Annotated in this window: 96 protein-coding genes, 1 tRNA gene and 5 pseudogenes (1 of these 102 running past the window's edge); 60 read left to right on the forward strand and 42 right to left on the reverse strand. The window is 40.9% G+C overall.

Annotated features, from left to right (window positions below):
• Window positions 1-60 precede the first annotated feature (60 nt).
• The 6 genes from AHMF7616_RS26165 (at window position 61) to AHMF7616_RS07670 (ending at window position 6118) form a co-directional block, all read left to right on the forward strand.
• On the forward strand, window positions 61-426 hold the full coding sequence (locus AHMF7616_RS26165; protein WP_147275630.1) for a hypothetical protein: 366 nt from the start codon (window positions 61-63) through the stop codon (window positions 424-426).
• 553 nt (window positions 427-979) lie between these two features.
• Window positions 980-2062 (forward strand): glycosyltransferase family 4 protein, encoded by a 1083-nt coding sequence (locus AHMF7616_RS07650; RefSeq protein WP_115372352.1) that lies wholly within the window; start codon window positions 980-982, stop codon window positions 2060-2062.
• A gap of 72 nt (window positions 2063-2134) precedes the next feature.
• Window positions 2135-2815, forward strand: a complete 681-nt coding sequence (locus AHMF7616_RS07655; RefSeq protein WP_115372353.1) for a hypothetical protein — start codon at window positions 2135-2137, stop codon at window positions 2813-2815.
• A gap of 38 nt (window positions 2816-2853) precedes the next feature.
• Window positions 2854-3408, forward strand: a complete 555-nt coding sequence (locus AHMF7616_RS27925; RefSeq protein WP_394335779.1) for an O-antigen ligase family protein — start codon at window positions 2854-2856, stop codon at window positions 3406-3408.
• 117 nt (window positions 3409-3525) lie between these two features.
• The gene (locus tag AHMF7616_RS07665) at window positions 3526-4671 is read left to right on the forward strand and encodes a glycosyltransferase (protein WP_233507393.1); all 1146 of its coding nucleotides are present in this window, start codon (window positions 3526-3528) and stop codon (window positions 4669-4671) included.
• Between the two features lie 64 nt (window positions 4672-4735).
• The gene (locus AHMF7616_RS07670; RefSeq protein ID WP_115372355.1) at window positions 4736-6118 is read left to right on the forward strand and encodes an undecaprenyl-phosphate glucose phosphotransferase; all 1383 of its coding nucleotides are present in this window, start codon (window positions 4736-4738) and stop codon (window positions 6116-6118) included.
• 71 nt (window positions 6119-6189) lie between these two features.
• Here AHMF7616_RS07670 and AHMF7616_RS07675 read toward each other — a convergent pair whose 3' ends face one another.
• Window positions 6190-7173, reverse strand: coding sequence for a pyruvate dehydrogenase complex E1 component subunit beta (locus AHMF7616_RS07675; protein ID WP_115372356.1), 984 nt, complete (start codon window positions 7171-7173; stop codon window positions 6190-6192).
• 577 nt (window positions 7174-7750) lie between these two features.
• Between AHMF7616_RS07675 and AHMF7616_RS07680 the strand changes: the two genes are divergently transcribed.
• Window positions 7751-7969, forward strand: a complete 219-nt coding sequence (locus AHMF7616_RS07680) for a PspC domain-containing protein (protein WP_115372357.1) — start codon at window positions 7751-7753, stop codon at window positions 7967-7969.
• 83 nt (window positions 7970-8052) lie between these two features.
• On the opposite strand, the gene AHMF7616_RS07685 is transcribed toward AHMF7616_RS07680, so the two are convergent.
• The 17 genes and pseudogenes from AHMF7616_RS07685 to AHMF7616_RS07760 form a co-directional block, all read right to left on the reverse strand.
• A complete protein-coding gene (locus tag AHMF7616_RS07685) occupies window positions 8053-9096 on the reverse strand; it encodes a glycosyltransferase family 2 protein (RefSeq protein ID WP_233507395.1) in 1044 nt (347 codons plus the stop codon).
• Window positions 9086-9421, reverse strand: coding sequence for a YbaB/EbfC family nucleoid-associated protein (locus tag AHMF7616_RS07690; protein WP_115372358.1), 336 nt, complete (start codon window positions 9419-9421; stop codon window positions 9086-9088). Before AHMF7616_RS07690 ends, AHMF7616_RS07685 begins: the two co-directional genes overlap by 11 nt.
• 250 nt (window positions 9422-9671) lie before the next feature.
• Entirely contained in the window at window positions 9672-11675 is a 2004-nt protein-coding gene (locus AHMF7616_RS07695) for a PAS domain-containing protein (RefSeq protein ID WP_115372359.1), read from the reverse strand.
• A gap of 162 nt (window positions 11676-11837) precedes the next feature.
• On the reverse strand, window positions 11838-13799 hold the full coding sequence (locus AHMF7616_RS07700) for a T9SS type B sorting domain-containing protein (RefSeq protein WP_115372360.1): 1962 nt from the start codon (window positions 13797-13799) through the stop codon (window positions 11838-11840).
• Window positions 13777-14925, reverse strand: coding sequence for an aromatic amino acid lyase (locus tag AHMF7616_RS07705; protein ID WP_115372361.1), 1149 nt, complete (start codon window positions 14923-14925; stop codon window positions 13777-13779). The genes AHMF7616_RS07700 and AHMF7616_RS07705 overlap by 23 nt, the downstream gene beginning before the upstream one ends.
• 1 nt (window position 14926) lies before the next feature.
• Entirely contained in the window at window positions 14927-16309 is a 1383-nt protein-coding gene (gene hisS, locus AHMF7616_RS07710; RefSeq protein WP_115372362.1) for a histidine--tRNA ligase, read from the reverse strand.
• 119 nt (window positions 16310-16428) lie between these two features.
• Window positions 16429-17985, reverse strand: a complete 1557-nt coding sequence (locus tag AHMF7616_RS07715) for a carbon-nitrogen hydrolase family protein (protein ID WP_115372363.1) — start codon at window positions 17983-17985, stop codon at window positions 16429-16431.
• Window positions 17986-18074: 89 nt separating this feature from the next.
• Window positions 18075-18731: a 3-oxoacid CoA-transferase subunit B gene (locus tag AHMF7616_RS07720; RefSeq protein WP_115372364.1), complete on the reverse strand. Its 657-nt coding sequence runs from the start codon at window positions 18729-18731 to the stop codon at window positions 18075-18077.
• A 141-nt stretch (window positions 18732-18872) separates the two neighbouring features.
• Window positions 18873-19351 (reverse strand): annotated as a pseudogene (locus AHMF7616_RS07725) (low affinity iron permease family protein).
• 22 nt (window positions 19352-19373) lie between these two features.
• Window positions 19374-20069 carry a CoA transferase subunit A gene (locus tag AHMF7616_RS07730; RefSeq protein ID WP_115372365.1) on the reverse strand — a complete coding sequence of 232 codons (696 nt, stop codon included), beginning with the start codon at window positions 20067-20069 and terminating at the stop codon, window positions 19374-19376.
• Window positions 20070-20262: 193 nt separating this feature from the next.
• Entirely contained in the window at window positions 20263-21198 is a 936-nt protein-coding gene (locus tag AHMF7616_RS07735) for a bifunctional riboflavin kinase/FAD synthetase (RefSeq protein WP_115372366.1), read from the reverse strand.
• Window positions 21182-21880 carry a tRNA pseudouridine(55) synthase TruB gene (gene truB, locus AHMF7616_RS07740; RefSeq protein ID WP_115372367.1) on the reverse strand — a complete coding sequence of 233 codons (699 nt, stop codon included), beginning with the start codon at window positions 21878-21880 and terminating at the stop codon, window positions 21182-21184. Before truB ends, AHMF7616_RS07735 begins: the two co-directional genes overlap by 17 nt.
• A gap of 1 nt (window position 21881) precedes the next feature.
• Window positions 21882-22721, reverse strand: coding sequence for an undecaprenyl-diphosphate phosphatase (locus AHMF7616_RS07745; RefSeq protein WP_115372368.1), 840 nt, complete (start codon window positions 22719-22721; stop codon window positions 21882-21884).
• Window positions 22722-22937, reverse strand: coding sequence for a DUF3098 domain-containing protein (locus tag AHMF7616_RS07750; protein WP_115372369.1), 216 nt, complete (start codon window positions 22935-22937; stop codon window positions 22722-22724).
• A gap of 130 nt (window positions 22938-23067) precedes the next feature.
• Complete coding sequence (locus AHMF7616_RS27060; protein WP_233507399.1) at window positions 23068-23415, reverse strand: cell division protein FtsX; 348 nt, start codon at window positions 23413-23415, stop codon at window positions 23068-23070.
• A complete protein-coding gene (locus AHMF7616_RS27065) occupies window positions 23400-23906 on the reverse strand; it encodes a cell division protein FtsX (protein ID WP_233507400.1) in 507 nt (168 codons plus the stop codon). The genes AHMF7616_RS27060 and AHMF7616_RS27065 overlap by 16 nt, the downstream gene beginning before the upstream one ends.
• A 389-nt stretch (window positions 23907-24295) precedes the next feature.
• Window positions 24296-28870 (reverse strand): translocation/assembly module TamB domain-containing protein, encoded by a 4575-nt coding sequence (locus AHMF7616_RS07760; protein ID WP_115372370.1) that lies wholly within the window; start codon window positions 28868-28870, stop codon window positions 24296-24298.
• A 6-nt stretch (window positions 28871-28876) separates the two neighbouring features.
• Here AHMF7616_RS07760 and tsaD point away from each other — a divergent pair, with 6 nt between their 5' ends.
• Complete coding sequence (gene tsaD / locus AHMF7616_RS07765; RefSeq protein ID WP_115372371.1) at window positions 28877-29881, forward strand: tRNA (adenosine(37)-N6)-threonylcarbamoyltransferase complex transferase subunit TsaD; 1005 nt, start codon at window positions 28877-28879, stop codon at window positions 29879-29881.
• Window positions 29882-29926: 45 nt separating this feature from the next.
• Here the strand turns inward: tsaD and AHMF7616_RS07770 are convergent, their stop codons facing one another.
• Entirely contained in the window at window positions 29927-30469 is a 543-nt protein-coding gene (locus tag AHMF7616_RS07770; RefSeq protein ID WP_199474152.1) for a YfiT family bacillithiol transferase, read from the reverse strand.
• Between the two features lie 155 nt (window positions 30470-30624).
• On the opposite strand from AHMF7616_RS07770, the gene AHMF7616_RS07775 reads away from it, so the two are divergent.
• Entirely contained in the window at window positions 30625-31206 is a 582-nt protein-coding gene (locus AHMF7616_RS07775) for a DUF3109 family protein (RefSeq protein WP_115372372.1), read from the forward strand.
• 226 nt (window positions 31207-31432) lie between these two features.
• Here the strand turns inward: AHMF7616_RS07775 and accC (AHMF7616_RS07780) are convergent, their stop codons facing one another.
• From accC (AHMF7616_RS07780) to AHMF7616_RS07820, 9 genes are all read right to left on the reverse strand, one after another.
• On the reverse strand, window positions 31433-32782 hold the full coding sequence (gene accC, locus AHMF7616_RS07780) for an acetyl-CoA carboxylase biotin carboxylase subunit (RefSeq protein ID WP_115372373.1): 1350 nt from the start codon (window positions 32780-32782) through the stop codon (window positions 31433-31435).
• A gap of 217 nt (window positions 32783-32999) precedes the next feature.
• Window positions 33000-33488, reverse strand: a complete 489-nt coding sequence (gene accB / locus AHMF7616_RS07785) for an acetyl-CoA carboxylase biotin carboxyl carrier protein (protein ID WP_115372374.1) — start codon at window positions 33486-33488, stop codon at window positions 33000-33002.
• 3 nt (window positions 33489-33491) lie between these two features.
• Entirely contained in the window at window positions 33492-34055 is a 564-nt protein-coding gene (efp, locus tag AHMF7616_RS07790) for an elongation factor P (RefSeq protein WP_115372375.1), read from the reverse strand.
• Between the two features lie 100 nt (window positions 34056-34155).
• Complete coding sequence (locus AHMF7616_RS07795) at window positions 34156-35154, reverse strand: beta-ketoacyl-ACP synthase III (protein WP_115372376.1); 999 nt, start codon at window positions 35152-35154, stop codon at window positions 34156-34158.
• 29 nt (window positions 35155-35183) lie between these two features.
• The gene (gene plsX / locus AHMF7616_RS07800) at window positions 35184-36125 is read right to left on the reverse strand and encodes a phosphate acyltransferase PlsX (RefSeq protein WP_115372377.1); all 942 of its coding nucleotides are present in this window, start codon (window positions 36123-36125) and stop codon (window positions 35184-35186) included.
• A 4-nt stretch (window positions 36126-36129) separates the two neighbouring features.
• Window positions 36130-36315, reverse strand: coding sequence for a 50S ribosomal protein L32 (rpmF, locus tag AHMF7616_RS07805; RefSeq protein ID WP_115372378.1), 186 nt, complete (start codon window positions 36313-36315; stop codon window positions 36130-36132).
• A gap of 43 nt (window positions 36316-36358) precedes the next feature.
• Window positions 36359-36901 (reverse strand): YceD family protein, encoded by a 543-nt coding sequence (locus AHMF7616_RS07810; RefSeq protein WP_115375501.1) that lies wholly within the window; start codon window positions 36899-36901, stop codon window positions 36359-36361.
• 80 nt (window positions 36902-36981) lie between these two features.
• Entirely contained in the window at window positions 36982-37986 is a 1005-nt protein-coding gene (gene pdxA, locus AHMF7616_RS07815; protein ID WP_115372379.1) for a 4-hydroxythreonine-4-phosphate dehydrogenase PdxA, read from the reverse strand.
• Window positions 37987-38129: 143 nt separating this feature from the next.
• A complete protein-coding gene (locus tag AHMF7616_RS07820) occupies window positions 38130-39572 on the reverse strand; it encodes a leucyl aminopeptidase family protein (protein WP_115372380.1) in 1443 nt (480 codons plus the stop codon).
• A gap of 246 nt (window positions 39573-39818) precedes the next feature.
• Between AHMF7616_RS07820 and rsmA the strand changes: the two genes are divergently transcribed.
• The 8 genes from rsmA (at window position 39819) to AHMF7616_RS07860 (ending at window position 46534) form a co-directional block, all read left to right on the forward strand.
• Window positions 39819-40601 carry a 16S rRNA (adenine(1518)-N(6)/adenine(1519)-N(6))-dimethyltransferase RsmA gene (rsmA, locus tag AHMF7616_RS07825; RefSeq protein ID WP_115375502.1) on the forward strand — a complete coding sequence of 261 codons (783 nt, stop codon included), beginning with the start codon at window positions 39819-39821 and terminating at the stop codon, window positions 40599-40601.
• A gap of 3 nt (window positions 40602-40604) precedes the next feature.
• Window positions 40605-41969, forward strand: coding sequence for a magnesium transporter (mgtE, locus tag AHMF7616_RS07830; protein WP_115372381.1), 1365 nt, complete (start codon window positions 40605-40607; stop codon window positions 41967-41969).
• A gap of 33 nt (window positions 41970-42002) precedes the next feature.
• Window positions 42003-42832 (forward strand): IS5 family transposase gene (locus AHMF7616_RS07835; protein WP_115371190.1). Its coding sequence is split into 2 segments (ribosomal slippage): window positions 42003-42396 and window positions 42396-42832, totalling 831 coding nucleotides; the frame shifts between segments, so codons are not numbered across the junction.
• Between the two features lie 136 nt (window positions 42833-42968).
• The gene (locus tag AHMF7616_RS07840) at window positions 42969-43433 is read left to right on the forward strand and encodes a hypothetical protein (protein ID WP_115372382.1); all 465 of its coding nucleotides are present in this window, start codon (window positions 42969-42971) and stop codon (window positions 43431-43433) included.
• A 143-nt stretch (window positions 43434-43576) separates the two neighbouring features.
• On the forward strand, window positions 43577-44530 hold the full coding sequence (locus AHMF7616_RS07845; protein WP_115372383.1) for an NAD(P)-dependent oxidoreductase: 954 nt from the start codon (window positions 43577-43579) through the stop codon (window positions 44528-44530).
• Window positions 44531-44709: 179 nt separating this feature from the next.
• A complete protein-coding gene (gene greA, locus AHMF7616_RS07850; RefSeq protein WP_115375503.1) occupies window positions 44710-45183 on the forward strand; it encodes a transcription elongation factor GreA in 474 nt (157 codons plus the stop codon).
• Window positions 45184-45188: 5 nt separating this feature from the next.
• Entirely contained in the window at window positions 45189-45581 is a 393-nt protein-coding gene (locus tag AHMF7616_RS07855) for an HIT family protein (protein WP_115372384.1), read from the forward strand.
• Between the two features lie 131 nt (window positions 45582-45712).
• Window positions 45713-46534 (forward strand): sugar phosphate isomerase/epimerase family protein, encoded by an 822-nt coding sequence (locus tag AHMF7616_RS07860; protein ID WP_233507401.1) that lies wholly within the window; start codon window positions 45713-45715, stop codon window positions 46532-46534.
• A 183-nt stretch (window positions 46535-46717) separates the two neighbouring features.
• On the opposite strand, the gene ruvC is transcribed toward AHMF7616_RS07860, so the two are convergent.
• Window positions 46718-47290 carry a crossover junction endodeoxyribonuclease RuvC gene (gene ruvC / locus AHMF7616_RS07865; RefSeq protein ID WP_115372385.1) on the reverse strand — a complete coding sequence of 191 codons (573 nt, stop codon included), beginning with the start codon at window positions 47288-47290 and terminating at the stop codon, window positions 46718-46720.
• Window positions 47291-47404: 114 nt separating this feature from the next.
• On the opposite strand from ruvC, the gene AHMF7616_RS07870 reads away from it, so the two are divergent.
• The 4 genes from AHMF7616_RS07870 to AHMF7616_RS07885 all read left to right on the forward strand — a co-directional run bounded on the left by AHMF7616_RS07870 (window position 47405) and on the right by AHMF7616_RS07885 (window position 53180).
• On the forward strand, window positions 47405-47998 hold the full coding sequence (locus AHMF7616_RS07870; RefSeq protein WP_115372386.1) for a DUF4202 domain-containing protein: 594 nt from the start codon (window positions 47405-47407) through the stop codon (window positions 47996-47998).
• Between the two features lie 69 nt (window positions 47999-48067).
• A complete protein-coding gene (locus AHMF7616_RS07875; RefSeq protein WP_115372387.1) occupies window positions 48068-49183 on the forward strand; it encodes a ComEC/Rec2 family competence protein in 1116 nt (371 codons plus the stop codon).
• 589 nt (window positions 49184-49772) lie between these two features.
• Window positions 49773-51992 (forward strand): malectin domain-containing carbohydrate-binding protein, encoded by a 2220-nt coding sequence (locus AHMF7616_RS07880; RefSeq protein WP_115372388.1) that lies wholly within the window; start codon window positions 49773-49775, stop codon window positions 51990-51992.
• Between the two features lie 291 nt (window positions 51993-52283).
• Window positions 52284-53180 carry a diacylglycerol/lipid kinase family protein gene (locus AHMF7616_RS07885; RefSeq protein WP_115372389.1) on the forward strand — a complete coding sequence of 299 codons (897 nt, stop codon included), beginning with the start codon at window positions 52284-52286 and terminating at the stop codon, window positions 53178-53180.
• Between the two features lie 6 nt (window positions 53181-53186).
• On the opposite strand, the gene AHMF7616_RS07890 is transcribed toward AHMF7616_RS07885, so the two are convergent.
• Both AHMF7616_RS07890 and AHMF7616_RS07895 read right to left on the reverse strand, forming a co-directional pair.
• Window positions 53187-54389 (reverse strand): metallophosphoesterase, encoded by a 1203-nt coding sequence (locus AHMF7616_RS07890; RefSeq protein WP_115372390.1) that lies wholly within the window; start codon window positions 54387-54389, stop codon window positions 53187-53189.
• A gap of 37 nt (window positions 54390-54426) precedes the next feature.
• Window positions 54427-55062 (reverse strand): LON peptidase substrate-binding domain-containing protein, encoded by a 636-nt coding sequence (locus AHMF7616_RS07895; RefSeq protein ID WP_115375505.1) that lies wholly within the window; start codon window positions 55060-55062, stop codon window positions 54427-54429.
• Between the two features lie 365 nt (window positions 55063-55427).
• Between AHMF7616_RS07895 and mtgA the strand changes: the two are divergent.
• Window positions 55428-55918: pseudogene (gene mtgA, locus AHMF7616_RS07900) on the forward strand (monofunctional biosynthetic peptidoglycan transglycosylase).
• 246 nt (window positions 55919-56164) lie between these two features.
• Here mtgA and AHMF7616_RS07905 read toward each other — a convergent pair.
• The 3 genes from AHMF7616_RS07905 to AHMF7616_RS07915 all read right to left on the reverse strand — a co-directional run bounded on the left by AHMF7616_RS07905 (window position 56165) and on the right by AHMF7616_RS07915 (window position 58832).
• Window positions 56165-57319, reverse strand: a complete 1155-nt coding sequence (locus AHMF7616_RS07905; RefSeq protein ID WP_115372391.1) for an App1 family protein — start codon at window positions 57317-57319, stop codon at window positions 56165-56167.
• Between the two features lie 73 nt (window positions 57320-57392).
• Window positions 57393-58214: a M48 family metalloprotease gene (locus AHMF7616_RS07910; RefSeq protein ID WP_115372392.1), complete on the reverse strand. Its 822-nt coding sequence runs from the start codon at window positions 58212-58214 to the stop codon at window positions 57393-57395.
• Between the two features lie 192 nt (window positions 58215-58406).
• A complete protein-coding gene (locus AHMF7616_RS07915; RefSeq protein ID WP_147275631.1) occupies window positions 58407-58832 on the reverse strand; it encodes a hypothetical protein in 426 nt (141 codons plus the stop codon).
• Window positions 58833-59064: 232 nt separating this feature from the next.
• On the opposite strand from AHMF7616_RS07915, the gene AHMF7616_RS07920 reads away from it, so the two are divergent.
• Complete coding sequence (locus tag AHMF7616_RS07920) at window positions 59065-60135, forward strand: DNA topoisomerase IB (RefSeq protein WP_115375506.1); 1071 nt, start codon at window positions 59065-59067, stop codon at window positions 60133-60135.
• Between the two features lie 134 nt (window positions 60136-60269).
• On the opposite strand, the gene AHMF7616_RS07925 is transcribed toward AHMF7616_RS07920, so the two are convergent.
• From AHMF7616_RS07925 to AHMF7616_RS07935, 3 genes are all read right to left on the reverse strand, one after another.
• The gene (locus AHMF7616_RS07925; RefSeq protein WP_115372394.1) at window positions 60270-61673 is read right to left on the reverse strand and encodes an exonuclease domain-containing protein; all 1404 of its coding nucleotides are present in this window, start codon (window positions 61671-61673) and stop codon (window positions 60270-60272) included.
• A 254-nt stretch (window positions 61674-61927) separates the two neighbouring features.
• The gene (locus AHMF7616_RS07930; protein ID WP_115372395.1) at window positions 61928-62395 is read right to left on the reverse strand and encodes a ferritin-like domain-containing protein; all 468 of its coding nucleotides are present in this window, start codon (window positions 62393-62395) and stop codon (window positions 61928-61930) included.
• Window positions 62396-62493: 98 nt separating this feature from the next.
• Window positions 62494-63642 (reverse strand): AI-2E family transporter, encoded by a 1149-nt coding sequence (locus AHMF7616_RS07935; RefSeq protein ID WP_115372396.1) that lies wholly within the window; start codon window positions 63640-63642, stop codon window positions 62494-62496.
• A gap of 316 nt (window positions 63643-63958) precedes the next feature.
• Between AHMF7616_RS07935 and AHMF7616_RS07940 the strand changes: the two genes are divergently transcribed.
• The 9 genes from AHMF7616_RS07940 to rplT all read left to right on the forward strand — a co-directional run bounded on the left by AHMF7616_RS07940 (window position 63959) and on the right by rplT (window position 76870).
• A complete protein-coding gene (locus AHMF7616_RS07940) occupies window positions 63959-65833 on the forward strand; it encodes a DNA topoisomerase IV subunit B (protein ID WP_115372397.1) in 1875 nt (624 codons plus the stop codon).
• Window positions 65826-68552, forward strand: coding sequence for a DNA gyrase/topoisomerase IV subunit A (locus AHMF7616_RS07945; RefSeq protein WP_115372398.1), 2727 nt, complete (start codon window positions 65826-65828; stop codon window positions 68550-68552). Before AHMF7616_RS07940 ends, AHMF7616_RS07945 begins: the two co-directional genes overlap by 8 nt.
• A 21-nt stretch (window positions 68553-68573) precedes the next feature.
• Window positions 68574-69353, forward strand: coding sequence for a tetratricopeptide repeat protein (locus AHMF7616_RS07950; RefSeq protein WP_115372399.1), 780 nt, complete (start codon window positions 68574-68576; stop codon window positions 69351-69353).
• Between the two features lie 442 nt (window positions 69354-69795).
• On the forward strand, window positions 69796-72288 hold the full coding sequence (locus AHMF7616_RS07955) for a DUF5686 and carboxypeptidase-like regulatory domain-containing protein (RefSeq protein WP_115372400.1): 2493 nt from the start codon (window positions 69796-69798) through the stop codon (window positions 72286-72288).
• A gap of 255 nt (window positions 72289-72543) precedes the next feature.
• Window positions 72544-73572, forward strand: coding sequence for a tetratricopeptide repeat protein (locus AHMF7616_RS07960; protein WP_158546120.1), 1029 nt, complete (start codon window positions 72544-72546; stop codon window positions 73570-73572).
• A gap of 32 nt (window positions 73573-73604) precedes the next feature.
• The gene (gene thrS, locus AHMF7616_RS07965) at window positions 73605-75545 is read left to right on the forward strand and encodes a threonine--tRNA ligase (protein WP_115372402.1); all 1941 of its coding nucleotides are present in this window, start codon (window positions 73605-73607) and stop codon (window positions 75543-75545) included.
• A gap of 78 nt (window positions 75546-75623) precedes the next feature.
• Entirely contained in the window at window positions 75624-76175 is a 552-nt protein-coding gene (gene infC, locus AHMF7616_RS07970; RefSeq protein ID WP_115372403.1) for a translation initiation factor IF-3, read from the forward strand.
• Window positions 76176-76204: 29 nt separating this feature from the next.
• A complete protein-coding gene (gene rpmI / locus AHMF7616_RS07975) occupies window positions 76205-76399 on the forward strand; it encodes a 50S ribosomal protein L35 (RefSeq protein WP_115372404.1) in 195 nt (64 codons plus the stop codon).
• A gap of 126 nt (window positions 76400-76525) precedes the next feature.
• Window positions 76526-76870 carry a 50S ribosomal protein L20 gene (gene rplT, locus AHMF7616_RS07980; protein WP_115372405.1) on the forward strand — a complete coding sequence of 115 codons (345 nt, stop codon included), beginning with the start codon at window positions 76526-76528 and terminating at the stop codon, window positions 76868-76870.
• A 269-nt stretch (window positions 76871-77139) separates the two neighbouring features.
• On the opposite strand, the gene AHMF7616_RS07985 is transcribed toward rplT, so the two are convergent.
• Window positions 77140-77213, reverse strand: a tRNA-Met gene (locus tag AHMF7616_RS07985).
• A 114-nt stretch (window positions 77214-77327) separates the two neighbouring features.
• Here AHMF7616_RS07985 and AHMF7616_RS07990 point away from each other — a divergent pair.
• The 8 genes and pseudogenes from AHMF7616_RS07990 (at window position 77328) to bshB1 (ending at window position 86197) form a co-directional block, all read left to right on the forward strand.
• Window positions 77328-77723 carry an START-like domain-containing protein gene (locus AHMF7616_RS07990; protein WP_233507403.1) on the forward strand — a complete coding sequence of 132 codons (396 nt, stop codon included), beginning with the start codon at window positions 77328-77330 and terminating at the stop codon, window positions 77721-77723.
• Between the two features lie 119 nt (window positions 77724-77842).
• Window positions 77843-79255 (forward strand): LptF/LptG family permease, encoded by a 1413-nt coding sequence (locus tag AHMF7616_RS07995; RefSeq protein ID WP_115372407.1) that lies wholly within the window; start codon window positions 77843-77845, stop codon window positions 79253-79255.
• Window positions 79256-79361: 106 nt separating this feature from the next.
• Window positions 79362-79637 carry a 30S ribosomal protein S15 gene (gene rpsO / locus AHMF7616_RS08000; protein WP_115372408.1) on the forward strand — a complete coding sequence of 92 codons (276 nt, stop codon included), beginning with the start codon at window positions 79362-79364 and terminating at the stop codon, window positions 79635-79637.
• 115 nt (window positions 79638-79752) lie between these two features.
• Window positions 79753-81897, forward strand: a complete 2145-nt coding sequence (gene pnp / locus AHMF7616_RS08005) for a polyribonucleotide nucleotidyltransferase (RefSeq protein ID WP_115372409.1) — start codon at window positions 79753-79755, stop codon at window positions 81895-81897.
• 235 nt (window positions 81898-82132) lie between these two features.
• Complete coding sequence (locus AHMF7616_RS08010) at window positions 82133-82996, forward strand: sigma-70 family RNA polymerase sigma factor (RefSeq protein WP_026464485.1); 864 nt, start codon at window positions 82133-82135, stop codon at window positions 82994-82996.
• Window positions 82997-83153: 157 nt separating this feature from the next.
• Window positions 83154-84092: a thioredoxin-disulfide reductase gene (gene trxB, locus AHMF7616_RS08015; protein ID WP_115372410.1), complete on the forward strand. Its 939-nt coding sequence runs from the start codon at window positions 83154-83156 to the stop codon at window positions 84090-84092.
• Between the two features lie 328 nt (window positions 84093-84420).
• Window positions 84421-85470 carry a M23 family metallopeptidase gene (locus AHMF7616_RS27710; RefSeq protein WP_115372411.1) on the forward strand — a complete coding sequence of 350 codons (1050 nt, stop codon included), beginning with the start codon at window positions 84421-84423 and terminating at the stop codon, window positions 85468-85470.
• A gap of 8 nt (window positions 85471-85478) precedes the next feature.
• Window positions 85479-86197 (forward strand): annotated as a pseudogene (bshB1, locus tag AHMF7616_RS08025) (bacillithiol biosynthesis deacetylase BshB1).
• A gap of 80 nt (window positions 86198-86277) precedes the next feature.
• Here bshB1 and accC (AHMF7616_RS08030) read toward each other — a convergent pair.
• Entirely contained in the window at window positions 86278-87777 is a 1500-nt protein-coding gene (gene accC / locus AHMF7616_RS08030; RefSeq protein WP_115372412.1) for an acetyl-CoA carboxylase biotin carboxylase subunit, read from the reverse strand.
• Window positions 87778-87974: 197 nt separating this feature from the next.
• On the opposite strand from accC (AHMF7616_RS08030), the gene AHMF7616_RS08035 reads away from it, so the two are divergent.
• Entirely contained in the window at window positions 87975-89213 is a 1239-nt protein-coding gene (locus AHMF7616_RS08035) for an aminotransferase class I/II-fold pyridoxal phosphate-dependent enzyme (protein WP_115372413.1), read from the forward strand.
• A 106-nt stretch (window positions 89214-89319) separates the two neighbouring features.
• Window positions 89320-89487, forward strand: a pseudogene (locus AHMF7616_RS08040) (histone H1); the annotation flags it as partial.
• 239 nt (window positions 89488-89726) lie between these two features.
• Here AHMF7616_RS08040 and tyrS read toward each other — a convergent pair.
• Window positions 89727-90973 (reverse strand): annotated as a pseudogene (tyrS, locus tag AHMF7616_RS08045) (tyrosine--tRNA ligase); the annotation flags it as partial.
• Between the two features lie 203 nt (window positions 90974-91176).
• On the opposite strand from tyrS, the gene holA reads away from it, so the two are divergent.
• From holA to trmB, 9 genes are all read left to right on the forward strand, one after another.
• Window positions 91177-92220 carry a DNA polymerase III subunit delta gene (gene holA / locus AHMF7616_RS08055; protein ID WP_115372416.1) on the forward strand — a complete coding sequence of 348 codons (1044 nt, stop codon included), beginning with the start codon at window positions 91177-91179 and terminating at the stop codon, window positions 92218-92220.
• 189 nt (window positions 92221-92409) lie between these two features.
• Window positions 92410-95481, forward strand: a complete 3072-nt coding sequence (locus AHMF7616_RS08060; RefSeq protein ID WP_115372417.1) for a tetratricopeptide repeat protein — start codon at window positions 92410-92412, stop codon at window positions 95479-95481.
• Window positions 95481-97148: a TonB-dependent receptor gene (locus tag AHMF7616_RS08065; RefSeq protein WP_115372418.1), complete on the forward strand. Its 1668-nt coding sequence runs from the start codon at window positions 95481-95483 to the stop codon at window positions 97146-97148. Before AHMF7616_RS08060 ends, AHMF7616_RS08065 begins: the two co-directional genes overlap by 1 nt.
• Window positions 97149-97159: 11 nt before the next feature.
• Window positions 97160-98584 carry an HU domain-containing protein gene (locus AHMF7616_RS08070; protein ID WP_115372419.1) on the forward strand — a complete coding sequence of 475 codons (1425 nt, stop codon included), beginning with the start codon at window positions 97160-97162 and terminating at the stop codon, window positions 98582-98584.
• A gap of 1 nt (window position 98585) precedes the next feature.
• A complete protein-coding gene (locus AHMF7616_RS08075; protein WP_115372420.1) occupies window positions 98586-99278 on the forward strand; it encodes a MotA/TolQ/ExbB proton channel family protein in 693 nt (230 codons plus the stop codon).
• Between the two features lie 3 nt (window positions 99279-99281).
• Window positions 99282-99683 (forward strand): ExbD/TolR family protein, encoded by a 402-nt coding sequence (locus tag AHMF7616_RS08080; RefSeq protein ID WP_115372421.1) that lies wholly within the window; start codon window positions 99282-99284, stop codon window positions 99681-99683.
• A 7-nt stretch (window positions 99684-99690) separates the two neighbouring features.
• A complete protein-coding gene (locus tag AHMF7616_RS08085; RefSeq protein ID WP_115372422.1) occupies window positions 99691-100566 on the forward strand; it encodes a hypothetical protein in 876 nt (291 codons plus the stop codon).
• 26 nt (window positions 100567-100592) lie between these two features.
• On the forward strand, window positions 100593-101888 hold the full coding sequence (locus AHMF7616_RS08090) for a bifunctional folylpolyglutamate synthase/dihydrofolate synthase (protein ID WP_199474154.1): 1296 nt from the start codon (window positions 100593-100595) through the stop codon (window positions 101886-101888).
• Window positions 101889-101894: 6 nt separating this feature from the next.
• Window positions 101895-102548 (forward strand): tRNA (guanosine(46)-N7)-methyltransferase TrmB, encoded by a 654-nt coding sequence (trmB, locus tag AHMF7616_RS08095; protein WP_115372423.1) that lies wholly within the window; start codon window positions 101895-101897, stop codon window positions 102546-102548.
• A gap of 132 nt (window positions 102549-102680) precedes the next feature.
• Here trmB and trpF read toward each other — a convergent pair whose 3' ends face one another.
• A complete protein-coding gene (gene trpF / locus AHMF7616_RS08100) occupies window positions 102681-103304 on the reverse strand; it encodes a phosphoribosylanthranilate isomerase (protein WP_115372424.1) in 624 nt (207 codons plus the stop codon).
• Between the two features lie 231 nt (window positions 103305-103535).
• Here trpF and mnmA point away from each other — a divergent pair, with 231 nt between their 5' ends.
• The 5 genes from mnmA to AHMF7616_RS08125 are packed head-to-tail and all read left to right on the forward strand — an operon-like array spanning window position 103536 to window position 110252.
• Window positions 103536-104639, forward strand: coding sequence for a tRNA 2-thiouridine(34) synthase MnmA (gene mnmA, locus AHMF7616_RS08105; RefSeq protein WP_115372425.1), 1104 nt, complete (start codon window positions 103536-103538; stop codon window positions 104637-104639).
• Between the two features lie 15 nt (window positions 104640-104654).
• Window positions 104655-105389: a hypothetical protein gene (locus AHMF7616_RS08110; protein WP_115372426.1), complete on the forward strand. Its 735-nt coding sequence runs from the start codon at window positions 104655-104657 to the stop codon at window positions 105387-105389.
• Window positions 105390-105395: 6 nt separating this feature from the next.
• Window positions 105396-107072 carry a S8 family serine peptidase gene (locus tag AHMF7616_RS08115; protein WP_115372427.1) on the forward strand — a complete coding sequence of 559 codons (1677 nt, stop codon included), beginning with the start codon at window positions 105396-105398 and terminating at the stop codon, window positions 107070-107072.
• 57 nt (window positions 107073-107129) lie between these two features.
• The gene (rpe, locus tag AHMF7616_RS08120; protein WP_115372428.1) at window positions 107130-107786 is read left to right on the forward strand and encodes a ribulose-phosphate 3-epimerase; all 657 of its coding nucleotides are present in this window, start codon (window positions 107130-107132) and stop codon (window positions 107784-107786) included.
• Between the two features lie 48 nt (window positions 107787-107834).
• Complete coding sequence (locus tag AHMF7616_RS08125; protein ID WP_233507405.1) at window positions 107835-110252, forward strand: TonB-dependent receptor; 2418 nt, start codon at window positions 107835-107837, stop codon at window positions 110250-110252.
• A 373-nt stretch (window positions 110253-110625) separates the two neighbouring features.
• Here the strand turns inward: AHMF7616_RS08125 and AHMF7616_RS08130 are convergent, their stop codons facing one another.
• Window positions 110626-111507, reverse strand: a complete 882-nt coding sequence (locus tag AHMF7616_RS08130) for a DUF2911 domain-containing protein (RefSeq protein ID WP_115372430.1) — start codon at window positions 111505-111507, stop codon at window positions 110626-110628.
• A 463-nt stretch (window positions 111508-111970) separates the two neighbouring features.
• Between AHMF7616_RS08130 and hisG the strand changes: the two genes are divergently transcribed.
• The 4 genes from hisG to hisB form a co-directional block, all read left to right on the forward strand.
• On the forward strand, window positions 111971-112822 hold the full coding sequence (gene hisG / locus AHMF7616_RS08135) for an ATP phosphoribosyltransferase (protein WP_394335763.1): 852 nt from the start codon (window positions 111971-111973) through the stop codon (window positions 112820-112822).
• Window positions 112822-114114 carry a histidinol dehydrogenase gene (hisD, locus tag AHMF7616_RS08140; protein ID WP_115372432.1) on the forward strand — a complete coding sequence of 431 codons (1293 nt, stop codon included), beginning with the start codon at window positions 112822-112824 and terminating at the stop codon, window positions 114112-114114. The genes hisG and hisD overlap by 1 nt, the downstream gene beginning before the upstream one ends.
• Window positions 114107-115159, forward strand: coding sequence for a histidinol-phosphate transaminase (hisC, locus tag AHMF7616_RS08145; protein WP_115372433.1), 1053 nt, complete (start codon window positions 114107-114109; stop codon window positions 115157-115159). The genes hisD and hisC overlap by 8 nt, the downstream gene beginning before the upstream one ends.
• A gap of 88 nt (window positions 115160-115247) precedes the next feature.
• A protein-coding gene (hisB, locus tag AHMF7616_RS08150) for a bifunctional histidinol-phosphatase/imidazoleglycerol-phosphate dehydratase HisB (RefSeq protein WP_115372434.1) crosses the window boundary here: on the forward strand, window positions 115248-115343 show its 5' portion. 999 nt of this gene lie beyond the right edge of the window; the window shows 96 of its 1095 coding nt (coding positions 1-96); the start codon lies at window positions 115248-115250; its stop codon lies beyond the right edge, outside the window.

The following is a 115343-nucleotide window of genomic DNA, read 5'->3' on the forward strand; positions in this document are numbered from 1 at the left end:
CATTCTACTACTCAAGAAAAGATACTATTAAAGTTTATTAAGTACTCATTTTACATTTACGTGATATTTTCTTTTACGCAACTTTATTTGTTTTTGATCGGAACTTTTGGGGGAGATTTTGTGGAGCCTTTTGGCATTATGATTTTAAATCCGCCCACCATTGGTACCTATTTCCCTAGGTTAACTGGTGGTTTATATGACCCCAATATCGGTGGTTATTTTTTAACTTTTCTGTTTGTTTTAAACCGCCAGTTTAAAGTAAATATTAAGTACAATAAGTACATGGCTTTGCTTATTTTGCTTACCTTATCCAGAAGTGCCATTATGGCTTTTATACTTGTTCTGGTTATTGACAAAGCTATTAATTTTATTTTAAATAAACCCCGAATTAGTATCAATACTAAAATAAGTAAAAAGTTTTTTTAGGTTCTATTTTCTTTTTGATCGGAATTTTATATGTAATATTTTATACAAACCTTGCATCTAATTTTGTAAAGGGAGTGCAGGCTAGGTTATTCAATGAGGATAATTCAACTAGCATTCATGCCGGGTTATTTAAAATAGCTATTAATGGAATTATGCATGATTCCTGGCATTTTATTAAAGGCTATGGCTTCAGTTCATCGTTTCTTTATACTCAGAAATTTTTTCCGAATAGTAAATATGGTAATTTTCATTCAGAGTTAATTACCATATTTTTTGAAACCGGTGTCATCGGGTTTATATTGTACTTTTTGTTTTTGAGTATTCCTCTAATTACCTTATTAATGCAACAATTGCGTAAAAACATAAACTACATCTTAATAGGTATTTCATTTTTTTTGCAAGGTATATTTTACCAGCAGTTTTTATTTCAATACTACTGGATAATGATTGCCATTATTTGGTTAGTACCGGTGATCAAATTTCCAGGGGAAAGCAGTTTGAAAAATGTAGCATAATAATACTTTGCTGGTGAAAATAAACAACTTAGATACGTATGCTATTTCCGGAAATCTATGTAAATGCCCGCTTTCTTACGCAACCCATTACCGGCGTACAACGGTTTGCCATTGAGATTTCTAAACAATTAAAAAAAATTATACCAGGTATTAATTTTATTGCACCAAAGGCCATCATACACCAGTTAATTGCCGAAGAGTTAGAGGTTATTACTTTCGGTAGTTATAGCGGACATGTTTGGGAACAGATAGAGTTACCATTATTTTTAAAAAAATGTGGAGCAGTATTGTTATTAAATCTAGCTAATACGGCTCCTTTATTTTTTGATAAAAATATTATTACCATACATGATTTGGCATTCAAAGTTAATCCACAATGGTTTTCTAAACCTTTTTCAATATATTATAATTGGTTGATACCTAAAATCAGTAGAAAAGCCTTACACATTTTTACGGTTAGTGAAGCATCAAAGAAGGAAATCAATAAATTAATAGGTATACCCGCGCATCATATTACCGTAGCTTATAACGCTGTTTCAAATAATTTAGAAATTAAGGCAAACCAATCTACTAACAGATTAAATATTCCGGAAAAATATATATTAAGTGTGGCTTCGGTAGATCCTCGGAAAAATCTTTTGTGTTTGATTGATGCTTACGTAAAGCTGGCACTACCCGGATTTAAGCTTTGCCTAGTTGGCCGGAAATACAAAGTATTTGCAGAAAGTAACCTTTTTGCTTTAATAAAGGCTAACTCAAATATCATTTTTTTAGAAGATACCTCTGATACAGAGTTGGCATTATTATACCAACATGCTCAAGTATTTGTTTATCCATCGTTTTATGAGGGTTTTGGCATTCCAAACCTGGAAGCAATGGCCTTGCAATGTGCTGTAATTACTTCAGATATACCTGTTTTTAGAGAAGTTTGCGGTGAAGCAGCATTGTATTTTAACCCCGACGATAGTTCTCAATTAGCAGAAAAAATTGCTACTTTGCTCAGTAATCCTGAAAATAAGAATAGGATGAAGCAGAAGGGTAAAATACAAGCCGAAAAGTTTAATTGGTTTAATTCGGCTCAGAAATATGAACAAATTGTTTTGAAACTGTTAATCAATTAACTTATTGATATAATTTTTTAAAAAATACTATTCTTAATAACCGAGTTGATATTAGTATAAAAATTTTTTTTGATGTTAGCTAAAAGACGTACTTTTCATGATATAGTTTTCCAAACTGGAATATTAGGATATGTTTTTACCTTGCCTTATCATGCAAAATTTAATAGTATTTTTTTAATTTTATTGATTATCAATTGGATATTTTCTCCCGATTTTAAAATACGCTTAGCACAAGCATTTACAAATAAATTTGTTTTGCTTTTGATAAGTATTTATGTGATTTATGTATTAGGTATGCTCCATACCAGTAACTTAACTACGGGTACTAAGTTATTGGTAAGAGATTTTAGTTTGGTATTTTGCCCATTGTTGTTAAGTACTACAACTGTTAGTGAAAACTTAAAACGATCTATCTTTATAACCCTTTTAGTTACTTTGCTGCTATCTACAGGGGTATGTTATTATCTTTTTTACAAAAATTACTTACTAGTTAATGATTTTTATTTAACCTTCAGTCAAGGTCATTTTCGAGATAATTTTGTAAAATATTTACCTATTAGACCTACGTATCTGACTTTATATATCCTATTTTCAACAATTTCGATTATTGAATTGATTAAGTATTATTTACAAAAGCGGGTATACACAGCAGTTACGGTGTTATTCCTAATCATCCTTTATTTTGTGTTTACAGCACTTCTCCTTTCGGCCCGGATGCCATTAGCAGCTGGGCTATTGTTGTTTATTTTTTAATATCTAAATACTCTTTAAAGAAAAAATATTATTGGGGCATTGCTATTAGTTTTTCAGTGGTAATAAGTACTTTATACATAAGTTATAATAATCCTTATTTGAATAAAAGGTTCAAAGAAACCACAGAAACGACATTAAAAGCACCAACCGGAATGGAGCATAATTCTACTAATATACGAGTAGGGATTATTAACTGTGCTTATCAACTAATTAGTGCTAATTGGTTATTTGGGGTTGGAACGGGAGATTCTCAAGATTATTTAAATAAGTGCTATAAAGATTCTAAATTCAGCTCTTTAATGTATCAAGATAGTTACAATACACATAATGCATATTTAGAAATATGGTCTAAAAATGGTGTTTTCAGCTTTATACTTTTGATTATTATACTTATAATGCCCCTTACAATTAGCTTTAAGTATGATAATATCATTTACTTTTCTTTTTTATTTATCTTTTGTTTAACTTCTCTTACGGAATCAACTCTAAACTCGCAGAAAGGTGTGGTATTTTATAGTTTTTTCAATTCTCTACTAGCTTTTAATATGCCTTATTTCAAGTACTATTCTAAGAAAATTAGTGGCTTAAATTAAATTTATGCTCTAAAAAATTCTTGTTTTGAAAATCAGATAATCTGGTCTATAAATTAATGGCCTGAACAATGTATTGATCGGTGTAATAAATGATAAAAAATTTTAGATTTATCTTTAATGAAATTAGCCATTGTGCACGATGATTTGATGCGCCGGGGTGGAGCGGAACAAGTAGCACGGTGTTTTCATTATGCTTTTCCGGAAGCCCCTATTTTTACTTTAGCGTATGATGCAGAAAATACTTATCCGGATTTTAAAAATAGCCGGGTAATTACTTCCTGGTATCAGAAGCTGGCAAAAGATGAAAGTAAAATGAAGAAATTTTTCTTTCCTTTTGGACTTTTGGCCATGCACCAGTTAGATGTTACCCTATTTGATGTTATTTTAATATCTTCAACGTATTGTGCTAAATACATTAAAGTTTCTCCCGGAGCTTTAGTTATTAATTATTGTCATCAACCTTTCCGGCTGGCTTGGTACCCGGAGTCTTATGGCGAGTATGTGCAAGCTAGAGGTTTAAAAAAACAGTTGTTGCGTACTGTTATATCTGTTTTGCAGCATTATGATTTTAAAGCTGCGCAACGAACCGATTACTTTATTGCAAATACCGCTGAAACGAGTATCAAGATTAAAGAAATATACACTTCTAGTAAAGAGATTCAGGTAATCTATCCTCCGGTAAATACTAAAAACTTCTATGTAGCTTCGCACCAGAATGGATACTATTTAATGGTAACAAGGCTGGAATACTATAAAAAAGTGGATTTAGCCATAGAGGTTTTTAATCAATTAGGGTTACCGCTAGTAATTGTTGGAACTGGAACTAAAGAAAAAGAACTTAAAACGCAGGCAAAGCATAACATTACTTTTAAAAGTAGATTATCCGCCCTAGAGTTAAGTAAATTGTACGCGGAATGCCGGGCCTTTATTTTTCCGCAACACGAGGATTTTGGAATTACGCCTTTAGAAGCCAATGCCTCCGGACGGCCAGTTATTGCTTATGCCGCGGGAGGTGTACTGCATACCATGCTTCCTTATAAAGAACTTGTAGCCCAAAGCACGGCTGTTTTTTTTAAAAATCAAAGTGTGGAGGCGCTAATAGAAGCCGTAAGCTTGATGGAAAATATTTATGCCGATTTTGATCCGGAATTTATTCGCCAAAATTCTTTACGTTTCGACGAAAGCACTTTTATAAAATCAATCCAAAATTTTGTTCTAGATAAATACGGAGCTGAGTATAAAAACTTACACCCGGTGGAGTAAGAATTTCTACATTATCTAAGTCAATTTTAATAGATTTGCTTAGAAATACAGGTAATTCACATTAATGGCAGGGCAGAACCAAAAGTACATTAAAATAATAAACACGGTAGGAGATCTGATTTTACTTAATATAGCTGCTTTGGCTGGTTATGTAAGCCGTTTTAATGGATCGGAGAATTTTATCGAATCGCAATTTTTAAGTTTATTACTGTACTGCAATTTAGCTTGGATTACTGCTGCTTCTATCTTAAATTCCTACAATATTAAGCGGGTAACCCGGATTACTTCTATTGTCAGTAATCTTATTAAACAGGTTATACTGTTTATTTTATTAGTAGAAGCAACCATTAATATTACCAAACCTTACTTTTTTTCCCGATCGTTTCTGACTTACACGTATGTTTACTTAACGATCCTGATGGTAGGCTGGCGCGTAGGGCTTACGTATATTTTAAAGTATTATCGTATAAAAGGCGGAAATTACAAGAAAGTAGTTATTGCGGGATTTGGCAGGGCATCGAACCAACTACGAAAATACTTTGAATCTCGGCCGGATACGGGTTATCGTTTTTACGGTTTTTTTGATGATAATCCGAAAAATACCAGTAAATCTTTAGGAAAAATCGATGATTTAGAGGATTACGTACTGCGTAACCAAATAGATGAGATTTACTGTTCGGCGTTTGAACTAACCAGCAATCAGGTAACCAGAATTATTGATTTTGCCGAAGATAATCTTATTCGGTTAAAGTTTATTCCGGAAGCTAATTTGATTCAATCGCGCAAATTGGAGGTAGATTTTTATGACCTGCTGCCTATCATGAACCTTCGTCCGATACCTTTGGACGATTCCTTTAATATGGTAGTTAAGCGAGTTTTTGATATTCTATTTTCTTTTGTAGTAATCGTTTTTGTGCTTTCCTGGCTCATACCAATTGTTGGAATTTTGATAAAATTAGATTCTAAAGGGCCTATTTTGTTTAAACAATTACGAAACGGCCGGGATAATAAACCCTTTGTTTGCTATAAATTTAGAAGTATGCGGCAAAATGAAGAGGCAGATATAAAGCAAGCTACCAAAGATGATGATCGAGTAACTAAGTTGGGTGGTTTTTTAAGAAAAACAAATTTAGATGAGCTACCGCAGTTTTTTAACGTGTTTTTAGGGGACATGTCGGTAGTCGGACCGCGTCCGCATCCGGTAAAGTTAAACGAAAATTACCGGCGGTTAATTGGCCGGTATATGTCGCGGCACTTAATTAAACCGGGGGTTACGGGTTTAGCACAGGTAAAAGGCTATCGCGGAGAAACATCGGAACCGCACCAAATGAAGAATAGAATTAAAATAGATTTGTTTTACATTGAAAACTGGACCTTTTTACTCGATATTAAAATTATTTTTTTAACTATTTACAATATGCTGAAAGGTGAAGAAAACGCTTTTTAAAATTTAAAAAACGTCATAATAAAAGCCGGTAAGTACCAACTTACCGGCTTTTCCATTAATAATTTAAAAAATTAAGCTTTGCGGTACATTACCGATTGCACGGCTTTAACCGTACGTTCCACATTAGGCAAAGAAGCTTCAATAAGGGTAGGCGCATAAGGTAAAGGTACATCGCGGCAAGTAACGCGTTTAACCGGAGCATCCAGGTAATCGAAGGCGTTATGCTGTACGTGGAAAGCAATTTCGGAAGAGATAGAGGCTAATGGCCAAGCTTCTTCCACAATTACTAAGCGATTGGTTTTCTTCACCGATTCCATGATAGTTTTATAGTCGATGGGGCGGACGGTACGTAAATCGATAACTTCGGCCGAAATATTTTCTTTTTGTAACTCCTCGGCAGCCGCTAACACTACTTTCATTATTTTACCAAATGATACCAATGTTACGTCTGTACCGGGGCGTTTTACATCGGCTACCCCAATCGGGATCATGTATTCTTCTTCCGGAACTTCGCCTTTGTCGCCGTACATTTGTTCTGACTCCATAAAAATTACCGGATCTTCATCGCGGATAGAGGATTTCAAAAGACCTTTCGCATCGGCGGGGTTACTTGGCACCACTACTTTTAAACCCGGGCAGTTCGCGTACCAATTTTCAAAATTTTGCGAATGCTGCGACGACAACATACCGGCGCTGCCGGTTGGTCCCCGGAAAACGATGGGCACCCGGTACTGACCACCCGACATGGACATCATTTTGGCCGCTGAGTTAATAATCTGGTCTATGGCCACCAGCGAAAAATTAAAAGTCATAAATTCAATGACAGGGCGCAGACCATTCATGGCCGCTCCAATACCAATACCGGCAAAGCCTAACTCGGCAATCGGGGTATCAATAATGCGTTCCGGCCCAAACTCATCCAACATGCCCTGACTTACTTTGTAGGCCCCATTGTACTCGGCAACTTCTTCGCCCATTAAAAAAATACGGGGATCGCGTCGCATTTCTTCGGTCATGGCTTCGCGCAAAGCTTCTCTAAACTGAATTGTTCGCATTTATAATTTGATTTATACCAACTATGGTAGCGTAAAAATTAAAATTTATTTTAAAAATCCGGCTTTGTTAACGGATCATGTATTCTATTTAGCCTTGTTCTTTTAAATACCAAAACTACATATTTTCTGAAATACTTACAGTATCCATTTTGTTTTTTTGTGAAACGTAAGCCTGAAGAAGAATTTAGCTGACTTACCGGAGTGCTGCTTGCAATATTCAGATAACAGTTAAATAGGTTAGCTATCATTAGTTTTTACTTCTTTTTGTAAAATGCTCTACAATCAAATTAAATTGGCTAATCGCTTAATAATACAGTATTTATCTACAAGATGCTATGTTATTTATAGAATTTAGAGGTAACTCTAAGGAAGATGCAACCTTGTCTCTAGCTTGTAGTAATAGTATATCAGAAAAAACAAGAAGCTGAAGTAAGTATTTGCCAGCTTTTTGCGATACTTACGAAGTTAATAGCCGCATAATAAAGTTTATGCGGCAGTTTAATAAATAGGAGTTAGTTATTGAAAGCAGTTACTTTTACAGTTAATAGTGTTATATTAGTTTAATTTTTAAAGAGACATGAAACGGTTACAATATTACATTGAATCGCGGGCTTTTGGTGTTTGTACGGCACTCGGCGAAAAGTTAGGCTTTGCTACCAGCAGTATTCGCATGTCTTTTATTTACTTGTCCTTCCTGACTTTTGGCTCACCCGTACTCATTTACTTAATGCTGGCTTTTTGGTTAAACATTCAAAAATGCTTGCGCCGGCAAAAAAGTACGGTTTGGGATTTTTAAATTTTTACCGGAGCAGCGTTTATTTTTTCTACTTTCCCGGACTAGTTGCTTAATTAGATAATGCACCAAATATTTTGCATCCGTTAACTGGTAAAATTTTTAAATTTTAATTCCCGGTAGCTTCTTTTTTGCCGAATAAAATAATCCCAAACAATACTCCGGCTATATACGCCCTTAGCTGGGCTTTTTTGAACCAGCATTTGCTCTGCTCTTGTTTTATACCAATACTTTCTGTTCTGCCATATAGCCAAGTGTGCTCTAAAAACAGCTAAACCGTCCGCGGCTTGTCCGCTACTGATAAATGTAAGCGCGGCAATCCAATCTAATAATAATCGTGTGCAAAAGGTTGCAAAAAGGTTTTTGCCGGCGAAATTTTTATAAAGCAGCGCTAAGCCATTTCTAAAATTTAAAAAAGTTTTCCGGGGGTTCGATGCGGGTAGGGTACCACCGCCCACGTGGTAAACTTCACTTTTACCACAATACCATATTTGGTAACCTTGATTTTGTAATCGCCAGCACAAGTCAATTTCTTCCATATGGGCAAAAAAAGCAGGCTCTAAACCGTGCATCTGGTGATAGGCCGCTGCGCGCACAAACAAACAGGCCCCGCTGGCCCAGAAAACCGGTACAGCATCGTTGTATTGCCCGCGATCTTCTTCAATGGATTGAAACAATCGGCCCCGGCAGAACGGATACCCAAAGCGATCGAGCAAACCGCCACCCGCTCCCGCATATTCAAAGAAAGACGGCTTGTAATAAGATTTGATTTTAGGCTGACAAGCGGCAATAACAGGATGGCTTTCCATTAGTTCGATTACTGGCGTAACCCAGCCAGCAGTAACTTCTACATCTGAATTTAACAAGATGTAATAATCGGCTTCGATTTGCTGAATCGCTTGATTGTAACCTACGCAGAAGCCTAAATTTTGCTCGTGTTGAATGAGCTTTATGTTCGGATAATTTTCTTGTACAAACGGCACGGAGTTATCGGTAGATTGATTATCTACCACGAAAATGGTGCAGCCGGAAGAATGCGTAACTACGGAAGGTAAAAATTGGGCTAAGTACTTCTGACCATTCCAGTTTAAAATAACAATAGCAACCGAAAGGCGCTGCTTATAAACCAAGGCTGTTTAAATCTAATCCGGGAATGTTAGGCAATAATCCTTCGGTTTGGCGTTTCATTTCGTCGCGACCTTTCTCTCCGGCCTCATCCATGGCTTTATTAACGGCGGCAACGACCAGGTCGGTGAGCATTTCTTTATCTTCCTGGTTTAGCAAAGAAGCATCTATTTCCAGGGAAATCAACTTACGTAAGCCGTTTGCTTTTGCTTTTACTAAACCTGCCCCCGACTCAGCAGTAACGGTGATAAACTGGAGGCTATCCTGGGCATCTTTCATTTTGGCCTGAACCTCTTTTATCTTGCCCATCATCGAAAACATATCAAACATAGCGCTGGCGGTTTTAATTATTACTATATAAAGTGGAGCAAAGGTAATAATTTAAAAAATAATACCTAAGGACTGGTAAAGGCAGGAGTTTAAAAATTATTACTTCTAATTTATTAAACACGAATACCAAATAATTTGATACTAGGCTTATGAATATACAGGATTACCGGACTAACTGCCTATACAATTAATAGGAAGCTACCAAACAGCCAAAGTAATTTGATCGATGATTTTTTATATGTACCTATGATTATATTCTCCTGGTTGGATGAATATCAATGCGGTCGCCGAGCATTATCCGAAGATTGGCTAAATCGGAAGGGTTATCTTCTATTTCGTTAGTTTTATCTACTATTTCCCGGATAATCAGGTCTAAGTCGTTGGTTACAGTAAGTAAATTCGTTAATACTTCCAGGTTGAAGGGATCGGTTAAATCCTGGTAATTAAACGCGTTTACTAAGCCTAAAATATTGGCAACAGGTACCCGTACTTTATGCGATTGAATCCAAGCAATTTCTTTCAGCTTTTCATTTTGTTCCTGAATTTTAATCTGGTGCCGTTTATTCTCGGTTATATTTCGGGAAAAACAACCAGTACCGGTAATCCGACCATCGCGGTCCCGGATGGGATTAAAACTTATTTCGTAATAGGTTACCGTATTATCAGCATTAATCTCTTTATCTTCTACCGAATAAATTTCGCCTTGAAATGCTCTTTGGTACAGGTCAAGCCATTTATTTACCAATTCGGGGTTAGATTCCGGATATATTACGCTATCGCCTTTTTGCAGCGTAATACCCATAACTTGAGACATTTTAGTGATAAAAGGTTTGTTAGCCGATATTAATTGGTATTTGGTATTAACCGACCAGATGAGCGCACTTGGGTTATTAATAAGCGCGTTTAAGTTTTGAGCATCTTCAAAGTCTTTTTCCTGGGCCTTTTTTTCCTGGGTAATATCTTGAAAATATACGGTTAAACCATCGGGAGTAGGATAAGCCGCCACTTTGAACCAAGCCTGAAAACGCGGATAGTATTCTTCAAAGTGTACTTTTATTTGCTCCTGCATGGATTTTTGAAATTCACTATGAAAAAGCAGGGAAACAGATTCCGGGAATTGCTCCCAAAACGAAGTTCCCATTATATTTTCGCGTTTGCTGTAAAGCAAACGCTCAAATTCTTTATTTACGTAAGTGAAATTCCAGTTTTTGTCAATAGCGCAAAAACCATCCGTTATGCTCTCCAAAATATCGTGGATTCGTTGAGTATATTCTTCAATCTTTGTTTGCGATTCTACTTCTTCCGTAACGTCCCGCCCCATTCCTTGCAGCTCCGTGATTTTTTCTTTAGCCGCTTTTATGGCCACAAACTCCCACTGTATAAGAACTGGCTTACCCTGACTATTTACTTTGTGAAGCATAATAGGTACTACTTTATCGGGTTGCTGCAAACATTGGTGGATAAGTTCTTGAACTTGTCCCTCTTCTTCGGGCAGCAGGTCGGTTAAAAAAGATTGGGTTAAGATGTATTCTAATGAACAGTTAAGTTTTTGACAAAAAGCCGGATTAACAAAAGTATACTGGCCTAACGTGTCGATGCGAATCAGAAAAGTTGTTTGCGAATCGATGATAGAACGTAAATAGCGTTGTTTTTTTTCTAAACGATTGTTTAATACCCTGTTTTCCTGTTCGGCCTGAATGATAGGAGTAATGTCGAAGGCCATAACCAACCGAGCTAGATGCCCCTGGTATTCCGTAGAATTGGAATAAATTCGTACATAAAATAACTCACCGCTTTTACGCTGGTGGCACCAAATGCCACTTTTAGAGTAAGTGGGTATATCTTCTTGTAATCTATTTTCCAAGGCCCCAATACTCTCCTGCGGACGAATTTGTTTGATAGTCATCTGCAGCAGTTCTTGCCGGGTATAGCCATATTCCACTACCATGGCTTGGTTTACTGCCAGTATACACAACGACTCCTTATCGTAAAACCACATCGGATTGGGATTGTCATCAAACATTTGTCGAAAATGCTGACTATCCGGATGATTTTTTAAAAAATTACGATGAATAAAAACGTAAAAAATCAAAGCCGTGGCAACAACAAAGAAATACCCTGTCCATTGATCTAACCTAAAAATTTGTGGTGGGTCAAGCTGATAGATGACATTTATTTTCTGCAGCGCCCAACCACTCCATGTAATCCAGCCTAAACCTAACAGCAAATAAATTAACGCAATTCTCCTTGCCATACCCGGTGCAAAATTCAGAAATTATATTTTTAGGTGATGCCTCTTCGTTAGATCTCTAAAAAATCAATTGAAAATACGACTATTTTAATAATTTAAAAAAGAAAAAGTAATTTGCTGCTAAATAGCTGATTAATTTTTAAATGGATGCTGGATATGAGAAGTTTACTTGATTAAAGTTACGGATCCTTTCCGCTGAATAAGGTTTCCGTTAAGGTCCTGAGCAGTAAATGAGTAAACGTAAGTACCTACGGGCGCATCTTGGCCGTTTATTTTACCGTTCCAGCCTTCATTAGGGTTTTTACTTTCAAATATAATTTGGCCCCACCGGTTGTAAATTTTAAGGTTCAAGGTTTGTATAAATTTTCCTTTTAGCTCAAAAACATCATTTAACCCATCGTTATTAGGGGAAAAGGCCGTAGGAATAAAGGCGGAAAAATTTTGAGCTATTACTACTTTGTTGGAGTAACTAATTTCGCCTGGGTTAGCCGAAGTAACTTTTATGCGGTAGGCCAATATTTGGCTGGCAGTATTTAATTTGCTGTCGATAAATGTGGTGTTGCTTCCTACTGCAAACGAACCAAGCAATTGACCGGTAGCCTCATCAGATACTTCAACGGTATATTGAGGTACGAGAGTAAAGCCTATATAGGCCGACCAACGTAAATTTACCCGGTTCTCTGCGGAGTTAAATGTTCCGTTCAACATTGTTGGACAAGCTTGATTGCTCAAAGCCGAAATTAGTCCACAAGGATCGGTGTAAGTGGCCTGGTAGCAGGGTGGTTCGTTTTCTTTAAACTTTGCTTCATCCAGAAAGGTATTTTGTTTCGTGCTTCCTAGGTTCATAAAAGGCCTGTTATTCATTTTTTTTTGCCAGTTTGCATCTTGCGCTGTTTCCTGGGCCGCTGGTTGTAATCGTAATTCTACCTGATTTTGCAGATTGTAAGAAGCTACCAGCAATCCGGCTTTTGGTGGTTTGGTAGCTATTACCTTTTGGCAAGTATCGTTTGAAAACGACGACTGATTATTCTGAAGGACTACCTCTAGGCGGTAACAATATTGTTGCCCGCAGGTCACGACTTCATCTACAAAGGAGGTGATTAAAGCTGGTAGAGTTTTAATTAATTGAGCATCACGGTATATCTGGTAATTTCTTACTGCTGCTGAAGGATAAAGGGGCCAAGTTAATTGATTGGTTTTATTCTGCGTAGTTACCCCCAAAGGCTGGGTAGTTAAAATATTCGAAAAAACGTTGGTATGGGTACGGCAACTATCAGAAACTTGTAAGCGGTACTGGTAAACGGTGCGCGTATCTATTTGATCTACGATTATCGTACGGCTATTATCTCCCAAAGCGGAATTTATACGTTTAACTTCTCTGAAATTGTTTGAATTTACGGGAGCTTGCTCCAGAAGGTAACTATAGCCACCCTGTAGTTCTGCTTTGATCTCCAACTTGCCCGATTCTTTAGAATAATTGTTGATAGCAATGCTGGTTAAGTGGGGAATCTTCATCTCATTTAAAGGTGGTATTTCCAGAGAGTTTTCCGTTATGCACAAGGCATTCCTAAAGATTCCTTTTACCGTTAATTGAAATAAACCGGCTTTCTGATACTGGTACGTTGTGTCTTTACCGGGTAGTACTCGTAGCTCCGTACCATCGCCAAAGTTGACGCGGTAATAATCATAATGGGTGTCGGTTATTCTAAAGTTTACTTTATAAAAAGCGCAGGCAAATCCTGTAAGGGTAGGTGGGGGAGTATCTAATACGGTGAATGTTCGCTCAAATTGGTTATTCCCGGGTAAGCCGGTATTAATTAGTTGTGTAACGGTATAGGTACCGGGTGCGCTATAAGTAACACTTTTAACAGTATCCGGGAAAGCCAAACCATCATTTTTGTTAGTATCGTAGTACTCCTTATCTGGTTGCGCGTTGGCCGAACACGATTTAAACCGGATTTTTTCACCTACACAAAAAGTATTTACTTCAGCTCCATTGGCATGGTATGCCTTAAATTTATCCGGGCAGGGGTTGGTTTGCGCGGGTACATTTTTACTAATTACTAGTTGCAGTAAAATACATAACCAGAAAATTTTCGATAAGTTACTTACTGGCAACACTGGCATACATAAACACAATCGTTTTCCGGATTAATTCGTCAAAATCAGCTTCCTTTAAAACGGCAATTACTTGCTTTCGGTATGTAGCCTGAAGATTTGCTGTTACATTTAGCGTATTAGCCGGGTTAATAGCCTTAGTTAATTGCACCAGAGTGGTTATTGCCATTTTTTTTTCTAAATTTTTTAAAAAAAAGAAAGGCTGCAACATCAGTTGGTTGGTAAAAGCAGTAGATGGGCCGGAATGTGAGTCAAAATCGCCTTCAAACAAAAAGAAGCTTTCCTGATGAAGTACTTTTATTAAGGTAAGCAGGTGGGCGGAGTTTGTTGAAATTTGGTTGTTTAAAGCAATGGAAAAAGATTCGTTCGTTCTTGGCTGCGCTAAATTTTCCAGAATATATTCACCGAATTTAAAAAATAATTTTACTACCTGATACATTAAGCCGTTTACGGGTTTTGACTGCGCTTCCGGGAAAGTTAAAAAGCTGTTCAACTGGTGTTCCAAGTGTTCCAACTGCTCTGGGTATAGATTTCCGGAATCGGTTAATAGGTCAACAGGAGGTAAAAGCACTTCGGAATAGCTGACAAGTTTTTTAAGCTGTATAAAAGAGTAAATTAAATTACTTAATCCCAGGAAAGAAGTTGAGGTAAGGGCAAGTGGCAAATCTTCCGGCCAGGGTATAGGTTGCCAACTAAATATGTCGTGCACATCGGCGGCTTTTAATAAATAACCTTGGTAATACACTTTGCCAACGCCAAATACCGGTAAGATTAAATGAGCAGCAGGAGAGGTATAAAGTCCTTGACTGAAAACCTGGGGTAAAACTTCATAATCGTAAAATTCCAGGATTCGGGAAATAATTTGCAAACTATTTGCAATTGGGTTTTTAAAGACAAAATCGGCCAGCAAGACAAGCATTAAAGGTGTTAGTTCGGCCGGAGTTTCCGGGCCTAATCCTATGGCAAATGCTTGCAGTTCGGCGGATGTTATTGCTTCTTGCGTGTTGAGAATATCGGATTTTGAATTTCCATTAAGGTCAGGCGAAAAGGTAACGCTTATTTGTTTCGCCAGAATCTGTTGAATTGCCTCAACTGTAAGTGGTTGATTATGTTTAATCGAAAATACGCGTTCCATTTTAAAGGGCTAACCTCTTGATAATTTCTGCTAGCGGAAGGCTTTCTTGCTCGCCAGTACGCATATTTTTAAATTTCAACTGACCCGATGTTATTTCTTCGGAGCCGATCAACAATACGTAAGGTATTTTTTTCTGATCAGCGTAGGTCATTTGCTTGGCTAATTTTACCTGATCGGGATACAGTTCCGTGGCAATACCGGCCGCCCGCAATTGTTGCAAAATAGGCAAAGCATAAGCTTCAGATAAGCTATCGAAGTTGGTAAGCAGTACTTGCGTGCTGGTTTGCACCGACTCCGGAAATAACTGTAATTCTTCCAGTACATCGTATATCCGGTCGACGCCAAAGGAAATGCCCACGCCGGATACATTGGGCAGGCCAAACATACCCGTCAGGTTATCGTAACGACCACCACCCGATATGCTGCCCATTTGCACATTGTTTACCTTAACTTCGAAAATACAGCCGGTGTAGTAGGAGAGACCCCGGGCCAGCGTGGGATCAATCTTAACATTTTTTAAAGCAACTCTATTTATAGTTTCTACATAGTTTCTTACTTTATCAATTTCTAAATGGCCAATTTGAGTGTTCTGATTATCAAATTGATTTTTGATTATTTCCGGAATAGCATTAATAGTCTCAATACCAAAATCTGTATAAGATAATAAAGTGTGCAGTTTGGCTACTTCTTCAGCAGGTATGCCTTTAGTTAATAATTCTTTTTTAACTCCTTCAACTCCAATTTTATCAAGCTTATCAATAGCTACATAAAAATCCACTTCACGACCCTTTTGACCAATAATCTCAGCTATACCTTCTAAAATTTTACGGTGGTTAATCTTAATGGTGAAATCCGTTATACCTAAACTGGTAAAAACCTCATCAATCATCAGTACAATTTCGGCTTCGCAAAGTAAGGATTTGGTACCTACTACATCAGCATCGCATTGATAAAATTCGCGATAACGGCCACGTTGGGGTCGATCGGCGCGCCACACCGGTTGAATTTGGTAGCGTTTAAACGGAAAGGTAATTTCGTTGCGGTTCATGACCACGTACCGGGCAAAAGGCACGGTTAAATCGTACCGGAGGGCTTTCTCCGAAATTTTCCGGAGTAAATGTTTGCTGCCCAGTTCATAATCGGCAACAGTAGTTTTGGCCAGGTAATCGCCGGAGTTCAAAATTTTAAAAATTAACTGGTCCCCTTCGTCGCCGTACTTCCCGGTAAGTACCGAAAGATTTTCCATGGTTGGCGTTTCCAGCGGCTGAAAGCCAAACTTACGGAAAGTTCTTTTAATAGTGTTAAAAATATAGTTACGCTTTCCCACTACTTCCGGACTAAAGTCGCGGGTTCCTTTAGGAAGGCTGGGTTTTTCTTTACTCATGGTTGCTTAAAAATTCTGGCGCGAAGGTAATAATTTTTGCCGAAATCGTGGTTTTAACAAACAAAAACGGATAGTTCACTTTGGCGAACTATCCGTTTTATGTGTAACATTTAAAAAAATTAATCCATAATCCAGCTTACATTATATAAATCTCTCCGGCGATCACGCAGGTTTCGTACACTACCCCCGGTATTTAAGTCTTTCAATAAATCAAGGTCTAAGTCCGCAATTAAGGTCATTTCGGTGTTCGGCGTGGCTTCGGCCACCACCGCATCGTGCGGAAAAGCAAAATCGGAAGGGGAAAACACTGCCGATTGCGAATACTGTATATCCATGTTTTCGACACGGGGCAAGTTCCCTACGCTGCCCGTTATCGCCACATAACATTCGTTTTCGATGGCCCGAGCCTGGGCGCAACGCCGTACCCGCAGATAGGCGTTTTTGGTATCCGTCCAGTAAGGCACAAATAAAATTTTCATGTCCATATCCGATAGCATCCGAGCTAATTCCGGAAATTCCACATCGTAGCAAATCAGTATACCAATTTTGCCAATATCCGTATCAAAAATAGATAGTTTATTTCCGCCGCGCATACCCCAATAAGCGGCCTCGTCTGGGGTTACGTGCAATTTGTATTGTTTATCGTAGGTGCCATCGCGGCGGCAGAGGTAACTTACATTGTGCAACTGCTTATTATTATACTCGGGCATACTGCCGGCAATAATATTGATATTGTACGACAAGGCCATGCTAATGAGTTTTTCCCGCACTTCCTCGGTATAATCGGCTAAGGTACGAATAGCAGCCGAGGGCGACGGGTCGTTGGAAAGGGCCATCATGGGAGCGTTAAAAAACTCCGGAAACATGATAATATCTGCTTTGTAGGAACTCACCGTATCCACATAAAACTCTATTTGCTGCAGTAAATCTTCTAAAGAAGTTAGATTTCGCATTTGCCACTGCACCACACCAATCCGGACAACGGTTTTTTGACCACCAATTAATTCTTCCCGTTCTTCGTAATACACGTTAATCCATTCGAGTAAAGTAGCGTACGCTTTCGACTCAACATCGCTGGGCATGTAGCCTTTTAAAATTTTTCGAACGTGGAAGTCGTTACTGAGCTGAAAGGTTAAAATGGGGTCGTAAATTTCCTTGTTCCGCACCATGTCAATGTATTTGCGCGGCGACATTTTCTCGGCGTGTTCTAAGTAGCCCGGTATTCGGCCACCGGCAATAATACCACGCATGTTCAGGTTTTCGCACATTTCTTTCCGGGCATCGTATAAACGGCGGCCTAAACGCAAGTTCCGGTACTCGGGATCTACAAACACGTCTACCCCATAAAGCGTGTCGCCATCAGGGTTGTGGGTATCAAATTTGCCTTTGCCCACAATTTGCTCATAGGTGTGTTTATCGCCGTAATCGGAATATTTTACGATGATACTTAATGCTCCTGCTATTACTTTGCCTTTATCGGTAATGCATATTTGGCCTTCCGGAAAAGCTTTTAACAAAGCCACAAATTCTTCTTTGGTCCAGGAGCCGCCCAAGTTAGAATAAACAGTGTCCATAATGCCTTTTATAGCTTTGTAATCGGCGAGCCGTAACTGGCGCAGGGTTAACTTATGTTCGGGTTCTTTGGTTTTATCGGATGGTTTACTTTTATCAGTCATAATACAGGTAAGTAAGGCTGCAAAAATTTAAAAAAATAGGCAGCCCATCGTGGAAAGTTTTTCTAAATAACTAATGGTAACAAAACTAGTTATATTTTAATTTCCGGAACACTATCCGGAGTTATCAATTTGCCGGCGGTAACTTTCTGAATTTGTTCCACCGTTACTCCGGGGGCTCGTTCGCGCAAGACAAACCCTTCCGGTGTAATATCCAGAACGGCTAAATCAGTTACTATTTTTTTTACACACTGCAAGCCGGTTATAGGTAAGGTACACGAAGTAAGCAGTTTAGATTGACCATCGCGGCTGGTATGTTGCATGGCCACAATGATGTTTTTAGCCGAAGCTACCAAATCCATGGCGCCGCCCATGCCTTTCACCATTATACCCGGAATTTTCCAGTTAGCAATATCGCCGCGCTCCGACACTTCCATGGCCCCCAGCACCGTTAAATCGACGTGCTCGCCCCGGATCATGGCAAAACTTTCGGCGGAACTAAAGAGCGAAGAACCCGGCAGCGTAGTTACCGTTTGCTTTCCGGCATTAATCAGATCAGGATCTACTTCCGTTTCGGTGGGGAACGGCCCCATCCCTAACAAACCATTCTCGGACTGCAACGTTACGTTTATACCCGCCGGAATATAATTGGCCACTAACGTTGGGATACCGATGCCGAGATTCACGTAATACCCATCCCGTAATTCCTGCGCAATCCGTTTCGCGATGCCGTGTTTGTCCAAGGCCATATTTAGTTGTTGGTTGTTAGTTGGTTGTTTTTATGGGCTAGTGTTGAGAACAATTAAGAGAAAAATTAGCTGAATTGTCTATTAAGATCAAAAATTTTAAAATTTTTACTAATAACCAGCAACTAGCAACCAACAACTAACCTACTGTGGTTTGTGATCGGCCCGTTCTTTAGCTTCTTGATTTTCCCGGGCGTCTTCCATCGAATGGGCTTCTACGATGCTTTCCTCTTTCTCAGCAATTTCGGCTAATTGGTCGTAGTACGATTTCAGGACTTTTAATTCATCATCGCTTAAGTCTTCGATATTAATAAGGCGGTTACTGGCCCCTTTTAAAGCCGCTACTACTTCATTTAATTTTAACTGGATAGCCTGCGAGTCTTTGTTTTGTGCCTGTTGAATTAAAAAACCATTAAAAAAGTAACAATGCTGGTAACCGTATTTATTACTAATTGCCAAGTATCCGAAAAATGGAACAAAGGGCCGGTGATGCCCCAGATTAATACAAAACCAAAAGCCGCCAGAAAAGAAACTGGTTTTCCGGAAGCCCAGGTAATTTTACCGGCAAAGTTTTCGAAGAAAACAGCAAATTTACTCGGTCGTTTATCTTCAGCTATTTTCATGAGAGCAGCAATTTAGTATATCTTACGTTCTTACGGTACGTTGTTCGATTCGTTTTTCGTAAGCTTGTCCTTGAAAGATGCGTTGCACAAAAATACCGGGCGTATGAATGTGGTTTGGGTCGAGCTCGCCGGCTGGTACGAGTTGTTCTACTTCCGCAATGGTAATTTTACCGGCGGTGGCCATCATGGGATTAAAATTGCGGGCCGTACCTTTATAGATTAAATTTCCGGCGGTATCTCCCCGCCAAGCTTTCACCAGGGCAAAATCGGCGCGTAACCCATATTCCAGTAAATACATTTTGCCGTTAAACTCCCGAACTTCTTTGCCTGCACCTACTTCGGTGCCATAGCCAGCTGGGGTATAAAAAGCCGGAATGCCCGCCCCACCCGCCCGGATTCGTTCGGCTAAGGTGCCTTGCGGAATTAATTCTACTACTAATTCACCACTAAGCAGTTGTTTTTCAAACTCGGCATTTTCACCCACGTAGCTCGCCACCATTTTTATTACCTGGCGCTTTTGCAAGAGTATTCCCAAGCCAAAATTATCGACCCCGGCGTTATTAGAAATACAGGTTAAATTTTTGGTGCCCTTACGCAGGAGTTCGGCAATGCAATTTTCGGGTATACCGCATAAACCAAACCCACCCAGCATTAGAACCGCACCGTCCGGTATATCCGCCAGGGCTTCTTGTGCACTGGCTACTTCTTTATTTATCATACATTTTTAATTGTATGCTATGAATATACGAGAAATCAAAAATGATTAGAAGAAGCCGCCTGCTATATTTAGTGCTCTACACAAAAATCCGGGAGAATACAGGAACGTATTTTAATTAAGTGAAGTGGAGTGAAATAAATGACTTTATAAGATTGCTAGTCACCGATGAAGTCGCGGGTAAAATACTAAAAATTTAAAAAAAACTATTTAAAACGCTCAAAGACTTGATTTTATCCTGATGCATCTGGGTAATAAGTTCATCCAGATTAGCAAACTTTTCTTCACTACGAATGCGATCGAGAAAAAGCAAGGTAATTTCCTGACCGTATAGATTACCGGAGAAATTAAAAATATTTACTTCAACGGTTTGGTTCGTGCCGCCCACTGTAGGATTAGTACCAATACTCAGCATGCCACCAAATAGCTGATTTTTAATTTTTACCTGCACTACGTAAATACCTTGTCTGGGAATTAGTTTATGCTGTTCCGTGATATTTAAGTTAGCGGTTGGGTAGCCTAAGGTGCGGCCCAATTGTTTACCCAGCACCACTGTTCCCACTAAGGCATAATAGCGGCCCAAATAAGCAGTGGCTGTTTTAATTTCGCCGGCTTCTAGCGCCGTCCGGATTTTGGTAGAACTTACGGCTACATGGTCAATGTCTTGGCGCGGTATTTCTTCTACTTCAAAACCTAATTCGGGGGCATGTTGCCGTAAATATTCAAAACTACCGGCCCGGTTACGTCCAAACCGGTGATCGTAGCCAATAACTAATTTTTTGGTGCGAATGGTTTTTATGAGGATTTCCGAGACAAACTGTTCCGAGTCTAAATTGGCAAATTCGCGGGTAAACGGAATAATTAAGAGATAATCTACGGCAAAAGCCGCCAGTTGTTCAATCCGTTCTTCTATGGTGGACAACAAATGAATATTTTGAATTTCTGGTTGGAGAACCAGACGAGGATGGGGCCAATAGGTAATCACCACACTTTGCCCATTTATAGCTTGTGCTAGCTGAATCAGGCGTTGCAGAATTTTCTGGTGGCCACGGTGTACGCCATCAAAAGTGCCGCTAGTAACCACTGCCTGGCTTAGTTCCGGAAAATCAGTAAGGCTACGAATTACCTGCATGTTGTTCTTGTCTGTACTTCCGGATTTCCTGAATATTGTCCAGGGTAAGCGCTTGTCTTAAGTCGTATTCCCCGATTCGGGTGCGTACTAGTTGTGATAAATAAGCCCCGCAACCCAATTTTTGCCCAAAATCGCGGGCCAAGCTGCGGATATAGGTACCTTTGGAGCATACCACCCGAAAATAGACTAAGGGCAGTTCTATTTGCGTAATTTCAAAAGTTTTGATAAAAATAGCCTTGGCCTTAATCTCGGCCTCCTCGCCCCGCCGGGCCAAAGTATAAGCTCGTTCCCCGTTTATTTTAACTGCCGAAAACAAAGGCGGTATTTGATCAATCTGTCCCAGGAAAGAAGCGGCAGCAGCCTGAATATCTTCAGTAGTTATGTGCCGGTAATCCAAAGTTTGATCGACGGCTGTTTCCAGGTCGAACGAAGGAGTGGTCTGGCCAATGGTAAAATGACCCGTGTATTCTTTTTCTTGGCTTTGAATTTCGTCTATTTTCTTGGTAAACTTTCCGGTGCATAAAATAAGCAAACCCGAAGCTAAAGGATCTAAAGTGCCGGCATGGCCGATTTTTTTAATTCGAAGCTGGTTCCGTACTTTTTTTACCACATCAAACGAAGTCCAATGTAAGGGTTTATTCATCAGTAGGATTTCGCCGGCTTCAAAATCGTAGTCTTTCATATTACACACTTAAATCAACTCCGAACAATAAGAGCAACAACAACAAAGCCCCCACAATAATGCGGTAAATACCAAAAACCCGGAAGCCATACTTCGTTAAGAAATTAATAAAAAACTTAATAGCCAGCATCGCTACTATAAAAGCGACTAAGTTGCCTAATAAAAGTGTTTGCACATCGTGCGCCGATAAGTGGTTTAAGCTGGACTGTATTTTGTACGTATTCATTTTCAGAATATCATCTTTAATGTCCAGGTGCAGGAAGTCAGTGATAAATTTATAACTGGCCGCGGCCAGCATGGTAGGTATAGCCAGGAAAAACGAAAATTCGGCCGCCGCTTTCCGGGAAATACCTTGGGCCAGGCCGCCAATAATGGATGCCGCTGAGCGGGAGACTCCGGGAATCATGGCAATGCATTGGGCAATACCAATTATAAAAGCTTGTTTAGCCGAAGGCGTGCTGTGCATTGGATCATTATTAAACCATTTATCTACAAATAACAGTACTACGCCGCCCAACACCAAAGAGATGGCAACGGTAACCACGCTCTCCAGCATGGCATCAATTACATCGTTGAGTAAAAAACCAACCACAACGGCTGGGATAAAGGCAAACAATAACTTTTTATAAAAATCCAGCGATTGAAAAAACCGCTTCCAGTATAATACCAGCACCGATAAGATCGCTCCGAACTGAATATTAACCGTGAACATTTTGGTAAATTCCGATGCGGTAATGCCCATTAAACTAGAGGCAATAATCATGTGACCGGTGGAAGATACGGGTAGAAATTCAGTAAGGCCTTCTACGATAGCCAGAATAATTGCGTGCCAGAAACTCATTTAAACTTTTTTGCGATCTTTCACCAGAATGGCGAAAAACTCGATAATAAATCCTATAACTAAAAAAATTGGTCCTAATGTAATACCCAAAAATCCTTCGCCGTAAGGCTCCTTATCCAGGGTCATGATAATGAAGCCGATACCCAATACCACCAAGCCTACAATCATTAACAGGTAGTTGCGGCGACCAAAAGCAAACTGATTTTTATTTTCCATATTTCTTAAGACGCTAGATTTTAGATCCTAGACGTTAGAATTATTATGTATAAGTTGTTGTGAAAATTTAAATATTATGTTCGGTATTCTTCAAATAATTTAAGTCTGGTATCTAGTGTCTAGCATCTAATTAATAAAGTTCATCCAGGGATAAACGCATGTATTTCCGTACGGCCCGGTAAGAGCTGATATACCCGATGATCATACCCAATAGGACTAACAAACCCGCCAGAATGATTAACTTGGTTTCATCCCGGAGGAGGTATAATTCATTGATTTGATAATACGCGTACGTTAACAACCCCAAAAGCATCCCGGAGGCCAGCAAGCCGCTGATTAAACCTTGTATGATCGCCCGGTTCATGAAAGGCCGTTGTATAAAACCCGAGGTAGCGCCCACAAGTTGCATGCTCCGGATAAGAAAACGCTGGGAGAACATAGCCAGTTTGATAGTATTATTAATTAATATAATAACCACCAACACCAGAATGCCGGCGAAGCTAAGCAGTATAATGCTGATTTTTTTAAATTTTGATTGATAGAATCAATTAGACTGGCTACGTATTGCACTTCGTACACCCCGTCTATTTCTTCCAGTTCGGCTTTTATTTTCTTTAAGTGCTCCGAATCGGCAAAATCCGGGTTAATGTTTAATATGTAGGCATCGCGCAGCGGGTTATCGCCCAGAAAAGCCATAAAATCCTCGCCACTCTCCTGAATAAACTCTTTTGCGCCTTCTTCTTTCGAGAAAAAACGTACCTGCGGTTCTTGGTTTAAGTAAGCAATGTATTCTTTTTGCGAAAAAATATTTTTCATGCGGGCCAGTTGCGTCTGGGTTAAATCAAAATCCAGGTAAACCTGTACTTCAATGCTTTGCTTCACCACATCGGATAATTTACCCGCATGAATGAGTAAGGTGCTGAACAAGCCAATAACGAACAAGGCCAGGGTAATGGTAAAAATAACCATCGCGTGTGGGTAACTGCCAAGCTTTTTTTACGGGTAGGTTTGGAAGGTTGTCTGGCCATAAATTCTTTTGCCCGGCGAAATTAAGAATAAAAAGCTCATGTTTCAACATTTACCGGCTTCCATTTACCAGTTACCAAGTAGCATGTACCAAATACTATTTATCCCAAGCGTGATTTCGTTTGATAAATAGTAATGATTGATAAAAGATCAAAATCTCTTTGAGATGCTTCCGATAGTTATAAATTCAAGTACCAAGCCTGCAGTTTTTTTAAAAATTCTTACTTCAAGTGATTACCTGCCAATATAAAGCTGAATAAATGTTTGCTTATTTAACAGATAACCTTTGATAAATAATAATTGGTAGCTGGTCATTGATAACCTGGTAAATGTTATAATCCTACCCGGTCATCAGAGTCAATTATGATTTTCTCGGGCGGTTTGCGCATCCGGCGACGCAATTTCCGGCGGGCAAAAAGCTCGGAGAAAGAATCGAACCGTTCGGTGTGCAAAATACTGCCGCGTAAACTGCTCACGGTATTTTGGCCAAAAGTAGTGTAGGAATACGGAAGAATGTTGTATTCTAGTTTAAGTCGAAGCTTTCCGTCTTCCCGCATAAAAATATCGGCGCGCCAAGAACCCGGTACTTCGCCGTTAGTCGGATTATAATTTGGATTAGTAGGATCGGTGTTGTTGTAATTACTTCCCGGCAATCCGCCTTCGTGACTTAACCGCAAGCGTCCTTTAAAAAAAGAGTAACTGAGCCGAAGTTGTAAATCATTTAATTGTTGTCCGGTAAACCCATCCAGGCCAATATCAATTTCCAGGTTGCTATCGAGTTGCGAAATTAAATTACCTAATTGGTTAGATAAAGCCTGACTTAAACTACTGGTTAAGCCAAGCGCATTATCTACCTGAGCACTTACATTTGATTGTGAAGCGTTAGCCGGATCGGATAAACGTTTTAAAATGAGTAGATTAAACACCTGCCGGTTCAACTCGTCCTGATTATTACGGATATCCGCTAAATAAGCATTTATCTGCGTTTCGAGCGCCGCCGGAGTTTCCTCAAATTCCAGGTTAAGCTTAATTTCCGGGGAGAGTAATTTGCCATCTAAATCCATAACGGCCGTTACGGGATAACGAAAAGCGCTTTTATCCGGAGAAATACTGGTAGGTAAAGCAATGCGCTGGGTATAGGTGGCGGTTAAGTCCATAATACCGGCGTATGGGTCGCCGTTCCAGGTGATGGTGCCGCCGGGCCGGATATTAAAGCCTTTCCGAATGATGTTATACAGCGTAAAATTGTAATAACCTTGCACAATTTCCACCTGGCCGTCCATGGAAAATTCACCGCGGGTATCGATATTTAAGTTTATCCGGCCGTTACCGGAACCCCGTACAATATCGCCGGTTTCTTCATCAAAAATTATCTCCAATTCGGCTTCTTGGGTAATCCCCAGGTTAAATTTTAAATTTATACCGGCCAGGTCTACTCGCGGCGCATTCACCGCAGGACCCGTAGCTACGGAGTCTGCTCTTTTATGATTGACAAACTGGATATAACTTTGTTGCCGGGCTTCCTGCTGCCCATCCAACGGGATCGACATTTTTGTACCCGCGTCGCTGCGGGCGTTTACGGTAATAAACAAATTAGAAGGTTCACCGGTTAAGCTGGCTGTGCCGCTAGCAATGGCCGTACCGTAATACAAAGAATTTTGCGCCCGCGTCGTATTTAAAACCATAAAACGACGAAATTCTCCTTTTAAATCAAGCTTCATATTCCGGAAGCCTTCGTGTTGGATGCTCCCCGCAATGGTTGCCGGATTGTTAAACATGTCCCGGATTCGAATATTCTGAAAGGTGATATCTTTATCAGAAAAATAAATACGATCGCTAAACGTATAATAGGTGTTTAAATAATTCACCCGAAAGCGTCCGTTTGTAACGAACGCCGACCCAATTAATACCGGCGCGTTTAAACGGCCGTTTATTTGTACCCGGCCTTCCATAATACCCGATAAATCGGAGAAAAGCGTTTTTAACAAAGGTTCAACCAGTTTTACGGGAGCTTCGTCCATTACCGCCAATAAATTCAACGGGTTCGTTTCCGAACGGGGATTATAATCGCCGGTAACCGAAACTACGCGCATGTTGCTCCGGAATATGCCTAAATCTACTTTAATTTTATCTTCATTCTTATCCCAATCGGTAGAGCCATTAATTTCGCCGATGTAAATAGTATCCAGGCGTAAGGAGTCTACGGTTAATTTGCTGAGTATAATGGATTTATTAAATAAGTTGGAGGCCGACGCCTTGGCATTTAAAACCCCAAAAATCTGCTGATTAATAAGGGGAACCAAATTTTGCAACTGGAAGTTTTTAACATCCATTACTAATTCCTGCTCGGGATCCCGGGAAATAAATCCGGCCAAGTTAATGCTCTGATTCTCGAAATACAGTTCCAGATTATTTACTTCAATTTCTTTACCAGCGCCGCCGATTAAGATGCTGTTCGTAGGCCGGATGTTCCATTGTTTGCCTAATACGTTAATGTTAGACTGATTAAATACAATCTGAATTTTGTCGGGTGGAAAGCTGATATTGCCGGCTACGGCCGCTTTGTTGGTACTGTTGCTTTGCGCAATATTGGCCGCAAAATTAATGGTACTGTCGTTCCAGATACCTTCTATAAACAAATTTTCGGAAGGAGCAGCGGTGGTAAATTGTTGCGTACGCGACGAGAACACTAAACTGGCCAATATGTTGGTGCTGGTCCGTAATTTAGAATTATCAAACTCCAGTTCGTTGTTATAAAATTGGTATTTGCCGTAAATTAGGGTGTCCAGGTGGCTATACAAGTTAAAAGTGGAATTACGGCCTTGCCGGAAAGTACCGGTGAACAATGTGTTTTCGGCCAGGTATACATCCGGTAAATACGCTCTCAGCAAGGAATTGCCTTTCTTAAACCGCAGGTTCATGCTCAACTCATAGTCCGGACCTTCGTAAGGCTTCTTTTTCTGGTAGTAAGATTCGGTGGCCGCTTTATTGCTTTTAAAACTTAGTATATCTTCCCGCACAAACGTAGTTAAGTCCGCTATTAGCCGAGAAATTTGAAAATTACCGGAAACCGTAAAGTCCAGAATGTTGCTGCTTACCGCAACAGAGCGATTATCTGAGTTAATGGCAGACTTTATGGAAACCGAATCAAAATTTATGACTTCTTTCCCGTAGGTAAGCGATGTTTGCTGCAAAGTGGCCTGACCTAACAAATCGTTTAGGTTGATACCGGTAAAATTTAAACTGGCGTTGGTTTGCAGAATAAATTTTTTGTTAGATAATTTTAAGGCTTGTAAATCGGCCCGGGTAACGGCAGTGGTAAGGTCGAAAGTTGGTTGGGCTTGGCTTAAATTAATAGTTCCGTTGGCCGAAAGCACTAAATTAGGATCATTAATTTTAATTTTTCCGGCTACTAACTGGCGGCTTAAAGTAGCATCGGTAGTTAAGTTGCGGTAAGTATAGCCCATTATGCCAACCGAACGGATCGTCGCATCCAAATTCAAACGGGCGTTCCGCAGGTTGAAGCCGGTACCTTTTACCTGTCCGTTCATCGAAATAGATTGCAAGGTACGGGTATCGCCTAATAACTTTCCTAATGCAAATTGGTCGGTTCGTAAATCGCCGGTATATGTAGATAAGTCTGGGTTTTTATTAATTTTTAAATTTATATCCGACACTACTTTTCCTAAGGCCGTGGCAAAAGAACCATGCGCCACGAAATCAGAATAAAAGCCGAGAAAATCGCCTTGTAGTTTAATGGTGCCTAAGCGTTCTACCAGGGCGTAATTTTTAGCCGGAATAAATTTTTTCAGATCACGAGCCGTAATTACCGAAGGTTTTAATTTTAAATCGGCAAAAGTTTCTTTATAACGCGGTAAGCCATCGGCGCTTAAATTACCCACGATATGGGTTTTATCACCGTAGTAAAGATCAATGTTTTTGGCATTAAAGCGCCGGACCTTACCTTTAGCCTCGCCGGAAATTAAAATTTTGTCGTGCCATTCTTTTAATTGCGGGGCAAATAAAGCAATGTCATCGGAAAAAATAGCCGCGGAATCAAGCGTAGCGGTTACCTGCACACTGTCGTTAAAAGAGGTAAAATTTAAAAAACGCTTATAATCAAACCGTACATAGCGACGCAGGTTGCTTCGATTTAAGCGTAGGTCTAAGTCGGCAAATTCCCAAAAAGTAGACGTGTATACCATGCGGGCGTCTAGGTTTTTGAGTTTGGCATTAGATTTATGTTCGTGGGCTTGTAAATCGGTGAGGCGAATTTTAATGGTATCGCCTAAGATAATGTCAGAAACAGTAACATTTATGCTATCAATATCCAAGTGCTGGTAATCCATACCAAAAGCAGTAGGTTCGCGTTTTTGATTCTCGTAACGGAATTGACCGTTCTTCAGAATTAAATTGTTTATTTTAAAATCAAACTTAGCTTTAGCCGTTTGGGTAGTATCTTTTTTAACCAGTCTTTTAATGGCCGCTATAAAAACACTTAAATTCATAGAATCGGCCGTTTTGTAGCGGACAAAAGCGGCGTGCGGATTGGTAAGTTTAAGCTCGTTAATGGTTAATTGCCGGTAGTTCCGCGGTGAAAATCCACTTAAACTAGCTTCCGCTTCCCCGATATAAAATAATTCTTGTTTATTCCGATCAAGAACTTTTACTTTTTCCAGTATAACTTTGTTAAAAAAACGGATGGCTACCCGTTCAATGGTAACCTGGTGACCAATTTTAGCAGAAAGTACGGAGGAAGCTTTTTGTACTGCCCTGGTTTGAATAGCCGGCTGGCGCAAGGCAATTACTAAACAGGTAAAAAGTAAAATAAAGAATAGAAACAAGCCTAAAACTATTCTTAGAGTAGTTTTGATAACACCAGCCCATTTATTTTTGTTGTTTTCCAAATAAATATGAGTCCTACACTATTAGCAATTGAATCTTCCTGCGATGATACTTCGGCCGCCGTTATTCGCGGCGGCAAGGTCTTAGCCAACATCGTAGCTACCCAGGAGGTTCATAAACAATACGGCGGCGTGGTTCCGGAATTAGCTTCCCGGGCGCACCAGCAGAACATTATTCCGGTAGTAACGCAAGCCTTACTTACGGCAAAGATAACAAAAAAGGAGTTAGATGCAGTAGCCTTTACCCGCGGTCCGGGTTTGCTCGGCGCTTTACTGGTTGGTTGCTCTTTTGCGAAAGCTTTTGCTTTGGGTTTACAGATTCCTTTGATAGAGGTAAACCACATGCAAGCCCACATTTTAGCGCATTTTATCGACGAACCAAAACCTGCTTTCCCTTTTTTATGCCTGACGGTAAGCGGCGGCCATACGCAAATTGTTTTAGTAAAAGATTACTTGAATATGCAGATACTTGGCCAAACTACCGATGATGCCGTAGGCGAAGCTTTTGACAAATCCGCAAAATTAGTAGGTTTAGATTACCCCGGGGGGCCTTTACTGGACCAACTTGCTGCCACAGGTAATCCGGATCGTTTTACTTTTCCCATTGTGAGTATGCCTGGTTATGATTATTCGTTTAGCGGCATTAAAACGGCTGTTTTGTATTTTCTCCGCGATAATAAAACGCAAAATCCAAATTTTATTGCCGAAAACTTACCCGATATTTGTGCCAGTATTCAGAACGCCTTAATTCAAACTTTACTTAAAAAATTGAAATTAGCGGCGAAAGAAACCGGGATTCGCGAAATTGCCATTGCGGGCGGCGTTTCGGCTAACTCCGGTTTGCGGCGCGCCATGCAAGAAGGTGCCACGCGTTATAACTGGAACGTGTACATTCCGGATTTTCAATATTGCACTGATAATGCGGCTATGATCGCGATGGTGGCGCATTATAAATTTCTGCAAGGCGATTTTGCTAACCAATACGTAAGCCCTGATCCCAGATATAAAGTTTAGCGAGGTTTCAAGTTGTTTTTTTAAATTTTTGCTTGATGCTTGTCTCTACCGGTCAAAGTTCCGGTTTCTTAATGCGGTAATATGTGCCACGTGATGTTTGCCGTGCCAGGCGTATAATCCAACGGCATTACTTAACGTTACTTCGCCAGACTGCGGGTGCACAAAGGTTCGTTGCCATTGTTCCGGCGTAAGCGATTCTAGCAACATAACCCACCGCAGATGCAATGCTTCTAACAAAATACAGGAAATTTCCACGGGAGCGTGTTTGCCATCAACCAACTCCGCCCACAAATGTTCTTCGTAAGGCTTAATCACGGGTTTTTCTTCGGTAAGGGCCAAATGGAAACGAACATAGCTATTGATGTGGCTATCGGCCACGTGGTTTACCGTTTGGCGAACGGTCCAGCCACCTGGCCGGTACGGAGTTTCTAACTCTGCTTCGCCTAAGTCTTTAATTGCTTTGCGCAAAAGAGCCGGCAAATGGCTGATATCCTGGATGTATTCTTTTAGTTCATCCGCCGAGTAAGTATTTTTGGACTGGAACTTACCAATAGGGTAACGAAGCGAATCAATCGATGCTGTAGTCATAAAAATTTAAAAAAATAGAATGATTGATCAATAATATAAAAACTTTGCGAATAGTAATCCACAACTATTAGGTATTGCTTGGTATGAGTACCCGACCGGAGTTTGCTCCCGAACTAAAAACCCGGTAATTTTGTAATTGGCTATATAAAGGTAATATGATTGTTTTGCAACATACCGTCGTGAGCGACGATTTAAAAGATAAATTTTTCGTGTGTAACCTGGATAAATGCAAAGGAGCTTGCTGTGTGGAAGGTGATTTAGGCGCTCCTTTGGAAGAAGAGGAACTAACCATATTAAAGGAAAACTACGAAGTTATTAAGCCTTATCTTTCTTTAGATGGCCAAAAAGCTATTGCGGAACAAGGTTTGTACATTAAAGACTGGGAAGGCGATTTTTCCACTACTACCATCGGGAACCGGGAGTGTGCTTATGCCATTTATGACGCAAATTTAACTTTAAAATGCGGGATTGAGCAGGCTTATCTGGCAGGTAAAATTACATGGCGTAAACCTATTTCGTGCCATTTGTATCCCATTCGGATTACCAAATACGATGGATTTGAAGCGTTAAACTATGATAAATGGCAGATTTGTAATGCGGCTTGTAATTTTGGCCAAGACCTAGGCGTGCGGGTGTACCAGTTTTTAAAAGAACCACTTATCCGCAAATACGGAGCAGAATGGTACCAGGAACTGGAAGATTTAGTAATGGCTGAAGAGCAAGTTAATAATAAATAATTTTATCTAAACAAGGCGGTGGTTATGCACCATAATTAAGGTAAATCGGATACAATTAACGTCCCAGTTATTCCTGCATAATAGGACCTTATGATATCTGGAGTTAAACCGTTACAAATACGACTTTTTAAATTTTACAAAGCAAAAAGCCCGATTTTTCGGGGTTTTTGCTTTGTAATCTTCTGGATTTTGGCCGGATATTTAGGCTTTTTTACTACTATTTTAACTACTCAGCTATTTTAGTAAAGTCGTAAGTATCCAGATATTTGGTGGTAAAATTACCAGATTTAAAATTTTCATCGTCCATCATGGCTAAATGAAAAGGAATGGTTGTTTTAACCCCTTCTACTACAAATTCACTTAAAGCCCGCTTCATTTTAACAATAGCTTCTTCCCGGGTTTGCGCCGTGGTGATTAATTTGGCAATCATGGAATCGTAGTTCGGCGGAATGGTATAACCAGCGTATACGTGCGTATCTACCCGAACCCCATGACCACCCGGAATATGCAGGGTGGTAATCTTGCCCGGCGCTGGCCGAAATCCATTCATTGGATCTTCGGCATTGATCCGGCATTCAATCGCGTGCATCTGCGGATAATAATTTTTACCGGTAATGGGTACTCCAGCCGCAACTTTAATCTGTTCTTTTATAAGGTCAAAATTAATTACTTCCTCGGTTATCGGGTGTTCCACCTGAATTCGGGTATTCATTTCCATGAAGTAAAAATTTTTATGCTTGTCTACCAGAAACTCAATGGTACCCACTCCTTCGTAACGAATAGCCGAAGCGCCGGCAATGGCGGCTTTGCCCATGGCATCGCGTAAATCCTCGTTAATAAACGGGGAAGGCGTTTCTTCGATTAATTTCTGGTGGCGCCGCTGTATAGAGCAATCGCGTTCCGATAAATGGCATACTTTCCCATATTGGTCGCCTACTAATTGAATTTCGATGTGGCGGGGCTCTTCTACGAACTTTTCCAGGTACATGCCATCGTCCCCAAAAGCCGCTTTTGCTTCGGTGCGCGCACTGTTCCAAGCCTTTTCAAATTCTTCGTCGGAGTTAATAATGCGCATACCCCGGCCACCACCACCGGCGGTAGCTTTAATAATAACCGGATATTTAATTTTATGGGCCAGCTTAATACCTTCTTCTACGGATTTGAGTAAGCCTTCGGAACCCGGAATAGTAGGAACCCCGGCTTTTTTCATGGTAGATTTAGCCGAAGATTTATCTCCCATGGCATGAATCATTTCGGGAGTAGCGCCAATAAACTTAATGCCGTTTTCCTGACAAATACGCGAAAATTCTGCATTCTCGGATAAAAAGCCGTAACCCGGATGAATGGCGTCGGCATTGGTTATTTCGGCCGCAGAAATAATGCTGGGAATATTTAAATACGATAAGGTGCTGGATGGAGGGCCAATGCATACAGCTTCGTCTGCAAAACGGACGTGTAGACTTTCTTTATCGGCGGTAGAGTAAACCGCTACCGTTTTAATGCCCATCTCTTTACAGGTGCGGATAATACGCAGGGCAATTTCGCCGCGATTGGCAACCAGTATTTTTTTAAACACAGTTTATTAAAATTAGAAATTAGAAATTATGAATTAGAAATTTAAACTCACGGGAAAGTTAAACTTGTCTGATACAATCACCCCGCTGGGTTTTCGCAGGATATATACTTGTATAATCTGTTATCAGATAGCTAGATGTAAGTTCTAAACAATTAAAATTTAAAAATAGATGAAGACAGTAGCATTCATCATTTTAAATTTTTAATTCATAATTTATTTATGATGGATCAATCAGGAACAAAGGTTGGTCGTACTCCACCGGAGAAGCATTTTCCACGAGTACTTTAACGATTTTTCCACTATACTCGGCCTCAATTTCGTTAAATAATTTCATGGCCTCAATAATGCAGATCACATCCCCTTTGCTAATCTCATCGCCTACATTCACAAAAAATGCGGAATCCGGACTAGATGAGCGGTAAAAAGTGCCAATCATGGGGGATTTAAGGGTAATGTAGTTACTATCGGAACCAGTAGTCGATGCTGGGGTTGGAGCCGCAGTAACTGGTGCCGGAACAGGTGGGGTAGTAGCAGGTACGGGAGCAATGGGCGAAGCAGCTCGGGGCGGTTCGGGCACGTAGTGCACTTTCGGAGAATCCGGCTCCCGCTTCACCGAAATTTTAAATTCTTCGGTTTCAATATCTACTTTGTTTAAACCCGACTTTGCAATAAAGTCAATTAGTTCCTGAAGTTCTTTCGCTTTCATAGTTTATTTAACTCGTTCTGCATAGGTGTAAGTACGGGTATCTACCTTTATTAATTCATCCTGATTAATAAAGAGCGGAACCTGAATAGTGGCACCGGTTTCTACAATGGCTGCTTTAGAAGCATTGGTGGCGGTATCGCCTTTGATGCCGGGTTCGGTGTAGGTAATCATCAATTCCACAAAAGGCGGAATTTCACAGGTTAGCGGCGTTTCCGTTTCGGCGTGGAACAGAATAGTTACCTCCTGGCCATCTTTTAACAAATCGGCAAAAGGAACCATTTTTTCTTCCAAAATCACCTGCTCAAAAGTATTGTTATCCATAAACGTATAACCCATATCGTCTTTGTACAAAAACTGATGCGGACGTTGTTCCACGCGAGCTGTAGTAACTTTTACACCGGCATTAAACGTGTTATCGATAACTTTACCGGTTTTAATGTTTTTTAATTTGGTGCGCACAAAAGCCGGACCTTTGCCCGGCTTTACATGCTGAAATTCCGTGATAATGTATAAATCGCCGTTATACTCTAAGCACAAACCGTTTTTAAAATCAGCAGTAGTAGCCATTTTTTAATTATTATTAAAAACTTAGAAATCAATATTAGCTGTTGAAGCAGACTTCTAAAGTACGTTCAATTTAACAAATCTAATTTATTATTTTGGATTATTATTGTGGGTCGTAGGCCCACTTCAGGTAAATAGAACCCCAGGTAAAACCACCGCCAAAAGCAGCCAGAATAATATTATCCCCTTTTCTTAGCTGGTTTTCGTAATCCCATAAGCATAAAGGTAGCGTACCGCTGGTGGTATTGCCATACCGGTCAATGTTAATCATTACCTTGTCGCTGCCAATGTTCATGCGGCTGGAGGTAGCATCAATAATCCGCTTATTGGCTTGGTGCGGTACAAGCCAAGCTACGTCATCGCCGGTTAACTGATTGCGTTCCATTACTTCGGCGGCTACATCGGCCATGCCTTTTACGGCAAATTTAAAAACGGTAGTTCCTTCTTGGTAAGCGTAGTGCTCCTTGTTGGCTACCGTTTCGTGAGTAGCCGGTCGGCGGCTGCCACCCGCTTTCATGTGCAGGAAAGGGGCTCCGGAACCATCCGATTTTAAAACTTCGTCAATAATACCGAAACCTTCGGTATTTGGTTCCAGCATTACCGCACCACCACCATCGCCAAAAATAATACAAGTAGTCCGGTCTTCGTAATTAATGATAGAAGACATTTTATCGGCGCCGGCAATAATTACTTTTTTATACCGACCAGATTCAATGTATTTGGCGCCCGTTGAAAGGGCAAATAAAAAACCGGAGCAAGCCGCTTGTAAATCATAGCCAAAGGCGTTCACTAGGCCGGTTTCGTTCGCAACCAGGTTTGCGGTTGCCGGAAATACCATATCGGGGGTAGTAGTAGCAACAATAATTAACTCTACTTCTTCGGGGCTGGTGTTGGTTTTTTGAAGCAGGTCCCGCACGGCCTGATTCACAATATATGAAGTGCCTTCGCCTTCTTTTTTTAAAATTCTTCTTTCTTTAATACCGGTGCGGGTAACAATCCATTCATCGTTGGTCTCCACCATGGTTTCCAGTTCCTGATTGGTGAGAATATAATCCGGTACGTAGCCGCTTACGCCTGTAATAGCAGCAGATATTTTACTCATAGTCCGATTTCTTGGTTCGTAGTGGGCAATCAGCTACTGAATGTTTTTTGAATCTGCTCCGTAATACCGGATTTAGCCATTTGGTAGGCCAGATGCAACATATTACAAGTAGCAGTTGGGCTGGATACCCCGTGCCCGATAATGGCATTGCCATTAATACCCAGAATAGGGCTGCCGCCTACGGCTTCGTAATTAAACTTGTCGAAGTAGGGGTCAGCAATATTTTTACTCAACAAAATATCGTAGATAGATTCGGATAACTTGAGAATGACGTTACCGATAAAGCCATCGCAGACGATAACATCGGCTTTGTCGTTGAATAAATCGCGGCCTTCGATGTTACCAATAAAATTAAGACTTTGGTTATTTTTTAACAGCTGGTGCGCCGCCTGTAGATTTACGGTGCCTTTGCCTTCTTCTTCCCCGAGGTTCATTAAACCTACTTTGGGGTTAGCAATGCCTAAAACATTAACGGCGTAAATAGAACCCAGTTCCCCAAACTGTTCGAGTACTTCGGGTTTACATTCGGCATTTGCGCCTACATCCAAGAAAATACCGGTACTACCATTTACTTTGGGCACAAAGCCCACAATAGCGGGTCTTAAAACTCCCTCTACGGCCTTTACACTGAACATAGCACCCACCAGCATGGCTCCGGTATTACCGGCGCTACAAAAAGCATCAATTTCTTTTAACTTTAGTAATTGATAGCCTTTGGATATACTTGAATCTGGTTTTTGCGTGAGCGCCTTGGTGGGATGCTCGCCCATTTGGATTACCTGACTCGCCGCAACGATGGAAATCCGGGAAGAAGTAGAACCATGTTTTTGCAAACACTCCCGCACTACTTCTTCCTGACCAATTAAAACTATTTCGGCATCTTCCGGCAAATCCTGGGAAGCCAAAATTGCTCCCTGAACAATAGCGTCCGGAGCAAAATCACCGCCCATAGCGTCGAGGGCTATTCTCATAAGGTTAGGCTGCTACTTCTTTCTCGATAGCTTGCTTACCCCGGTAAAACCCACACTCCGAACATACCCGGTGATACAATACCGGTGAACCGCAGTTAGAGCATTCCATGTGCGTGCTGGGCGTTAATTTATAATGCGTTCTTCTCTTATCTCTTCTGGTTTTCGAAATCTTTCGTTTTGGATGTGCCATTTTTTAATTTACTGTACTGGTTATTTAAATTATTTATAAAATATTACTTTAATTTTTTTAAAACATCCCAACGCGGGTCACCGGCTTCATCATCGTCCGAACCATCTTCGCTATCGGCGGCGTTTCCGTTGCTCGAATAAATAAGAATGTTTTCGGCATCCGGGTCTTCATCTACTTCGTAGAAACGCGGATGTAATTTTTTTATGGGAATCGCTAAACCCACGTAGTCGAACAAATGCTGGGCAATGTTGATGGATTGGGTACCCGGTAGTATTTGCCATACATTATCGTCGAGCTCGGTTTCTACTGCACCATATCTTACCAGCAATAATTCGTCTATTTCTACTGGGTAATCAAATTCATCTAAACTACGATCGCAGGTAACATTTACCGAGCCCGTAATTTTAAATTCAAATTGCAGCAGCAAATCGGTTTTATCTAAAATTACATGGGCCTGCAACTGCCCCCCATTTACCAGCGTTTGATCGAATAAAGCAAAGAAAGCATTATCCAGAACAAAATCGTACGTGTGAACCTTATTGCTAAGGGTGGCAATCTGAATGTCAAACTCGTTTATCTTTCTCACGTCTGCCCGTTTTTTTGCAAAGCGCAAAATTAGTAATTTAATCTTTAATTAAAAAAATTAAAATAGGTTACCCACTTCTTCTACGGGGTACTTCTTTTCCGGATAATATCAATAGCCAAAAATAATGCTTCGCGGAAAGAACTTTCCTGGGCTTTGTTGGCGCCCGCGATATTATACGCTGTGCCGTGATCGGGGGAGGTGCGCACTATGGGTAGACCAGCGGTATAATTGACGCCGTTCTCGAAGGCTAAAGTTTTAAAAGGAATAAGTCCCTGGTCGTGGTACATGGCCAAGGTGGCATCAACCTGCTGGTATTGGCGGGTGCCAAAAAAACCATCGGCCGGAAAAGGTCCGAAAAGTAAATGTCCGTTTTCTTTTAAAGACCGGATAGCCGGGAGAATAATTTCTTGTTCTTCGGTTCCCAACAAACCGTTTTCGCCGGCGTGCGGATTTAAGCCGAGTACCGCAATGCGGGGTTTCTGAATGCCAAAATCTTTTTGTAGCGTGTGCAGCAATATGGTTAATTTCTGCACTAACAGCTCCGTCGTAATTTTATTTGCTACCTCTTTTACAGGAATATGGCCGGTAACAGTTGCTACCCGTAAATTGCCACTTACCAGAAACATTAAGCTTTCCGGGGCTTCGAAGTAAGAAGTAAAAAATTCGGTATGGCCCGGAAATTTAAATTCTTCGGACTGGATGTTGTCTTTATCAATCGGGGCGGTTACAATGCCATCGATATTGCCGGCTTTTAAATCGGCACTGGCCGCCTGGAGGGATTGTAAAGCCGCCCGGCCGGATTGCGGCGTGGGATTGCCCAAGTTTAATTCTAAATCTTCTTCCCAGCAATTAAGTACATTTATGCGCTTACTGTCGTGTTCGGCAATTTGCCGGATTTGTTGGAAGGAAAAATTTTCTACGTGCAATAGTTTCCGGGTTTTGTTAATTAACGAACCAGAGCCGTATATAATAGGAGTGCAAAAATTTAAAATGCGGTTATCGGCCAGCGTTTTTATGATTACTTCCGGCCCAATGCCATTATAATCGCCCAGGGTAATGCCTAATTTTATTTTTGGTTTATCCATAGATAGAGGTAAATGCCCGTTTGTACGTCGGTAAGATAGAGACTTGTTCGTTTTTAGTTATTCGGTGTTCGACAGATAAGCTCATGTTAATGAAGGTAAGTAATTGTTCGTTATTAGTTATTTGAACAACCAATAAAGAATCACTACTGTGCTTTTTTAACTTGATCCGTCAGGAATTGGTAGATGAGCCGAACGGTAGAGCCAGTCGCATTCTTGCCCCGGTAATTATCCGGTGCGGTAAGAAAGGCGGTTCCGGCAATGTCCAGGTGAATCCAGGGAAAGGCGGTAAAATGTTCGAGAAACTTACCGGCCGTAATGGCGCCGGCCTCCGGGCCACCTAAGTTTTTCAAATCCGCAATGTCGGATTTCAGGTGCTCGGCGTATTCTTCCCACAAGGGAAATTCTACGAGGCGTTCGTAGGTGTTTTCGCCGGTTTTTTTAAATTTTTCCCTAATTTCTTCCGGTGCATTGCTCATCATTACAATTCCTTCCCGCCCAATAGCCCGAGCCGCGGCACCGGTTAAAGTAGCCATGTCTATTACTAATTGCGGATCGTATTTTTTGGCAAAATGTAAAGCATCGGCTAATATCAAGCGGCCTTCGGCATCGGTATTTAACACTTCTACGGTAGTGCCGCTGTACATGGTAATAACATCGCCGGGGGCAAAAGCGCGTCCGCCAGGGCGGTTATCGGTAGCCGGAATTAAACCAATTACATGCAGGGGAATTTGGTTTTTGGCCAAAGCATAGAAAATGCCGATAACTCCTGCCGCTCCGGCCATATCGCACTTCATCATGTCCATGGAGTTGGGCGTGGGTTTCAGACTTAAGCCGCCGGTATCGTACACGACGCCTTTGCCCACCAAAAGATAAGGCTTGCTGTTCTGCGCATTTTCGGGCTTATATTCCAGAATGGAAAAAGTCGGCGGATCAAGGCTGCCTTGGTTCACCGCTAATAAACCGCCCATCTTTAAAGCCTGAATTTTTAAAAAATCCAGTACTTCCGTCTGAAAACCGGCGTGTTCACCTACGGCCACAATGGTTTCGGCAAATTGTTCCGCAGATTGGTAATTGGCCGGCTCATTCACTAAATCGCGGGTCAGGTAAACACCCAACAGCAAGTTGTTCTGTTCGGTAACTTCGGTTTCTGCAATGGCCGCATCTGTTATTATAATATTTTTTAAAAAAAAGGCGGCACTCTTGTCGGTTTTATATTTATCAAACTGGTAATTGCTCAGAAACAAGCCTTCGGCGAGATATAAAGAAGCTTTGGAATCGGTTACATCGCGGAGGTAAATATCCGCTACTTTATCGGTTTGCAGCAGCTTTTGCAAGTTAAATCCCGCTTTACGTAATTCTTCGTGATAGGCATAGAATGCTGGTTTGGGAGTAATGATAACCACGTAAATACGATAGATATACCGGTTTATAACAACTAACTGGTTTTTGTTTTCGATTTGTGCTGCCAGGTATTTTTGTTCTTCCGGAGAAAATTCAGCGCCGGGCACCTCTGCCGTGGCGTTCACGATATACACCAGATTTTCATCTTTCGGTAAATGGCTATCGTATTTGAGTTGTGTAGGCATAGTTCTATCGTATCTTTGGCGCGCAATATACTAAAAGTTTAAAAGTTTACGGGGAATGTGCGAAGGCGGTCGTGCACGAATTCTTTTAAAAGGCTGCCCATTAACTAATAAGTAGTTGTTCGTTAATAGTTGTTGGTTGTTCGATTGATAAGATGCTAATAGGCAATAGTTTATTCTAAATGATGTATTTAATTAAATTTGTCCGAGTACTTATCTCGTATAAAGCAAATTGCTGATTTAACTCCTGTGAAAAAAGTAAATCCTAAAAAGCACCTCGGCCAACACTTTCTGACCGACGAAACCATTGCGGCCCGCATTGTAGACCAACTGCAATTACCCCGGGGTGTGCACCAGGTACTCGAAATTGGCCCCGGTATGGGTGTACTGACTAATTACCTGGTGCAACGTACCGCGTTTACAACCACGCTGATTGATATTGACCGGGAATCCATTGCTTATTTAAAGCAACACTACTCGGAGTTAACAGTCCGGATTATAGAAGCTGATTTTTTAAAAATAAACCTGGAAAATCTGTTTACGGGCGTTTTTTCCATTATTGGTAACTTTCCTTATAACATTTCCAGCCAGATTTTTTTTAAAGTTTTGGAAAATCGCCAGCGGGTAGTAGAGGTGGTGTGTATGCTGCAAAAAGAAGTGGCCGAACGTATTGCCGCCGGCCCAGGTTCGAAAGTTTACGGCATTTTAAGTGTGTTGCTGCAAGCCTTTTACACCATTAAATACCAGTTTACGGTGGGCCGCGAGGTATTTGATCCGCCACCGCAGGTTTTATCCGGGGTAATTACTTTGGTCCGGAACGAGGTAGTGCATTTGCCATGTAACGAGAAAAAGTTTTTTGAAGTCGTAAAGCTGAGTTTCGGCACGCGCCGGAAAACCTTGCGCAATTGTTTGCGTCCCTATAACTTACCCGAAGTTATTACGGGGCAGCCTATTTTTAATAAAAGGGCTGAGCAACTAGCGGTAGCTGATTTTGTTTATTTAACGCAATTGGTAGAGGCCAATGCTTCCTGAGGTATGCCGCTGGAAATAACCAAAGCTTTTGTTGAAGAAATTGAAGCGGCCATCGCGCAAAACGATGCGGCGCTGGTATTAGCTAATCTGGAAGATTTATATCCGGCTGATATTACAACGGTGCTGTACGAGTTGAATGCCCAGCAATCCAAGTACGTACTGGATTTGTTGGAACCCGAAGTTGGGTCGGAAATTTTGAGCAGCCTGGATGCCGAAATCCGGAATAATTTTTTAAAAAATTTCACCAGCGAAGAAATTGCCCGGTACGTTAACCTTATGGAATCGGACGATGCGGTAGACGTATTAAACGAGCAAAAGGTACAGGTTCGGGAAGAAGTAATATCCCTGCTCGACAACGAGGAAAAAGCCGCCGACATTATTGATTTGCTGCATTACGAAGAAGACAGCGCCGGCGGCTTAATGGCCAAAGAACTCATTAAAGTAAACATAAACTGGCGGGTAGGGCAGTGCATCGACGAAATCAGAAGACAGGCAGAAACTGTAGAGCAAGTTTATGGCGTGTACGTGGTGGATGATAAAGATAAATTACTGGGCCGGCTCGGTCTGAAAACCTTGATTCTAGCCAGTGATCATACGCCCATTGACCAACTGTTCGATCCGGATGTGATTCGTATTGAATCGTACAAAAAAGACACGGACGTGGTAGAGATTATGCAGAAGTATAATCTTGATTCCATTCCGGTGGTAGATGCTCAAAACAAACTGCTCGGCCGCATTACCATCGACGATGTGCTGGATGTAATTCAGGAACAAGCCGAAACTACCCGCCAGTTAATGACCGGTATTACCGAAAACATTGAAGAAGACGACAGCATTTTGCGTTTGTCGCGGGCCCGTTTGCCTTGGCTGCTCATTGCCATGATTGGCGGTTTAATGGGAGCCCGGTTAATAAAAGTATTTGAAGCGGAGATTTCGCTAATACCCGCTATGGCTATGTTTACGCCCCTGATTACCGCCACCGGCGGCAACGTAGGCATTCAATCGTCGTCTTTAATAATTCAAACGCTGGCGCATAATTCTTTAATTCAGGATAATTTTTCCCGGCGCTTGTTAAAAGTTCTTCTGGTGGCTTTAATCAATGCCTGCGTAATTTCGGGTTTGGTGCTAAGCTTTAACGTAATACTGGAAGAAGACCTGCGGTTAGCGGTGGTGGTTTCGGTAGCTTTGTTTAGCGTAGTAGTACTGTCATCGATAATGGGCACCGTTACTCCCATGCTGCTGGATAAAATGGGTATTAACCCGGCCGTAGCAGCCGGACCTTTTATTACCACCGCTAACGACTTGCTGGGGCTGGCCGTTTATTTTCTGGTAGCCCATCTTTTATTATTAGACTTCTTTCAAAAGTAATTAGATATTAAGTAAATAGCAGAACTTTGCGGTATGGTGACAAAATACGAACAAATCCGCTTTTTAAGCGAAGCTCTTTTCCGGCGCTTAACAGGGGTGCATAAAGCCACCTTTGAGCACATGAAAGCAGTTTTAAGCGAACAAATAGCCAAAAACAAGAAAGTTCTCGGTCGTCCTAGTCGCTTGTCGGAGGCCGATCAAGTATTGATGATGTTAGAATATAATCGGGAATACCGGACCTATTTTCACATCGCTCAGAGCTACCAAGTGAGTGAAGCCACGGCCTTCCGCTTGATTACACGAGCGGAAAATCTTTTACTCCAATCCGGGGAATTTAGCTTACCTGGCAAAAAAGCCCTTCTCCAAAGTTCCATCAGTTACCAAGTAGTACTGGTAGATGCTACGGAGACAAGAATCGAACGTCCCCAAAAAAACAAAGACGCTACTACTCGGCTAAAAAGAAACAACATCATCTGAAAACACAAATGATAGTGGATAAGAAGAGCGGAAAAATCATTTGTACGCATTTTGCCAAAGGAGCAGTGCATGATTTCCAACTTTTTAAATGCAGCCAGCTTAAACTCCCAACTCCTATCCTGCTATTAGCGGATTCGGGTTATCAAGGAATCAAAAAGTTGATCCCGCAAGCCCATACCCCGAAGAAGGCCTCCAAACATTATCCTTTAACGCGGCAAGACCAGCAACAAAACCGAGCGTTGTCTTCCCAGCGAATCAAGATTGAAAACGTGTTTGGTTTTCTTAAACGATTCAAAATTTTTGCTACCAAGTATAGAAATCGTCGAAAGCGCTTTGGCTTACGCTTTAACCTCTTTGCTGCCATTGCTAATTACGACACTATCTAAGTACTTTTGAAAGAAGTCTATTATAATTCTCTAGTTGAAAAATCTTCTAAGAGCCATAATGGTTAGAGCATATTTAGCTGTTCTTCCATTTAGCTTTAAATAGTTGCTAGGCTAATAACAAATTAAAATAACCAGATTGAAATTTAATAAAGTAATAAGGACAATATTCCCACCAATAGTTGGCTATTTAACATACCTGTTTTTTGACGGACTTTTTGAAAAACAATTCCCAATAGCGCCATTTGACGAGCCTTGGGTGCCGGGAACAGTTATCTTATTACAAAATTTTGGTGAGTTGGCATATATTGGATTAGGTTTTGTTTTTCAATACAAAGTAATTGTTCCCCGAACAATTAATTCCACTAAAAAAGTAACCATCCGAGCAGCTTTATTCGGAATTATACTTAATATAATTTCATCCTTTATAGATTCATTTTACAGAGATAGTATAATGGATATATTAATTGAATCTTTTAGGTTCTTGGTTGAATATGAAAGCTTTGTAATGGGCAACTTAGCCCTTCTGACATTGTTTAACTTTTTTGAAAATAAATCAAAGTTGAAGAATGGTGTAACAAGCAAATTGATGGACGAGGCATAACCAACATTAGAGCACAATAAAGTCTGCCTTTACCAAAAACTGAACGAACAGCTCTAATAATTTATAAAATTCACTGCCCAATCCCTTACTACCAGTTTATATCGGCTCACGCAAGAGTCAGGAAATATTAAAATTTTAAAAAAATGCCTTTTGCTAAACTAAAGTGTCTGATTATTGACCAAATGCATTTATCGATCATTCCTATGCTGGAAGAAATCGGGTTCGCCGTCTCGTACCAACCCGAAATCAAAGCTTCGGAAGTTAAAGAAATACTGGCCAATTACGATGGTCTGATTGTCCGGAGCAAACTGCGCATTACCGACGATTTACTGGCCGATACCCAACGTTTGCGCTTTGTGGCCCGCGCCGGGGCCGGCGTGGATAACGTGGACGAAGCAGCTCTGGAAAAATACCATATTAAACTTTTAAATGCGCCCGAAGGCAACCGCGACGCCGTTGGGGAACATACCGTGGGGCTCCTGCTGGCTTTGATGCGGCACGTAGTAAAAGCCGATCGGGAAGTGCGCCGGTACGAATGGCACCGCGAAGCTAACCGGGGCGAAGAAATTAGGGGCAAAACCATTGGCATTGTGGGTTACGGCAACATGGGGCAATCTTTTGCCCAACGGTTAAGCAGTTTTGGGTGCCGGGTACTCGCCCATGACATCGACCATACCGTCGTGCCCGACGATTACGCCATGCTTTGTCCTTTAGAACAATTAAAGGCCGAAGCCGATGTGGTTAGCTTTCACATTCCGTTTACGCCCGCTAACCGGTATTTAGCCGACGATTCTTTTCTGAACAGTTTTCGCAAAAACATCTGGCTGTTAAACTCCTCGCGCGGCGAAATAGTAGAACTGAAAAGCCTGGTACAAGCCCTGAAGAGCGGCAAAGTGAAAGGGGCCGCTTTAGACGTGCTCGAAAATGAAAAACTGGCCACCTTGAGCCCCGAACAAAAAAACAGTTTTGAGTACCTGATCAAAGCTTCCAACGTGATCTTATCGCCGCACATTGCCGGCTGGACCCACGAATCGTATGTAAAAATTAACGAGGTACTTACCCAAAAAATTAAAAATTTACTGCCCGCGCTAAAGTAAGCAGGCCCTTAAGAAGAAAGCGATTACCTCAACGGAACATCTACCAACCAGGCTGCGAACCTAGTAAAATCTTGTTCGTACACTTGACAGGAATAACGAAAAAAATATTAACTTGCGGGAAGAACGGTCAGGCATTGGCCGTTCTTTTTGTTTTATTTATCTTGGATAAAAGTAAAAATATGGGATCTATATCGTATTACACCGCCGAAGGTTTGCAGAAGTTAAAAGATGAATTAGCGGAGCTGAAAACGAAAGGTCGGGCCGAAGTAGCGCGGCAATTGGCCGAAGCCCGCGACAAAGGCGATTTAAGTGAAAATGCGGAATACGACGCCGCCAAGGATGCGCAAGGCCATCTGGAATTAAAAATTTCGAAGCTCGAAGAAGTAGTGGGCAATGCCCGCCTGATTGATGATTCGAATTTAGATATGAGTAAAGCCTTGATCTTATCTAAAGTAAAGATTAAGAATCTGAACAATAACATGGTGATGGACTACGTGTTAGTATCGGAGGAAGAAGCTAATTTAGCCCAGGGTAAAATTTCGGTTAAATCACCTATTGGTAAGGGTTTATTAGGTAAATCAGTGGGCGAAGTAGCGGAGATTACGATTCCGGCCGGTAAAATCCGTTTTGAGGTTCTGGAGATTTCCCGTTAGTACTTATGGAAAGTATTTTCACCAAAATTATCAACGGCAGTATTCCGGCTTACAAAGTAGCCGAAGACGATCGTTTCCTGGCTTTCCTGGATATTAGTCCGCTGCAAAAAGGCCATACGCTGGTAGTTCCGAAACAACAAATTGATTATATTTTTAACCTGGAAGATACTTTACTGGCTGATTTACACCTATTCACAAAGAAAGTAGCTTTGGCCGTAGAAAAAGCAACGGGTGCCGCCCGGATTGGCGTAGCCGTTATCGGGTTTGAAGTGCCCCACGCGCACATTCATCTGATTCCGATTAACAACCTGGACGATATGAATTTTGCCAACCCCAAACTAAAAATAGCTCCAGACGAAATGGAAAGTTTGGCTCAGAAAATTCAAAATAATCTTTGATAAAAAATGAAAATTTAAAAAAAGCTTGCTGCCCAAAGTAGTAAGCTTTTTTATGACCCGCCCGTAGCTTTTACTATTTTTGTTTAATTAACTGCCGCTGGTACCTTTACTTACCCCATTAAATTTAAAAAATGATGCAGATTACATTTTTTCGGTCGATTTGGGGAATGGAAGAACCTACTCTGGAGAAAAATTTAAAAAGAATAAAAGAAGCCGGGTTTGATGGGGTGGAGATGATGGTGCCTTTAGATAAACCCGGTCAACAAAAGTTAAGTACCTTATTGCAGGATCTGGAATTAGATTTAATTGCCTCGCAATGGGCAGCCCACGGAAATACTTTTTCCGAATACCTGCAATCCTTTGAAACTCATCTATATGCCAATGCCCACTTAAATCCATTGTTTAGTAATTCCCAAACCGGTAAAGATTATTATTCCCCGGAGCAAACCAGCCAATTGATTGAACGGGCCGCCCAGATTGCACAAGAAACCCAAGTTCCGGTATTACACGAAACGCACCGCGGTAAATTTACTTTCCATACCCGCAGTACCGAGTACTTCTTACAAAAACATCCGGATTTAAGATTAACCGCTGATTTTTCGCATTGGTGCACTGTGTGCGAATCGTACTTAGAAGACCAAAAAGAAATTATGGAACTAGCTATTTCCCGTACCGATCACATCCACGCGCGGGTAGGTCATCCGCAAGCGGCCCAGGTAAGCGATCCGCGGGCGCCGGAATGGCAGGAAGCTTTGCAGCATCATTTACATTGGTGGGACGCCATTGTGGCCAATCATCAGAAAAAAGGCAGTGCTGTATTAACTATATGTCCGGAGTTTGGACCTTATCCGTACCTGCCCCAGGAACCTTACACCCAAAAACCGCTGGCCGACTTGTGGGAAGTAAATGTATACATGAAAGATTTACTGCAAAAAAGGTACAGTTCTGATTAAAGCTAAACCTTTAATGGGAAATTGTAAGTATTTGATTTAATTGAATTTATGTTATTTTGGAGCTAAGCGCTTTTTAAAAATTTAAAAAAATCTTCTATTTAAGCTTACTAAAATCAATTGGTAGGCAGAAGTTAAAAAAGATTGCTTTTTAGGCCAGAAGTTAGTTAGATCACAACGCCGCTTTTACTTCACCCTACCCGGATTATCTGTAATAAAGCTTTTCCAGGATTTGGTACCGGCTTGGGTATTAATGCCTTTCTGGTAGTGATGACACAGGGCTACGGCCAGAGCATCGGTAGCATCCAAAAGTTTAGGAGCATCGGTGGGTAATTTTAAAATTTGCCCCAGCATGAGCGCCACTTGTTCTTTCGAGGCATTACCATTACCAGTGATGGATTGTTTAATACGTTTAGGAGCATATTCCACATAGGGGATGTCGCGCGATAAGGCGGCGGCTATAGCTACGCCCTGGGCCCGGCCGAGTTTCAGCATACTTTGCACGTTGGTAGAGTAAAACTGCGCTTCAATGGCCATTTCATCGGGCAGGTATTTCTCAATCAGCAACAAGGTATTATCAAAAATGCGCTTTAATTTAACGGCGTGGTTGGGGGCTTTTTTAAAAGAAAGGGCATCGTATTCTAATACTTTTACTTTAGAGCCACTTACTTCAATAATACTAAAACCCATAACATTGGTGCCCGGGTCTACGCCGAGAATTAGTTTGCCGGAAAGGAGGGTAGGAGTGTTGCGTAGCATGAATCACAAAAATACAAACATAAATTAGAACCAACCAGTTGTTTGTAGAAGGACCTAACAGTTATTACTTGAAAATAATTACCTTTAATAGGTTAAACTTAAAATTAATTTGGAATGCTACCCGATCAGGAGCGATTTAACGCCGCCATTGCCCGGTTCGATGCGCTGAACAGCGAAGACCCGCATACCGAAGTTTATAACGGCAAAATGTACCCGAAAGAATTGTTGTACGCCCTGCGCATGACGGAGTGGCTATTAAAAGTAGAACCTCAGCCTTCCGAAGCTTTGCAATTAGCCATCCGGAGCCAGCACCTGCGCCGGTGGACCATTCCGCGTAGCGAATACCCCATGGACTTAGCCGGTTATAATAAATGGCGCAATACGCTCCGTAAGTTTCACGCCGATTTAGCAGGCCAGGTTTTACAGGAAGTGGGCTACAGTGCCGAAACGATGGACCGGGTTCAGTTTTTAATTCTGAAAAGACAACTAAAAATAGATGCCGAAGTGCAATTACTGGAAGATGTGGTGTGCCTGGTATTTTTAGAAAATTATTTCCTGGATTTTGCGCGGCAACACGACGAAGAAAAAGTAATAGACATTGTGCAAAAAACCTGGCGGAAAATGACGCCTCGCGGTCAGGAAATAGCTTTAACACTGCCCATGCTGCCGGAAGCTGCCCGCTTGGTAACTAAAGCTCTGGCTGGCTGAACCAAAATTTAAAAAATTTTACTTGCAGGTACTTATTCATTACTTTTCATTATATCATTAACCGGCATTATGAAAAAATCAATTGCGCCCTTTATCTTCTTAGGAATACTTCCTGGCATTTTACAGCTTGGTGCCATTCCTAAAACGACGGACCTAATAATTGCCCCAGAACCAGCAGCTAAGAAAGCCATTCCGGCCTATGCGGCCAATCCATTAACTTTTTACTGGATCGATGTGGAAGGAGGGGCAGCTACTCTGATTGTAACCCCAACCGGCGAGTCGGTGCTGATCGATTCGGGTAACCCGGGCAACCGCGATGCCGACCGGATATACCAGGTAGCCAAAAACGTGGCGGGCTTAAAGCAAATTGACCATCTGATAACCACGCACTGGCACATCGACCATTACGGAGGTGCCGCCGAACTGGCGAAAAAAATGCCCATAATAGAAGTACACGACAAAGGTATTCCGGATAATTTAGCAGAAGATAAAGAATTTGCCACTCGCATAGAGGCTTACCGCACTATGGCCGTAAAAAAGCGATCACGGTTACGGGAAAACCAGGTACTCAATTTAAAAAAACTGTCGGCTAACCTTCCTGCATTAAGCATGCGAATTGTGGGGTTCGATAAAAAGTTTACCCCAGCAACGCACCAAAGTACCCCCACTGGCCAATGCGCCGTACCGGATAAAGCGCCCGATACCTCGGATAATGCCAACAGTACCGTGCTGGTGCTCGATTATGGCCCATTCCGGTTTTTTGATGGCGCTGATCTTACCTGGAACATCGAAAAAACATTGGCCTGCCCCGAAAACATAGTGGGTACGGTAGATGTGTATCAGGTAAATCACCATGGGTTAGACCAGAGTAATAATCCAGTTCTCATAAAAGCATTGGCACCCACGGTATCCATCATGAATAACGGCGCCCGGAAAGGCTGCGGACCAGAAACGGTAACTACTTTAAAAAATACGCCTTCGTTACAGGCAAACTACCAATTACACCAAAACATCCGGCCCGATTCGGTGTATAATACCGCTAAAAATTTTATTGCTAACCTTAAAGAAAATTGTAAAGCAAGCTATATCACTTTGGCGGTGGCTGCAAATGGCCAGAGTTACACGGTGCAAATACCGGATTCTCATCATTCAAAAACCTACAAAACTAAATTGGCACGTAAGTAGCTATGAAGAAATCTTCTAATTAATTTAAAAAAAATACAAGTAGCGCGGCAACTACTTAGCACTTTTCTTTCGTCTTAGAAAAATACTAGCTGTTATCCTACTTGTATCAAATCGGTTGATCAGGAAATCAAGCTTATTAGTGGGGTAAATGCCACAATAATTCAATTGCAAAGCAGCTAAATGGAGAATTTCGATATTTAGGAGAACTATTTTTAAAGAAGATAAGTAAAAATAAAATCAGAATATTATTGAAATTAGATAAACTTCTATTTGCATAAGTCAAAATTATTTACAAAATTCATAAATTCTAAAAGAATAAATTTAACAATTTCCTTAAAAATTATAAGTACCTTATAGAAAACAAATTACGAAACGCAATCTCTTAAACTTTCAAGGCTATACCGCTGGTAATTAGGATTAATTTAAAGTTAAATCATTCTTTATATCCTCTTGAAAGAGCTTGTATATTTCAAAGTGTCCAGCTTTCAAAGAAATATATGATAAACTCCCCCGCATTTATTTTTTATTTAAAAAATAACTGATCTCGCGCTTTATATCTTCCAACTACCTTGTAATAATTATATACTACATGAAAAAGAATTATACTTTTAACTTATTTTTAAGAAAGTCCAAGCTGATTATGTCTCTCTCGATCGGGATGTTATTCTTTTCAGAGTTTCTCAGCAGCGCTCCTGTTTTAGCTCAAACCATTGCGGTCGAAAATTCTGATAAATTTCCGGCTGCCGATCAGATGGTATTTTCCCGGGTTCAGTACCCTTGGCGCAGAACCAACCCCGATGGTACCTTTACTCCGTATAACGAAAACCATGATAAAGTAAAACTGCGCATTAACAACAAAGGCACCAGCACCCTTACGGTAAGTAAGTTTACTTTATCTAATACTGCTGCCTGGAAAGTTATTCCTCCAAAATCATTACCTCTATCAATCAGTGCGGGTAGTTATGTTGATGTAACCGTGCAATTTGTCGCGTCTAACCTGGACAAGCGGGTAAAAGTAATTCACAATACGCTTACGATTTCTTCTAACGATAAAAATGAGCCCTCGAAGGTTGTTCAATTACATGGCTTATTCCAGAGATCTGGCGAAGGCAACCGGGAACCTTACGCCCAAGAAATTATTAATGCCTTTAATTTTAAAACCGTAACTGGTTTTGGCCACACGGATGGCGCCAATGATGGTAGCGCCATTGTACCGAATTCCGACGAGATTATTTCGGCCACTTTTTCACGGGCAGACGGCAGTAAACCCGTTACCGTAACGCAAATGGCTGCTTATCATGGATGCTGTGCTACCATCGAGTCATTTAAATGGTATCCTAAAGGATCTTCCAGCGTCACCACTTTATTCACCCATAACCCCCTGGATGGTCAATCGGTCTTACCGAGAAAGCGGTATAACACTTCTGGCTTATCTCAGGGTTCCTTTAATCCATCAGGCTCTTTTGGGTTTAAAGTAGGTACGGCTAATTCTGACCGGTCTAAAAACTTTGAACAACGGATTGGTTTACGCATTTGGAAGGCGAAGAACTCAAGTGGGGCTATTATCCCGAATGCGTACATTGTGGCTAATGATTACTTAGGTACCAACGTTACCAATTACGATTACCAGGATAACGTGTATTATGTAAGTAACGTTAAGCCAGATGGCGGCGGACAATCCGGTATTGCTTTAGCTTCTTCCCCATCTGCTTTGGATTACGGATCTGTAAATAAAGGCAGCAGTAAAGCCCTGGCCGTAAATTTAAAAAATCCGAACGCATCCGGAGGAGTGAGCATTAAAATATCTAGTGTGGCGCTTACCGGACCGAACAAAGGAGATTTTACGATTGGTAGTTTAGCCACTACATTAAACCCACAAGCCAGCACTAATTTTAACGTAAACTTTAAGCCGCTTAGTAAAGGCATTAAAAATGCCGCTTTATTAGTGTACCACAACGCTCCTGGTTCGCCTTTGCGCATTCCCCTTTACGGCATTGCCAATGAATCAGGCTCTGTTATAAACGCGGTTAAACGCGTAAAAGGGGCGGCCGATGCGAGTGTAACCATTGCGGGCAAAGTTTGGGAATCAGATAAAAATTACCGGAAAGGTTCTATTAAGCTGGATAGCCAGGTTCAGCCGGGTCCAATTGCGGCCACCGACCAGGACGTTTTATATCAAACGTATTTATCAGCGGCCACCAACCTGGCCGAAACCCGCGAAGAAATTCCGGTTTCTAATGGTTCTTACTACGTGCGTTTACATTTCGCCGAAAACTTCTTTGATGCCGATGGTGCCCGGATATTTAACATTACCATAGAAGGCCAAACCCGCCTATCTAACTTTGATATTCATAAAGAAGTTGGCTACCGCGCTGCTTTGGTAAAAGACTTTGCCGTAACTGTTAACGATGGCGTATTGTCTCTAAAGTTTAATCCTTCGGCTAACCGCGTAGCTTTGTGCGGAGTAGAGATATTTCGGTCAGCTTCGGCGGCGGCAGCAAGTACTGCCTTCCCGGCAGAATTAGAAGTAAATGTAGAAAAGCAAAGCCCGCAATTAGTAGTTTATCCAAATCCAAGCAGCGGTGAAAATTTTTCTGTAGAAGCTACGCACCTGGCTCCGCAGGAAGAGGTATCGTTTACGATATATAATCAAACCGGCCAAACGCTGGAAGTAAAAACCACCAAAGCCGATGAAAATGGTTCGGCCAAAGCGCAGATGGCTACTAACCGCCGGTTAACCCAGGGATTGTACATCTTAAAAGGTCGATCACAGTCCGGCCAAACGCAAACTAAATTGTTAGTAGAATAAAATTTTAAAATTAAATTAGAAAGGAGTTACTGCTTAGTAACTCCTTTTTTGTTGCCATAAAGCCAACTGGCTCTTTATTTCAGGATGTGCTAAACTCCCCATGGTTTAAACCAATTGAAAAAGGGTATTTGGATATCTCGGCTGTTTTGTTTTCTTTTGGTTGAAGTTGGCTGGTTTTAAACATAAAATAATTTAAAAGCTGCTTGATTACCGAAGTATGCTATCTATGTTTTAACCAGAATTTTAAAAAGTAAGTTATAAGCTGCTAAATATTTACAATATACAACCGGTATGGCGACAAATTCGCGCTTTCAAAAGCTATTATTTGTAATAAACCCTATCTCGGGAGATGTTGATAAAAGCGATTTAGAAGAAGCTATTGGCGACTATTGCCAAACGCACCAGTTAAAATTTAAAATTTACAATACCACGGGCGAAGATGATTTGGCAAAGCTCAAAGATTTACTGGCAAGTTACGCTCCGGATGCCATCTTTGCGGCGGGCGGTGATGGAACAGTTGGATTAGCCGCCAGAGTAGTAAAAAACTCGGAGGTACCTTTAGGAATTATTCCCATGGGTTCCGGAAATGGTTTATCTAAAGATTTAGGCATTCCCCAGACCTTTGCAGAAGCCTTAGAGCTCATCTCCCAGCATACCATTAAAGCCATTGATACGCTGGAGTTAAACGGGCATGCCTGTTTTCACATTAGTGACCTTGGATTTAATGCGCTGGTGGTTGCCCGGTACAGCCAGTCCGAAACGCGCGGTCCGCAGACGTATGCTTTTATTGCCTTGCAGGAATACCTGGATTATGATTGCCACGAATACCGCGTAGAGACTGATCAGGAAACCTTTGAGGGCGCTGCTTTTATGATTACCATTACCAACTCCAATGCTTTTGGCAGTAATGTTAAAATTAACCCCAACGGCATTATAGACGATGGAATTTTTGAAATTTGCTTAATTGAGTCTTTCCCCAAAATGGCAGCGTTTAAAATTATGTACAACTTGTACACCGAAACGCCCGAAAATTCAGAATTTACCCGGATCCTATCTTGTAAACAAGCTACCATTAATAATTACACCGATACCTTGGCCCAGATTGATGGTGAAGTAGTAGAATTAGGTAAAAAAATTGAAATCAAACAACTGCCCAAAAGTTTACTGGTGGTTGTACCGCGCGAGTAAAAAAAATTAATTCGGATTGATCTTTTTCCGGAAAGCTACCTTGTATTGATCCGTCGTATTTCCAACGGGTGGCTCAATAGCACTTAACCAGATATTATTTGCTTCGAAATAGTCCAGCACAAAAAAACCTTTGTTCTCGTGCACGAAAGTAGCCCGTCCGCCGCTTTGCACAAAAGCAGTTTTGGAGCCCGAACCGCTCACCAGATAATGGTTATTTTTTATAGCAAAATATTGTAAATTATGGTCGTGGCCGGCGGCATAAACAATGTTTTTGTGTTTTTGGAATATCTGCAGCAATTTCTTACGCAAACGCCGGTAGCGCGGGTTCGACATATCTTCCTCTGGACCGTATAGTTTGCGGTATACCGGGTAAATAGATCCGGCCACAGGCAAGGGTACGTAAAACTTTTTATGAGCTGCCGTTAACGGAAAAACATGTTGCTTTAAAGTAAACTTGCCGCCGTGCATGGCATTGCTGTACAAGGGGTGATGGGCCGCAATAATAATTTGCTTCTGCGGGTATAATAGTAACAATTCTTCTAACTGGTGAAAAAAGTCAGCCTCTGATTCGGTGCTACAATTAAAAGTCAGACCAATGGGCCGGACTCCTTTTTGCACCCACCATTGCGTATTTATAAAAATTAACATTACCTCTTCTGAAAGATGCCGCACCACCGGACCGGGGCAACCACCGGAAGGTAAATAACAATGCGGCCGGTTTAAGTATTTTGTAACATACTCTTCCTGGCGCAATACGTATTCCAGGCCATTGATGCGGCCCTTGTTCCAATCGTGATTGCCGCTGATAAAAAAAACAGAGCCGGCATATTCCCGTACCAAATCTAATTGAACTTTCAACCGCTTTTCGGCAATTGCCCGGGTTTTATGACCAACCGGAGGTAATCCAACGGGGTAAATATTATCGCCTAAAAAAATAAGGGTGCCGTTATGCGGGTTTTCGGCCAGCCAGTTCCGTAGCAATTTAGCCACCGGATCATGCACCGCATCGGTAATGTTACCGGTATCGCCAATCAGGCAGATTGCGTGTTTCGGGGCCGTGGTAGGATAAATATCTATATTAGCCGGAATATTTTTTAATTTTATGTATGGCTTGTACCTCAGCCTACGTTCCCGGTACCAGGCGTAAATGCCCAGGCCAACAACCAAAAAAATTAAAGCAGGTAACCAATATTCCGAGGGATGCATCATTTTATAATAGGTCTATGGAATATATACGGGTAATAACCTAAAAATTTGGGGGAATCAGATTTTTAAAATGGCCATTTAGTTTTACCTGGTCTTTTAAGCGTTCCGTTTCTTCCACCACAGGTAAAATAGCGATCAAGTGTGCCAATACAATTGTTTGCCGTTCACTTTCGCGGCGGCGCTGGAGTAATAGATATTCTTGTTCTAAGCTCAACCCTAATTGGTGCGCAATGTCGTAAATTTTAAAATTATCCGGAAGATTAAGGTACAAGGTGGCCAAGCCTAAAATTTCGTACAAGTGCTGGATTTTCTCTTTGATCAGCGCTTTGGTTGTCGGGTTTTCGTCGTCTATGTCGGTTAAAGGTTCTACCTCGCCGCCGGCGTACAGTTTAGTAGGCAACTGGCGGTAAAAATTCATGATTCGGAATAAATTACCGCCTTTGCAGCGGATATCCATTTCACCCGAATCATAGGTTTTATCAATGCTGCTTATAATAACCTCTGTTCCAATTTCGCTCACCCCTTTTTTTAAAAAAGCCGGAATACCAAAGGGTTTGCCCGCTCGAAAGCAATCTTGTACTAACTCTTTATACCGTGGTTCAAAAATATGCAGATTTAATTTTTCGCCGGGATACACCACTATACTTAAAGGAAACAAAGGAAGAAAATCTGCCATAATAGAGAATACGGTATTAACTGTTATTGTTTTAACCAAATCAGGTAATAAATTTAGATAATCGGGCACATATAATAAGTAAGACAAGATGTAAATAAAAATTAGAAGAGCGTAAATACTATTTGTAATTTTGACTAATGACGGCTCATTTTAAAACTATCCGGGATCTAACGTTAAAGTTGGTCTTGCTTTTATTGGTGTTAAGTATTTTATGGGTATTGGTGTACAAGTGGTTGTCACCGCCGGTTACCCTGCACATGATTGAGCGCCGGGCTAAAGCCGGTCAGGCCCCAAAAGCCAATCCGCATATCCGCTACAATTTTGTGGACTTAGAAGATGTGGCACCGCACGTTCCACTTGCTATTATGGCCGCGGAGGATCAACTATTTATGACGCACGATGGATTTGATTACAAAGCTATCAAAGGAGCCTTTAAAAAGAATCGAAAAAGTAAGAATATTGTGGGGGGAGTACCATCAGCCAGCAGGTTGCAAAAAACGTATTTTTATGGCACGGCCGCAGTTATATCCGGAAACTGGTAGAAGCTTACTTTACCATGCTCATCGAGTTTTTCTGGAGTAAGCACCGCATCATGGAAGTGTACATTAACATAGCCGAGACGGGAGATCAGGTTTTTGGAGTAGAAGCCGCTGCTCAGAAATACTTTAACACTTCGGCAAAAAATTTAACCGCTTCCCAGGCGGCCTTAATTGCATCGGTGTTGCCTAATCCTATTCGGTATTCGATTAAAAAACCTTCTTCTTTTACCTTAAAAAAACGGCGTTTTGTAATACGTAACATGCGCCAGATGGGCGGTACTATCAGCGTTAAATTACTAATACAGGGGGCTATTTAGTTGGATGGTTGGAAAGTTTTAAGGTTAAAAAGTTAAAAGGTTTGTAAATTGATGTGGTAGAAGCTTTTTTAAATTGATATTATTTTTATTGCAAAAACTAAATCTATATAGTATTAGAACCTATCTCTAAGTTCATTTTAAAAAAATCCAAGGAAATATATTTTGGAAATAAGAATTTGAAACTGTCTAATAACCAAGCCTTTCAACCTTTAAACTTTCTAACTTTCAAGCTTTTCAACCTTTCAACTAATTCACCGATTCTTTACCGGGTTCTAGACCTTTGTCTTTATCTTTTTCTTGTTCGATTACCGGAATAGACTCCTGGAAAATCAATCCGATTTGGGCGGCGTGTTCCGCAGCTTCCACGGAATTATCGACTACCAGCATCGGAACGCTGTGGTTTTTTAAATCTTCGGATACTGCCACAGCCAGTTTCTCGCGATCCGGTAATTGCACATCCCGAATGTAAATAGCCAAAATCCGAGTTGGAAATTCTTTTACCACTTCCCGGTAAATGTTGGCATCTTCCTGGCCGCTGTCCCCGATCAATACAAATTTTAGTTCGGGATAGGTAAGCAAAATATTTTTTATTTCTTTAAACTTATGGCTCATGTGCCCTCCTCCCATAAATTTATTTTGCAGTAAACCGAAGTCGCGCAGCAGTAACGGTCCGGCTGGTATTTGGTTCAGGTCTAAAAAATCTTTTAACAAGTCGTACATGTTCCAGGGGCTGCTGGAGACGTAAAAAAACGGGTTGTTGCGTTTGCCATTCCGGCCGAGCTGCAAAGCTTGATAAAACTCCGACACCCCGGCAAATGGCAACCGGGTGCGCGCATTATTTAAAAAAACAATCCGCGACATACCTAAGGCACTGTAAGCATTGCTATAGATTATAGTATCATCAATATCGCTGATGATACCGTATTCGGCATCGGTGGGCGGTACTAAAACTTCGGCCTTGGCCCGAATACCGGCAGTATGCAGAATAGGCACATCTACCAGTTCCACTTCTATTTCGTGCCAAATGTTGTCGAGAGGCAAAGGGGTAGGAGGTTCAATATTAATCACAAAATAGCCTTCCCGGTCGGTGATTAGTTCATGGGTTTGGCCCTGAAATCTTACCTGCAAACGGGCATCCATTACCTCATCGCTTTCGAACCGTTTATACATGTTCAGAAGATTGTTCAACACGGTGTCTTTATCTCCTGCCTGGGCAATACCTTTGTTTTCGAGCACCCGGCCTTTTAAATACAACCGGTTGGCGGTACCGTAGCTGCGGTAAGGTACAATCTGGATAGGATGGAAATAATTTAACCTTTTGCGGAGGCGATAAGTCAGGTCGTCGAATTGTTCTTCTACCTGCCCAATATAATTAACAAAAATTTCTTTCCAGTTTGACATGATAAAAACGAAAAATCCTGAGAATTAGCGATTCTCAGGATTTACGGGATACGGGTATTTGGGTTATAATGCCTTATTTCAAACTGTTTTTAAAATCCTGGTAGGTGGTAGCTCCGGATAGTTGGGTTTTACAGCCATCGGCAGCAGCTTTATTATTAATGTTCTGTACCCGGTTACCTGGATCGGGGTGCGTACTTAAAAACTCGGGGGTGCGGCCTTGCTGATCACCACTTAAAATTTTTTCAAAAAAACCGGCGGCTCCGTTGCAGGCATAATAATTTGTACCACCCAGGTAAATAACCGAATACGCATCGGCTTCAGTTTCCGCATCGCGATCAAACTTGAGCGTAGCTAAACTAGTAGCAATTTGCGTTAAAGTACCCGGATTGTCGCCTAAGGCTACCGATAACAAGATCGAAAGCCCATATTGCCGCTGCAATTGCTTTGTTGAATGGCGTTGGTCGGCGTGGGCAATTTCGTGGCCCAGTACCCCGGCAAACTGGTCCTCGTTATCGAGGTATTTAATCAGGCCGGAGAAAACATAAATATGGCCACCAGGAGTAGCAAAAGCGTTTAATACGTTGTCGTCTTTAATTATTTTAGTATCCCAGGCAAACTCATTGCGGTAACTTACCTTGCCCGAACTCAGGATACGATTCACGATGCGGTTTAAATGATCGTAGGCGGCTTTGTTGGCTGGATTAGCCGGATCGAGTAATTGTCCCTTGGCCCGATAGGTTGAATCTACTTCTTGCGAAACCTGCGCACCTAAGTTAATATCGTCTTCAATCGAAAAAATTAAACGATCGCCGTTTTTGTCTTGGGTGCAACTTTGTAAAATTAGAGTAGTAGCCAGGCAGCCCAGTAAAGCGTATTTTTTTAAAATTGGTAGCATATAGTTAAAAGCGTATTAAGATTTTGAAATTGATAAGCGAGGAAATGATTGGAAAAATTGTGCCATTTTACAGCGGTTACTTTTATTTTTAGCCAGCAGTGTGCGCCGTTTTTCAACGTAATTATAAAAGCCTGGTAGTTAGTACTTTTAGCAGTTATGTTCTGCTTTTAACTTGATTGAATCTAAAAAATTTTAAATTTTATTTTGCAGGCTGAGGTAAATAGGCTTACTAAAAACCAGCAATATAAGTAATACCAGAACCGTAATGGTTAACTGGGCCGAAGAAACCAATAAGTAAACGTTGCGGGACGGGTCGGCGAGGGCATCCGGGAAAATATAATTTTTATCTTGAGAAAACGCCTGAGAGGTAAGCCAACCATATAAAAACACGAAAGCAGTGCAGGCGCCTAATATAGATAGGAATGCCTGTTTGCGGCCACGGTTTAAAAAATGACCTAAAGAAAATCCCAGGAAAGCCGATAATGCACCGAGGATTAAAACAGGTTGCGCAAAAGATCCCATGAAATAAAAAGCCAACCCCCCGCCTAGTAAATTAAAAATTCCCCAGAATAAAACCAGAAACGAAGCTCCTTTATAAGTCATATAGAATACAATCACGCGCTGCCCCTAATACGGACATGGTCAGGACCTTGTTTACATACTATCCTGTTTTCAATCCTCCATGCGGTTTATGCATATAATGAGTTCATTGTAAATGTTTTATGGATTCCGGATACGCATTTTAAAAAACAATGGCGCACCGTTAAGTGAAAATTTAAAAAACCGCCATAAGCCAACGGAAAACTTTTATTTTTTTAGCCAGTTAAAGACATTAACGCAAGAAGTGGCAATGGAAGAAAAAGATGTACATGTATTATACGCTGACCCGGTGCAATCGGCGGCAGAGGCTGGCTTACGCTATATACCCGACACTGGTAAAGGATTCACCCGCAAAAAAAGCGGAAAAGGATTTACGTATTTAGATGCTAAAGGGGAAAAAATCACCGACCCTAAAATTCTGGATCGTTTGAATAAATTAATTATACCACCCGCCTGGGAAAATGTATGGATTTGTACTTCGCCGAACGGGCATATTCAAGCTACGGGTCGTGATGTAAAGGGCCGGAAACAGTATATTTACCATCCGCAATGGCGCAATGCGCGTAGTTTAACCAAATTTAGCCGCATGATTGCCTTTGGGGAAGCTTTAACCGCAATGCGCCAACAGATAGAAAAAGATTTACAGATCCGGGATTTAAACCAGCGGAAAGTAACGGCTATTGTTTTAAATTTATTAGATCAGTCTTTAATTCGGATTGGTAACCGGCACTACGCTGAAACGAATAAATCTTATGGGTTAACTACGTTGCGCGATAGACACGTAGAAATAGACGGCGACGAAGTAAAATTTCAGTTTATTGGCAAAAAAGGGGTGCCCCACCAAATTGGCATTAAAGACCGGCGATTGGCCCGTTTAGTGAAGAAATGTAAAGACATTCCGGGCTACGACTTGTTTCAATACTACGATCCGGATGGTACCCGGCAAACCTTGGATTCGGGCCAGGTAAACAGTTACATCCAGGAAATTAGCGGCAACGATTTTACGGCTAAAGATTTCCGAACCTGGGGAGGAACAGTGTTAATGGTGGAATGTCTGGAGAATTTGCTGGATGAAAATCCCGAATTGGAGAAAGAAAAGTCCGTAAAAAACGCGTTTAAATCCGTTGCGAAGGGATTAGGCAATACGCCCGCAGTTTGCAGTAAATACTACGTTCATCCACAAATCCTGGAAATTTTTAAAAATGATCAGCTACTTGAATATTTAAAAAAACACGATGCCGAGGAGTTTACCGAATCATATTTGTCAGCTACTGAAAAAATGGTACTGGAGATGCTAAAAAGTGTTCTGCCTGGTAAATAGTTAAATGGTTGGATGGCTGAAGTGTTAGAAGATTAAGCTAGCTGATGATAAATATGCTCATTAAAAAATTTGCTGCTTCTAACCAAAGTATTTTAATCCCAACTAACCATCCAACCATCCAACAATTTAAAAATTCAATCAAAAACAATTACTTTATCGCGGTGCTTGGTGCGCAAATAGCCCCGGATAATTTGCTGAATATCTTTATTGTCGTTGTAAGATTTTACAGCACTTCTGAAATCGGCCATGTTGCTGGCCGAAAAAGTTTCGTCAACAAAACCAAAGCCTATATAACGGCCATTATCCACGCAAACAATGGTACGCTCGCCCGCTTCGCGGCCTTTACCAATAATAACAAAGGAATCGTGTTCGTAGGTAAAAGAATCTATGGCTTGGTCTACCCGGGCGTTATATTCTTCCGGTGGTTCCTGGTTCACACAAGCGCCTTTGCATTGGTGCACCTGGTAATCAAAACAAGCACCTTTCGTTTTATATAAATCGCATAATTTCTGGCACAAATTAAATTTAGCTACTTTATGGTACAGAAAATCCTTGGATTTAAAATGATTGGTTAAGGCAATAATAGGCGGATTATCGGGCGAAACTTTTTGAAAGGTCAGGCGCTTGTACCCGTTCTGGTCGTAGTAGGTATAAATACCAGAACTAAACACACTGCGCCGCTGCTGCCGGTTGTAAAAAGGTTTTAACCGCTTTATTTCGTCCGATTCAAAGAGTAAGGCTACTAATTCGTTACCCATTAACTCGTACGAAATATCGGTAATGCGATTTTTAAACTCAATGGACTTGCGGCTTTTTACATCAATGTTAAAATGCTGAGTAACCCGCTTACGGATGTTAATACTTTTGCCCACATAAATTACTTCGCCGTGCTCGTCGTAGAAATAGTAAACTCCCGGAGCATCTGGTAACGCATCTATCTGGGCGCGGTTTATGGCAGGCGGCAGAAGTGAGGTACGCATTTCGTTATTGATAAACTTTTTGCTTTTTTCGGTTAAAGCATCACCAGAGTTCACAATTGCTACTTCGTTAATTTTGATAAGTTTATCGAACAATTTAGCGGTTGCTTCGGCATCACCAATAGCCCGGTGGCGCATTTTTAATTCAATGTCGACACTCTTGCATAATTTGCCTAAACTGTAAGAAGGTAAGCCCGGCATTAAAGAACGGCTTAACCGAACGGTACATAAGGTTTTACGCTGGTAATTAAAGCCCAAATCGGCAAATTCTTTTTTAATAAAAGAATAATCAAAGCGCACGTTATGCGCTACAAAAACCTTCCCTTCGGTAAATTGCACAATGTCTTTGGCTACTTCATGAAACTTAGGTGCTTCCTGCACCATATCGTCCGTAATGCCGGTAAGCTGGGTAATAAAGAAGGGAATGGGACGCTCCGGATTAATTAAAGTATTGTACTGATCTACTACCTGATTACCATCGTGAATAAAAATGGCAATTTCTGTAATCCGGTCCTGGGCAGGTTGTCCGCCAGTGGTTTCGATGTCTATTATAGCGTACAAAAGAGCTGCGTTTAAAGGTAACCTATATTCTTTTTTGTATAACACTCCGCATTGGCTGCTTAGTTTCAATGAGTATGCTCCTGAAATATAAGGCTGCGCTGTTGTTTTTAGTATAAAGTTTTTAAAATTACTAACTTAAATGGCATTTGCTAAACTAATAATAATTTATCGGAACAATATTATTTTTATACCCTTACGTTAAAACAAAAAAGCAGCCCCATCAGCTGCTTTTTTAAAATTTAAAGAATAAGGTTCTAAATGCTGCGCTTCATGGTAGTAATGCGGTTTTTAGCTTCCAGAATTTCGCTGTGTTGTTTTTCCACTACACTCCGTATTTCCTCGGGTATTCCCGAAACGTTTAAAGCCGTTTCGTAGGTTTTTAGAGCAGCGGCATCGCCGTTTTCGCATTCATTCAGAATAGCTTCGTTGCTATTACCCGTAATCGCTGATTTTAAGTTAATCCAGCCCCGGTGTACTGCTTCGGCCGCATCCATTACAACGCCTTCAACGGTATTTTCGTTAGTAGTGGAAATCCCAAAGCGTTGCGCCTGGCTTTCCAGTTCACTGGCAAACTGCGCTCTTTGCTGCGATAAATTGCTAAGTTCTGATTTGAGTTGCGGATCATTGACACTTTCGGCGGCAGTTTCGTATCCTTTCATGCCGTCTTTGCAGGTTTCTACTAAGTCGTTAATAGCCCGAAATAATTTTTCATCTGGATTCATATTCCTAGTTTTTTCAAAATGTAGTTATAGAATATTAAAATGGTATATACTGCATTCTCTGGAACAGGGTTTAAATTAAGATGTTAACTTATGCTGAACTATTTGGCAGCCTTGTCTTGTTCATCTTTCTCTTTTTTTAAATTTAGGATCGTCCGGACCCGGCTGGAAAGCTTGCTAAATACATCTGGCTTATCGGAGTTGCTTTTAATATCGCCTAACAGAAAACCGAAAGGTTCTAAAGGTTCGTAAGCGTCAAATAACACTTTTAAGATAGCAATAATAGGAATAGATAAAATCATACCGGCGGCACCCCAAATTTCACCCCCAATAATTAATGCTAAAATGGCAGCAAATGGGTTTATGCTCACCTTAGAACCAGTAATGTTCGGCGTAATAAAATTACCTTCCAGGAACTGAACAAAAGCAAAAATACCGATTACTATTAACGCTTGTACCGCAGATCCGGTTTGAACCAGCGTGTATAAAGCCGGCAAAGCCGCCCCAATAAGAATTCCGATGTATGGTATAATGGTAAGTACCGAAGCAAAAATCCCAAAGAAGACCGCATAAGGTACACCCATAATCATCAATCCGGTCATATTCAAGATGGCCACAATTACAATAACGATTAGTAAGCCAGATATGTAGCTTTCTACTACTTTCTGGATGTTATCGATAGTGAGCATTAAGGTATCGCGTTTGTCGCGCGTTATAAACTTAAACATGAACCGCCTGAAATGTTCGCGGTAGAAAAGCATAAAGAAAATATAGATGGGAATAATGGTTAGCACACTGAGCGCCCCCGTAGTAAGCGATAAAGTCCCGCTTAAAATAGAAGTGCCAGTTTGCTGCAGCGTACCTAAGTTTTTACTAATAAACTCCCGCCCATTCGTTGGTTTAATGCCAAAGTTGTTCAGTAAAAAGGTTTGCACCTTTTGTATGTACTCGTTTACCTTATCCGATAAAGTGCCTAATTCCTGAACAAAACTGATTAATTGCGACGATAAAAGCCAGATTAAACCGGCCAAAAAAGCAATCACCATAATAATACAGAGTAAGATTGCTAGTGGCCGCGGCAAGCGCAACCTTTCCAGCCGCTCGCAAAGGGGCACCAATAACAAAGCAAACAGCCCTGAAAAGCAGATGGGTACTAATATAGATTTAAAGGTTTGGAGAAACCAAATCAGCAGGACTAAGCCCAGTAGTATAATGGTGTACTTAAAGTACTTGGGGAAGTTAATTTCCATGTTTTAGTAAAAATTTTAGCAATAGTATTATGCGTTTCCAGAAAAATTAGCTAAATTCATACAGCTAATTGCCTGCTGTTTGATCCTTGTTTTAAGGGTATAGAGCGAAATATTAAGGTTTTTATTGAACCCGTAAGGGTTAATTTTGGTTTACCATAAACAATTACTCAGTACCCGTATTTTACCGTGTAATGCAAATATTATTAGCATTTCTGCTGCATAACCTCTAGGCCTTATACGTACCTGCTTTTCGGGGTTATAACTTTTTTCTTTACTTTTAACCTAAATCTATTTTTAACTTTCTCTTTCTTTCAGAATGGCTGAAGTAACTAACAATTATACCGAAGATAGTATCCGCTCCCTCGATTGGCGCGAACACATCCGGCTGCGCCCGGGTATGTACATTGGTAAACTGGGCGACGGCTCTTCGCTGGATGATGGTATTTATATTCTGGTAAAAGAAATTATTGATAACTCCATCGACGAGTACGTGATGGGCAATGGCAAAACCATTGAAATTAAAATTACCGACCACAAGGTGCAAATACGCGATTATGGCCGGGGTATTCCTTTGGGTAAGGTTATCGATTGCGTGAGTAAAATAAATACCGGCGGTAAGTACGACAGCAAAGCATTCCAAAAATCGGTGGGTTTAAACGGGGTAGGTACTAAAGCTACGAATGCCCTGGCTAGTTATTTTAAAGTTCAATCAATTCGCGACAGTCAGATTAAAACGGCCGAGTTCGAGCGGGGTGAGTTAATGCACGATCACCCGGTGATAGAAACAAACCTACGTAATGGTACTTTAATCACCTTCGTACCCGATGATACTATTTTTAAAAATTATCGCTTTATTCCAGAATATCTGGAGAACCAGATTCGGAATTACGTGTATCTAAACGCGGGATTAACGATTAACTTCAACGGTCAGAAATTTTATTCCGAGCACGGCTTAAAAGATTTATTAACCCATAAAACCGATGTTGAAGCCCTGCGGTACCCCATTATTCATCTTCGGGGAGAAGACATTGAGATTGCCTTATCGCACGGCGACGAATATGGCGAAGAATATTATTCTTTCGTGAATGGCCAGTATACCACGCAAGGAGGTACCCACTTAGCTGCTTTCCGGGAATCTATTGCCAAAACAGTTAAAGAATTTTTTAAGAAAGATTACGAGGCTTCCGATGTGCGAGCATCAATAATCGGAGCTATCAGCATCCGGGTGCAGGAACCGGTTTTTGAATCACAAACTAAAACTAAATTAGGTTCTATTTTAATGGGGCCGGATAGTCCTTCGGTCCGAAACTATATTCATGATTTCGTAAAAGAACACCTCGATAATTACCTGCATAAAAATCCGGCCGTAGCAGATGCCATGAAACGCCGCATTGAGCAAAGCGAGCGCGAGCGTAAGGATATGGCGGGTATTAAAAAGCTGGCAAACCAACGGGCCAAAAAAGCCAACCTACACAACCGCAAACTGCGCGATTGCCGCGTGCATTTTACCGATGAGCAAAATGAAAAACACCTGCTATCTACCTTATTTATTACCGAAGGTGATTCGGCGAGTGGTTCCATTACGAAATCGCGCAACGTAGATACCGAAGCGGTATTTAGTTTACGCGGTAAGCCGCTTAACTGCTTTGGTTTAAAGAAAAAGGTAGTATACGAAAACGAAGAATTTAACCTCTTGCAGCACGCTTTAAATATAGAAGAAAGCCTGGAAGACTTGCGTTACAACCGGGTGGTAGTGGCTACCGATGCCGACGTTGACGGCATGCACATTCGCTTATTGCTACTGACTTTCTTTTTACAGTTCTTCCCGGATTTAGTGAAAAATGGCCATTTATACATCTTAGAAACACCGTTGTTCCGGGTGCGCAATAAGAAAGAAACCATTTACTGCTACAACGAACAAGAAAAACAAGCGGCCATGAAGAAGTTGGGCAAAAATCCGGAAATCACCCGGTTTAAAGGTTTAGGCGAGATATCACCAGAAGAATTTGGCAAGTTTATCGGCGATAACATTCGTTTAGAACCGGTTATTTTAAACACCGAAACTTCTATCCAGAAAATATTAAGTTATTTTATGGGTAAGAACACGCCGGAACGCCAGAATTTTATTATCGACAACCTCAAAGTAGAAAAAGATATTGTGGAGGACGTAGAAGAAGAAGTTTATGCTTAACGATATAGAAAACGATGCGCTGTTAAATGGGGAAGAACCGTTTGCCAGCGAAGAAAAGATACACGAAATTACCGCCGTGGATGGCATGTACCAAAACTGGTTTCTGGATTATGCTTCCTACGTAATTCTGGAGCGGGCAGTACCTGCCATTGAAGACGGTTTAAAACCCGTGCAGCGTCGTATTCTGCACGCTATGAAAGAAATGGATGATGGCCGCTTTAATAAAGTAGCGAACATTATCGGGCAAACCATGCAGTACCATCCGCATGGGGACGCTTCTATTGGCGATGCTATTGTAAACCTGGGCCAGAAAGATTTATTAATCGAAACGCAGGGTAACTGGGGCGATGTGCGCACCGGCGATAGTGCCGCAGCGGCCCGCTACATTGAGGCTCGTTTATCTAAGTTTGCTTTAGATGTTGTTTACAATCCAGATACCACGGTTTGGCAAGCCTCTTACGATGGCCGGAAAAACGAGCCGGTAACTTTGCCGGTTAAATTCCCACTGTTGCTGGCGCAGGGAGTAGAAGGTATTGCGGTAGGCTTATCTACCAAAATAATGCCGCACAACTTTAAAGAGTTAATTCGTGCTTCTATTGATGTACTAAAGAAAAGGCCAACCCAGTTGTATCCGGACTTCTTAACCGCCGGAATGATCGATGTTACCGATTACAAAGGAGGAGCCCGTGGGAGCCGTATTCGTATTCGCGCTACTATTGAGAAGGTAGATAAAACCTTGCTCATTATTCGCGATGTGCCTTATGGTACTACCACTACGGCTTTAATGGAGTCTATCGTAAAGGCAAGTGAAAACAATAAAATCAAAATTAAGAAGGTAATCGATAATACGGCGGCTAACGTAGAAATACACGTGCAATTGCCGCCAGGCGTTTCTCCTGACTTAACTATCGATGCGTTATATGCTTTCACGGATTGTGAAGTGTCTATGTCGCCGAATACCTGCGTGATCATCGACGATAAACCGCATTTTTTAACCGTAGACGAAGTGCTGAAAATTTCTACGCAGAAAACGGTAGATTTATTACAAAGCGAACTCGAAATTAAGATGGCTGAGCTGGACTACAAATGGCACATGTCGTCGCTGGAAAAGATATTTATTGAAAACCGCATCTACCGTAAAATAGAAGAGTGCGAAACCTGGGAAGCCGTTCTGGAAGCTATTGATAAAGGTTTAAAACCTTTTAAAAAATTGTTGCGCCGGGAAGTTACTACGGAGGATATTCTGCGCTTAACCGAAATTAAGATTAAGCGGATTTCTAAATTTGACTCCTTTAAAGCAGATGAATACATTAAAAAGTTGGAAGAGGAAATGGCCGAAACCGCCGATAATCTCGCCAACATCATTCGCTTTTCCATTGCCTATTTTGAAAATTTATTAAAAAAATACGGAGCTGGTCGCGACCGCAAAACGCAGATTCGCACGTTTGATGTTATTACGGCGCAAAAAGTAGCCATTGCCAACCAGAAATTGTATGTAAACCGGGCGGATGGCTTCGTAGGTTACGGGTTAAAGAAAGATGAGTTTGTAACGGATTGTTCCGATATGGACGATGTAATCGCGATTACGAAAGATGGTAAATTCCGGGTAACCCGAATTGCCGAGAAAACCTTTGTGGGCAAAGATGTTATTTACGCGGGTATCTACAACAAAAATGATGAACACATGGTGTACAACATGATTTACGTAGATGGCTCATCCGGCATATCTTATGCTAAGCGCTTTTCGGTAAATGGTATAACCCGCGATAAAGAATATGATTTAACCAAAGCGACTAACGGCACCAAAGTTCATTACTTAACTGCTAACCCGAACAGCGAATCAGAAGTGGTAAATATAACTTTAACACCAACGTCTACGGCCCGGGTAAAAACATTTGATTTCGACTTTGCCGAATTACTAATTAAAGGCAAAGGCTCCATGGGGAATGTAGTTACCAAATACCCGGTTAAGAAAATAGTGCAAAAAAGCCGCGGCGAATCCACCCTGGGTGGCCGCGAGATTTACTACGACGAAGTGATTGGCCGATTGAATACCGAATCCAGAGGCAAGTATTTAGGATCCTTTAATACCGATGACAGTATTTTGGTTATTTACAAGGATGGTAGTTACGAGTTAACGTCTTTTGATTTAACTAACCACTACGATGTTGCCAATATGGAAATAATTTTAAAATTTGATTCAGAACGGGTAATATCGGCCATTCACATTGATGGCGAAAGTAAGAACACCTACGTTAAACGGTTTAAAATCGAAACCACAACCATTGGTAAACGATTTGTATTTATCAGTGAAAACAAAGGTTCTAAACTTTTAGCGGTTTCTACCCAACCGGAACCCCAAGCGGAAATCAAGTTTCAAAGAGATAAAAAATCCGAGAAAGAAGTAGAAACAATTTTATTAAATGCATTTATTGATGTGAAAGGTTGGAAAGCTACGGGCAATCGTTTAAATTACTACAAAATTTTTAGTGTAAACTTAACTAAATCGGTTGCGGACGAAGTGGAAGCTAAACCTGTAAAAGGTTTAGCCACCCGGAGATTAGCTAAAGTTGCTGCAAATCCAGTAGTAAATAATAGCGAACTCGCCGAATTACCAGTTGATTCTCAAAATATTGATAAACTGATAAGCGTTGAGTCCGTACAAGTAAGTAATAGTATAGAAGAGAAACCTAAAAAACGGCAACTTAACTTATTTTAAAAATTGTAATTATTTAATTCAATGGTAAAGGTCTGGAACAAATTAGTAGGAGTATGGCTGGTGACGGTGTTATTTTGTTTCCAGGCCTTTGCATTTAATGTCTCTGATGAACTTGTTCGGGAAGCAAATCAATTATTAGGAGAATATAAGGATGCCGAAGCACTCCAAAAATTTGAAGAAGTGCTGGTGGTTGCGCCCCAGCATTACGAAGCCTTATACAAAATAAGCTTGTTGCATTCCCGCATTGGGCTGCGTTATTCCGATGAATCGCAAAAAAGCGAACACTTTTTATTGGCTAAAGACTTTGCTGAAAAAGCCTTGCGCGTGAACAAACAAGGAGCCGAATCAAACTATGTCATGGCATTGGCCATTTCTAACTTGTCTTTTGTATCAGGTGCAAAAGCACGCATTAGCAATTTAAAAAATGTTAAGTTATATCTAGATCGTTCGTTAGCAGCTAATTTAAGGTATGCTAGTGCCTGGCAACTATTGGGTAGGTGGCATTATAAAGTGGCTAACATGAACGTTTTAGAATGTACAATTTCCAAGGTATTAAACGGCTGTACCAAAACCGAAGCTAGCAACAGTTTAGCGGTATCGTGTCTGAAAAAGGCAATTGCTTTAGAAGTCAATAATTTAAATTATTACTACGATTTAGCGGTAGTTTACCGCGAAATGAAAGAAATAGACGAAAGCATAGCGGTGTTACAAAACGCCGCGCAGCTCCAACCCATTACTTCTGAAGATTTAGAGCTAAGCCGCCGTTGCAAGGTAATGTTGAATGAATTGAGTCCGAGTTAATAAATTTTTAAATTTATAGTAAAAGCCAGTTACATAACTGGCTTTTTTTATGAGCTACATACAAAATTTAATAAATTTAGCGGATATAGAACGGATTCAAAGTATCTTTATCTTTTCAATAAAGGAATAGTGGTACATACCATCCAAGGTGAATATTTTGTGTTCAAGAAACCAGGTATCTGCAACCGCAGGGTAGTATTAGTTTCAGCCAATTGCTTATTTCGTGCATCTCTTTAATTTTGAACTTAGCTTAATTATAGCTTACCATTCCAGTTATTTAAGCATTTTTTTCTTTTTGCCCCGCAAGATACAACAATAGTAAATTCTTAAAGAGTTAAATACAAAAACGTGAACCAAAGAGGCATTCCTTTAAAAATTAAATAATTAGTTTTCACGATTTTTTAAATTTTTGAATTTAAATTTGCCTACAAATAAATAAGCTTTGTATAAGTTTTTACAAATAGTGCTTTTTACCTTTTCGGTATTTACAATCCAGGCCCAGCACCGGATTACCGGAAAAGTATTTGATGCTACTACCGGTGAAGCCTTGCCATTTGTAAATGTTTATATAAAAAATACGAATACCGGTACTACCACCGACGACCAAGGTGTTTATAGTTTGTGGTTAACCAAAATTCCAGATTCCTTAACTGTTTCCTTTGTAGGATATCGCACCCAATCCAAAATTTTAAAGCCAGGGCTTCCTATTCAGGAAATAAACTTTAAATTAGTCGCCAGCGCTTTAAACTTGCAGGAAGTAGTGATCCGGCCGGGAGAAAATCCGGCCTTCCGGATTATGCGATTAGTAATGGCGCACAAGAAAATAAACGACAAGCGTCGTTTAAGTGCCTATCAGTACGAGTCGTATACCAAAATGCAATTCGATATTGATAATCTGGCACCCACCAAAAAGCGCCTGGGGTTGCGCTCGGCTATTAACTCGGTGGTCGATTCGCAGATGTATTTATTAAATGAAAATGGTAAAAAAGTATTGCCCTTTTTCATCTCGGAAGCAGTTTCCGATTTTTACTACAATCGCGACCCCCGCAAAACCAAAGAAATTGTAAAAGCCTCTAAAGTTACCGGATACGGCATTCAGGACGGCAATTTAGTGGCGCAGGTAATCGGCAATTCTTACCAGGATTATAATTTTTATCAAAATTGGGTAAGTGTGCTGCAAAAAAACTTTGTCAGTCCGATTGCTGATGGTTGGAAAAGCGCTTATGAATACGATTTACAGGATAGCGTTTACTTAGGTAAAAATAAGTGCTATAAAATTAAAATTGAACCAAAGCGTCCGCAAGATTTAGCTTTTTATGGTACCATTTGGGTAAGTGACTCATCATTCGCTTTACGTAAAATTGATGTTGTAATTAGTAAAACAGCCAATATAAACTTTGTTGAAAAAATCCATTTAGTTCAGGAAGCTTTACCGGTAACGGGCGGTTCGTGGTTACCGGTGAAAACAGAAATTACTATGAACTTGGCTCGCATCAGTGAAAAAAGGCCCGGTATAATTGCCAAAATCAATACTTCTTACAAAAATACAATTGTTAATAAAGAACAAAAAGCTTCTTTCTTCGATCAACCAATAACTTTAGCCCAAACCGCAAACAGCAATTCCGAAGAATTTTGGCAGCAGAGTCGCCACGATACATTATCAACCGAAGAAAAGCAGGTTTATTCCCTTATCGATTCCATTAAAACCACTCCGCGTATAAAGCGGTTTACCGAAGTGGTGACTGTTCTGGCCTCTGGTTATCTTAAAGCTGGCCCGGTCAGTATAGGCAGGTACCCTTACTTTTATGCCAATAATAACATAGAAGGTCATCGTTTTCAAATAGGCGGAAAAACCAATTTTGATTTTAGTAAAAAATGGGAATTTCGGGGTTTTGTGGCATACGGTACACTCGATAAAAGATTTAAATACGAAGCATCTGGTAAGTACATCTTCTCCCGCAAGAAGTGGAGCGAAATTGGTTTTACCCGCAAAGAAGATTTGCAGCAAGCCGGCTTGATGTCCGATAAGTTAGCAGATAGTCCCTTTCTAACTGGTTTCTCCCGGTTTGGTACTTTAAGGCGACCATTTTACGTGCAGCAAACCAGTGCTTACTTGCAGCGCGATCTCTTTCCTGGCTTGATGCAGCGTATTACCCTGAGCAACCGGGTATTTAACCCGGATTTTGATTTTGCTTACTACCGGCACATTGGCGAACAGCCCCAGGTAGCTACCCGTGATTTTTCCAGTGCCGCTATAACTTTTTTAACCCGTTACGCTAAAAACGAAATATTCGTGCAAAATGATAATGAACGCATTAGTTTAGGGTCTGCGGGACATTGGCCGGTTTTTACTTTTAAATATACTTTAGGTTTTAAATATTTTCTGGGTTCTACGGTAGATTATCAACGTTTTGACGTGGGATTACAACAGCACTTTGTTATGGGACGCTTAGGAAATGCCATGTATCGTTTAGAGGCTGGTAAGATTTTTACTCCTGTACCTTATCCTTTATTGGAAGTTCATTTAGGCAACGAAACCTCCTTTTATTATGCGCAAACCTTTAATCTCATGAATTATTTTGAATTTGCCAGTGATGCTTTTGCTTCTTTGCATTACGAACAATATTTCGAAGGATTACTTTTAAACAGCTTACCATTGATAAAAAAACTAAAATGGCGGGTTGTAGGCACAACCAATGTACTTTATGGTCATCTGGATCAGGAAAATTTAAAAATAATTCCTGCTTTGGGGCTGAACGGTACGCCACAAGTGCCTTTTAAAACATTAAACAAAACTCCGTACGTAGAAGCAGCTTACGGCATCGAGAATATCTTTAAAGTTTTACGCGTAGATGCCTTTCATCGGTTAACTTATTTACAGAATTCTAAGAACAAGAATTTTGGCCTGCGGTTTTCGTTGCAATTTAAACTTTAGTGAATACTTCGTTTAGCCGCTTGAATAAAATAGTTGTATTTAATTTTTAAGGAAGAAGGATTTCTCTACTACTTCGCACCGCGTTACAAGATACATTCTGCACTTGCTTTCTACGGGAAAATTTAAAAAAGTTGGTAATTTTGCTGTTTCACCTGTACAGGTAGTTACCAGGATATGATTCAGCAGCTATTCCTTCCTATTATATTGGGATTTTTAATTTTTTCCTGCTCTTCTCCTGAACCTAATCAGGATAAGATGGTAGATTTTCGTAATGTTAAGTACGATCCGGCTTATACTTTAAAAGAAATTAGCGCCGCCATCACCCGCGATCCGCAAAATGCCACCCATTATTTTAAAAGAGCGCAGTATTACCAAGAAGCTAAAAATAATAAAAATGCTTTAAAGGATATTGAACAAGCCATTAAACTAGACGAAGAAAGAGGCGAATACCATTTCCGGAAAGCTCAGATATTACGAGATATGAGCAACTATCCGGCGGCACTTACAGCGGCAATCCAGGCTGAGGATTTAAATTACCGCAGCACAGACTTAGATATATTGTTAGGCGAACTTTATCTTTTTAGCAAAAAATACGAATTTGCTCTGCAGTATTTAAACGATGCTCAGGAAGAAACTCCCGAAAACGAGTACATCTATTTTTACAGGGGCTTAGCCTACGCCCATACTTCTGATTCGGTGGCAGCTATTCGCAATTTTAAATCTGCCATTAGGCGTGCTCCGGATTTAATAGAAGCTTATAACCAATTAATTAAAATTTATCTCAACCAGAAAGAAGACGTACAGGCATGGAGTTATTTGCGCGCCGGCCTCAAGCAAGATTCCACTAATGCGTACTTGTGGTATTATGCCGGAGAACATTATAATAACAGGGAACAAGCGGATAGCGCTTATTTCAGTTACAAGAATGCCGTGAAATACGATTCTTTGTTATATCTTGCCCATCATAAATTAGCTTTATTGGCTTTTGATAAAAACAACTATTCAGAGGCGGCTGCAGAAATGGAGAAAGCCATGAAATTTTTAAAAAAATTGCCGCAAGCGCACATGATATTGGGAGAAAGCTATGAAAAGTTAGGAGAACTAGATAAAGCATTGCCCCATTACCAATGGGTTTACACCCGGGAACCACAAAACATTAAAGCCATGTGGGGCGTACGGCGTACCATGTACCGACTTTATAAATTAAAACGCGATAGTTTGCGCCTCGACGAAAAGAAAAAACGGGATAGTTTATTAGCTATTTTTCGTCAGGGTCAGTCTTAATAGAAGAAAACAATATTTTGGAATTTAACAGAATGATTCATATTACATTACCGGATGGTTCCGTAAAAGAATACGAAGCTGGGGTAACTGGTTACGACATTGCTTCCGGCATTAGCGAAGGTTTAGCCCGCAACGTATTGGCTGCTAAAGTAAACAACGAAGTAGTAGAATCTAATCGGCCCATTACGCAAGATGCTTCCGTGCAATTATTAACCTGGAACGATCTGGAAGGGAAAGCAACTTATTGGCATTCCTCGGCACACTTACTAGCCGAAGCATTGGAAGCTTTATACCCCGGAGTTCAGTTTGGGATTGGTCCGGCCATTGAAAATGGTTTTTATTACGATATAGATTTAGGAGATCGGCAGCTTTCGCAGGATGATTTTCAGGCTATTGAACTAAAAATGCTGGAACTGGCCCGCGCTAAAAGCCACTATGTCCGAAAAGAGGTCTCCAAAGCCGATGCCATTGCTTACTTTACTGATAAAGGTGACAAGTATAAGCTGGATTTGTTGCAGGACTTGCAAGATGGCACCATCACTTTTTATTCGCAAGGTAACTTTACTGATCTTTGCCGGGGTCCGCATATCCCAAATACTGGCTTTATTAAAGCGGTAAAACTCATGAATGTGGCCGGCGCTTACTGGCGGGGCGACGAAAAAAGCAAGCAGCTTACCCGCGTATACGCCATTACCTTCCCGAAACAAAAAGATTTAATTGAGTATTTAGAGCGCCTGGAAGAAGCCAAACGCCGTGATCATCGTAAGTTAGGCAAAGAACTCGAGTTATTTGCTTTTTCCGAAAAGGTGGGCATGGGTTTACCTTTATGGTTACCCAAAGGTACTGCTTTACGCGAACGCCTCGAAAATTTTATGCGGCGGGCGCAGGTAAAAGCCGGTTACCAGCAGGTAGTTACTCCCCATATTGGTACTAAAGAATTATATGTTACCTCCGGCCATTACGAAAAATACGGTAAAGATTCTTTTCAGCCGATTCATACTCCCAACGAAGGGGAAGAATTCTTGCTGAAACCCATGAATTGTCCGCACCACTGCGAAATTTACAAAGTTAAACCAAGATCTTACCGCGATTTACCTTTGCGTTTGGCGGAATTTGGTACCGTATACCGGTATGAGCAAAGCGGGGAACTACACGGCTTAACCCGCGTAAGAGGTTTTACTCAGGACGATGCGCATATTTTCTGTAGACCGGATCAGGTGAAAGAAGAGTTTATTAAAGTTATAGACTTGGTATTATATGTGTTCAACGCTTTAGGTTTTGAAGATTATACTGCGCAAATATCGTTGCGCGACCAAGTGAACCGTAGCAAATACATTGGCAGCGACGAAGTTTGGGAAAAAGCCGAAAATGCAATTATGGAAGCCGCGCAGGAAAAAGGCTTACCTACTGTAACCGAATACGGAGAAGCCGCTTTTTATGGTCCTAAGCTAGACTTTATGGTAAAAGATGCTTTAGGTAGAAAATGGCAGTTAGGTACTATCCAGGTAGATTATAATTTACCGGAACGTTTCCAATTGGAATACACTGCTTCTGATAACACGAAACAACGACCCGTCATGATTCACCGGGCTCCATTTGGATCAATAGAGCGTTTCGTTGCTGTATTGATTGAGCATTGTGCCGGTAATTTTCCATTGTGGTTAAGTCCGGAACAATTTACCATATTACCCATTTCGGAAAAGTATCACGAGTATGCCCAAAAAGTATACGATCGTTTGTTGCAGGAAGATATCCGGGGACATATTGATACCCGGGATGAGAAGATTGGCCGTAAAATCCGCGATGCAGAAGTTCAAAAGATTCCTTACATGCTCATTGTGGGCGAAAAAGAACAAGAAAATAACATTATAGCGGTTCGGAAACATGGTATTGGGGATATGGGCAACTTAACCGTAGACCTATTTATTAGTAATTTTAAATCGATGGTAGAGGATATTCTAAGTAAAAAATAGAAATAATTTTTAAAATATATTCTTTTGTGCGATATTCGCACCTCAATTGTAAATTGTTAAACTTAAACGAGTAAAAATATTAATCCTACAAACAAACGCCCTGGACCGAGAACGGTCGTTGAGGAGCCATATAAGATAAATAACCGAATTTTGGCCCGGGAAGTACGGCTAGTTGGTGAAAACATCCAGCCCGGAATTTATTCCTTAACCGAAGCCCAAGCTATAGCACGAGAGCAAAACTTGGATTTAGTGGAGATTTCGCCCAAAGCAGAACCGCCGGTTTGTCGTATTGTAGATTATTCCAAGTTTAAGTACGACATCAAGAAAAAGCAACGGGAGTTAAAAGCGAAAACCCAAAAGGTTGTTCAGAAAGAAATTCGTTTCGGCCCGAACACCGATGATCATGATTTTGAATTTAAAGTAAAGCATGCGAAAGCATTTTTAGAAAGTGGCGCCAAGGTAAAAGCTTACGTGCACTTTGTTGGCCGGACCATTGTTTTTAAAGAACGCGGCGAATTGCTTTTACTAAAATTTGCACAAGCATTGGAAGAAGTAGCAAAGGTAGAACAGATGCCTAAATTAGAAGGTAAGCGGATGTTCTTGTTTTTAGCTCCTAAACCCAAAAAGTAAAACAGAACTTCAACAATTAAATAAATAAAATGCCTAAAGTAAAAACTAAATCTGGTGCAAAAAAGAGGTTTTCTCTTACCGGTACGGGCAAAATAAAGCGTAAACACGCTTTTAAAAGCCATATCTTAACCAAGAAAACCACTAAGCAGAAACGGAGCTTAACTCATGTTGGTTTAGTAAGTGATGCTGACATGGGCCGCGTAAAAGCGATGCTCAACATTTAAGGAAAGTTGCAAACCGGTTTAGATTGGTTGAATAATTTTTCTAAGAATTAAATTATTTTTCACCCGGAGTTTGGTAGCAAAGCATTTATAAAGATATAAATCACCACTCGCCAAAAAAGTAAAGAAATGCCAAGATCAGTAAATGTCGTAGCCGCCCGACAAAAAAGAAAGCGGATTATGAAGCTGGCAAAAGGTTATTTTGGACGTCGTAAGAACGTTTGGACCGTTGCCAAAAATGCGGTTGAAAAAGGTTTATTATATGCCTACCGCGATAGAAAAGTAAAGAAAAGAGATTTCCGGAGTTTATGGATCCAGCGTATAAACGCAGGAGTTCGGGAATATGGCTTATCGTATTCCCAATTTATGGGTAGCCTTAAAAAAGCTAATATTAACTTAAACCGGAAAGTATTAGCTGACTTAGCCATGAATCACCCAGATGCTTTTAAAGGAATCGTCGAAAAAGTAAAATAAATTTTAAAGAATTAAAAAAAAAGCTTAGCCCTAGGTTAAGCTTTTTTTTTAAATATGCATTTACCAGCTATTATGCTATATAACTAAATTAGCCAACAATCTGCTATTTTATTTTAATTGATCAGTTAATTCTAAAGAAGATTGGTAAGGTTAGCTTAATAGCCGAACAATCAATAGATAAGATTATTAATTATCATTCAGAGTATAATAATAAGAAGGTAAATGAATAGAATAAAAAAGCCCCTATACAAAATGCACAGGGGCTGAAGTAGCGGGGAGGGGAGTTGAACCCCTGACCTCAGGGTTATGAATCCTGTGCTCTAACCAACTGAGCTACCCCGCCATTTAAATGGGAGTGCAAATCTAGGCATAACATTATTATATAAGCAAGCTTTTGTAAAATAAAATAATTTGATTTAATTACTAAAGTTATCACCTAATTTCTAGGCTTATGATTATGAGCAAATTTAAGTTTACGAACGAATATCCTATCAATGCTTCAGCCCGGATGATTTATCCGTATCTGAGCACTGCCTCCGGCCTGGCGCAATGGTTCTGCCACGACGTCCGGTTAAATGAAGACAAAGTCTTCAACTTTATTTGGGATAACCAGAACCATTATGCCGAAATGAATAGCCACCGAACCAATAAGTCGGTACGATTTGTTTTTTTAAACGAACAAAAGTTACATGAGCCTGATCCTAGTTATATGGATTTTAGCATTGAAACCAGCGAGCTAACCCAAGAACAGTATCTTCGCGTAATTGATTATTCCGATGAAACCGATAAAGAAGAATTAGATGAAATGTGGTACGGCTTAATCCAGGGTTTGCGGGATATTATCGGTGGTTAAATTGTTATTGAGGAGTTTGCACAATTTTTGATGAAACCTTCTGTTACAATTACGATAGTTGTGGTTTTGTAAGTGCTGCAATACGCATTTTTTAAAAATTTATTGCGGCAGAGATTTAAATGAAAAAGTTAGATAAGCTTATTTTACGTTCTTTTATTGGGCCATTCTTATTGACTTTTGCGGTAGTAGAATTTATTCTGTTAACGCAATATATGCTCAAATACCTGGATGATTTAGTAGGTAAAGATTTAGGCTTTGCAGTAATTGCTCAATTACTCATGTATTTCAGTCTAAATATGGCGCCGGTTGCCCTCCCATTGGCGGTACTTATTTCTTCCTTAATGACTTACGGGAATTTGGGAGAGCACCACGAGTTAACCGCTATTAAAACTTCTGGTATTTCGTTGCTTCGTATACTACTTCCGGTTTTTATATTTAGTATATTCTTGAGTATTGGTGCCTTCTTTTTTAATAACAGAGTAGTTCCTAAAGCTAATTTAAAGGCTTATAGCTTGCTCTGGGACATTCGCCAAAAAAAACCTTCTCTGGATATCCGGGAAAATATTTTTTACAATGGTATTCCGGGCTACAGTATTAAAGTTACTGAGAAATTAGGCGAAGAAGGAGATATCTTAAAGGGGGTAATGATTTACGATCATTCCAGTGGTCGGGGAAATACCAGTGTCATTATTGCAGATTCGGGCAGAATGTACACGAAGTTTAATGAACAGTATTTAGCATTTGATTTATTTAACGGCAAGATATACGCGGAGGAAGCCTCAAACACTGGCAACAACAGCCAAGCAGGGTTTGTGCGTCAGAAATTTACATCCCAAAAAATGTTATTTAACTTATCGTCTTTTAATCTGGATCGTACGCGCGAGGATTTATTTAAAGGCAGTAGGATGATGTTAAATATTAAAGAACTCCGGCATGTTACTGATTCTTTGGAAAAGCAATTAGGGCAGGAACGAAAATTGATAACTCCAAACTTAGGACCTTATTACAGTTACTTTAAAGCAGATTCAACTAAAAGAGTAGCTGCTCCAAAAATTAAAATTATATCTAAGAAAAAGATTTCTCAACCAAATGCTAGCATCATTGCTCTAGCTGCAAATAAAGCTCGAAATATTAAAAGCTTTACTGCAGCTTATACTGAAAAGATGAAAGGTACCTATCGCGAAAGTAATAATTACCAGATTGAGATATTCCGGAAGTTCACGCAATCGGCTGCTTGCATCATTATGTTTTTAATTGGTGCACCTTTAGGAGCAATTATTAAAAAAGGCGGATTGGGGATGCCCGTACTCATATCTATATTATTTTTTATAATTTTTTATGTACTAACAATTCTAGGCGAAAAATGGGGACGTGAGGGGATTGTAATAGTTGGAGCAGGAATGTGGGCGGCTAATTTAATTCTTTTACCAATTGGTCTCTTTTTCTTGTACCAGGCTCGGAATGATTCCAGCTTATTAGAAACAGATTTTTGGCGACGCTTTACCCTGCGATTAAAACGTATTAAATTATAGTTTGTAGTAATAGTGTAAGAAATTTTTTTAATAATACTAAAAAAATTATTACCTTTGCCGCTTAATAGAAAGAACTACGAAAAGATATTCAAGTAATACATACCCGATGAAATTAACTACCGAAGCGAAACAAGAAATTTTTGAAAAAAACAGCTTACAAAAATCTAAAACCGATACTGGTTCTGCTGAATCTCAAATTGCTCTATTCACCCACCGTATTAACCACCTAACTGAGCATTTAAAGGAAAACAAAAAAGATTTCTCTACCCGTTTAGGACTATTAAAACTGGTAGGTAAAAGAAGAAGACTATTGAACTACCTATCTAATACCGAAATTGAAAGATATCGGGCAATCATTAGTGATTTAGGTATCAGAAAATAAAAAGATTAGGGAATTCATTTTACGGATTCCCTAATCTTTTTTATATAACTACTATTTTTATTTCTTATATTTTATTTTAAAAGGGCTACTAGCCCTTTTGTGTCTTCATAAACTTATGTCTTATAACGCTATTTATAAAACAATAACATTAACTGATGGTCGCGAGATTACCATTGAAACGGGTAGACTGGCAAAACAGGCGGATGGGGCCGTAGTTGTTAAAATGGGTAATACCATGTTATTAGCAACTGTTGTATCTGCTAAAGAAGCTCGGGAGGGTACCGACTTTTTGCCTTTATCGGTAGATTACCAGGAGAAGTTTGCGTCTTCTGGAAAAATTCCGGGTGGCTTCTTGAAACGGGAAGCGCGCTTATCTGATTACGAAATCTTGATTAGCCGCTTGGTAGACCGGGTACTACGGCCCATGTTTCCGGAAGATTATCATGCCGATACCCAAATTTTAATTAATTTGATTTCTGCCGACACAGATATATTGCCAGATGCTTTAGCTGGTTTAGCTGCATCGGCTGCTTTGGCAGTTTCGGATATTCCGTTTAATGGTCCTATTTCAGAAGTACGGGTTGCCCGTATTGATGGACAATTTGTTATTAATCCTTTAGGTTCCGATTTACAACGTGCTGACATCGATATCATGGTGGGTGGTTCTGCGGACAGCGTAGCCATGGTAGAAGGAGAAATGAACGAAGTTTCGGAAGAAGAAATGCTCGAAGCAATCCGGGTAGCGCATGAAGCTATCAAGCTGCAATGCCAGGCTCAAGTGGAGTTGGCCCAGCAAGTAGGTAAATTGCAGAAGCGGGAGTACTCGCACGAAACCCACGACTTAGATTTAAAAGAACGTTTACGTGCAGAATTATATGATAAAGTGTACGAGGTTGCCAAAGCCGGCAACAATGTAAAAGCCGAAAGAAGAGTTTCTTTCCGAGCAATCCTTGATGATTATATTGCTGCTCTACCCGAAGATCATGAGATTAATGTAGGTTTAATTAAAACTTATTACCACGATATTGAAAAAGAAGCCGTCCGGAATGTAGTATTGGATGAGCGTATTCGATTGGATGGACGTAAATTAGACGAGATCCGGCCTATCTGGTCTGAAATTAATTATTTACCATCAACCCATGGTTCAGCCATTTTTACCCGCGGGGAGACGCAATCATTAACCACGGTTACTTTGGGTACCAAGCTGGACGAACAGATGATCGACAGTGCCATGTTTAGTGGTTACAACAAATTTATTCTGCATTACAACTTCCCGGCTTTCTCTACCGGTGAAGTAAAGCCTAACCGTGGCCCAGGACGAAGGGAAGTAGGTCATGGCAACTTAGCTATGCGAGCTCTCCGGAAAGTATTGCCAGGTGAAGCGGAAAACCCTTATACTATCCGGATTGTATCGGATATTCTGGAGTCGAATGGCTCTTCTTCAATGGCCACTGTTTGTGCTGGCTCTTTAGCATTAATGGATGCCGGGGTAAAGGTAAAAGGCGGCGTTTCGGGTATTGCCATGGGCTTGATCACAGATAAAGAAACGGGCAAATTTGCAGTTTTATCGGATATTTTGGGTGATGAAGATCATTTAGGGGACATGGACTTTAAAGTAGCAGGTACTAAAGATGGTATTACGGCTTGCCAAATGGATATTAAAGTACAGGGTCTGTCATTTGAAGTTTTATCGCAAGCTTTAGCGCAAGCCAAAGCAGGCCGGTTGCATATTTTGGGCGAAATGGCTAAAACCATTGCTGCACCAAATGCCGATTATAAGCCACATACGCCTCGTTCCTATAATATTGTTATTGATAAAGAATTTATCGGGGCGATTATCGGACCAGGTGGCAAAGTGGTGCAACAGATCCAAAAAGATACCGGGGCTACTATTGTTATTGAAGAGAAGAACGATAAAGGCCATGTAAACATTTTTGCCAGCAACCAAGAATCCATGGATCAAGCCGTTAGTAAGGTAAAAGCCATTGTATCGGTTCCGGAAATTGGCGAAGTGTATATAGGTAAAGTTAAGTCAATTCAACCTTATGGTGCTTTTGTGGAATTTATGCCAGGTAAAGATGGTTTGCTGCACATTTCCGAAGTAAAGTGGGAACGCTTGGAAACCATGGACAACGTGCTGGAAATTGGTGAAGAAATTAAAGTGAAACTGGTTGATGTGGATAAGAAAACTGGTAAGTTTAAATTGTCACGAAAAGTTTTATTACCTAAGGCCGGCGAGCAGGTACAAACAAATTCTTAACTTATCGAACTTATTCTGGTATAGCGGTGGTTTCCAATCAGGGGCCACCGCTTTCTAATTCAACCGGACGCGCCTAGCTCCCCAAACAAAATACTTAAAAGTTGATATTTTATTGGTAAATGCGTTTAAAATTAGCTTATTAGAAGCTAATTTTAAATTAAAATATTACTACAAAAATTTTTAAACTTTTCAGCTATCAAACTCTTAATAACATTATAATTTACGACATACTCTAATGAGACAACTTAAAATAAGTAAACAAATCACTAACCGCGAAAGCCAATCGCTGGATAAATACTTACAAGAAATTGGTAAAGTTGATTTGCTTACTCCTGATGAAGAGGTTACGTTAGCTCAAAGAATTAAGGAAGGTGACCAGTTTGCCTTAGAAAAATTAACCAAAGCTAATTTACGCTTTGTGGTATCTGTCGCGAAGCAGTACCAAAATCAAGGCCTTTCTTTAGGCGATTTAATTAACGAAGGTAATTTAGGTTTAATTAAAGCGGCCAAGCGTTTTGATGAAACGAGGGGATTTAAATTTATTTCTTATGCGGTTTGGTGGATTCGTCAGTCTATTTTGCAAGCCTTAGCGGAGCAATCCCGGATTGTGCGTTTGCCTTTAAACCGGGTGGGTTCTTTAAATAAAATATCTAAATCTTTCTCGGAGCTGGAGCAAAAATTTGAGCGGGAACCATCGCCGGAAGAAATAGCCGAAGTTTTAGAATTAACTACTTCCGAAGTAGTAGATACGCTTAAAATTTCGGGTCGCCATGTATCGGTAGATGCTCCATTTGTGCAAGGGGAAGAAAACCGTTTACTGGACGTATTAGAAAACGAAGACGAAGAATCGCCGGATACTGGGTTAATGAACGATTCGTTACGCAAAGAGGTACAGCGGGCACTATCTACCTTAACTAAACGGGAAGCAGATGTAATAACCTTGTACTTTGGTTTAAACGGAGAACATTCTTTGACTTTAGAAGAAATTGGTGAAAAATTTAATTTAACCCGCGAGCGGGTTCGTCAAATAAAAGAAAAAGCTATTCGACGCTTGCGTCATACTTCCCGCAGTAAAGCTTTAAAACCTTACTTAGGTTAAAAAATTTAAAAAATAGATTAAAAGCCTTAGCTAACATGTTAAGGCTTTTTTTGTTTTTAATTAAATAAGCTTGGGTAAACCTAAGTTATAGGCTATTATGTTTCTCTTATTAATATTTCGTAGTTTTGCCCCGCATTAAAAAAACTCTCCTTTTGAGATGGAAATAGAAAAAGTTAAATTATTGATAATAGGGTCCGGACCAGCAGGTTATACGGCTGCTATTTACGCTGCCCGGGCCGGTTTAAATCCAGTTATGTACCAGGGATTGCAACCAGGTGGACAGCTCACCATAACCAATGATGTAGAAAATTATCCGGGTTACCCGCAAGGAATTAATGGTCCGCAGATGATGGAAGATTTCCGAACACAGGCTGAGCGATTTGGCACGGATATCCGGTACGGGATCGCTACTGAAGTAGATTTTTCGGGGCAGCCTCATAAAGTAGTTATAGATGATTCTAAAACCTTACTGGCTGATGCGGTTATTTTGGCTACGGGTGCATCTGCTAAATGGCTCGGTATTGAATCAGAGGCGCGCTTAAATGGAAGTGGAGTATCGGCGTGTGCTGTTTGTGATGGATTCTTTTATCGGGGACAGGATGTAGCCATTGTGGGTGCCGGAGATACGGCTTGCGAAGAAGCAACTTACTTAGCTAATTTATGCTCTAAGGTTTACATGATTGTGCGTAAAAGTGAAATGCGCGCTTCATTAATCATGCAGCAACGCGTTAAGAAAACACATAATATCGAAATTATTTATAACTCTATCACTGATGAGATATTAGGTGAACACACGGTAGAAGGAGTGCGGATCAAAAACGATGTTACCGGCGAGTTGCGGGTACTGGATGTAAAAGGTTTTTTTGTAGCTATTGGTCATCAACCTAACTCGGGTATTTTTCAAAAATTTGTTAACCACGATGCAAATGGTTACTTAAAAACGATTCCGGGTACTTCCCAAACAAATATAGATGGCGTTTTTGCTTGTGGCGATGTGCAGGATTATGTTTACCGGCAGGCGGTTACGGCGGCTGGATCCGGATGTATGGCCGCATTGGATGCGGAACGGTACTTAGTTGCGAATGAATTCCACTAAGCTCTATTTTGAGAAGGAATCTCAATTTTTTAAATTTTTATGTAGCTGCTTATGAAAGATGGCAAGAGTAAGGCGCAGGAGGTGCTGGTTTCTATAGATTCACCTGCGCTCTTATTTTAAATTTGAGAGACTTCTAATGATGCAGCCTTTATTTTTTACCTATATATGACCATAACCGTTAATTTATTTTTAAACTGAAATTTATTAGTAACTAGTTTTCTATGTGTGTTATAGGTTATCTTATACCATCACAATAAAAGTAGCAAAAAAGGGGTTAGATGAAGAGTAACGCATCTTTTTCAACTTTGATGCTAAATTTTAAGCACGAATGTTATTAAAAAAAACGCTATTTACTTTATATATAATTACACTGCTCCTACTTCACGTAAGTAGTAGCTGGGCGCAGCAGAAAAATAGTAAACCGAAATCAAAAGACTTTTTCAAACTTAAGTCTCCCAAAATACAATACGTAAAGCCTGATACTACCACTTTAATTGAATACGAAGAATTTCCGGATGAGAAATCGGAAGCCAGCAAATCTATCTTTAGTCCGGCCAAAAAGCTTTCTATAGTTAGTGAAGATACTACCAACTTAGATTTAGGCGAGCAAAGTATTGTGGAGATGTCGGAAGAAGTTTTAATTGATTCTTCCTGGATAAAGATTGCCGGTTATTATTCTATTTGGGATACTCGAAATGTTAATCCTTACCGCATGGACGGTCGCCAGATTAAAGAAGCGGTTCCGTTGAAACTAGTTGATGAAGCGCGGAATAGAATTAGTAAGATGCCCTTAGAAACAACTCCGATAACATCGGATTTTGGTTTTCGGGGTTACCGCTGGCACTATGGTACGGACTTAGATTTAGATACCGGGGATTCGGTGTTAGCGGCGTTTGATGGAGTGGTAAGGATTGCGGCTTGGGATGGGGGCGGTTACGGAAATTACGTGGTGGTAAGGCATTACAATGGCCTTGAAACACTATATGGCCACATGAGCAAAACCTTAACGAAAGTAGGGCAGTTTGTAAAAGCCGGTCAACTTTTAGGAAAGGGGGGGAGCACGGGGCGCAGCACCGGCCCGCATTTGCATTTTGAGGTGCGCTACCAAGGCAACCCGATTGATCCGGAGCGGTTATACGATTTTCCGGAATACCACTTATTGCAGAATGATTTTGTAATTACCGCGGCTCTTTTTAACTATTATAATTCTGTAAAGAAATACAAAGCTCGCCGGACGGTTTACCACACGGTACGCCGGGGCGAGGTGCTGGGTAGTATTGCCCGCAAATACGGCATCTCGGTGGCACAACTTGCCCGCTTGAACCGGATTTCTGCCCGTACTACTATTCGTGCAGGTCGCAGATTACGCGTAAAATAATAAAACTTATGAAATTAGATATTCTAGCTTTTTCCTCTCATCCTGATGATATTGAATTAGCTTGTGCCGGAACCCTTATTATTCATGTACAAGCCGGCCAAAAAGTAGGTATTATAGATTTAACGAAAGGAGAGTTAGGAACGCGTGGAACACCCGAAATTCGAGAAGCAGAGGCAAAAGCAGCTACCGCTATCATGGGTTTAGCAGTCCGGAAAAATTTGGGTTTTGCAGATGGTTTTTTTAAAAATGACCGCGAACACCAGCTGGAAGTTGTTCGGGTTTTACGACAATACCAACCCGAAATAGTAATTGCCAACGCCATAACTGACCGTCATCCAGACCACGGCCGCGGCAGTATTCTAGTGTCCGAAGCTTGCTTTCTGGCCGGCCTAAAGCAAATAAGTACTAAAGATACAGAAGGACAGTGGCAGGCAGCCTGGCGACCAAAAGTGGTGTACCATTACATTCAAGACCGGTATATCCTTCCTGATTTTGTGGTAGATATTACTCCCTTTTGGGATATAAAATTACAAGCTATAAAGGCCTTTAAATCCCAATTTTTTGATCCGGAAAGTTCTGAGCCTACCACCTACATTTCGAGGCCTGATTTTTAAATTTTATTGAGGCTCGTAGTCGCGAAATGGGTCATTTAATCGGAAAAACCTATGGCGAAGGTTTTACGAAAGAACGGCATATTGGAGTGCGTAATTTGTTTGATTTAATTTAAGACTTGCGGATGTAATGAAGTACTTCCTGCATTTAAGTACTTTCAACAATTAAATATTTACAGGTTTAATTGCTTGCTATTTACAAGAGACGGTTTTTTTTCCAGTTAGAGGTAGTAACAGGCATTTGGTATTCCGGGGGCGCCGTTTTAAGTTTGGTGGTTTCGTAAAGCCAAGCTCCTAAAACCGCTGCTATTGTACTGGAAACTTCATCCGCCGGTAGTTGTATCTGTTCCGGCTGGTAATATTTTTCAATAAATTTAGTATCAAAGTCACCGGCAATAAAGGCAGGATGTTGTAATACAAATTTGCCAAAAGCTAAAGTGTTTTCAACACCCGTAATTTGGTACTCCTCAATTGCCCGAATCATTTTAGAGATAGCTTCTGGTCGGTCAGCCCCAAAGGTTATCAGTTTGGCGATCATGGGATCGTAATAAATAGGAATATCCTGGCCTTGCTCAAAGCCATCATCTACCCGCACGCCTAAACCTTGTGGTCGTTTGTAAGTACTTAAAGTACCAATATCCGGTAAAAAGTTATTTTGCGGATCTTCGGCGTAAACTCGTAATTCTAATGCATGGCCGTAAATTTTTAAATTTTCTTGGATAAAGGTTAATGGTTGTCCTTCGGCTATTTTAATTTGTTCTTTCACTAAGTCCAAACCGGTAATTTGTTCGGTTACCGGATGCTCTACTTGCAACCGGGTATTCATTTCCAAAAAGTAAAAGTTTTTATTCTCATCCAGCAGAAATTCTACGGTGCCGGCCCCAATGTAATGACAGGCCTTTGCTACATCTACCGCAGATTGTCCCATTTGGGCTCGTAACTCGGGGGTTAGAATACTGGAGGGTGCTTCTTCAATTACTTTTTGGTGACGGCGTTGAATAGAACATTCCCGTTCAAACAAATGCACGATATTGCCGTGCACATCGCCTAATACCTGAATTTCAATATGGCGGGGAGACGCTATGTACTTCTCAATAAAAACCGAACCATCACCAAATGCCGACGTAGCCTCGCTCACCGCTACCTGCATTTGCTCTTCCAAACTAGCTACATCCAGTACCACCCGCATGCCTTTGCCACCGCCGCCGGCACTGGCTTTAATTAATATCGGGAACCCTACGGTTTGCGCAATTTCTTTAGCCGCCTCTACGTCGGTTATGGCTTCTTCGGTACCGGGAACCATGGGTATATTATATTGAGCCACCGCGGCCTTGGCGGCCAATTTACTTCCCATCAACTCAATTGCCTCGGGAGTGGGCCCGATAAATATAATTCCGGCAGCCTGCGCCGCCTGGGCAAAACCAGCGTTCTCTGATAAAAATCCATAACCTGGGTGAATGGCATCAACGTGCAAATCCTGGCAAATTTTTAAAATTTTATCGCCACGCAAGTAAGAATCACTGGACTTAGGGCCGCCAATGCATACGGCTTCGTCGGCGTACTGCACGTGTAGGGCAGTGCGGTCAGCTTCGCTGTAAATCGCAACAGTTTTAATTCCCATTTCCCGGGCCGAGCGCATCACGCGTAACGCAATTTCGCCCCGATTAGCAACCAATATTTTTTTAATTTTTATCATTCTTTCTATTTACTAAATAAAACGCAACCTTATTCTCTACTAAACTTATAGGTTTTATCAGGAATCTTCATCCTTCCTGTTTTAAAATTGTTTCTAAAACATTTAAGTTCTAACTTTGCTAGTTCAAAGTAAACGGCTTTTTTGCCGGTTTAAGTTAAAAAGTAATTTATTCTTTCCATCATTTAATTCGATACAGAGTGGATTTATTTGAAAAACTGTTAGCCAACCGAGGACCTCTAGGCAGCCATTCGCATTATGCACACGGTTACTTTACATTTCCAAAATTAGAAGGTGAGATTGCCCCTCGCATGCAATTTAGGGGTAAGCCGGTACTTACCTGGAGCTTAAATAATTATTTGGGTTTAGCCAACCATCCGGAAGTACGCCAGGTAGATGCAACAGCCGCCGCTGAATGGGGAATGGCCTATCCCATGGGAGCCCGGATTATGTCTGGTAATTCAAATTTACACGAACAACTGGAAACCGAATTAGCCGAATTTGTAATGAAGCCGGAAGCTTTGTTGCTAAATTTTGGCTACCAAGGGGTAGTATCGATTATTGATGCGTTAGTAGACCGGCACGACGTGATTGTGTACGACGCCGAATCGCACGCTTGTATTATTGATGGGGTACGTTTGCACCAAGGGAAGCGCTTTGTGTACGCCCACAATAACATGGAAAATTTAGAAAAACAATTGCAGCGGGCAACTCGTTTGGTGGCTGAAACGGGTGGGGCTATACTCGTAATTACCGAAGGAGTTTTTGGTATGTCGGGTAACTTAGGGAATTTACCCGCTATTGTGGCTTTAAAAGAAAAATACGATTTTCGTTTGTTTATTGATGATGCCCACGGTTTTGGCACGCAAGGTAAAACCGGCGCGGGAACTGGCGAACATTTTGGTATGCAAGACGGCATAGATGTTTACTTTTCTACTTTTGCTAAATCTATGGCTAGTATTGGGGCTTTTGTGGCGGGACCGGAACAAGTTATCGAATACTTGCGCTATAATATGCGTTCTCAGATTTTTGCTAAGTCTTTACCAATGCCTTTAGTTGTAGGGGCCATAAAAAGATTAGAGTTGATGCGCAGCAAACCCGAATTAAAAGACAAACTTTGGGAAATAACCAATGCCTTGCAAAATGGCTTGCGGGAAAAAGGGTTTAATTTAGGAACTACGCAGTCTTGCGTAACGCCGGTTATTTTAAAAGGACAAATTGCAGATGCCACTCAACTTACTATAGACCTGCGGGAAAACTATAATATCTTTTGTTCTATTGTGGTATATCCGGTGGTTCCGAAAGACGTAATTATGCTTCGCTTAATTCCTACGGCGGTTCACACATTGAATGACGTAAAAGAAACAATTGAGGCATTTGAGCAAATTTCGGAGAAGTTAGACCGAGGATTGTATGCAAAATCAGCCATAACGGTGTAAATTTAAGTATAAATCACGATAAAAAAGCCCTTTTCTTTGCTTGGTATTGATTATTGTGTATATTAGAGCGATTAAATATTTATGTTCCACAACTAATAAAACTCTAATGAACAAGTTTAGCAGTGTTAAAGATTTAGTAATGTCTCTGGAGAGCGATTTCGAAAAGTTCTACGAAAAAGGAAACTCAGCTGCCGGCACCCGGGTAAGAAAAGGAATGCAGGATCTGAAAAACTTAGCGCAGGATTTAAGAAAAGAAGTGCAGGATATGAAAAACAATGCGGCTGGTGGATCGGAAGAGACAGCTAAAGCAGGTGCCAAAAAGAGCACTACTAAAGCTAAAAAGTAATTAAGGAACTTTTCACACCAACCAACTAAAAAAGTGGCCCCCTACGGACCACTTTTTTTTGTTTTAAGTTGGTTTTAAGTTGCAGGTTACAGGTTGCAAGTTTTTATTTGAACATTATTTAAATAATTTAAAAAATCATGTTTTAACCTGTAACCTGCAACCTGTAACTATTCCACTGCCACTAAATAATAATTTTTCTTTCCTTTTTGAATTACCAAGTATTTGCCTTGTAGTAATTCAAAGTTCAACTCTGTTACGGACGCAGTTACTTTTTCGCGGTTGATGCTGATGCCGCCGTTTTGCAACATGCGTTTCGCTTCGCCCCGCGATTCAAAAATTTGAAATTGCGTAGCATCTGCTAAAAACTCAACGATAGAACTGGTTTCCGCATAAACATTTTTGGCGACCGCAATTAAAGGAACTCCTTCAAAAACAGCTAATAAAAGGTCCTCCGGCAGGGCTTTTAAAGCATTGATGTCGCCTTTCCCGAATAAGATTTCGGAGGCTTGCAGGGCCGCTAAATAGTCCTCTGCGGAATGTACGCGGGTGGTAACCTCCTGGGCTAAGGCTTTCTGCAGAATGCGTAAATGCGGGGCCGCCTGGTGGTCGGTAATCAAGGCTTCAAGTTCTGCTTTCGATAATAAAGTAAATACCTTAATTAACCGTCCGGCTTCCTCATCCGATACATTGAGCCAGAATTGATAAAACTTATAAGGAGAGGTTAAGTTAGAATCCAACCAAACATTCCCACTTTCGGATTTGCCGAATTTGGTACCGTCGGATTTGGTAACTAGGGGAGTGGTAAGTGCATAGGCTTTGCCACTATCTATCCTGCGAATGAGCTCGGTGCCCGTAGTGATATTACCCCACTGATCGGAACCGCCCATCTGCAAACGCACGTTTTTATGTTTGTACAAGTGGTAATAATCGTAGCCTTGCAGCAACTGATACGAAAATTCGGTAAACGACAAGCCTTCAGCCCGACCTTCGCCATCTTCATCAACCTGTAACCGTTTTTGTACCGATTCTTTTTCATCATGTAATTTACGGTCAGGTGTTTCCCCGCTTCCCGCAAAAAACCTAAAAAGCTAAAATCTTTAAACCAATCGTAGTTATTCACCATCTCGGCGGAGTTAGCTCCGCAATCAAAATTTAAAAATTTCTCTAGTTGTTGGCGAATGCCTTCCTGGTTTAAACGCAAAGCTTCTTCCGATAACAAGTTACGTTCCGCTGACTTGCCCGAAGGGTCGCCAATCATGCCGGTGGCGCCGCCTACTAAAGCAATCGGCTTGTGTCCGCAGCGTTGTAAATGCACCAACAACATAATGGTAGCTAAGTTGCCAATGTGCAGCGAAGCCGCCGTAGGGTCAAAGCCCACGTAGCCGGTGGTCATTTCTTTGGTAAGTTGTTCTTCGGTGCCCGGCATGGCATCGTGGAGCATGCCACGCCATTTTAATTCTTCAACCAGATTCATGGGTTATCTTGTCAATGGTAAGGCTTTGATACTTACAAAAGTAAATAAGTATTCAGCCAATAATAATTTTAAAAAATTTTATTCGGGCGCAAAGATATTAGTTGTTCCTTGTTCCTTGTTACTGCTTGCTATATTTTTGTTTTATGACGGCCGAAGAAATACTCCAGAAATTAAAAAATAAGCAGTACGCTCCCGTATATTTTCTACAAGGTGAAGAGCCTTACTTTATTGATTTAATCTCGGATTACATCGAAAAGAATGTTTTATCGGAAAGTGATAAAGGTTTCAATCAGGTAGTTTTGTACGGCAAAGACGTCGATATCAGTACCATTCTCCTGCAAGCCAAACGGTACCCCATGATGTCGGATCGGTCGGTAGTGATTGTGAAAGAAGCCCAGATGATCGCGGATATTGATCGGGAATCGGGCATCAAGCAACTGGAAGCTTACCTGCAAAATCCGTTGCCTTCCACCATTCTGGTGTTTTGTTACAAGTTAAAAGTACTCGATGGCCGCAAATCTCTGGCTAAAACCGTGAACAAACACGCGGTACTGTTAACCACCAAAAAATTGTACGAGAACCAGGTGCCCGGTTGGATTAATGGCTATATCAAATCCAAAGGTTTGCAGATAAGCCCCAAAGCTACCATGCTGTTAAGCGAATACATTGGGGCGGATATTTCGCGGTTAGCCAACGAGATTGATAAGCTTACTTTGAACTTAAAGCCCAATCAAACCATCGATGAGCGGATGGTGCAGGAAAACGTGGGAATAAGTAAGGAATACAATATTTTTGAATTACAAACAGCCTTGATCCAAGGGGATGTGTTAAAGGCCAACCGGATTATTCAATTTTTTGAAGCTAACCCGAAGAATAACCCGATCATTCCGAATTTGACTTTATTGTTTTCTTTCTTTACAAAGTTATTGTGTTTGCATGCTTCACCCGACAAATCGGAGGCCGCCATTAGCAAAAGTTTAGGGAATCGTAGTTTTTTGGTGAAAGAGTATTTGCTGGCTTTACGCACCTACAATTATTACCGTACTACCCAGATTATTCATTTTATTAGGGTAGCTGATTTGCAGAGTAAAGGCATTGAAGGCGGCAACATGACCGATGGAGAAATCATGCAGGAGCTAATTTTTAAAATTTTGCACCCGGTGCCCGAAGAAGCCTTTGTTTTTTAAACGGTATTCCCAATTAGTAATATTTCTTAAAATTTTAATTTCGTCTTAGCGTTATCTAACCAATCTTGAGCTGCTGCTTGTAATACGTGGCTAGCCTAAAATTAAAAATAAAGCTGCTCTGCTTCGTCTGTTTTTATTACTTTTAACTTTTAAAATCTGCTTTAACAGGTTTAGCCGAACCTTAATTACATGAAAAAACTGCACTCCTTACTGCTAACAGCTGCTTTTCTGGGCACCGGCCATTTGGCCGAAGCGCAACATACGCAGGTGTTTACCAATCCCGATCATTATTATCACGAAGGTTTGGAACTCTTTGATCGGGAGAAATACGGGGCGGCCCAGCAAGCTTTTTCGCAGTATGTCAGTTTAATTGGCGATAACACCAAAACCATTGATGCGCAATATTACTACGCTTTAAGCGGTTTGCACTTACTGCACGCGAATGCCGAAAATTTAATTCTGGATTTTGCGGCGGCTTACCCGGCTCACCCGAAAGCTTCTGTTGCTTACCTGGAATTAGGTAAGTTTTATTTTAACAAAAAAGATTACGAAAAATCAATTGAGTACCTCGAGAAGGCACCTTCGGCTCGTTTGGACGATAAACAATTGCGGGAAGCCGAATTTAAATTAGCTTATTCTTACTTTGCCCAAAAACAATTTGATAAAGCCAAAGTTTTATTCGACCGTAACAAAATTGGAGACCATAATTATGTATATGCCTCAAATTACTACGCGGGTTACTTAGCTTACCGTAACGGCGATTATACTGGCGCTAAAAAAGACTTACTAGTAGCGGAGCAAAACGAAGCTTATAAGCAAATCGTGCCTTACATGCTCACCGAAATTTACTACAAAGAAGGGAATACCGAAGAGGTAATTGCCTACGGGGAGAAAGTTTTAAAACAACAATCCGAGCCGCAAAATGCCGATGAAATCCGGATTTTAGTAGGAGATGGTTATTATAAAAAAGCCAATTATAAAAAAGCTTTAACTTACTTTAACAATTACGCCAAAGGCAAGAAGAAGCTCGATAATACTGTAGCTTACAAATTGGGTTATGCTAACTATAAAACCAACAATTACAAGGGCGCCATTCAATACTTGCAACCGGTAGCTTCGCAAAAAGAAATATTAGGGCAAAATGCCGCTTATCATTTAGGTTTAAGTTACCTGAAAGACGAAAATAAACAATTTGCCCTAGCGGCCTTCGATCAGGCCCGGCGGGTTGATTTCGACAAACCCGTTACCGAATCGGCCACTCTAAAATACGCGCAAATCAATTACGAGAACGGCAACTTTAATGAATCAATTAATGCCTTAGGCGAGTTCCGGAAAAAATTTCCCCAATCAAAATTAAGCGCCGAAGCTGATGATATTTTAAGTGAGTCGTACTTAAATACGAGTAACTACAGCGACGCCGTCCGGCACATCGAAGCGCTTAGCAACCGATCGGCCCGGATTAACGAAACGTACCAGCGGGTTACTTATTTTCAGGCCGTACAACTCTTCAACGATGGGCGTTTTCAGGAAGCTTTAACCTTACTCAATAAATCATTAGAGCACAAGTACGACAGTGAAATAAGAGCCGCCAGTTTCTTTTTAAAAGGCGAGGCGCAGTCTATTGCCCAACAATGGAACGATGCCATTGTTAGTTACGGTTCGGTTTTTAAAACTTCCAATGCTTCCAAAACCGATTATTACGTAAAAAGCCGGTACGGCATTGGGTATGCTTATTATAATTCGCAACAATACGATAAAGCTTTACCGCATTTTAAGGCATTCGTAGCTGATGAGCAGGCGCAAACGAGTCCGACTAATTTAAATGACGCTACCATTCGGTTAGCAGATTGCTATTACATTCAAAAAAATTACAGCCAAGCCTTAGTTTTATACGATAAAGCCATTGCGCAAAAAGCGGCTGATGCTGATTTTGCTTACTTTCAAAAGGGAGTTATATACGGTATTCAAGGTAAGCGCGATCAAGCCATGGAAACTCTGCGCACTTTGTCCAGTAATTATCCGCGGTCGCAGTACGCCGATGAGGCGGCTTACCAGCGCGCCATTATAGATTTTGAAGCGGGTAACTATGCACCATCTATTGCCGGTTTCTCCAATTTAATCGATACGCGTCCGGATAGTCGGTTAATCCCGAATGCCTTACACAAACGAGGAGTAGCTTACACTAACTTAAATAAACAAGCCGAAGCGCAAGCCGATTTTAAACGGATATTAAACGAGTATCCTTCTTCTAAAGTAGCGCAAAATGCCCTTTATAGCTTACAAGAATCATTAGCCGCCACCAACCAAAGTGCTGAATTCGATACTTATTTGGCTAGGTTTAAATCAGCTAACCCGCAAAGTGGGGCTTTGGAAGGCGTAGAATTTGAAGCGGCTAAATCTTTGTACCTGAGTGGAAAACACGAAGAGGCGATCACCCGTTTGGAGGCGTATTTAAATGCTTATAAAACCAGTTCTTACGCGCCGGATGCCCGGTATTTCTTAGCCGATGCTTATTTAAAAAATAACGATAACGAAGCGGCTTTAGCTAAGCTTAAAGAAGTGGTTACCGAAAATAAATCGGAATACGTGAGCCGGGCTATTTACCGGGTAGCCGAATTAGAATTTGAAAATAAAAACTACCCGGAGGCCATTACCTACTACAATCGCTTACTCGAGACAGCTAGCAGTAAAAAAGACCAGTCCAACGCCTTGATGGGTTTAATGAGAAGTTATTTTCTGACTAATGATTATGCTGGTACCGGTAAGATTGCTGATGAGTTAATTGCGCAGGGAAATGCTTCTTTAAACGCGTACAACTCCGCGCTTTTATACAAGGGTAAAGCTTCGTACGCAGCTGGTAACGTAGAGCAAGCCTTGAGCGAACTTTCCGCCACTGTAGGTTCCGCTACCGATGCTAATGGTGCCGAAGCGCAATACTTAGTAGGTGAAATCCATTACAAACAAAAAAAATACAAAGAATCTTTAAACGATTTATTTAAGGTAAGTAGTAATTACTCGGCTTATGAGTATTGGTTGGGTAAATCTTTTATTTTAATTGCCGATAACTATACCGCTACGAACGAACTGTTTCAGGCAAAAGCTACTTTAAATTCGGTAATTGAAAATTCACCGAACCAGGAAATAGTAGAGGAAGCAAAAGCCAAGTTAAATGCCCTGGAACCAGGAGCCACTACCAGCCGGCCGAAAGTAGATACTACTAAAATTAACCTTAACAACGTTTTGACGGATTCTATTAAATAATGAGAAATATTTTAAAAATAGCTGATTTCACCTTAACGGTTGGTTTTTTTTTAATGGCTTCTACCGTTGGCTGGGCACAAAAAAACACGGGTAAACTGGAAGACGCGGAAATTGTAGTGGAAAAAAGTCGGGTAAACGAACTACCGGAGGCCAGTCGTAATTTTGAAAAATTCAAAGTGACTCCGCCCGAAAAGAAAATCAATCCTTTAACTTATAAATTTACAGATTATAAATTGGCCCAACAGGACATTAACCTGAACATGCGGGTATTAACGATTAAGCAAGAAGATCAAATTCCGATTCCGGGAAATTTTTTAAAATTAGGCTATGGCAATTACGGTACACCTTACTTTAAAGGGTATTTCCATAACAGCCGCGATAACCAATATTCTTATGGTGCTGATATCAGCCATATATCCTCCTCCAAAGGACCTGTCGAAAACTCAGGTGTGAGTAATACCAGCATCAATTTCAATGGCGAGTCTTACGCCGATAATTTAACGATTGGCGGAAAATTTACTTACGGCCGGGATAAGTACAATTTTTACGGATACTCACCACAAGTTGAAGGAATTAAGGAAGATTCCATAAAGCAATTGTTTAATCGGATTGGCGTACAAGGGTACTTAAATAACAAAACGAGCGAAAGCCCGCTGCAATATCAGGCCGGTATTGGCGTATTTATTTTCCGGGACAATTTTGCGGCCCGGGAAAGTAATGTGGCGATAAATCTAGGGGCTGGTTACGCTATATCGGCCACGTCCCGGTTTAACGTAGCCACGGAGTTTTCCGGTATTTCTTACCAAGACTCTGTGAAAACTAACCGCGGTTTTTTTAAATTAAAACCTACTTACGACGTAGACGGCGACCGGTTTGATTATAGCTTAGGGGTAAATATCGCTTATACCAACGATAAAGTGAACGATCCCCGCAAAATGAATATCTATCCGGTACTAAAAGTAGCTTATGAAGTAGCCGATGATAAGCTAGTGATTTTTGGCGGCTTAACCGGCGATCTGCAACGTTCCTCGTTGTATCAGCTTACCCAGGAAAATCCTTTTTTAAACAGTAACTTGCAAATAGCGGATGTAAATAAAGCTTTAGATATACACGGTGGTATTACCGGAAATGTAAGCAAAAATTTAAGTTTTACGGCCCGTATTTCTTACCTGAGTTACCGTAATTTATATTTCTTTAACAACGCTGTCTCGGATTCTAGCCGTTTTGACCTGGTATATGATCCGGATAATACCAATGTTTTAAATTTTTACGGGGAGTTAGTGTATAACCAGGCCGAGAAGTTAAGATTAGGTGTCCGGACGGAATACAACAATTATAAAACGGCGGATTTGGAAAAGCCTTTTCATCGCCCAACAACACAAGCTACATTTTTTGGTTCCTACAATATCTACAATAAGCTCTTCTTTAACGGGGAACTTTATTATATTAGCAGTTCTTATGGCCGTATTACCCGGGAAAACAAAGTGGTAGTTATTAAACAAACCGACAATATTGTTGATTTAAATTTGAAGGCAGATTATCGTTTTACAAATAAATTTTCAACTTTTGTTATGCTCAATAATATTCTGAATAAAGAATATGAACGGTTTGTTAATTATCCCAACAAAGGCCTGAATGTAATTGGTGGTATTTCGTATTATTTCTAACAACCTGGCTTATGGTATTAGAACATATTCAAAAATTATTGTTTGATCATGATTGTGTGATCATGCCTGATTTTGGCGGCCTGATTACGCATTATGAACCGGCCAAAATTCATCCGGTACGGCATACTTTTTCGCCGCCAGCCAAAAGAGTAGCTTTTAATGAAAAGCTTAAAATAAACGATGGCTTACTCATTAGCACGCTGGCCTACGATAATAAGTTAAGTGCCGACGAAGCACAAAGGCAAGTAACCCGTTTTGTTCAGGAATTGCAACGAGAGTTAAATCAGAACAGAAAATTCGATTTAAAAGGAATTGGTATTTTCCGGCTAAACGAAGAAAGTAAAGTAGTTTTTGAATACGTTGAAAATGAAAACTATCTAAGCGACTCATTTGGTTTACCTGAGCTTTTAGCTAAACCCGTACTTGCCGCAGAGCCGGTAATTTTACGTACGCTGCTTAAAGATCAGAATCAGCCTGCCAAGGTTGGTTTTCGAAATAAGATTAATCGGTACTACCGGGCAGCAACTGCTTTGGTTATCGGGGGAGTGGTTGTTACGGGCTTATATCTACTTTCATTGCAAACTGATTATAACGTAAGTGCCATTAATCCTATTACTTTGTTTCAGACGGATAGTGCGAAAGATTTTGATAGTTCGGCATCCGCAGAAAATGATTATGCTTCAGTTAAAAATAATAAAACAGTTGAAGTACAACCAGTAATAGAGGCAGCCTCAAACGAAACCGGTGATTTAGTAGTAGATAGTAGTGATTTAGTTGCTACTAATAACCAGGATCGCAATTTTCAAACGGAAGAAGCAAGCAAAATTATCCGTATTGAAACGCCTACTTCAGAAGACAAAAAGCAATCTTCTGATAAAAAGTTATATACCATAGCGGACCCCAAAAAGTTAGAGATTGCTCCCGGCGAAGCAGTTTTAATATCAGCTAAAGCTAATCCGCCAGAACCTGCTCCTAAAGAAGAGGTGCGGCGTAACTTTACCACGGAAGAAATAAATGCGGCTTTATCCGCCAATGGGTCTAAAATAAAGCCGGAATCTATAAGCACCGCTAAACCTCCGGTTCCTTCCGTTATAACTAATCCCAAACCACTTAATGAAGCACTGTCTGTAAATAAAAACACGGCTCGGCCGGAGATTTCTAATGAGAAGACAGGTTCAGCAGGATCCACTACAATTAAACCTAAAGCAGAGCGTTTCTACGTTATTGTAAATGGGTATTCTACTTACGAAAGTGCAGAACGAAACCGAAAAATTATTGCTAAAAAAGGTAGGTCCGGACAAATTATTGCTCCGTTTGGAGGAGCAAAATTATACCGTATTGCTATTGCGGAGTATGATTCACGGGAACTGGCAATGCAAAATTTACCTGAATTAAAAAACAAATACGGAAATACTATCTGGATACTTAAACGTTAACATGACTTCTTTTCTCTTACAAATTACCACTACTGCTCCCGATTCTTTAAATTCTGTAGCCGCCGCTACCACCACGGACCCTGAATTATCACTTATCGACCTTCTTTTTAAAGGTGGTTGGGTTATGATACCCATTTTAATACTCTCCCTTATTTCTATTTATATAATGGCAGAACGATACGTGGCCATTAAGCGGGCCTCGCAAAATCCCGAATCTTTTATGAACCAGGTTAAAGGATTGATTTTGCGCCATGATTTGCAAGGGGCACTGTTGCTTTGTAGTCAAACCCGTACCCCCATAGCCCGCATGATCGAAAAAGGAATTAAGCGGATTGGTCAACCCCTGAAAGACATTGAAACCTCGATTGAAAACGTGGGCAAATTAGAGGTAACTAAATTAGAGAAAAACATCAGCATTTTAGGCATTATTGCGGGTATTGCGCCTATGCTGGGCTTTATCGGAACCATTATCGGGGTAATTAAAATATTTTACGCTATCTCGGCTTCCGGTGATTTTGGAATTGCTCAGATTTCGGGTGGTTTATATACCAAAATGGTTACTTCGGCAGCTGGTTTAATTGTGGGTATTATTGCGCACGTGGGTTATCATTACTTAAGCTTAATGGTAGATCGGGTAGTTTTTAAAATGGAAAATAACGCTATTGAATTTACCGATCTGTTACAGGAGAACTAATATATGCAATTACGCGGACGGAAAAGGATTACCTCACACGTAGAAACCGGTTCGATGAACGACATCATGTTTTTCTTGATGTTGTTCTTTCTAATTGTTTCTACCATGGTTAACCCCAACGTAATAAAACTATTATTACCAAGTGCCAAAAGTGGTAAAGCGGTTACCAAACAGCAAATCAATTTATCAGTAAACGATAAAGGCGAGTATTTTATTAATAAAAACCCGATTGTACCGGATAACTTAGAACAAGAGCTGGGAGCCGTAGTAGCCGGCATAGAGGAACCAACGGTAGTTTTACGCGTAGATGCGTCTTTAAATGTGCAGACCTTAGTCGATATTCTGGAAGTAGGTAATAAATTAAAAATTAAGATGATTATGGCGACGCAAACGCCTAAAGCTTAAGATTAGGATGGTCGCAGAAGAAGAAGATTATAAGAAATATGGTTTGCTGGTTACCCTGCTTTTTCACGCGGGGCTATTGGCGCTGTTTTTCTTTATCATTTTAAGGCAACCGCAACCTCCCTTATCTGGGGGAGACGGAATTGTGCTGAATTACGGTATCGATGCTGAAGGATTTGGTAACGTGCAAACGACCGCACCGGCCAACGAATCACCCAACAAGGAAGATGGCCGGCCGGCACCGGCCCAACCCGCTAAAGTAGCGCAACCCGAGGTTAAACCCGAACCGATAAAAGAAGCCGTAGAAGAAAAGTTGCTTACCACCGACGAAGAAAGCCCGGTGAACGTGAAAGTAATTGAAAAGCCGCAACCCAAAGTGGTAGAACAGCCCAAAGAAGAAATTAAAATAGAAGAAAAGCCCAAAGCCCTATACCCGGGTAAGTCGGCGGCTACTAGTGGTTCTGGCAATGGTACGGCGGGCACCAGCAATAATGCTACCGGAAATAACAACGGCGACCGGCCCGGCAAAGTAGGTGACCAAGGTGATCCGAATGGTTCGTTAAATTCAAAAGCTTTGTACGGTAAACCGGGTACCGGCACGGGTGGGAGCGGCTCTGGTTCCTTAAACATGCCCGGTTGGGGTTACGACCGGGAGCCCCGACCGAACGATACCTCTAACGAAACCGGCGAATTGGTTTTCCGGATTACTATTAACGAAGAAGGCGAAGTGGAATCGGTGCGAAGATTGAGCGGTAATGTTTCGCAGGAATTAGAAAAATTGTACCGCGACGAAATTTACCGGACTACCTTTAGCCGGACTTCTCCGAAAACGGCCGCCAGCGTAGGCGCTACCGGAACCATCCGGTTTATCATCCGGGCTAAGTAAAAAATTTAAAAAATCAGATTATAGGCATGACCTATTCGGAATGTCTTTCTTATTTGTACCAGCACTTGCCGATGTTTCACCGCGTCGGCAATATTGCTTTTAATAAAGGCTTGCAAAATACTGAAGATCTATGTTTTGCTTTGGGTAATCCGCAGCAAAACTTTAAGTCGGTGCATGTAGCGGGAACTAACGGTAAGGGCAGTTCTTCTAATATGCTGGCTGCGGTTTTGCAGCAAGCTGGTTACAAAACCGGGTTGTATACTTCACCGCATTTAAAAGATTTTACCGAACGAATTAAAATAGATGGCCAGGATATTCCACAAAAATACGTCGTTACTTTCGTAGAAAAGCACCAGAATTTATTTGCTCAGGTGAAACCTTCTTTTTTTGAAATGACCGTTGCCTTAGCTTTTCAATATTTTGCCGTTGAAAAAGTAGATATAGCCATCATAGAAGTTGGGCTAGGAGGCAGGTTAGATTCTACCAATATCATTACACCGCTCGCTTCCTTAATAACCAACATTAGCCTGGATCACCAAAGTTTGCTGGGGAATGATTTGCCGAGCATTGCTGCGGAAAAAGCGGGCATCATTAAGCCTTTAGTACCTGCCGTAGTTAGTAAAACGCAACCCGAGATAAGCCAGGTTTTCAGATCTAAAGCAGCCGAAACAAAATCGCCATTACTATTTGCCGATCAGCTATACACTATTACCTTTTTAGAAAAAAATTTAAAAAATCAATTCTTTCGAGTAGAAAAAGGTAATAAGATTCTATTTGAGAAAATGGCTATTGATTTAATGGGTAATTACCAGCGGTACAACCTGCCGGGAGTTTTAGCTATAGTGGATATTTTAAGGGATCAGGGTTATCTTATTTCGGATAACGACTTGCTGAGCGGTTTAGCCCGTGTGCAGAAATTAACGGGTTTTAAAGGGCGTTGGCAAATATTACAAGAAAATCCATTGGTAATTTGCGATACCGGGCACAATATAGATGGCATTAAGCAGGTAGTAGAACAATTACAAGCCACAACACAAAATAACCAGGTGCATTTTGTTTTTGGTGCTGTACAGGATAAAGACGTGAGCGAAATTTTAAAATTATTGCCGGCGGAATACCAATACTACTTTTGTCAAGCTCAAATACCCCGGGCTTTACCGGTAGATGAATTAATAAAATTAGCGGATGCAGCCGGTTTATCAGGTGAATCGTTTGCTACCGTTCCCGATGCTGTACAAGCAGCTAAAAGAAATGCTAGCCAAGAAGATATTGTTTTTATCGGCGGTAGTACCTTTGTGGTGGCAGAAATAGAAGAATTATAAATCAGAATGGCTCGATCGAAATTAGCAAAGTTTAAAGAAATCGCGGAGAGCGATCTGGTTCTGGAAGCAGGAAAACCACTTTTTGAAAATATAAAAGGCAAGTGGCACGAAAGCTACTTTCAAAATGATTACCCAATTATTTTAGAAATTGGGTGTGGCAAAGGCGATTATACCATTGGCATGGCCAATTTATTTCCGAATAAAAATTTCATCGGGGTCGATATTAAAGGATCCCGGATATGGAAAGGAAGTTGCCTGGCGCAGGAGCAAGGCCTCACCAACGTGGCCTTTCTGCGCAATTTTATTGAGTTATTACCAGAGCAATTTGCCCCCGGCGAGATTAGCGAAATCTGGATTACATTTCCCGATCCCCGGCCGCGGAAAGGCGAAGAAAAAAAGCGTTTAACCTCCACCCGGTTTTTAGATATTTATGAATCTTTGTTGAAACCAAGCAGTCTCATTCATTTTAAAACCGATGATTTAGCTTTATTCGAGTTTACTCTAGACTTGCTCAAAATGCGGGAAGCGAAAAACCTGCGGTACACATTTGATTTATACGCCTCTGACTTACAGCAAAATACTTTGGGTATTCAAACCACCTATGAAAAACGGTTTTTAGCAGAAGGCCAAACAATCAAGTATTTACAATATACACGATAGTTGATTTTCATAAGCCATCATTGATTGTCCACAAACTTTAGTCAAAAGTTGAAAATAAGATTTCTGTACTTATTTACTGCAATTGAATTTTAAAAAATGTGATCTATGGTCCGTGGACTATGGACTAAATAATTAAACTTCTTCCAGTACTTCAAAAATTTCCTGGAGCGTGTCGTAGTCTTTTAAACCAGGTTTAATTTCCTGGCCCCCTTGCAGGCCAATCCCAGCGGGGTTTATTTGTTGTAAAACCTCCATTGCGTTTTCTTTGCTAATGCCTAAGCCAATAAGCACTTTAAAATCGCGGGCTAAATCTTGTAAAAACCGGAGATTGGTATCGTCAATGGTAGTATAATCTTCAGAAAAAACTAGAAAGTAAGCTACATGATCTTTGTACAGGTGCATTTCCTCTACTAGTTCACTTTCAATGGTATCTTTCGTAAAATGAGCCCGTTGGATAACCGGACATTTTATCTGCTGAATTTCGTCAATTAAGTATTGTTTATTGAGCTGCACGTAATCCAGATGACAGGAATCTACTAATTCGTTAATTTGTTCAACCGGCGTTTTTCTAAATTCTCCCACCAACTTTACCCCCGAAACCCAGCCCACAATATCCTGTAAGTCCGTCGGTGACATGTAACCGGGTTGCGAATCATCCAAGTTAAAACCAATCATATCTACCCCCATTCCAGCGCAATAACGGGCATCACTTAAATTATTAATCCCATTTACAATTACCGAAGTGATTAAAGCCATAAAGGTTTCCTGTTTAATTAGAAATTTAAAAATCTGTTCCTTTGGTCAAAATAAAGAAGTATTTCGGTAATCCGTACGGAATTTTTTAAAAAGATTTATAAAACAACAGAATATCGGGGCAACTATTGGTTCTTTAGCACTAATATCCTGTCCTAAACTTATATTACTGAAAGGTTGTTAATATATTTGCAAACAATTTTTTAAGTAGTAGATTAAAGTATACTTTTCATAATGAGTAAATTAGGTAGGGTTCTAGTAGCTATGAGTGGCGGCATCGATTCTTCGGTGGCTGCGGTAATGCTGCACGAGCAAGGGTACGAAGTAGTAGGCATGACCATGAAAACCTGGGATTATGCTTCGGCTGGTGGTAGTAAAAAAGAAACGGGTTGCTGCAGCCTCGATTCCATAAATGATGCCCGTAACATTGCCGTATCTTTAGGTTTTCCGCATTATATTATTGATATCCGGGAAGAATTTGGCGATTACGTGATCAATCATTTTACCGATGAATACCTGGCCGGACGTACGCCCAACCCATGCGTTTTATGCAATACCCATATAAAATGGGATTCACTTTTACGCCGGGCGGATAAGCTGGGCTGCGATTTTATTGCCACGGGGCATTACGCCAAAATCCGGCAGAAGAACGAGCGTTTTGTTATTTCAAAAGGTCTGGACGAAAATAAAGATCAATCGTATGCTTTGTGGGGTATTTCGCAAGCCAGCCTCAGCCGGACTATATTTCCTTTGGGTGATTTACGAAAAACAGAAATTCGGGAAATGGCGGTGGAAAGAGGATTTTTAGAATTAGTGCAAAAACCGGAGTCTTACGAAATTTGTTTTATTCCGGACAATGATTACCGGGGTTTCTTGAAAAGGCGGGTGCCCGCTTTACAAAGCGAAGTAGCCGGCGGGGAGTTTGTACTGGAAGATGGTACCGTAGTAGGCAAACACGAAGGCTATCCGTTTTACACTATCGGGCAACGGAAAGGTTTAGGTATTGCTTTAGGTTTCCCGGCCTATGTAACTAAAATTGAGAAGGATAATAATAGGGTTATTTTGGGTAATTACGATGATTTAGCTAAAAACGCCATGCGCGTAGGAAAATTAACTTTAAGTAAATACCCTGACCTAATAGATAAACCTACTCCGTCTATCACCAAAGTTCGTTACAACGATTCCGGCACCGACGCCATTATTACGCAGGTAGGAGATAAAATGGAAGTACAATTTAACCGCGGGGTACACGCTATTGCTCCCGGCCAAGCCGCGGTATTTTACGAAGGCAACGATGTAATCGGCGGTGGCTGGATCGAAGCCAGCTATAATCTTTAAAAATTCCGAAGAATCATGAATCGTTGGCTACTGATCTGCGGTCTTCTTTTTTTGGTAGGTAGCTGTACCGAAGATGTGCCTATAGAACCGGAAGCTTTAGGTTTAAAGTACTATCCTCTAAAAACCGGTGAATATTGGATTTATAAGGTTACCCAAACCCGGTACCAAAATCAATTTGCCGAGCAAGCCACCGATTCGGTAAGTTACTACGTCCGGGAGCAGATTGATACGGTATTCCGGGATTTGGCCGGCGAAGATACGTATAAGTTTACCCGTTCACGCCGCAATACTCCTGCCGATGCATGGAGCCAGGATTCGGTTTTCGTGGTAAATAAATCAGCATCGGATGTACGCTTAACGCAAAATAACCGGAGAGTTGTTTCCTTTATTTTTCCGGTATTAGAAGGTAAGAAATGGAATGCGCATATCTTTAATTCGCAATCATCCCTTACTAATCCAGCAGAAGAAACTTTCTATTTTTTTGCTAACACGAGGCAGCCTACGGTCGTTAACGGGATAAATTATGCTAATACCGTAAAAGTGGTGCAATTAGCAAATGACAACGCGATTGAGAAGCAGGATGGTCATGAGGTTTACGGTTACGGCGTAGGCCGGATTTATAAGCAAAAACTAGCCTTCCAATATTGTTCCGATCCGGACCGGCAAAATGGCTGTGAAATAGGCAGTAAATTTATTATAACCGGAATAAAACAAATTGAGAGATTAGAAGAACATGGTTTTTCCCAATAGTTATTCATGAGAGCGGGATTGATTTTACTTATTACTTTTTTAAATTTCTTATCCGCTTGGAGCCAGACTAACTCGGGTAGTGATGCTGTTTACAAGCAATTTGTTTATTTTAAAGATAAAGCTAACAATCCTTTTACCATCCAGCAACCCCAGCAATTCCTATCCACCAGTGCTATTCAACGGCGCGAACGTTACCAAATTCCGGTAATTACCCGCGACTTGCCGGTTACTCCCGCCTACGTTGCGCAATTAAAGCAAGCAGGCGCAAAGGTGTGGTACACTTCCCGTTGGTTCAACGGAGCTTTGATACAATGCGATACCACTACTTTTCGAAAAATAAAAATGCTCCCCTTTATCAAAACTGCCGAAACAGTAGCACAACGCCGTGGTAAGAGTGCTTCCACAAGTGGTCAAAAGCGAGCTGCCACCCAAAAATTTAAAAAAACCGGACAATCGCTCAGTTATAAACAACTGGTATTCGGCGAAGCTACCAGCCAGGCTAAACTTATTGGCGTACCCGAAATGCACCAGGCCGGGTTCCGGGGCGAAGGAATGAGCATAGCCGTTTTTGACGGAGGGTTTTCGGGGGTTAACCGGGTCTCTGCTTTTGCTCATTTGTTCAGCAATAATAAAATTACAGCTACTTTCGATTTTGTAGATAAAAACACTGGCGTTTACGAAAAGGATAGCCACGGTACCGAAGTGCTTTCTACTTTAGCCGCCAATGTGCCCAACGTGTTTGTCGGTACGGCTCCTCAGGCCAATTATTCTTTGTTTATTACCGAAGATGTTAGCCGGGAACAACGCTTGGAGGAAGTAAATTGGTTGTTAGCCGCGGAGTTTGCCGACAGCATGGGCGTAGATATTATTCAAACTTCTTTGGGCTACAATCTGTTCGACGGCGCAAATACCAGTTATACGTACGCGGATATGAACGGGGATAAAGCAATTAGTACCCGCGCCGCCGATTTTGCTGCCGCTACAGGTATGTTAGTAGTGGTGAGTGCCGGCAACGAAGGCAACGATCCCTGGCAATACATCACCGCTCCGGCCGATGCCGACTCGGTATTAAGTATTGGCGCTACTGATTCCCTAGGCCGACGAGCCGTATTTAGTTCCATCGGTCCCACTTACGATAAGCGGATTAAACCTGATTTATCTGGTCAGGGTTTATTGGCGGCGGTTATTAACCCGGCGGGTAATGTAATTAAAGCCAATGGCACTTCTTTTTCGGCGCCTATTATCTGCGGTTTAGTAGCCGGATTCTGGCAAGCTAATCGGCAATTAACTAACTTACAAGTTATGGATTATTTGAAATTGTCGGGAACTCAGGCCAAACAACCCGATAACCAATTAGGTTTTGGGATACCGAATTATATCCGGGCACAAACGTTAGCCGATCAGTTAGAAGGAGAATTAAATAATAATTTTAAATTATTTCCTAGCCCGGTCTCAGAAAATCACTTTACTGTTTTAATGCCGGTTACTGCTGATCAAAATACCGAGATTCGCTTGTTTAATGCCATCGGACAGGAAGTAAGCACGTTTTCCTATCATTACAATAAAATAAAATCAGACCGTACTTTCGTTACTTTTGAGTTAAAAGGATTAGCGCCGGGTATCTATCATTGCGTTATTTCGGGAATTAATCGTTCCGAGACCATCCGTTTTTTAAAACAATAAATATAATTTGTAACCTGGCTAACAAAAGTAGATCAAAGAAGGGCCTATATTTACCGCATGAAACCAATTATTGCTCCTTCCATTCTCGCGGCAGATTTTGCCAATTTACAGGCTCAAATAGAAATGTTGAACCAAAGTGCCGCCGGATGGATCCATTGTGATATTATGGATGGTCGGTTTGTACCTAATTTTTCTTTCGGTTTACCGGTGTTAGAAGCGGTGCATAAGCACGCCCGCAAACCCTTGGATGTCCATTTAATGATAGCCGAACCCCAGTACTACATTGAAAATTTTAAAAAAGCGGGTGCCAGTAACATAACAGTACATTACGAAGCTTGTACGCACTTGCACCGGGTAGTAGAACAAATAAAAGCAGTTGATTGTAAGGCTGGGGTGGCCTTAAACCCGCATACGCCCGTTGCTTTGTTAGAAGATATTATTCAGGATATTGATTTAGTTTGCCTGATGTCGGTAAATCCGGGTTTTGGGGGCCAGAAATTTATAACGCATACCTACCCAAAAGTAGCCGCACTCCGTGAATTAATCTTGGCGAAAAATGCCCAGGCTTTGATTGAAATTGATGGGGGCGTAAACGAGGAAACGGCGCCGTTACTGTTACAACACGGGGCCGATGTGCTGGTGGCTGGTTCTTTTGTTTTCCAGGCTACTAATCCGCTGCAAACTATTTTAAATTTAAGTAATTTAAGTACCTGATTTAGCCCGCTTATGCTTGTAAAGCCGGTTCTCTGGCTGTTTTGCCTTTTGTTTCCCGTTTTAGTTTTTGGTCAAACAACTACCCTTACCGGGCTAGTGGTAGATGAAATCGGTACTCCGCTCCAATACGCCAATGTAACTATTAAAGGAAATACCCGTGGAACCCAAACCAATGCCCAGGGTAAGTTCACATTAACTATTCCAACTGGCCAGGAAGTTTTTATTCAGGTAAAGTTCATTGGTTTTCGGGAGCAAGTTGTTCAGATTAATAAAACAATTCTGCTGGCCAAAGAAATTAAAGTTATGTTAGTTTCTAATTCCCAAAATCTTTCTACAATTACTATTTCCGGAGTTAATTCTTACACAGGCACTTCCTCCAACAATACGATGCGGTTGAACCCCCGAATTAGTAAGGAAATGCCGTCGGTGTTTAATGATTTTAACAAAGTATTAGCAACGTTGCCGGGAGTAGTCAGTAATAACGAGTTAAGTTCTACCTATTCGGTGCGGGGTGGTAACTACGACGAGAATTTAGTTTACGTGAACGGTATGGAGATTTACCGGCCATTCCTGGTGAGTAATGCGCAGCAAGAAGGACTTAGTTTTGTTAACCCGGATTTAGTACAAAATATTCAATTTTCGACGGGTGGCTGGCAGCCGCTTTACGGCGATAAACTTTCTTCGGTGTTAAGCATCGAGTACAAAAAACCTCGGAAATTTGCCGGATCGGTTACCGGTGGATTAATGGGCGGAGCGCTGCACTTAGAAACCATTTCTAAAAACAAACGAACTACCTACTTGCTGGGTGTGCGTTACAAGAATCCGCAATTGGTATTTAACTCTTTAGAAACCAACGGGAACTACCAGCCTAACTTTTTAGATGCGCAAGCTTACATCACGCACAACTTATCGAAAAAACTTCTTCCGCAAACCAACCAACCAAAAACAACTATAGGAATACTGGCGAGTGTGGCGCGCAACCGGTACGAAGTAATACCCAGCTACCGCGAAACTTCCTTTGGCACCACCGACCGGATTGTACGCTTGGGTATTCAGTTTAACGGCTACGAAAGAATGGAATACGAAACCTACCAGGGAGGTGTTCATTTAAAGCATTTTTTTAAAAAAAGTGTATCTACCGAGATTATTGGAAGTGCCCTTTTAACCCGCGAAAGGGAACTACGGGATATTGCGGCCACCTACGCCTTTTATGAGGTTGCACCCCTGGATAATCGGGTTAAAGTTAAAAATGATGTAGTGCGCAACGTGGAAGCCGGTACTAATTTCGAACATGCGCGCAACACGCTTACCGCCAAAATTTTTACCCTGGAAAATCGGTATACCTGGCAACCCAGCAACCAGAGTAACCTACAAGCAGGCTTTAAATTTAGCCGGGAAATAGTCGGGGATGCCGTTAAAGAATACAGTTTAACGGATTCGGCGGATTTTATAACCTTAAACCGGCATGTAGCCTCCCAATTAAATCTGCATTCTTTCCGGTACCAGGCCTTTGGGCAACACACCTGGCAGATCGATTCCCTGCGTTCCCTTACTTACGGTATTCGGACCAACTATTGGACGGTAAATCAGGAATGGCTAATCAGTCCGCGGGTACAGTATACGGCTATATTGCCTCGTAAACCAGATTGGATTTTTAAGGCGGCGGCGGGTTATTATTACCAACCTCCTTTTTACCGCGAGCTTCGAAACGCTGCCGCAGAACTGAATACTAATCTGAAAGCACAAAAGTCGCTGCACTTGGTATTAGGTGCTGATTATCATTTTATACAATGGTCGCGCCCTTTTAAGTTGAGTACCGAAATTTATTTTAAAAATTTAAGCAACGTAGTGCCTTACGAAGTAGATAATGTGCGCCTCCGCTACTTTGCCCAAAATAATGCTAAAGCTTACGCGGCTGGCTTAGATTTGCGCGTAAATGGGGAATTTATCAACGGAGCCGAATCGTGGTTTAGCATAGGAATAATGTCCACCAAAGAAAACATAGCGGGCGATTCTACCATTTACGATTTAGAAACTTTTAAAAAAATAAATAAGCAACCACTTGGGTACCTTCGTCGCCCCACGGATCAACGGGTTACCTTCGGATTTTATTTTCAGGACCATATTCCTAATAATCCTAGTCTGAAATTATATTTAAATGGAGTAGTGGGTACCGGATTACCTTTTAGTCCTCCCGGGAATGAGTCTTTGCGGAACCAGTTTAACATGCCTTTTTACCGGCGCGTAGATGTTGGTTTTTCTAAACTATTAACCTTTCGGGCGAGCGAATCCGGTTCAGGCAAAAGCTTAGAAAGCTTGTGGTTGAGTTTAGAGGTTTTAAACCTAATTGCGGCTAACAACGTGGTTTCTTACTCCTACTTAAAGGATATTTATAATGTAACCTATGCCGTACCAAATTACTTATCTTCGAGGCTGGTTAATTTGCGTTTTATTGCTCGGTTTTAATCTCAGTGAAAAGCGACAAAATAAAGCCTTGCAAAACCAATTTTAAAAATTTAAATTTCTACGTGGTATTTTACTATAAACGTAATGTTAGTCAAATTGCTATTTCACCATTAAATAAATAACCAGTAATAGGTAGTATCCGGAATGTAAATCAAAGAAAGAGTTTGATTTCTAATGCTCGTTCCTAGTTTCTAGCTCAGTACTTGTACAAGATTACTAGGTTTTAAAAAAACAAAGGCGACCAGTTTTGGTCGCCTTTGTTTTTATTTAAGTTAAATACTTTTAAAAAGTAGTTTAAAGTTTAAATAATTTTAAAATAGGGGTTCCGACAAATTTGTTGTACGAACAACTAGCAACCAACAACTTCTGGCGGTTAATTAGCGTCCCCTTCGTGCCGTTTAAACTTCCAAATACTAATGTTTTGTTCTATGTCGGACTCGTACTTTTTAAATTCCTCCTGGGTTTTCTTCCCAAGTTTAATGGCTTTTTTGCACAAATCTACCGCTCCCTCGTATTCTTCTTTCTGCGCTAATAATTGGGCTTTTACCCAGTTATTATAAAAGTTTTCGTTCATGGCCAAAGACTTATCAATCCACTGCAGAGCCAGTTCGTGCTCCATATTTTTTTGAATTAAATAGTTCGTGGCTTGCGCGTATATTTGCCAATCGCCGGGTTTCGCGTTTTTAAGATCTTCCTGCAGTAAGGCTACTGCTTTTTTATCGGTGTTTACTTCTATTTTTACCAGAACTTGTTTTTTTTCCCAAACAAAGCTTAAAATACCGGAAGTAGGCGTAATCTCATTAAAAGCAAACTGAAATGTTTCCTGAAAAGGAATTTCCTTGCTCTGCGCTTTTACCCGGATCACATCTTCTTTCGAGTCGTAGCCTTCGGTGCCCCATGATTTTAAATTTTTGTTAAAGATCAGCCACCACGAATCAGCACTTGCGGGAAAAGAAAATAAACTGTAAGTTCCGGCATCTACCTTTTCTCCGTTTATCGTCACTGGGTCCGAAAAGGTTATTAAAGTTGCTTCGTTGGCGCCAGTGCGCCAAACTTGATTGTAAGTCACTAATTCTCCCCAAATTTTCCGGTTTTTCACTCCCGGTGTATGGTATTTTATAATTACATCGGTTAGGCCAATGGTTTGCATAATGGTAGCGGCCGGGCTAGGCTGCGGTAAACGTAATTGGGCTAAAACCGATTGTGTTAGTAAAATAAAGCTAAAACAAATAGAAACCAGAACAATCCGCATCATACTTTGGTATTATAGTGAATAAAACAGATACTTACTTAACGTAAATTTTTCCCGAAAATGATTATTAGATTAACAAGTAAACAGGATGATATTATTTTATCTGGCAGTACAAGCCTAGCTTCATATAAATATGATTTAAATACTACTAAATAACCGCAAATTACCAAATTGCGTACAAGTACCCTAATTTAAGGAGCCAAAAATTTCTGTTTAAATTTTTATAATTCAAATTCTAGCTTACATTTGCACCACCCAATGAAGAACAACAGCAAAAAAACTTTTAACCTCCATCTTACAACGCGTTTTCCCGCGTTTGCTTTTGCTGTGCATTTCCACCATTACCATCATTCCTTCCGGTATTAATTATTCTTGATTACCGGTTAGGAGGAAACTCCTGTTTTCGCTGCTATTCTGGTAAACAGCTTTGTAAAACTATTATCAACAGGAAGCTTTTATAAAATATATGATTCGATTAGCCATTCAAAAGTCGGGTAGATTAAGCGAAGACTCCCTTAATCTTATTCGGGAATGCGGTATTTCTTTTATTAATTCTTCTCTAAAACTTAAAACCGAAGCCACCAATTTTCCCTTGGAAATTTTATTTTTGCGGGATGATGATATTCCCGGGTACGTGGCCGATGGCGTGGCCGACATTGGTATCGTGGGCGAAAACGTGTTGGTGGAAGAAGGTCGGGAAGAGTTGCAGGTGCAAAAGCTAGGTTTTTCGCGCTGCCGTTTATCCATAGCGGTACCCAAAAACGAAGCTTTCGACGACATTACAGCTTTGGAGGGTAAAAACATTGCTACCTCTTACCCTAATTTACTGCAAACTTATCTATCCGGCGAAGGGGTGCAAGCCCACATCCACACGATTAGCGGCTCCGTAGAAATTGCTCCCAGTATTGGCTTAGCCGATGCTATCTGCGATATTGTATCCTCGGGTAGTACCTTAATCAGCAACGGCTTACGGGAAGTACAAACGGTATTCCGGTCAGAGGCGGTGTTAATTGCGCATCAAAATTTAGCTACTGCAAAACAGCAGCTCTTAGATCAACTTTTATTTCGGATTGATGCCGTACGGAAAGCGCAGAAAGCCAAATACATTTTACTAAACGCGCCCAATCAGGCCATTCCGCATATTAAATCTTTATTACCCGGCATGAAGGCTCCCTCTATTTTGCCTTTAGCCGAAGAAGGCTGGAGTTCGGTGCATTCGGTAGTAAACGAAGATGATTTTTGGGAAATAATTGAAAAGTTACGAGAGGCCGGCGCTCAAGGTATTTTGGTGGTGCCCATCGAGAAAATGATATTGTAATGTTAAAAAAAGTTAAATACCCGGATCGCGGTAGCTGGCCCAACCTGGTAAAGCGGCCGGTACAAGATTACGAAACTCTAGAAGCGCAAATTAAATCGGTTTTTGAACAGGTTCGCCTGACCGGTGACGAAGCTTTATTGCAGTTTACGGCTCAGTTTGATAAAGTGGAACTTACTAAACTACTAGTTACGCCCGAAGAATTTAACGCCGCGAGCAGCCTTATTGCTGAAAATTTAAAAAAAGCGATACAGCAGGCTTATCAAAATATTAAAACTTTTCACGAAGCGCAACAAGAGGAATTTACCCCCGTGGAAACCATGCCGGGCGTAACGTGCTGGCGCAAAAGCGTGGCCATCGAAAAAGTAGGTTTGTACATTCCGGGCGGAACGGCTCCTTTATTTTCCACACTTTTAATGTTAGGTGTTCCGGCCAAATTAGCAGGTTGTCAGCAAATTGTATTATGCACGCCACCGGCCAAAGACGGTTCCGTTCATCCGGCTATTTTGTTTACGGCTTCGTTATTGGGTATAGACACCATCGTAAAAGTAGGCGGCAGCCAAGCAATTGCGGCTCTAACTTTTGGTACCAGCACGGTGCCGGCCGTTTCCAAAATATTCGGACCAGGAAACCAATATGTTACAGTAGCCAAACAAATGGCCGGTAAATACGGCGTTGCCATTGATATGCCCGCCGGGCCTTCCGAAGTTTTGGTAATGGCCGATGAGACCACTGATCCAACTTTTGTAGCCGCCGATTTATTGTCGCAAGCCGAGCACGGCACCGATTCCCAAGTGGTATTACTGACTACCTCGGAGCAAACTTTACAAGCCGTAGAACAAGCTTTAGAAGATCAAGCGGCTTATTTATCACGCCAAACAATTGTTACTAAAACCTTAAACAACAGTTTGGGAATAATTCTAAGCAGTACCGCCGAAATGCTCGAATTTTCAAATTTATACGCACCCGAGCATTTGATATTATCTGTTAAAAATTACGAACAAGTAGCCGTAGGAGTAATAAATGCCGGTTCGGTTTTTCTGGGGCCATACAGCCCGGAGTCGGTGGGGGATTATGCCTCCGGAACCAACCATACTTTGCCCACCAACGGGTATGCCCGGGCGTACAGCGGCGTGTCCTTAGATTCTTTCGTTAAAAAAATTACGTTCCAGCACCTTACCTCCCAAGGTTTACAACAAATTGGGCCGCACGTAGAAGTGTTGGCCGCGGCCGAAGGCTTGGATGCACACCAACAAGCCGTAAGTATTCGTTTAAAAAGTTTAGCCCATGTTTAAACTTACCAACTTAGTTCGCCCCAATATTCGGGGCATGAAACCTTACTCTTCCGCTCGGGATGAGTTTAAAGGCGAAGCCAGCATTTTTATTGATGCCAACGAAAACAGCCTGGGCAGCATGGCGGCGAGCCAACATTACAACCGCTACCCAGACCCGCATCAAAAAGCTTTAAAAACAAAAATTGCCCAAATTAAAGAAGTAAGGCCTGAACAGATTTTTTTAGGCAACGGCTCCGACGAAGCAATCGATTTACTGATTCGGCTGGTTTGCCAACCCGGTCACGACCAGATTTTAGCTTTTGGTCCAACCTACGGGATGTACGAAGTATCGGCTAATTTAAATGATATAGAATTGCGTCAGGTGAAGCTAGATGCTGATTTCCAGCTTACCCGGAATATGCTGCAAGGACAAATTCATTCCGAAACCAAAATCGTATTTATCTGCTCGCCCAATAACCCGAGTGGTAACTTAATCAATCGCAGCACAATCGAATATATTTTGCAATCGTTTAACGGTTTGGTGGTGATAGATGAAGCGTACATTGATTTTTCATCGGAAGAAAGCTGGACGAAGCACTTAATCGAATTCCCGAACCTGGTAGTATTACAAACATTTTCCAAAGCCTGGGGCATGGCTGCTTTACGGTTAGGAATGGCCTTTGCCTCCGAAGAAATTATTTCTTTTTTGGATAAGATTAAACCACCTTATAATATCAACGAAGCTACCCAGGAAATTGCTTTGCAGGCATTACAAAGCACCGAGCGCTTGCAGGACATGATTCAGGAAATAAAAGAAAACCGGTCTATCCTGATAAAAGAATTAAAAAAACTAACTGTCGTAAAAAAGGTTTATCCTTCCGATGCCAACTTTATTTTGGTAGAAGTTACGGATGCGAATGCTATTTACAAGTACTTGTTGCAAGCCGGTATTGTGGTACGTAACCGCACTAACCAGCCCGGTTGTTATAATTGTATGCGTATTTCGGTGGGTACCAAAGCAGAAAACGAAAAACTGGTAAAAACTTTAAAATATTTTAATTTATAGGTTGGTCTTCAGGTTTAATGCGAACCTTATATTCAACACATTATGAGTTATTTAAAGTTTTTTAAAAAGCGTTATTAGAAAATTTTTAATGAAAAAAGTATTATTTATTGATCGGGATGGAACGATACTCGTGGAGCCATCCACGGATTACCAGGTTGATTCCTTTGATAAGTTTTCCTTTATA

The sequence above is a fragment of the Adhaeribacter pallidiroseus genome (assembly GCF_003340495.1).
In the GTDB taxonomy this organism is placed as follows: Bacteria; Bacteroidota; Bacteroidia; order Cytophagales; family Hymenobacteraceae; genus Adhaeribacter; species Adhaeribacter pallidiroseus.

Coding starts and splice junctions, on each gene's coding strand:
- AHMF7616_RS07895 (WP_115375505.1), bottom strand. CDS start 55,062: ATGGCAGATTTTCTTCCTTTGTTTCCTTTAAGTATAGTGGTGTATCCC.
- AHMF7616_RS07880 (WP_115372388.1), top strand. CDS start 49,773: ATGAAAAAGAATTATACTTTTAACTTATTTTTAAGAAAGTCCAAGCTG.
- hisD (WP_115372432.1), top strand. CDS start 112,822: ATGTTAAAAAAAGTTAAATACCCGGATCGCGGTAGCTGGCCCAACCTG.
- AHMF7616_RS07770 (WP_199474152.1), bottom strand. CDS start 30,469: ATGACTACAGCATCGATTGATTCGCTTCGTTACCCTATTGGTAAGTTC.
- AHMF7616_RS07945 (WP_115372398.1), top strand. CDS start 65,826: ATGCTTAACGATATAGAAAACGATGCGCTGTTAAATGGGGAAGAACCG.
- AHMF7616_RS07930 (WP_115372395.1), bottom strand. CDS start 62,395: ATGAATCCAGATGAAAAATTATTTCGGGCTATTAACGACTTAGTAGAA.
- AHMF7616_RS08075 (WP_115372420.1), top strand. CDS start 98,586: ATGACTTCTTTTCTCTTACAAATTACCACTACTGCTCCCGATTCTTTA.
- AHMF7616_RS07700 (WP_115372360.1), bottom strand. CDS start 13,799: ATGCCAGTGTTGCCAGTAAGTAACTTATCGAAAATTTTCTGGTTATGT.
- AHMF7616_RS07940 (WP_115372397.1), top strand. CDS start 63,959: ATGGCTGAAGTAACTAACAATTATACCGAAGATAGTATCCGCTCCCTC.
- AHMF7616_RS07960 (WP_158546120.1), top strand. CDS start 72,544: ATGGTAGATTTTCGTAATGTTAAGTACGATCCGGCTTATACTTTAAAA.
- AHMF7616_RS08060 (WP_115372417.1), top strand. CDS start 92,410: ATGAAAAAACTGCACTCCTTACTGCTAACAGCTGCTTTTCTGGGCACC.
- AHMF7616_RS08110 (WP_115372426.1), top strand. CDS start 104,655: ATGAATCGTTGGCTACTGATCTGCGGTCTTCTTTTTTTGGTAGGTAGC.
- AHMF7616_RS07705 (WP_115372361.1), bottom strand. CDS start 14,925: ATGGAACGCGTATTTTCGATTAAACATAATCAACCACTTACAGTTGAG.
- AHMF7616_RS07775 (WP_115372372.1), top strand. CDS start 30,625: ATGATTGTTTTGCAACATACCGTCGTGAGCGACGATTTAAAAGATAAA.
- AHMF7616_RS07920 (WP_115375506.1), top strand. CDS start 59,065: ATGGAAGAAAAAGATGTACATGTATTATACGCTGACCCGGTGCAATCG.
- AHMF7616_RS07655 (WP_115372353.1), top strand. CDS start 2,135: ATGTTAGCTAAAAGACGTACTTTTCATGATATAGTTTTCCAAACTGGA.
- greA (WP_115375503.1), top strand. CDS start 44,710: ATGGGATCTATATCGTATTACACCGCCGAAGGTTTGCAGAAGTTAAAA.
- AHMF7616_RS07745 (WP_115372368.1), bottom strand. CDS start 22,721: ATGAGTTTCTGGCACGCAATTATTCTGGCTATCGTAGAAGGCCTTACT.
- plsX (WP_115372377.1), bottom strand. CDS start 36,125: ATGAGAATAGCCCTCGACGCTATGGGCGGTGATTTTGCTCCGGACGCT.
- trmB (WP_115372423.1), top strand. CDS start 101,895: ATGGCTCGATCGAAATTAGCAAAGTTTAAAGAAATCGCGGAGAGCGAT.
- AHMF7616_RS07675 (WP_115372356.1), bottom strand. CDS start 7,173: ATGCGAACAATTCAGTTTAGAGAAGCTTTGCGCGAAGCCATGACCGAA.
- AHMF7616_RS08070 (WP_115372419.1), top strand. CDS start 97,160: ATGGTATTAGAACATATTCAAAAATTATTGTTTGATCATGATTGTGTG.
- AHMF7616_RS08065 (WP_115372418.1), top strand. CDS start 95,481: ATGAGAAATATTTTAAAAATAGCTGATTTCACCTTAACGGTTGGTTTT.
- accC (WP_115372412.1), bottom strand. CDS start 87,777: ATGATAAAAATTAAAAAAATATTGGTTGCTAATCGGGGCGAAATTGCG.
- mnmA (WP_115372425.1), top strand. CDS start 103,536: ATGAGTAAATTAGGTAGGGTTCTAGTAGCTATGAGTGGCGGCATCGAT.
- efp (WP_115372375.1), bottom strand. CDS start 34,055: ATGGCTACTACTGCTGATTTTAAAAACGGTTTGTGCTTAGAGTATAAC.
- AHMF7616_RS07820 (WP_115372380.1), bottom strand. CDS start 39,572: ATGCCTACACAACTCAAATACGATAGCCATTTACCGAAAGATGAAAAT.
- truB (WP_115372367.1), bottom strand. CDS start 21,880: ATGAAAGACTACGATTTTGAAGCCGGCGAAATCCTACTGATGAATAAA.
- rpsO (WP_115372408.1), top strand. CDS start 79,362: ATGAAATTAACTACCGAAGCGAAACAAGAAATTTTTGAAAAAAACAGC.
- AHMF7616_RS07750 (WP_115372369.1), bottom strand. CDS start 22,937: ATGGAAAATAAAAATCAGTTTGCTTTTGGTCGCCGCAACTACCTGTTA.
- AHMF7616_RS07715 (WP_115372363.1), bottom strand. CDS start 17,985: ATGACTGATAAAAGTAAACCATCCGATAAAACCAAAGAACCCGAACAT.
- holA (WP_115372416.1), top strand. CDS start 91,177: ATGACGGCCGAAGAAATACTCCAGAAATTAAAAAATAAGCAGTACGCT.
- hisG (WP_394335763.1), top strand. CDS start 111,971: ATGATTCGATTAGCCATTCAAAAGTCGGGTAGATTAAGCGAAGACTCC.
- hisS (WP_115372362.1), bottom strand. CDS start 16,309: ATGAGTAAAGAAAAACCCAGCCTTCCTAAAGGAACCCGCGACTTTAGT.
- trpF (WP_115372424.1), bottom strand. CDS start 103,304: ATGGCTTTAATCACTTCGGTAATTGTAAATGGGATTAATAATTTAAGT.
- tsaD (WP_115372371.1), top strand. CDS start 28,877: ATGAGTCCTACACTATTAGCAATTGAATCTTCCTGCGATGATACTTCG.
- AHMF7616_RS07890 (WP_115372390.1), bottom strand. CDS start 54,389: ATGATGCATCCCTCGGAATATTGGTTACCTGCTTTAATTTTTTTGGTT.
- AHMF7616_RS08085 (WP_115372422.1), top strand. CDS start 99,691: ATGGTCGCAGAAGAAGAAGATTATAAGAAATATGGTTTGCTGGTTACC.
- hisC (WP_115372433.1), top strand. CDS start 114,107: ATGTTTAAACTTACCAACTTAGTTCGCCCCAATATTCGGGGCATGAAA.
- AHMF7616_RS07950 (WP_115372399.1), top strand. CDS start 68,574: ATGGTAAAGGTCTGGAACAAATTAGTAGGAGTATGGCTGGTGACGGTG.
- AHMF7616_RS27065 (WP_233507400.1), bottom strand. CDS start 23,906: ATGGTTATTTTTACCATTACCCTGGCCTTGTTCGTTATTGGCTTGTTC.
- AHMF7616_RS07885 (WP_115372389.1), top strand. CDS start 52,284: ATGGCGACAAATTCGCGCTTTCAAAAGCTATTATTTGTAATAAACCCT.
- AHMF7616_RS07875 (WP_115372387.1), top strand. CDS start 48,068: ATGAAAAAATCAATTGCGCCCTTTATCTTCTTAGGAATACTTCCTGGC.
- AHMF7616_RS07935 (WP_115372396.1), bottom strand. CDS start 63,642: ATGGAAATTAACTTCCCCAAGTACTTTAAGTACACCATTATACTACTG.
- AHMF7616_RS27710 (WP_115372411.1), top strand. CDS start 84,421: ATGTTATTAAAAAAAACGCTATTTACTTTATATATAATTACACTGCTC.
- AHMF7616_RS07995 (WP_115372407.1), top strand. CDS start 77,843: ATGAAAAAGTTAGATAAGCTTATTTTACGTTCTTTTATTGGGCCATTC.
- pdxA (WP_115372379.1), bottom strand. CDS start 37,986: ATGGATAAACCAAAAATAAAATTAGGCATTACCCTGGGCGATTATAAT.
- rpmF (WP_115372378.1), bottom strand. CDS start 36,315: ATGGCACATCCAAAACGAAAGATTTCGAAAACCAGAAGAGATAAGAGA.
- AHMF7616_RS07665 (WP_233507393.1), top strand. CDS start 3,526: ATGAAATTAGCCATTGTGCACGATGATTTGATGCGCCGGGGTGGAGCG.
- ruvC (WP_115372385.1), bottom strand. CDS start 47,290: ATGCTACGCAACACTCCTACCCTCCTTTCCGGCAAACTAATTCTCGGC.
- AHMF7616_RS07690 (WP_115372358.1), bottom strand. CDS start 9,421: ATGTTTGATATGTTTTCGATGATGGGCAAGATAAAAGAGGTTCAGGCC.
- AHMF7616_RS07670 (WP_115372355.1), top strand. CDS start 4,736: ATGGCAGGGCAGAACCAAAAGTACATTAAAATAATAAACACGGTAGGA.
- AHMF7616_RS08010 (WP_026464485.1), top strand. CDS start 82,133: ATGAGACAACTTAAAATAAGTAAACAAATCACTAACCGCGAAAGCCAA.
- rplT (WP_115372405.1), top strand. CDS start 76,526: ATGCCAAGATCAGTAAATGTCGTAGCCGCCCGACAAAAAAGAAAGCGG.
- AHMF7616_RS07735 (WP_115372366.1), bottom strand. CDS start 21,198: ATGCAGGTAATTCGTAGCCTTACTGATTTTCCGGAACTAAGCCAGGCA.
- AHMF7616_RS07680 (WP_115372357.1), top strand. CDS start 7,751: ATGAAACGGTTACAATATTACATTGAATCGCGGGCTTTTGGTGTTTGT.
- thrS (WP_115372402.1), top strand. CDS start 73,605: ATGATTCATATTACATTACCGGATGGTTCCGTAAAAGAATACGAAGCT.
- AHMF7616_RS07870 (WP_115372386.1), top strand. CDS start 47,405: ATGCTACCCGATCAGGAGCGATTTAACGCCGCCATTGCCCGGTTCGAT.
- AHMF7616_RS07905 (WP_115372391.1), bottom strand. CDS start 57,319: ATGTCAAACTGGAAAGAAATTTTTGTTAATTATATTGGGCAGGTAGAA.
- AHMF7616_RS07845 (WP_115372383.1), top strand. CDS start 43,577: ATGCCTTTTGCTAAACTAAAGTGTCTGATTATTGACCAAATGCATTTA.
- AHMF7616_RS07860 (WP_233507401.1), top strand. CDS start 45,713: ATGATGCAGATTACATTTTTTCGGTCGATTTGGGGAATGGAAGAACCT.
- AHMF7616_RS08090 (WP_199474154.1), top strand. CDS start 100,593: ATGACCTATTCGGAATGTCTTTCTTATTTGTACCAGCACTTGCCGATG.
- AHMF7616_RS07795 (WP_115372376.1), bottom strand. CDS start 35,154: ATGAGTAAAATATCTGCTGCTATTACAGGCGTAAGCGGCTACGTACCG.
- AHMF7616_RS07730 (WP_115372365.1), bottom strand. CDS start 20,069: ATGATAAATAAAGAAGTAGCCAGTGCACAAGAAGCCCTGGCGGATATA.
- AHMF7616_RS07650 (WP_115372352.1), top strand. CDS start 980: ATGCTATTTCCGGAAATCTATGTAAATGCCCGCTTTCTTACGCAACCC.
- AHMF7616_RS08130 (WP_115372430.1), bottom strand. CDS start 111,507: ATGATGCGGATTGTTCTGGTTTCTATTTGTTTTAGCTTTATTTTACTA.
- AHMF7616_RS08115 (WP_115372427.1), top strand. CDS start 105,396: ATGAGAGCGGGATTGATTTTACTTATTACTTTTTTAAATTTCTTATCC.
- rpmI (WP_115372404.1), top strand. CDS start 76,205: ATGCCTAAAGTAAAAACTAAATCTGGTGCAAAAAAGAGGTTTTCTCTT.
- AHMF7616_RS07855 (WP_115372384.1), top strand. CDS start 45,189: ATGGAAAGTATTTTCACCAAAATTATCAACGGCAGTATTCCGGCTTAC.
- AHMF7616_RS07990 (WP_233507403.1), top strand. CDS start 77,328: ATGAGCAAATTTAAGTTTACGAACGAATATCCTATCAATGCTTCAGCC.
- AHMF7616_RS07720 (WP_115372364.1), bottom strand. CDS start 18,731: ATGGCCTTGGACAAACACGGCATCGCGAAACGGATTGCGCAGGAATTA.
- trxB (WP_115372410.1), top strand. CDS start 83,154: ATGGAAATAGAAAAAGTTAAATTATTGATAATAGGGTCCGGACCAGCA.
- AHMF7616_RS07695 (WP_115372359.1), bottom strand. CDS start 11,675: ATGGCAAGGAGAATTGCGTTAATTTATTTGCTGTTAGGTTTAGGCTGG.
- accB (WP_115372374.1), bottom strand. CDS start 33,488: ATGAAAGCGAAAGAACTTCAGGAACTAATTGACTTTATTGCAAAGTCG.
- rpe (WP_115372428.1), top strand. CDS start 107,130: ATGAAACCAATTATTGCTCCTTCCATTCTCGCGGCAGATTTTGCCAAT.
- AHMF7616_RS07910 (WP_115372392.1), bottom strand. CDS start 58,214: ATGCTACCAATTTTAAAAAAATACGCTTTACTGGGCTGCCTGGCTACT.
- pnp (WP_115372409.1), top strand. CDS start 79,753: ATGTCTTATAACGCTATTTATAAAACAATAACATTAACTGATGGTCGC.
- mgtE (WP_115372381.1), top strand. CDS start 40,605: ATGCCGCTGGAAATAACCAAAGCTTTTGTTGAAGAAATTGAAGCGGCC.
- AHMF7616_RS08080 (WP_115372421.1), top strand. CDS start 99,282: ATGCAATTACGCGGACGGAAAAGGATTACCTCACACGTAGAAACCGGT.